The sequence below is a fragment of the Rhodococcus sp. SJ-3 genome (genome assembly GCF_051918125.1).
GTDB lineage: Bacteria > Actinomycetota > Actinomycetes > Mycobacteriales > Mycobacteriaceae > Rhodococcus.
The window spans coordinates 115344-227995 of record NZ_CM123306.1 but is presented as its reverse complement, the minus strand read 5'-3'; the positions used below and the strand labels follow the sequence as shown (position 1 = coordinate 227995).

The following is a 112652-nucleotide window of genomic DNA, read 5'->3' as shown; positions in this document are numbered from 1 at the left end:
CGTGATCAGGCTCCGGACAGATTGCCACCCGGAGCAAAGGGTGTGGACCTCGATGTCCTCGCCGACAAGGATGCGGGGTCGATTGCTGCTGCAATGGGCGACCTGGTGGCCGATCCAGTGCAAGCAGTGCGCGGATTCGGAGGTGGGAGGGGGGAACAGTTTCTCCTCGAGACGTACCGCGACCTCGTCACGCTGTCGAGCGCGCAGTGTTCGTATCGGAGGATGTTCCTCGATATCGCAATGGGCGACGTTCCCGCGCTCATCCACTGCACCACCGGAAAGGATCGGACCGGTTGGGCAGCCGCAGCGCTGCTCATGTTCGCGGGGGCGACAGAGGAAGACGTCTTCGACGACTACATGCTGACGAACGAGTTGCTGCTTCCGAAGTTCGAGGAGATGTTCGTACATTTCGAGAAGCTCGGCGGAGATCGCTCGCTGCTCGTCCCGTTGCTCGGGGTCGAGCGCAAATACCTCGAAGCAGCCGTCGACGAGGCGCTGCGTCGATACGGCACTATCGACGAGTACTTCGCGTCGGGTCTCGGACTCGACGACGACAGCCTGCAGACATTGCGTACCCGGATGATCGACACCGAGAACGCCCGGACTGTCGAATAGGGCTGGTGGTCTACTGCGTCCGACCGGCACGAACTCGCCGACCGATACCGGCGGCGATCGCAAGGCCGAGGGCGATACCCACCAGATCGGCGCACCAGTCCCATACCGACCCGGACCGTCGCACTGCGACCGTGGACTGCAGGATCTCGGTGACGATCCCGTAGACCGCGAGCCACGCCACAGTGATGACAGGGGAGATGCGGGCGTATCGAGAGCAGTAGGCCAGCACGGCGAACATCAGTGCGTGCGTGACCTTGTCGGTATGAGGCGGGCCACTGGGGACGGTGCCGCCGGGTGTGAGCAGCATGAAGGTGATGGTGATGGTGGCGAGCACCAACGGGACGACGCGATACGAGACACCCCGGAACGGGAAACGACAGCGATAGCGGGACGTACAGGCCACGGGTCAGTTCTTCTTCTTTTCCTTCTCGGGCTTGTCGTCATCGTCGTCTCGTCCCGCATACAGGACGATCGATACGGCCGGAACGAGAAGGAACCAGAGCCACGTGTCGAATGCGAAGAACAGCACCAGAGCCAGGAGCGGCGTAAGGCCCATCACGATCTCTCGCCAATGATCGAGGGTGCCCGATGCACTGTCCTTCTCCCGCACGGTCTCCGGAACGTTTGCCGTTACTGTGGGGAGATCGGTGAACAAGATCTCGAGTTCCCCGCGGGTGGTCGCAGACGTAGCCTGCGCGCTCCGTTCCTCGAACTCGGACAGGTTGAGGCGGCCGTGGCTGAAATGCTCGCCCAGCAGATTCAACGCTTCGGCCCGCTCGTTGTCGCCGATGCGGATTTCGGGGGAGTCCATGATCAGAGCCTAGATCACGACTTTCCTGCTCAGTGCTCGCTGCCGTGACGAAATCGTCCCGTTGGTCGGCCCGGCGGTCACCCGGTTCCGGAATCTCGCATCAGTCGCAGTCCGCGCCTGACGACCATGAACAGGATTACGAAGCCCAGCAATATGGCGATCGGATGGCGGACCGCCATCATGATGACCAGTGCAACGAGTGCGAATGGAACCAGCGTGAGGAGGTCGGTGGCGACGTTTCCCGCCGCGGGTGTGTGCAGGAACGACGGTGCCGACGGCAGGTCGGAGAACAACGGAACGAGATCGGCACGAGTGACGGCCTGTGTCGCAAGCGCGACTCGATCGTCGAACTCGACGAGTGACAGCCGACCGGCCGAGAAGTGTTCACCGAGCAACGCGATCGCTTCTTCGCGCTCCGCGGTGCCGATCCGGATCTCGGGCAGTTCGGCCATACGCCCAGAGTAGTAGGAGCCGGGCGAGGGGGGTGGGATCACTCACCGCGCACGGTCAGGCCCAGCCCTCCCTCAGCGAATCGCGCGACTGCAGCACGGGCCGCCTCCAATGCGTCGGTGTGGCCGTCGATCGCGGTCCCGCTCAACGCTCCGTCGGGCGCCAGCGTGAGGGTTGCCTGCACATCGGCGGTCGTCGCCTCGCACACCGACCAGCTGTACGCGGTGTCGTCGGCCCACGCCTCGTGCTCACGCGCGAGGAGGTACCAGTTGCCTGCGTTGATCTCGACAGGTTCCATCAGATGCTCTCCGAACTGCTGTGGTGGAGAAAACGACGGCGCCCGATCCCCGGGGTGGGGAGGGGCGCCGTCGACCTTGCTCGGCGTGTGACCGCTCAGCGCGTCATCACTTGAGCTCGGCGAGGACCGTTCCCTGGGTGATGGCTGCACCCGGCTCCACCGACAGACCGGTGACGACACCGGCCTTGTGTGCGGTGACCGGGTTCTCCATCTTCATGGCCTCGAGCACTGCAATGAGGTCGCCCTCGGCGACTTCCTGTCCCTCGGCGACCGCGACCTTGACGACGGTGCCCTGCATCGGAGCGGTCACCGCATCGCCCGACGCCTTGCCGCCGCCTGCGCCACCGCGCTTGCGAGCCTTCGGCTTCTTGCGGATGACGCCTGCAGCGCCTCCGCCGTTGCCGCTGAGCGAGAACTGACCGGGCAGCGACACCTCGACGCGACGACCGCCGACCTCGACGACCACGTTCTGACGCGGCAGTGTCTCGTCCTCGTCATCTGCTGCGCCGGACCCGGAGAACGGCTCGATGGTGTTGTCCCACTCGTTCTCGATCCACTTGGTGTAGACGTCGAACTTCTCGCCGTCACCGATGAACGCCGGGTTCTCGACGATGTGGCGGTGGAACGGGATGACCGTGGCGAGGCCGTCGACCTCGAACTCGGCGAGGGCGCGGGCGGCGCGCTGCAGCGCCTGCTCGCGGTTCTCGCCGGTGACGATCAGCTTGGCGAGCATCGAGTCGAACTGGCCGCCGATGACGTCGCCCTGGACGACACCCGAGTCGACGCGCACGCCGGGGCCCGTCGGCTCCTTGTAGACGGTGATGGGGCCGGGGGCGGGCATGAAGCCGCGACCGGCGTCCTCGCCGTTGATGCGGAACTCGAAGGAGTGACCGCGCGGCGTCGGGTCCTCGGTCAGCTCGAGCTTCTCGCCGTTGGCGATACGGAACTGCTGGCGCACGAGATCGATGCCTGCGGTCTCCTCGGTGACCGGATGCTCGACCTGCAGGCGGGTGTTGACCTCGAGGAACGAGACCGTGTCGCCCTGCACCAGGTACTCGACGGTGCCCGCGCCGTAGTAGCCGGCTTCCTTGCAGATGGCCTTGGCGGACGCGTGGATGCGACCACGCTGGTCGTCCGTGAGGAACGGCGCGGGAGCCTCTTCGACGAGCTTCTGGAAGCGGCGCTGCAGCGAGCAGTCGCGCGTGCCCGCGACGATGACGTTGCCGTGCTGGTCTGCGATGACCTGTGCTTCGACGTGGCGGGCTTTGTCGAGGTACTGCTCGACGAAGCACTCGCCTCGACCGAAGGCGGCAATGGCCTCGCGGGTGGCGGACTCGAACAACTCGGGGATCTCTTCGATGGTCTGCGCGACCTTCATGCCGCGACCGCCACCACCGAAGGCCGCCTTGATGGCGACGGGTACGCCGTACTGCTTGGCGAACTCGACTACCTCGTCGGCGTTCTTGACCGGGTCCTTGGTGCCTGCTGCCATCGGAGCGTTGGCGCGTTCGGCGATGTGGCGTGCCGTCACCTTGTCGCCCAGGTCGCGGATGGACTGCGGCGAGGGGCCGATCCAGATCAGACCCGCGTCGATGACCGCCTGCGCGAAGTCGGCGTTCTCGGAGAGGAAGCCGTAGCCGGGGTGGATCGCGTCGGCGCCGGACTTGGCCGCGGCGTCGAGGATCTTGTCGAACACCAGGTAGGACTCGGCCGAGGTCTGGCCACCGAGGGCGAACGCCTCGTCTGCGAGCTTCACGAACTGTGCGTCTGCGTCGGGTTCGGCGTAGACCGCGACACTTCCGTAGCCTGCGTCCTTGGCGGCTCGGATGACCCGCACAGCGATCTCGCCGCGGTTCGCGACAAGCACCTTCGAGATCTGCGCGCTGGCATGACTGGGCACGGAGCCTCCTGTTGATCGATCGTTAGGTTATTTCCGTCGTCGGCAGTCTAAGCGCCAATCGGATAGACGATGTAACCGGATGGCCTCTACACACTACGGCGCATACTCGAACGCACAATGCTACTGACCAGTAGCTGGAAAGCCCGCGTTCTCCAGGTCGGGCGCCCACGGTCCGGATGTGTTGAGTCGTTCCATGAGCAGGCGGATTCGTTCCAGGAATCGCGGAACGTTCGTCGTCGCCTCGGGATTGTCGGGGAATCTGGCAGAGACGTTGATGCCCTCGGGCGTCCGATTGATCCATACATAGACGTCGTGCGTGTAACTGCGGCTGCGCAGCGCCCGGGCGTTCGCTTCCGGCCATTGGGCCGCCATGGGCACGAACCGGACGTCCATATACGACACGAGAAACCGAGGACGGATCGGTACGCCGAGCAATTCAGCGACCCTGTCGAACGGAATGCGCGCACTTGCGCGGGTGCGTCGCGACTCCTGTGCTGCACGGCTCGCGAGGGCGACGAAACCGGGCGAACCACCGAGGTCGAGATCGATCGGCCGGAGACCGACGAACCACCCCAGAGAACCGGCCCACATCGGTCCGGTCCGGGTATGCGAGGGGACGACGGTGCGAAAGTGGTCGGCGTCCGTGAGGTCCGTGGTGGCCTGAGCGAAACACGCCAGCACCCCTGAGAAGAACCCGGCGTCGGCGTCACGGCATCGTTCCGAGAACCGGGTCGCATCCTCGCTGTCGAACCATCGCTCGGACAGACGTTCCTGGGGTGAGGTCCTGGTGGTGCGTCGGCCGATCGGCAGCGGGAACTCCGGCATCGCGCCTCCGCTCTCCTGCAGCGTGGTGCGCCAGATCCGCACCGCCTCGTGATCGATGTCGAGGTCGCTGGCGTCGGCACGCTCGGAGGCTCCGAAATCGATGTAACTGCCGACGGGAAACAGATCGGCCGGTCGGCCGGTCCTTTCTTCCTCGTACAGTGCCGTGATCTCGTGCGCCACGAGCACGATGGAGTAGCCGTCGATGATCGAGTGATCGGCTCCGAAGAACACCGTGAAGACCCGGTCGGTGCCCCGTTCGCTCTGCCCACCTGATTCCTCGTGCGAATCGGCGGGTTCGTGGGTCAGTGTCGCGAAGACATAAGCGGGCCACAGCTGGGGTGTCGTGTAGTCGTCGTACAACAGATGGAGCTGAGTCCGGATGGTGGCGGAATCTGCCGGGTCGTGTTGCACCCGCCGCACCGCAACCTTTCCGGGTGGTGCCGTCCGGCGGATCAGCGCGCTGGCCGGATTGTCCTTCGAGGTGAACGTCGCTTGACTACGCAGGGGCTCATGACGGTCGATCCACCGTTGGAGGGCACGACCGAATACCTCCGGGTCGAGTGGGCCCGCAATCTCGAAAGCGGTGCCCAGCCACGATTCCCGGCCCTGGCCGGTCCGCGGATCAGCAGACCGGCGCAGGTGCGCCTCGTGGATGTACGACGCCGGACGAGGATCCTGACGCCAAGCATCTTCCGCGGCGCAGGGCAACCACTCGGTCAAGGTCCCCGCCGGGATGGAATAGTCGGCGAGCTCCGTGAACTCCATGGACTTTCAGGCCCGCAGATGCCGCTTGATACGCGCGAGCATCGCGCTCATGCCGCGAAGCCGCAGCGGACTGACCGCGTCGGCCAGACCGAGATCGGAGTAGAAGTCGTCAGGGACGTCGAGGATCTCCTGTGCGCTGAGGCCGTCGAGTCCCTGGTGCAGGATCGACGCGAAACCACGCGTGGTGGGTGCCTCGGCGGGCGCACTGAAATGAAGCTTCACGTGCGCCCGGTCGGCTGCGTCGACGGAAAGGAACAGGGGTGACTGGCATTCGGGGACCGGCTCCATCGCTGCTTCCTCGAGTTCGGCAGGCAGCGGAGGCAACTCACGGCTGAACTCGAGGAGTAACTGGAGTTTGTCCTGGCCCTCGACGGCGGCGAAGTCGTCCACGATCTCGGCGAGCTGTGCGGGGATACTCATGACGCCGGGAGGATTCCAGGCTCCTCGCCGCGGGCGATCGGGACGCGCACGGCGTTGCCCCACTCGGTCCACGAACCGTCGTAGTTCCGCACATTGGGGTAGCCGAGCAGATGAGTCAGCACGAACCAGGTGTGGCTCGACCGCTCACCGATGCGGCAGTACGCGACGATGTCGTCGTCCTTGCTGATACCTGCATAGATCTCGTCGAGTTCGCTGCGCGAACGGAATCGACCGTCGGGCGCCGCGGCCTTCGCCCACGGGATCGATACCGCGGTGGGGATGTGACCACCGCGCAGCGCGCCTTCCTCCGGGTAGTCGGGCATATGGGTGCGCTCACCGGTGTACTCCTGCGGCGACCGGACATCCACCAGCGGACCCTTGCCCAGGTGGTCGAGCACGTCGTCCTTGAAAGCCCGTATGGGAGCGTCGTTGCGCTCGACGACGGGGTAGCCGCTGGTCGTCGTGACGGGAATGTCGAGGGTGGTGTCGCGGTTCTCGGAGATCCACGCGTCGCGGCCGCCGTCGAGCAGGCGGACATCCTCGTGACCGAACAGTGTGAACACCCACAGTGCGTATGCGGCCCACCAATTGGACTTGTCGCCGTAGATCACGACCGTGTCGGTGCGCCGGATCCCCTTGCGGTCCATGAGCGCGGCGAACGCGGCACCGTCGATGTAGTCGCGAGTGACCGGATCGTTGAGGTCGAGATGCCAGTCGATCTTCACCGCGCCGGGAATGTGCCCGACGTCGTAGAGAAGCACGTCCTCGTCGGATTCGACGACCTTCACCTCGGGGTGGCCCAGATGAGCGGACAGCCACTCGGAGGACACGAGGCGGCCGGGATCTGCGTAGGCAGCGAAGGAAGTGTGGGGATCGGGCGCGACGGGCACAGGGGCTCCTGAGGCAGTGGTGGCAGGTGCGTCGTCGATTCTAAGCGGTACCTTCGGTGGGTGTGACCTCCAGTCGACCCCACCGCGCCGAGCTGTCGTCGCGTGCCGACATCGACCGGCTGGTGAAGCTCTTCTACGAACGGGCGATGGCAGACCCTCTGCTGGCCCCGGTGTTCGAGGTGCTCGCGATCGTCGGCCTCGACGAGCACCTCGTGGTCGTCGGTGATTTCTGGGAACAGATCCTCTTCCGCACGTCGCGTTACGAGGGGGCGTTCACTCCCGTTCACCGTGCATTGCACGGGAAATACGGGCTCACTCCCGAGCGTTTCGAGCGCTGGCGCGAGCTGTGGCACGACTCGGTCGACGAGCTCTTCATCGGCGTCGACGCCGACCGAGCGAAGTCGAAAGCGGACGCCATGGCCGCGGCACTGCGACGCTCGACGATCGGGGTGTGATCGGCCACCACTTCGGTGCAGCGGACTCGAAGGACGGCAACCGAGGGCGAGGGCGTTGGCGCGCGATCGGTAGGTCAGTCGTCGTCTTCCATTGCGGCGAGCACATACTCCGCGAACCACGGGTTGTGGGACCGAGCATGCGAGTGGCCGTCGCTATCGGTCAGCAGCGCGGCAAGGGGTCCGATCGTGGACTCGTCGAGCGGCAGCGTGAAGAACTGATCGTCGGCGCCCTCGTCGGAGAGGAACCAGTCGATCGCCACGGCGTCCCCTTCCGCAGCCGCATTCTCGACCGGCCGGAAACGCAGTAGCGGGTAGCGCAAGGGGAGTTCGTCGAGCCGACATCCGAGTTGTCGAAGCAGAGCGGAGGTCGAGGTGACCATCACGGTGTGGTAGTCGACCGTCTCGCCGTTCTCGGTGTACTGGTCGACGTAGAGCACATCGAGCGCCCCGAGGCCGAGCGAGAACAGGCGGGTCGTTCCGGAGGGTGCGTCGACGGCCGGGAAGCAGCGCAACGTCCACGTTTCGCCCGCGACCGAATCCGGATCGTCGAATGCGGTGGCAAGGTAGCCTGCGACGAGATCGACGACCACCTCGAAGAACGGTTCCGCTCGGAGGCGCTCGAAGCTTTCTTCCGTCGCGCTGCGGTCACTCATCGGCGAAGGAGTTCGAGGACCAGAGGTCTGCGACGGAGACCCCGACATCGAGGAGGAGGCGCCGGACGAGAGGCAGGCCGATCCCGATCACCGACGACGGATCGCCTTCGATACCGTCGATGAACCAGCCACCGAGACCGTCGAGTGTGAACGCTCCGGCGACTTCGAGCGCCTCACCGGTCGCGAGATAGGCTTCGAGGTCGGCATCGGACGGAGTGCCGAAACGCACGGTCGTGCCGGAATGGTCGTCGACCTGCGAGACGATCTGCCCGCCGCGTGCACGCAGCACACTGTGCCCGGTCAGCAATTCTGCGCTGTGCCCGGACATTCGCTTCCAGCGGGCCCGGGCCACGTCGACGGTGCCGGGTTTTCCCTGGAGCTTCCCGTCGAACAACAGCATCGAATCGCAGCCGATCACCACGAGATCCTCGTGTTGGTCACGGGCGCGGCCGTCTGCGGTGAGTGCACGAAAGACGTCGGTTGCCTTGGCACGGGCCAGTGTGGTGACCACAGCTTCGGGTGCCGCGGCGGGGCCGAGTTCCGCGATGAGCGCGTCCTCGTCGACCTCGGACACCTGTACGAACGGCTCGACCCCGGCGCCGCGTAGCACGGACAACCGTGCCTGCGACGCCGAGGCGAGGACCAAACGGGGCATGGATCAGCCGCGGTTGGGGTAGGAGTACGGCGAGAACGGCGCCCACTGCCTGTGCATCCGGGTGGGTGCCCCCCATGTCTCCGGCGGTTTTCCGTCGCCCTCAGGCACACTGCCTGCGCTCGCGGCCGCGAGCACTGTGACCAACGCTGCCACATCGGCGTCGGTCGGGTTTCCCTTCACGATGCGGATCGCGGGCGCGTCGGAGGTAGCTGCAGGCTCCGGGTCCGAAGCCGCCGAGGTCTCGGTGCCCTCGAGGGCACCGTCGGTCACGGCGGTCAGCTCTGCGTCAGTGATGATCTTTTCCTCGGTCAGCGCGGTCACAGCGGAATGTTCCCATGCTTCTTCGGCGGGAGCGAGACCATCTTGCGCTCGAGGAGCCGCAGTGCGGACACGATCTGGCCGCGGGTATGCGACGGCGGGATGACCGCGTCGACGTAACCGCGCTCTGCCGCGACGTACGGGTTCACGAGAGTGTCCTCGTACTCGTTCTGCAGTTCGAGGCGCAGTGCGTCGACGTCCTGACCGTTCGCGGCGGCCTCCTTGAGCTTGCCGCGGTACACGAATCCGACGGCACCGGAGGCGCCCATGACGGCGATCTGCGCGGTCGGCCAGGCGAGGTTCACGTCTGCGCCCATATGCTTCGAACCCATCACGTCGTACGCTCCGCCGTAGGCCTTGCGGGTGATGACGGTGATCTTGCCGACGGTCGCTTCGCCGTATGCGTAGAGGAGCTTCGCGCCGCGGCGGATGATGCCGTTGTACTCCTGCTCGGTGCCGGGGAGGAAGCCCGGGACGTCGACCAGCGTGATGATCGGGACGTTGAACGCGTCGCAGGTGCGCACGAAGCGGGCAGCCTTCTCGGAGGCATCGATGTCGAGGCAGCCGGCGAACTGCATCGGCTGGTTGGCGACGATGCCGACGCTGCGGCCGTCGACGCGACCGAAGCCGACGATGACGTTCTGGGCGCGCTCGGCCTGAACCTCGAGGAACTCGTCGTCGTCGAGGAGACGACGGATGACCTCATGCATGTCGTACGGCTGGTTCGCCGAATCCGGGATGATCGTGTCGAGTTCGAGATCCTCGTCGGTGAGTGAGTCCTCGATGGCGCCGACGATCGGGTCCGTCGGCGCCATGCGCGGCGTCGCAGCCTGATTGTTCGACGGCAGATAGGAGAGCAGATCCTTGACGTAGTCGAGGGCGTCCTGCTCGTCGCTGCCGACGTAGTGGGCGACACCCGACTTGACCATGTGGGTGTGGGCGCCACCGAGATCTTCCATGGTGACGTCTTCGCCGGTGACGGTCTTGATGACATCGGGGCCCGTGACGAACATCTGGCTGGTCTGGTCGACCATCACCACGAAGTCGGTGAGGGCAGGGGAGTAGACGTGCCCACCGGCGGCGGGGCCCATGATCAGTGAGATCTGTGGGATCACGCCGGAGGCCTGCACGTTGCGGTGGAAGATCTCGCCGTAGAGGCCGAGGGAGACGACGCCTTCCTGGATGCGAGCGCCTGCGCCTTCATTGATGCCGATCAGCGGTCGGCCGGTGCGCAGTGCCAGGTCCATCACCTTGACGATCTTCTCGCCGTAGACCTCACCGAGGCTGCCGCCGAAGACGGTCGCGTCCTGGGAGAACACACAGACATCGCGACCGTCGACGGTGCCGTAGCCGGTGACGACGCCGTCACCGATGGGACGGTTGTCGGCGAGGCCGAAGTTGGTGCTGCGGTGGCGGGCAAGCGCATCGATCTCGACGAACGAGCCTTCGTCGAGGAGCGCGGTAATGCGCTCGCGGGCGGTCATCTTGCCTTTGGCGTGGACCTTCTCGATGGCTGCTTCACCGACCGGAGCCTGAGCCTTGGCCTGGCGTTCGCGCAGGTCTGCCAGCTTACCGGCGGTGGTGTGGATATCGGGCGTACTCGCCGCCTCGGGCGCGGACGGCTCCTGGACAGTGGTCATGGGCAGTCAGCTTAGCGATCGTCAATCTGCGCCGCCGCACGGAGGTCCGTGTGCGTTGAATTATTGAACTGGAGCTACCCGCCAGTAGTTGTTTTCGGCCACTTTAGGCTGGGGCGCATGCCCCGCAACCCCGAATTGCCCGATGATTCCGACCTGCGTGTTCCGCTCGACGTATCGCAGCTGCGACACGTGCTGGTGGACGGCGCAGAAGGTGACGACGGGTTCTACGAACGCGTCGACGTCGTCGACGAAACAGGGTCGACGAACGCCGATCTGCTCGCCGAGGCCGCATCCGGCGACCGTCGCGTTCTGCTCGCCGAGTTCCAGAGCGGAGGACGCGGACGGCACTCGCGCGCCTGGAACGGAATTCCCCGGGCACAGGTGATCGTGTCGGTGCTGCTGAAACTGCCCGGTGTCGCCCTTGCCGATCTCGGTTGGCTTCCGCTGCTCACCGGTATCGCGATCGTCGACGCCGTCCGTGAAGTCACCGGTGTTCCGGCAGAGCTCAAGTGGCCCAATGACGTCCTCGTCGGCGACCGTAAGCTTGCAGGCATTCTCGTCGAAGTGGCGTCGACAGCCCCTGTTCCCACAGTCATCGTCGGTGTGGGGCTCAACGTCACGCTCACCGAGGACGAACTGCCCGTACCCACTGCGACGTCACTGCTGCTCGCCGGCGCACACGAACTCGATCGCACGAGGCTCGCAGAGGCTCTGCTGGCTTCGTTCGCCGAACGCATCCGGCAGTGGGAACGGCACGGCTGGGATCCCACGGTCGCCGCGGACGCGTACCGGGATCGATGCAGCACCCTCGGCAGGCGGGTACGCGCAATCCTGCCCGGGGACGCAGAACTGCACGGCAGGGCCGTGAACATCGACGAGGAGGGTCGCATCGTCATCCAACCGGACGGAGAAGGTGAGCCTGTCGCGGTGGCCGCGGGCGACATCACGCACCTGCGGCCGGTGTAGACCGGTGTGCCATCGTGGTGTCCATGGGATACCCGGAGGACGCGCTCGCACCGGATGAGAATCTGCTGCTCCACCGGCATCCGCACGCGAAGATGCTGATCGTTCCGGTCGTCGTATTCCTGCCGGCCACGGCCGTCACAGGATTCTTGGTCGGGCTTGCACAGACCCGCCTCGACGGCGGCGCATCCGCAGCCGTGGTGGTAGCGGTGCTGGTGTTGTGGGCGATCCTCGTGGGGTGGCGATGTGTCGCCCCCTTGATTCGGTGGCTGACCACCCATTTCATCGTCACGGATCGGCGGGTGCTCGTGCGTCAGGGCGTGATCACTCATACCGGCATCGACATCCCGATGGGGCGCATCAGCAACGTGCAGTTCCGGCACGGCCTCGTCGACCGGATCCTGCGCACAGGCACGCTCGTGGTGGTCTCGGCCGCTGACGACCCCCTCGAATTCGACAACATTCCCGACGTCCAGAAGGTGCACACCCTGCTGTACCGGACGGCGTTCGAGGCACAGGACGATTCCCCCACCGGCCGTCCCGCGGCGCAACCTTCCGGCGAAGGTGGGGGACATCGCAAGGCATGGTGACTGGCGTGGTGATCCGGTTTCGCGTCGGCCTGTCCGTAGGCTGAGCGAGTGACTGCCGTTCTGCTAGCGGAAGACGATGAAGCAATCGCTGCGCCTCTGTCCCGAGCGCTGGGGCGTGAGGGCTACGACGTGACCGTCGAGGCCACCGGCCCCCGAGCGCTCGAACAAGCGCTTTCCGGGAACTACGAGTTGCTGATCCTCGACCTCGGGTTGCCGGGCATGGACGGCCTCGAAGTGTGCCGTCAGATCAGAGCGAATCGTTCCGACCTGGCGGTGCTGATGCTCACAGCGCGCACCGACGAGGTCGATTTCGTGGTGGGGCTCGACGCAGGCGCCGACGACTATGTCGGTAAGCCGTTCCGGCTCGCCGAACTGATGGCGCGAGTACGCGCGCTGCTGCGCCGCCGCGGCGGCGGTGACGCGGACGAAGTTGTCGAGGTCTCCGGGATCCGCCTCGAACGCGCAGCGCGGCGTGTTCTCGTCGACGGCTCCGAGGTGACCCTTGCGAACAAGGAGTACGAACTCCTGCGTGTCCTGCTCGAGCATGCCGGGCAGGTCGTCTCGCGCGACGCAATTCTCGACGAGGTGTGGGGCGACGCAGATCTCCGAGGTTCGAAGACCCTCGACATGCACATGTCGTGGCTGCGTCGGAAGATCGGCGACGAGGGGCCGGCCGGGGAACGACGCATCGCGACCGTCCGCGGGGTCGGTTTCCGGCTGAACACCGACTAGAAGGGGCCCGACGGTGCGCAGGCGCATCCTCAATGCCGTTCTGGCTGCGGTGCTGCTCGTCGCTCTTCTGCTGGGGATCCCACTCGCTTTCACCGCTTATCTGTTCGTGGAGGACACCACACGCAGAGACCTCCGAGATCGGCTCGAGCGGATGTCGGACGAGATCATTGCGCAGGAAGGCACGGACGGCCTCGTGGTGGGAGGACTCGATACCGGTTCGTTGCGGCTTCTCGTACCCGACGGCGGACGCGTGGTCGTGGTCTATCCCACTCCTGAGAACGAGGCAGCGCGCCTCGACATCGGTGACGCCACCCCGGAGAATCCCCTCGTCGAGTCCTTGTCGATGGGTACCTCCGGGTCGCTGCGGATCGAGGCCCCCTCCGAGAGCATGCGCACGCTGCAACGGCAGGTGCTCGCCGCGGTCGGCTTCCTAGTCCTGTTGTCCGTTGCAGTAGGGGCGCTGGTGGCGGTGGCTACCGCCAGACGGCTGGCCTTCCCGCTGCGTGATGTGGCCGCGCGCGCAGCCAGGCTCGCCGAGGGAGACTTCAAACCGGTGCCGCAGCGTCATTCCATCGCAGAGCTCGACCGGGTCTCGGATGTGCTCGACTCCGCTGCGGTGGAGATCTCGGGGCGCCTGCAACGCGAGCATGCGCTGGTCGGCGACGTCTCCCATCAACTCCGCTCCCGCATGACCGCGATCCGCCTTCGACTCGACGAGCTGTCCACGCACGAGGATCCGACAGTGGTCGAGGAGGCCGAGGCGGCGATGGCTCAGGTCGACCGCCTCACCACAGCCATCGCCGGGCTCGTGCGTCAGTCTCGGAACAGCGGAGCCGAATTACGGACCGAAGTCTCCGTGGTAGGTGAGCTTGCGGGCGTGATCGCCGACTGGCGCGGTCCGTACCACGATGCAGATCGCGATCTGGTCCTTCGGGGTGACCCGTCCTTGCGCTCGTCCGTGACTGCATCGCGTCTGCGTGAAGCGGTCGCTGTCCTCGTCGACAACGCTCTTGCTCACGGCGGCGGCACGTGCACGGTATCCGTGCGGCATGTCGCGATGCGGGGGGATTCGACTGTGTGCGTCGAAGTCAGCGACGAAGGCGACGGCGTCAGCGACGACCTCGTGCCGCACATCTTCGATCGAGGTTTCTCAGGGCGAGGATCGACCGGGGTCGGACTCGCGCTCGCTCGTGCACTCGCGGAAGCAGACGGTGGGCGACTCGAATTGCAGCGACGACGACCAGCCCTGTTCGCGTTGTTCCTCGGCGCGGCGCGCGACTGGACGTCGGTGCACATGGACGGAGTCCGGGAACCGAGGTGAGAGGGCGGTCAGGTCCGGTCGAGGTCGGGCTTGTCCAATTCGTCCACCGTGTGCACATCCGGGACGGTTTCGTCGGGGAACACGAATCGCTTGAAACAGTAGAAGCGGAAGAACATCTGCAGCAGGTTTCCGATGAGGTACGCGCTGACGAAGTCGGCAATGTTCTCGACGGCGAGGCTGACCTCGGGTACACGCAGGTTGAAGACGTAACTCGAGATCCACAGCGGAATGAAGCTGAGAACCACCCCGATTCCGCTGACGAAGAAGAACAGGAACGCTTCGTGCGCGCGTTCTCGTCCCCCGCGGTTTCGGAACGACCATTCGCGGTTGAGGATGTACGAGCAGATCACTGCGACCACACCGGCGATGATCTTCGCGGTGACGGGCTTCTCCGAGAGCACCGTCAGCTTCAAGGTGTAGAAGATCCCGGAGTCGATCAAAAAGGTCGTACCTCCGACGATCGCGAACTTGATGAGTTCGCGGTGACGCAACATCAGCTCCCGTAATGGTGCGGGAAAGCGGCTCAGAGCATCATCGACGACGGACACTCGGCCGAGTCTACGAAACGTGGAGCGATTTCCACGAACTACATCGAAAATTTTCAGACTTACCACAGGAAAGTGACGATTCGGAATATTCGTCCCGAAATGTTCGCCGGGCCGCGAAAGTGGCGGGTCCCGCGACTCGGGGGCGGCTTGCTGCCCTGTCACGACGGCGCTCCGGCCTGTGACACCATTGTCAGCTGTGACCGGTAGACCTGACTCGCTCCCCAGATCCGACTCTCCCCGCGCGCTGACTGCGGGGATGCCCGTCGTGACGATGATCGGCGGTGGCCAGCTCGCGCGGATGACGCATCAGGCCGCGATCGCGCTCGGCCAGACGCTGCGTGTACTCGCGGGCAGTGAGGACGAACCGGCCGCTCAGGTGAGCCCCGACCTCGTAATCGGCAGCCACGACGATCTCGACGCGCTGCGGCGCGCCGCCACCGGTGCCCACGCGCTGACCTTCGACCATGAAGGCGTTCCGACCGAACACCTCGAAGTTCTGCAGAGCGAGGGCGTCGCCGTACTGCCTCCGCCGCAAGCGCTGATCTTCGCGCAGGACAAGATCGCGATGCGCAAGCGGCTCGGCGCGTTCGGTGCGCCCATGCCGAAGTTCGCGGAGATCACCTCGACCGGCGACCTTGCCTCGGCTCGGGAACACCTCGGATGGCCGTTCGTGCTCAAGGCCGCCCGCGGCGGGTACGACGGCCGCGGGGTGTGGATCATCGACGACGAGGCCGAACTGGAGCGGATCGTCTCGGAACAACTCGATCGCGGCGTGCCGCTGCTCGCGGAGGAGAAGGTGGCATGGCGTCGGGAGCTGTCGGCGATGGTCGCCCGCTCGCCGTTCGGGCAGGGTGCAAGCTGGCCGGTCGTGGAGACTGTGCAACGAGAAGGCCAGTGCTCCGTCGTGATCGCACCGGCACCGGGTCTGCCCGCGCACGTTGCGGCTGACGCAGAGCAGCTTGCGTTGCGGATCGCAGGTGAGCTCGGCGTGGTCGGTGTGATGGCCGTCGAACTGTTCGAGACCCAGGCCGGTGAGTTGATCGTCAACGAACTCGCGATGCGCCCGCACAACTCGGGGCACTGGGGAATGGACGGTGCGCGAACGGGCCAGTTCGAGCAGCACCTGCGCGCGGTGCTCGACTACCCTCTCGGCGACACGACCCCCCTCGCCCCCGTCGTGGTGATGGCCAACGTCCTCGGCGCGCCGGAAGCTCCGGCGATGAGCATGGACGAGCGACTCCATCATCTGTTCGCCCGGATGCCCGACGTGCGTGTACACCTCTACGGCAAGGGTGAACGCAAGGACCGCAAGATCGGGCACGTCAACCTGCTCGGCGACCCGTCCGGCTCACTCGACGACGCCGAGTACGTCGCAGCGGTTCGGGAACGAGCCGAACGTGCCGCGCATTGGCTCTCGCACGCACAGTGGACCGACGGCTGGAACGAACACACGGGAGAATCAGAGTGACAGACACGGCACAGGAAACCGCGATGACGCAAGGCGCACAGGTCGGCCTGATCATGGGCAGCGATTCGGATTGGCCCACGATGGAAGCCGCTGCTGAGGCGCTCGCCGAGTTCGGTGTCCGATTCGAGGTCGGTGTCGTCTCCGCCCACCGGACCCCCCAGCGCATGCTCGATTATGCGAAGGACGCCGCCGGTCGCGGGATCAAGGTCATCATCGCCGGCGCCGGCGGTGCAGCCCACCTGCCGGGGATGGTGGCGTCCGCGACCCCGCTGCCCGTGATCGGGGTTCCGGTTCCGTTGAAGTACCTCGACGGAATGGACTCGCTGCTATCGATCGTGCAGATGCCTGCTGGGGTTCCCGTGGCCACCGTGTCGATCGGCGGCGCACGTAACGCCGGACTGCTCGCGGCCCGCATTCTCGGGACTGCCGACCCGGCGCTGCGTGAACGCATGGAGCAGTTCCAGGCCGGACTCGAGAGCATGGTGCTCGACAAGGACGAGGCGTTGCGGCGCAAGCTGCTCGGCTGACGGTGTGATCCGTGCAGACCGCCTCGATGATCGAACGTTGGCAATGGTGGAGTCGTGGCCGCGTGCTCGCCGTCGACTCGGTCATCGCCGGCCTGGTCACGGCGTTCGGATTGCTCGTCGTGGCGACCTCGGATCTGGAGTGGAGTGATGCGGCGCTCGTCCTCGCGCTGAGTGTGCCTCTGGCCTGGCGCCGTACCCGTCCCGTGCTCGGGGGCGCGATCGTGGCCGCTGCGGCGTTCGGTCACCTCGCGGTGTCCTCGGACATGTCGCCGGTGGCGCCGGTCGCGGTGCCCATGGCGGTGTATGCGCTCGCTGCGTATGCCCCGCGCTTGTGGGCCAGCATCGCCCTGGTGGCAGCGGTGACCGGGGGAGCGCTGGCCGGGATCCGGTTCTTCGGGCAGTACGAAGGGCGCACCCTCGTCGATACGGTTGCCTCGGCGACGATGGTGGCACTGTTCGTGGGCGGGGTTTGGGCATTCGGTCGTCTCCGGGGTCTGCGGGTGCGGGAGATGGAAGCCCTCACCGAACGCAACCGATTGCTCGAGGTCGAACGACTCAAGGAAGCCGAACTCGCCGCTACTCAGGAACGCACCCGCATCGCGCGGGAGATGCACGACATCGTCGCGCATTCGCTCACCGCGATCATCGCGCAGGCCGACGGTGGCCGGTACGCAGCGTCCGCCGACCCGGATGCGGCAGCGACCGCACTCACGACGATCTCCGAAACGGGTCGACGGGCGCTGACCGACATGCGATCGCTGCTGTCGGTACTGCGAGAGGAGGCGCCGCGTGAATTCACCACGACACCGGGTATCTGCGACATCCCCACGCTCGTCGAACAGATACGCACGAGCGGCCTGGAAGTGACGCTCGCTGTGACAGGGGAGATCCGTGATGTCTCGGACGGCCTGGGCCTGTCCGTCTACCGGATCGTGCAGGAATCCCTCACGAACGTCCTCAAACATGCCGGGCCTCGCGCTCACACCGAGGTGACCCTCGACTGGCGCACCGACACGCTCGTCGTCGAGATCGTCGACGACGGGCGCGGCGCCGCCGCACTCGTGGAAGCTCGGCCGGGGGGACAGGGTCTGACCGGTATCGAAGAGCGTGCTCGGCTGCACGGCGGTCGCTCGATCACCGGGCCACGGGAAGGCGGTGGCTATCGGGTCCGTGCTGAGGTCCCGGCATAGGCTGGCCGTCGTGATCGAATTCGCCGACCCCATTCGCGTCGCACTCGTCGACGATCAGCAGCTCGTGCGCGCGGGCTTCCGTATGGTGCTCGAGTCGCAACCCGACATCGACGTTGTCGCCGAGGCCTCCGACGGCGAGGCTGCGGTCGTCGAACTCGGTCGGGTGCGCGCCGACGTGGTCCTCATGGACGTCCAGATGCCGCGGCTCGACGGTATCTCCGCAACCCGCGCCCTGCTGGGCGCTCCGGATGCCCCGAAAGTTGTGGTGCTCACCACGTGCGACAACGACGACTACGTCGTTCAGGCCATCGCTGCCGGCGCGAGCGGTTTCCTCCTCAAGGACGCCCTTCCGGAGGACCTGCTCGATGCAGTGCGGACGGTGCACCGGGGCGATGCTGTCATGGCACCGCGCGCGACACGTCGTCTGCTGCAGCACGTCACCCCGCTGTTGGGAGACGGGCAATCGAGTTCTGCTGCAGCAGTGTCAGTTTCGGATGATCTCACGCCTCGTGAACTCGAAGTTCTCGTCGCGATGGCTCACGGGCTGACCAACACCGAGATCGCTGACCGGTTCGTGCTGTCGGCGGGAACCGTGAAGACCCACGTGGGTAGGGTTCTGGCGAAGACCGGTTCACGCGATCGGGTCCAGGCAGTGCTGTTCGCATTCCGGGCCGGTCTGGTGCGGCCCGACGAGCTGCTCGGAGCGAATGAGTAGGACCGTGGTCGGATCTGCGTCGTAGGTCGGTACCACCGCGGTCCGAGGGCGGCGTGGGCAAGATGGAGCTGCGCTCCGATGTTCTCGCGACACATCGTTCCTACCGTCGATGTATGACTTCGAGAAGCACATTCGTTCCGGCTTGTTCCGCTCACGACGTGGTCCGTGTCTATGGACGCGGTGATGCCGAGGTGCGGGCCCTCGACGGGTTTTCCGTAGCATTCGAGCGCGGCCGCTTCACCGCGATCATGGGGCCGTCCGGCTCCGGTAAATCGACCCTCATGCATGCCCTCGCCGGTCTCGACGGTGTCGATTCCGGACGTGTGGTTCTTCACGGTGACGGTCGCCGAGAGGATGTCGAGATCAGTGCTGCCTCGGATGCCGTGCTGACCGGATTGCGCCGCGACCGTATAGGTTTCGTATTTCAGGCGTTCAACCTGCTGCCGGTGCTCACCGCCCGCGACAACGTGCTGCTGCCGATGCGCCTCGCCGGTACGCGACCGTCGCAGGAGTGGTTCGACGAGGTGACCGGCCGCCTCGGTCTGAGCGCTCGTCTCGACCATCTGCCACACGAGATGTCCGGCGGTCAGCAGCAACGTGTCGCTGTCGCGCGGGCGCTGTTGCCGCAACCCGACGTCATCTTCGCCGACGAACCGACGGGCAATCTCGATTCGCAGTCCGGCGCGGAGGTGCTGTCGATGCTGCGGTCGAGTGCGCGGGAAACCGGCCAGACGGTGGTCATGGTGACACACGACCCGGTTGCTGCGTCCTACTCGGACCGTGTCGTTCTGCTTGCGGACGGTCGCGTGGCCGGAGAGATCACGGAACCCACCGCTGATTCCGTCATCGACACGATGCGCGCACTGAGCGCCGCCGGAACTGCGGTGACGGCGCGATGAGACACCTTGTTCTGGCTCAGGCACGCGCTCATCGAGGACGGTACGTCGCGACGGCGCTCGCGGTGATCGTCGCGGTGGCATTTGTCGTGCTGACTCTCGTTCTCAGTGACACCGTGAATGCGTCGATCACGAAATCGGCTGCAGCACAGTACGAAGGTGTTACCGCGGTGGTGGTGCCGGAGGAGTCGGGGACAGACCCCGATCGGACGGTGTCCGCGGTCGGCGCAGTGCCGGGCGTGCGCGCGGTCGCCCTCGATGTGACTGCTGACGTCCGGCTCGCGTACGCGGACGGAGCATCCGCGTACGGTACTGCGGCCACGATCGCATCCGACGAGTCGATGCGCTGGCAACGGCTCGCGGATGGCCGATGGCCCGCCGGCGACGGAGAGATAGCGGTGGGTTCGTCGTCGGGACGGGCGGTCGGTGACACCGTCACGGTGGCCGATCTGTCGGGTGGGACGGCGCCCGCGTCCGTGACTGTGGTCGGTGTCGTGGACGTGGCCGGTTCGCCTCTCGCGATGGATTCGGGCCAGATCTTCGGTAACGCTGCGCAGGTACGGGCCTGGTCCGGAGAGTCTGCGGACTGGGAGATACGTGTCGTGGGCGACGGTGATGCGGTGCGCGACGCGGTTGCGCTCGCCGCGCCGGGGACCGAGGTGGTCTCGGGTGAGGATCGTGGCACGGCGGTGGCCGACGCGTACGTCGGGGACATTGCTTTGCTGCGCAACGTACTGCTGTGCTTCGCCGCGATCGCTGTGGTCGTGGCGGGACTTGTCATCGCGAATACTTTCGCAGTGTTGCTTGCCGCGCGTACGCGGGAGCTCGCGCTCATGCGGTGTGTCGGTGTCACCGTGTCCCAGGTGCGGCGCAGCGTACGGGGCGAGGCGCTGATCGTCGGCTGCGTCTCGGCGGCTCTCGGGGTGCTCGCCGGGTGCGGTCTCGCAATGGGTGTGGTTGCGGCCGCACGCGCAGCGGATGCTCCGATCCCGCTCACGTCCATCTCTGTGACGATCGCGACGGTCGTCGCCGGACTCGTGCTCGGAACTGTGCTCACGGTGGTCGCGGCGAACGGCGCGGCGCGGGCGGCCACGCGGGTACCGGCACTCGCGGCGATGCATCCGCTCGAGGCTCAGGCCGAGCCGGTGGCCGAGTCGCGGTTGCGCCGCGCGTGCGCACTGCTCGGGGTGGCGGGAGGCTCTACGATGCTCGCGATCGGTGCTGGGGTGAGCAACGTACTGATCGCATGTCCCGGAGGTCTTCTGCTGTTCGTGGGTATCGTCCTGGCTTCTCGCCGGATCGTGCCCGCCACTGTGGGAGCTGTCGGTGAGCTCTTCGCCCGGATCGGCGGGCCGATCGCAGCACTCGCGGCCGGAAATGCGCGACGTAATCCGCGGCGAACGGCATCGACAGCGACGGCCCTGTTCATCGGGGTGACACTCACGGCGACGATCGTGGTGGGCATCGGCACGCTGAAGGCCGGAGCGCCCGAGGTCGTCGACCAGAACTTCCCGGTGGATATCGCTGTCGCCGCGACTTCGGAGCCCGTGCCCGTCGGAGCTTCGGATGGGTTCACCGCGATCGACGGGGTTCACGCGGGCACCGAGGTCGCGTCTGCGACGGTCACTGTGGCAGGTGCGGAGTTCTCCGTGCTCGGCGTCCATCCGGCATCCGCCGCATCGACCATCCGCGCCGATGTGCGGTTGCCCGAGGCCGGGACGATCGTGCTCGAACGATCGCTGGCGGAGGCCGCGGGTGTGCGCGACGGCGAGATCGTCACTGTCGGAGGTGGTACCGGAATGCAGGATCTGACCGTCGCCATTGCAGACGCCGGGGCGCCGGACATGATCTCGATGGTCGACCTGAGAAGGGTCGATGATTCGGCGGCGGCCGACACCATGTGGCTGAAACTGGACGACGGACTGTCCGAGGAGGACTTGGTCGCGGTCACCGACGAGGTGGCGCGGGTGGCTGCGGCAGCGTTTCCGGGTAGTGAGGTGGTCGGAGCTGTGAAGATGAGGCAGACACTCGAGAACGTCCTCGACACGATGCTGCTGATCGTCGGGGGCCTCCTGTCGGTCGCCGTGGTGATCGCACTCATCGGGGTGGGCAACACCATGGCGCTGTCGGTCCTCGAACGGCGACGTGAAACGGCCATGCTTCGCGCGGTGGGACTGTCCCGGTCAGGAGTGCGCAGCCTTCTCGTGCGTGAAGCGGTGATCATCGCGGGAGTTGCGTCCGTCCTGGGAGTCGCACTCGGCGTGCTGCTCGGGACATGCGGTACCGCGTCGGTCATCGGTGCTGGCCATGTCGGCCTCGACGCGGTGCCCTGGTTGCAGCTGGCAGGCATCGTTGTCGCGGGCGGCGCCGCAGGTATCGTCGCTTCGCTCGTGCCGGCGCGGCGGGCGAGCCGGGTGTCGCCGATCGTTGCACTGGCAGGGTGAGGTCACGGGGTCTCAGGCTGCCCGATATTCGTGTGCCGCGTCCATGGTGAGCCCGACATTCGCTCGATGTCGGAGTTGAACCGTTCGAGGTACCGCGCAAATTGGGCCACGTCTTCGGTATCCCAGTCGGCCAGAACGCGCTCGAGCGACTCGATCGCTCGGGCGCGTTCGTGGTCGAGGCGCCGGGCACCGTCTTCGGTGATCTGGAACTTGCGTGCGATGCCTCCCTCGGGGTCGGGGATGCGCTCGGCCAAACCGGCCTTGAGTAATGCAGAGGTCTGGCGATTGACCGTAGAGGAATCGAGTCCGAAGGCGTCGCTCAGTTGACCGATGCTCATCGGTCCTTGGGCCGAAAGCCGACTGAGCATGGTGTAGGCACTGCGGTCGAGGCGTCCGGCATCTCGCCTGCGGGGGCCGAAGAAGTTGAGATGCCGCCCGATGAGCATCATTTCGAACTCGATCAGGTGCGTCGGCTTGTCCATCTGTGTGTCTCATCACTCCTAGGTCGTGTTTTCCCAGTATGGGCGAACTCGGTGTTGACCCGTCGATATGCATCATGCATACCATGTGCTCGATACATATTACCCACTGGTTTGGGTTTTTCTTTACTCGAAGACGGAGTTCGTCAATGCAAGGTTCTGTTGCGGCGCCGCAAGTGCGTCCCTCACTGTTGGTGGGGGTGCTCGCGTTCACCGGAATCGTCGGTGCCCTCACACAGACGCTGGTGGTTCCCCTGATCGGGCAGCTGCCCGTGATGTTGAACACGACCGCGTCCAACGCATCCTGGGTCATCACGGTCACCCTTCTGACGGGCGCAGTGGCGACCCCGGTCATCGGGCGGCTCGGCGACATGTACGGCAAACGTCGCATGCTGCTGCTCTGCACCATTCCACTCGTCCTCGGTGCGATCGTGTGTGCGATGTCGTCGTCGCTGGTGCCGATGCTCATCGGGCGCGGCATGCAGGGGCTCGGTGTCGGCTTGATTCCGCTGGGAATCAGTTTGCTGCGGGATGTGCTTCCCCCCGAGCGTCTCCACTCGTCGATCGCTCTCATGAGCGCGTCGATGGGCATCGGTGGTGCCCTCGGTCTCCCCATCGCTGCGGCCGTCGCAGAGAACACGAACTGGCGTGTGCTGTTCTGGGCGACCGCCGCTCTGAGTGCTCTCGTCCTGGTCCTGCTCTGGAAGGTGGTGCCCGCCGTTCCCGGAAAGCCGAACGTCGGACGTTTCGACGTGGTGGGCGCGATCGGTCTGGGCATCGCGCTGACGGCATTGCTGCTCGCCGTGTCGAAGGGTGCCGACTGGGGTTGGAGCAGCTCGACGACTCTCGGCCTGTTCGCCGTCGCTGTCGTCGTCCTGCTGGTCTGGGGATGGTGGGAACTCCGGCTCTCCGAACCTCTCGTCGACCTGAGGATTGCGGCTCGCCCGCTCGTGCTGCTGACCAATGCGGCATCGGTCGTCGTCGGGTTCGGTATGTACGCGCAATCGTTGATCATCCCGCAGTTGCTCCAGTTGCCCACTGAAACCGGATACGGTCTCGGGCAATCGATGCTGGCGATGGGCCTGTGGATGGCTCCGGGCGGCATCATGATGATGGCGGTGTCGCCGATCGCCGGCCGGCTGTCGTCGGTGCGTGGTCCGAAGGTCTCCCTCTTCGTAGGCTGTGTGATCATCGCCATCGCGTATGGTTCGTCGCAATTACTCATGGGTTCCACGTGGGGCCTGATGATCGTCGCCGCGATCTGCAGCACCGGTGTCGGATTCGCCTACGGCGCGATGCCCGCCCTGATCATGGGGGCTGTGCCGCAGTCCGAGACCGCGTCGGCCAACAGCGTCAACTCCCTGATGCGCGCAATGGGCACGTCGATCTCGGCCGCGGTGGTCGGTGTCGTGTTGGCCCAGATGAGTGTTCAGGTCGGCGACTACTCGCTTCCGACCGAAGCAGGCTTCCGTACCGGATTGCTCATCGGGTGTGGAGTCGCACTGGTCGCGGCCGCAATCACGCTGACCATCCCGGTCGCGAAGCGGAAGAAGCTCGACCACGTGGACGAGCCGGTCCCGGCCCGGGTCTGACACTCGGTCACAGGTGGGCGATCCCTCTTCGGGGATCGCCCACCGTACGTCGCTACGCTCGACGTGTGCCGAGAGAAGATCGTCGTTCGTACCGGACGGCACGGGCGTCGCGGGGTGTGCCGTCTGCGCGCATCGCGACCGCGCTCGCCCTGCGTTGGGCACGACTCCGAGGTGGTGTGATCACATTCGACGACGAGTTCGGTCTCTATGTGAGCACCGGCATGCGCGGAGGGTTCGCGCGGGGTGGCACCACCGTCGGTGGAGTGTTCCTCACCCGCAAGCCGCCGTCGCGTCGGCTGCTTCGACACGAGGCCGTCCACGCCGATCAGTGGGCACGACACGGCCTCGGTTTCGCGGTGCGCTATCTGTGGGAGGAATTACACAATCCCGGTTCGCGCAACAGGTTCGAGATCGAAGCGGGGCTCGGTGACGGGGGCTACTGCCCGAGCGTATGAATTATCCACGTACAGAACATTTCATAAGTCACAGTATCGGGTGCAAGCGGCGGAAGTGGTACACCTCCGGCCGGGAATCCCACGCCGTCCGGTTCTGAGGGATATGTGACCATCCGAAGACGTACCCGTATTCGCGGGCGATCATCGTGGCGAGGCCGAGGTGAGGTTCGATCTCCTTCTTCCTCACCCGCACCACGTCGGCCCCTGTGAAACGCGCGGACGCGAACATGCGGATGCTATCGATCGTCTCGGGATCCCAATGCGTGCCGAGGTTCTCAGCATTCTCTGGTGGCAGATATACGGAGGCGTTCGTCCCGGCAGATCCGAAGGCACGTCCCTGCGTCCGACGCCGTGATATGTGCGGTATGCGGGGTGGTGGGGGTTCGGGAAGGCGTTGGAAATCCACTCGTGTGCTCCCGAATCTGTTTCCGCATTCATTGACGTAGTGATACCCGAACTCGTTTGCAATGCGATTGATTCGGGCTACGGTGAGGGTGAAATCGCGCGGATCGAGAGTGACGAGCGGCCGGCCGTCGAGGATCGCCCGAATCTGTGCTTCCTGTATATCGGTTGAGGGGGCGTGGCGCCGTCCACGATGAACCTTCCACCGATAGTTGGCCCACCTGATCGGCACAACGGCCAGCCCGGCAATTGCCAAGGTGACGAGGAGCGGTGCATGCCACCACTCGGGTACCTCCCCGGTTCCACTCGCCGCCGCAAGTTCGGTGAAGATCGTGAGCTGGTTCATCGCTCACCTTTCTGGACGAGTCGGAACGAAGGCGGTCAATTCCCGTCCAGAGCGTGGCCGACGGCTCACCTGGTAGTTCCGGCGGAATCGGCGTCGTCGGAGGGGTCGATGCGGATGCTGTCGATCATCGTCAGTGCAACCTCCACGAACCGCGGCCACAGTACGCGCGATGAACTACTGATATCGAGCACAGCCACCTCGCTGACTCCGGGCGGTGGAACAATTGCCTGGAGCGAATCGGACGTGATGGCCACCGCTTCGCCGGTGACGGTGACATCCCCCGGCAGGTCGAACAGGGACGCCCTCAGTACCAGGACGACCGGTCCGCATCCGAGTAGGCGGTACTGAACGGCCGCGGCGGGGTTGGCCTGAGCCATCGTCTTCTCGACTGCTCGGGCGAGCTCGTCCCGTGCTTCGGGCCGATCGAAGAGTCCGTGCCTGACAGGAAGAGCTCGAACAGCAAGCGTCACTGCGGCAAACTCACTTGTCTCGGTATCAGGCAGGGCGAGAGTGCCGGCCAGCACCAGATCGCAGCGTGACAGAAGTTCGCCTGCCGCGAGAACACTCGACACACCGGCGTGCCTGTCTGGTGCGGTGGCCGACGCGACGAGTTCTTCGGCGGCGGCTCTTCTCAGAGAGATCTCCTCGTGGAGGGGGACGAGGGCGAGCCCGGGCGGGGCATCGAACCGTACATTCATGGGGTTTCCCTGATCACAGTGTTCGCGAGCGGGCCGAGCACTGGGCCGAGGACCTGTTGTGTGATGGCTTGTGACGGTGTGTCAGCAATCAGATAGGTTTGGACATCATCAACGATGTTGGTGACATCGGCGCCGGTTGCCTGTGCGGCGGTGGGAACAACTGACGCAGCAATCGGGGCCGCGAAGTCGGACAGACGTGTCAACCCGCCTGCAACGCCGACGATGTCGAGAGCGAATGTCATCGGGTGAACCTCTGCACCTGCTGCTTTCGCAAGAGCATGACCGGCGAGGGCCGTAACACCCAGCCCTGTTGAGACGGCGGCCAACGGTCCGCTTACTGCGGGGAGCCAGGCTGTGACAATGGCCGCGGTGCCGATGACCGTACTCAATGTGGAGAGGTGTTCGACAACTCGTTGATGAGATCCGCGTTGTCCTGCACGTAATCCCAGATGTCCTCGAACAGATCGCCGACGTCGTCGAGGAAGTTGTCGAGGCGGCGGCCGAGCCGTTCGAAGAATCCTTCGTCGGGCGCTTGTTCGGCGGCCTTACGGAGCGCACGTGCGGTCTCGTCCACGAGTTCGCGATGCTGGATCCGGAGCGACTCGGCGCGCGAAATGATGTCGTCGAGTGTGGTGCGGGCACGGTCCAGCTCCGCGACGGCGCTGTCGAGCCGGGCCTGTGCAGCTGCCAACTGGTCGGGATCGGAGTACGTGCGATGGCGTTCCTGGAGGGCAGGATTGGATTCTGCCGCAGCGACATTGCTGCGCGCAGACCGAGCAAGCTCTTCGAGGCCAACTGCCCTTTTCTGGAGGGAGGCCAGATCGTCGCTCCATGCCTCGAGCGCCCGACCGGCCTGCTGGAGTGAGGAACCGGCGGTGTCGAGTACCGGTGGAAGTTCGGCGCTCCGAGTGCGGAATGCTGTAGCGGCGGTCGATCGCCAGATGCCGTCGCTGTACCCCATCCGGACCAGTGCTCGGTGCGCCTCGTCGAGTGTGCGTGTGGTGGTGTGTAGTTGCGTGGCGACCGAACCGACCGTGGCGGGGTTGCCCGGGGCAGGATCGAAGCCGAGGTTCGGGAACAGCGCGGTATTCGAATCGCCCGACGTGCTGGGTGCGGACATCAGAAGTCTCCCCGCAGTACGCCGAGGAACTGGGCGGGTGGAGGTGCAGCATCCCCGGTGGAGTCGCCACCGTCGGGCAGTGCCGAACCGATCGTGCTCAATGCTGCAGCGGTTGCTTCGGCTTGGGCGCTGTAGGAGTTGCATGTCTCTGTCAGCGCTATCGAGAGACCGTCTGTGGCCGACGCGACCTTGCGGATGCCGTCCTTCCAGCGGTCACGGAAATTAGCTGCGGCACGATCCAATTCGGCACCGCCGAGATCCTGGCCGTTGATCGATCCGAGCGCATCGACCGCCGCCGACATGTCGTCCGCAGCCGTGTCGAGCGCCGACGCGAGCATGGCCACGGCCACGACGTCGATGAACAGTTCTTCTGATGGTGAGCCCCCCGGCACGAATCCCCCTACGTGTCGTCTCCGGCGAGGAGCCTACAGCACGGGACCGACCTCACTTCGGTGGCGCAGCACGGAGGCGTGCGTCATGCGTCCAATCGTGCGGTGATCTTCTCGCTCTCGACGCGACGATCGATCGCGGCCGGGTCGGGATTGCTCACCTGGACGAGGGAAGCTCCGACGGAGAGCACAGCGAGCAACCCGTCGACGAGTTCGTCGACGGTGGTCCAGTCGCGGCTCGACAACACACGGTCGGTGCCGGTGATCCCGGATCGCGCCGCAGACTCCTTTGCTGCCGCAAGGAGATCGGCGACCGTGCGACCGTCGAGCGCGGCGCCGCCGGCGCCGGACGGGCGGAATTGGTCGCCGTGCAGCCGCACATTCGTGGCGTAGTCGGTGACACCCGGCGGCAGATCGGGGACAGGACGCCCGAAAGCGTCGAGGGACAACGCGGCCACCTCGGCGACGTCGTCGACCTCGCCGAGGCGGTCCGGGGTGACGAGCGCGAGATCCGAGTCGGGATCGGCGGCGAGGACCACCTCGGTGCCTGCCCACCACGCACCGAGCAGAACCGCCGCGCTCTGCCAATGCGCGGGCAGCAGCACTGAAACCCGGCCACCGGGCAGCACTCCGAACTCGTCGCGGATCATGTTGGCGGTCTTGGCTGCCCAGTTCGCGAGCGTAAGTGCTGACAATTCGATCCGAGCGCCGGTCGCGTCGTCGTACCAGGTGATTCGCGGACCGGCAGGATCGGCCGCGAGGATCGGGTCGAGCAGGGCTGAGGTCAGGGTGGTCACGGAAAATCCTCGTTCTCGGGAGTTGGGTCGGGATCGATCAGTTGACGCAGCGCGGCCCGTCGGATCCGGCGTCGATGGGCGGTGCGGCCGGAGCAGGCGTCGCCGACTCACCCGCAGGCATCACGTCGGACTGCGCTGTCGTGTCCGACGTGTATGCCGAGCTCGACCCGGAGTAGGACGACGAGCCAGGGCCGGTGTAGTCGTCGGCGAGCACGAGCTCGACGGTGCCTGCCGGGAGGCTCGGGTCGGAGTCGATGTCGACATCCCCGAGTGCCGCCGCGACGGCCAGCGCCTCGTCGGAGTCGGGGTCGGCTGCATACAGAGTGGTCGAGGTCATCGCCGAGCCCGCGTAGTTGCCGACAACACCTTCGCCGTAGCCTTCGGAACTCATCGCCAGCGACACCTCGGACGCCAATCCGGACACGCTGCCTGCGTTGGAGACGTTCACGGTCACGGACGACGGATCGATGTCGGGCGCCGGTGAATCGCTGGTGGTCGTCTCCGACCCCTCGTAGTCCCCACCCACCAGGGCCGCGACATGCTCGCGCACCTCATCGGGATCGACCTGGACGACAGACTCGCCGTAGTCGGTCATCGCATTGATGTCCTGCACCGGAATCGTCGAGAACTGCACCGCACCACCCGCGAGATCCTGCATCTGGGTAGCGAGTTGCACGATGTCCCAATCCGAATCGAGCACTACCGAGCGTTGCACCGCTGCGGTCAGTTGTCCGACCTTCGACGGATTGCTCAACGTCTTCGCGCTGAGGACCTTCTGCACGAGCGACGCCATGAACACCTGCTGACGCACGATCCGATCCAGATCGCCGCGCGGCAGGTCGTGACGCTGGCGGACGAAGCTCAGCGCGTCGGACCCCTGAAGGGTCTGCTCGCCTGCTGCGAAGTGAGCACCCGACAACGGTTCGTCGACCGCGGCATTGAGGCACACATCGACGCCGCCGACCGCATCGGTGAGCAGGACGAACCCGAGCAGACCGACCTCGGCGTAATGATCGACCGTCACGCCGGTCAGGTCCGCGACCGACTCGATCAGCGCATCCCGGCCCGCTTTCGTGGAGGATTTCTCGACCGCCGCTTCGTCCTCGCCGGATTCGACGGCCTCGAGCCGCGCGAGTTCCTTCGTGGCGCCATATGCGGCGTTGATCTTGGACATCCCGATGTCCGGCACCTCGACATACGTGTCACGGGGGATGGAGATGGCCGTCGCGGAGCTTCCGTCGTTCGGTACCCGGATCAAGATGATGGTGTCGGTGTTGTTGGCGACCTCCTCGCCGGCACGCAGCGCATCGAGTTCGCGTTGCGACAGAGGGTTGCCGTGCGCGTCGGTGCGGCTGTCGGTGCCCACCAAGAGAATGTCGAGGGCGCCGTCCTTGCCGTTTCCGAGGTTCAGGCCTTCGACCGAGGCGAGCGACGATGCGAACGAATCGTAGGTGCGCCATCCGACGCCGGTGGCGATCAAGACGAGTGCGGCGGCGACCGCGGCGGCGAACTGGCGTGGTCGCCCTGTGAACACCCGCGAGACACCTTGGGTGGCCTGGGGCATGGCGCGGTCACCGGCGGCGCGCCGCGAGGCGCTCGGCTCTCGAACAGGCCTGGACGACGAGCGCGTCGGACGCGTCCTGCGCCGCTCATCCGTGCTGGGGCGCGCCCTGGTCCTGCGGCGGGGCGGCTCTGACGGCACGTGCGGTCCTCCTTCGGCTTGCGTCCGGGTACTCGATGAAGGTTACTGGTGGAATTCCCCGACGGGCGTGTTCGACACCGGCGTGCCAGACTCGGCCACGTGCGTAACGTTCTCGTGACCGGGGCCCACGGTCAGCTCGGCAGCCACGTGATCGACCTGGGGACGTCTTCGGGCACTCCTGTTCGTGGCGTGGGCTCGGCCGAACTCGACATCACCGACGAGGCGGCGGTGGCTGCGGCCGTCGCGCCGGGGTCCGTGGTGATCAACTGTGCTGCATACACCGCGGTCGATGCAGCGGAGACCGACGAGGACGCGGCCACGGCCGTCAACGGGCACGGTCCGGCCGTGCTTGCCCGGGCGTGCGCCGACGTCGGCGCGGCTCTGATCCATGTCTCCACCGACTACGTGTTCGCCGGCGACGCAACACAGCCGTATGCGGTCGATGCGCGCCCCGATCCTCGAAGCGCGTACGGGCGGTCCAAGCTGCTCGGTGAGCAGGCCGTTCGTGCGATCCTGCCGTCCGCGCACGTCGTACGGACCGCGTGGGTCTACACCGGCGAGGGAAACGACTTCGTCGCGACGATGCGACGTCTCGAACATGAACGTGACACCGTGCGTGTCGTCGATGACCAGCTGGGGTGCCCCACCTATGCGCGCGATCTTGCTGCCGGCCTGCTCGAACTCGCCTTTCGCGCCGCCTCCGATCCTGTGCCGGGGGGGATCTTGCATGCGACCAACGCGGGTGAGGCCACGTGGTACGACCTGGCGTGTGCAGTCTTCGCAGGTGTCGGCGCCGACCCGCACCGGGTCCTGCCCTGCACGAGTGACGAGTTCGTCCGGCCGGCTCCGCGTCCCGCGTACTCGGTGCTGGACGGGCAGGCCTGGTCGGCGGCCGGCCTCACTCCGCTCCGGCCGTGGCGGGAAGCGTTGGAGGCGGCGCTCGGCGCGCTGGATGCGCTCGCGTGAGCTCCGCGAAGTCTGCCCGTGACTCGTCGCACACTGCTTCGGCCGCTATGGTTGCGCGCGTGGATTCGACGCTGGCCGTGGTGACGGTGACCTACTCGCCCGGCGAGCACCTGGAGAACTTCCTGACTTCGCTCACGACGGCGACCTCGCTGCCGACCCGCGTGATCATGGCAGACAACGGCTCGACCGACGGCACGCCGGAAGCGGCGGCGAAGGCGCATTCGAATGTGACCCTGCTGCATACCGGGGGGAACATCGGCTACGGCGGCGCAGTCAACCGTGCGGTTGCCGAGATCGACGAGTCGGCGGAGTTCGTGGTGGTCGCCAATCCCGACGTCCGGTGGGGTCCCGGCTCACTGGACACCCTTCTCGAGGCAGCGCAGCGGTGGCCGCGCGCCGGTTCGCTGGGGCCGCTGATCCGTGAACCGGACGGGACCATCTATCCGTCCGCGCGTACGGTGCCGACGCTGTCTTCCGGGGCAGGCCACGCATTGCTCGGCACGGTATGGCCCACGAACCCGTGGACGCAGCGTTACCGCCAGGAGAACGAAGCGATCAGCGAGCGGCCCGTAGGTTGGCTTTCCGGATCCTGCTTACTTCTTCGCCGTGCCGCGTTCGACAGCGTCGACGGATTCGATTCCCGGTACTTCATGTACATGGAGGATGTGGACCTCGGCGATCGGCTCGGGCGAGCCGGTTGGCACAACGTCTATGTTCCGTCCGCGGAGGTCACCCACGCGAAGGGACACGCCGCGGGGCGTCACCCGGAATTGATGCTTCCGGCGCACCATGAGAGTGCGTACCGGTTCCAGGCAGATCGGCATCCGCATCCGTGGCAGGCACCGTTGCGCTGGGCTCTGCGTGGTGGCCTCGCGGTGCGATCCAAGATGGCGGTTGCTTCGGCAGTGCGCGAGCGCGATGCAGGCAAGGTCGGTCATGAGGGGACCGATCTCGACGAGAAACAGGGGAGACAATGACGAGTGCTGCCGCACCGCATACCGACGCGGTGATTCTGGTCGGGGGGCAGGGAACGAGGCTTCGCCCGCTGACCCTGTCGGCGCCGAAGCCGATGCTGCCCACCGCGGGACTGCCGTTCCTGACACATCTGCTCGCGCGGATTCGTGAGGCGGGAATCAAGCATGTGGTTCTCGGCACGTCGTTCAAGGCGGAGGTTTTCGAGGAACACTTCGCGGACGGATCGGATCTCGGCCTCGAGATCGAGTACGTCACCGAAACCGAGCCGCTCGGGACAGGCGGGGGCATCCGCAACGTGCTGCCGAAGCTTCGCGCAGAGAACGTCATGGTGTTCAACGGCGACGTGCTCGGTGGAACGGATCTCGGGGCCGTGCTCGACACCCACGTCCGCACCGAGGCGGATGTCACCTTGCATCTCGTTCGTGTGGGCGACCCCCGCGCGTTCGGCTGCGTGCCGACCGATGCCGACGGCCGGGTCACCGCTTTCCTCGAGAAGACCCAGGATCCGCCGACCGATCAGATCAACGCGGGCTGCTACGTGTTCCGCCGCGAGATCATCGAGGCGATCCCGGAGGGCCGGCCGGTGTCGGTCGAGCGCGAGGTGTTCCCCGCACTCCTGACGGAGGGCAAGAAGCTTTTCGGCCACGTCGACGCCGCGTACTGGCGCGACATGGGCACCCCGGAGGACTTCGTGCGTGGTTCGGCGGATCTGGTGCGCGGTATCGCTCCGTCGCCGGCACTGCCGGGGCAGCGCGGCGAGTCGCTGGTGCATTCCGGTGCGTCCGTTGCTCCGGGTGCGTTGCTCATCGGTGGCACGGTGATCGGCCGCGGCGCCGAGATCGGCGCGGGTGCGCGCCTCGACGGTGCGGTGATCTTCGACGGCGCGCGGGTCGAGGCCGGTGCGGTGATCGAGCGCACGATCGTGGGTTTCGGTGTGCGGGTGGGTCCGCGTGCATTGATTCGCGACGGTGTGATCGGCGACGGTGCCGACATCGGTGCGCGCTGCGAACTGCTACGTGGTGCGCGGGTATGGCCCGGGGTCCAGATCCCGGATGGAGGAATCAGGTTCAGCACAGATGTCTGACTTCGAGACTGCCGCGACCTACACGAAGTACGTGGCGCTGGGGGATTCGTTCACCGAGGGCGTCGGAGACGACGATCCGTCCTGCCCGAACGGTGTGCGCGGGTGGGCCGATCGTGTCGCTGAGCAACTTGCTCGTGGCAACGAGGAGTTCGGCTACGCCAACCTTGCGATCCGCGGACGGTTGCTGCGGCAGATCCTCGACGAACAGCTCGATGCCGCACTTGCGCTCGAACCCGACCTGGTGACGATCTACGCAGGTGGAAACGACATCATGCGGCCGGGTCTGGATCTCGACGGACTCGTCGCACAATACGACGAGGCGATCGCCGCGCTCACTGGAACCGGCGCCAGGGTGCTGATGTGGACTGCGTACGACGTCGGTTGGGCACCGGTGTTCCGGCACCTGCGGGGACGGGTCGCCATCTACAACGAACTCGTCCGTGAGGTCGCCGATCGCCACGGTGCGACGCTGGTCGACTATTGGCGGTTCGGCGAATACCGGGACTACCGCATGTGGGACTTCGATCGCTTGCACATGTCGCCGGAAGGGCACCGCAACATGGCGATCAGGGTGTTGGACACGCTCGGAGCGCAACACGAGATCGAGCCTGTGCAACTCGGACCGGCAGCGGTCGTAGCTCGCCCGGAGCAGCGTCGAGCAGACGCCAAGTGGGCACGTGAGTTCCTGATGCCGTGGGTCCGGCGACGGGTCCGCGGCGAATCGTCGGGTGACGGGATCGCTCCGAAGCGTCCGGTCCCCGCACCCGTCGACCTGTAGGGGGCCGTCCGCCGGCAGATCAGCGGCGGGCGGCAGCGAGCCGCACGAGGTGTTCGATCGTCTCGTGTTCGGCATCGGCAGGCAACGCGTCGACCGGCCACCACTGCAGATCGGTCGACTCGTTGCTGCGCACCGGTACCGAGCCCACCGGTGCGGTGACGAGGAACCTCAGATCGAGGTGTCGTGTGGGCTTGCCGAGTGAACACGTGATCGGATGCGTATGCGCCGAGAGCAGGTTCGGGTCGATCGTGAGGTTGTCGATCCCCGATTCTTCCGAAGCCTCACGAAGTGCGGCATCGACGACGGTCTCGTCGCTCTGTTCGCAGTGCCCGCCGAGCTGGATCCACCTGCCCACCCGCGGATGCAGCGTGAGCAGCACATTGCGATGATCGGCGTCGACAACGAGCGACGACGCGGTGATGTGCCCGGGAACGTGCGAACGCAGGCAGCCGCCGGGCGCGGAATCGAGGAACGCGAGCATCGTGTGTTTCAAGGACTCTGCGTTCTCCGAATCGGTGCGCCACGCGCCCAGCCGCTCGAGTGCGGACGCGTGCAACGACTCGGCCGACACGGCTACAGCTCCCGCAGGGAGTCGCCGGGCTCCGACACCTCGCGAGGCAGCGGCTCGTCTTTCGGGTACCCCACCGCGATCGCGCCCAGAGGCGACCAATCGTCGGGAAGATCGAGTTCGTCACGCACGACGTCGGGGGCGAAGATCGTCGATCCGATCCAGCAGCTGCCCAGGCCGCGTGTGGCGAGTGCGACGAGCAGACCCTGTACGGCAGCGCCCGCGGCGACGGTGAACATCGTGGCTTCGGCGGCGGTGCGGCGCGCATCCGGGTACTCGTGGGCCCCGTCGGGAACCCAGAACGGCACCAGCACTTCGGGCGCGTCGTAAAGGATCGATCCGCGTGCGAGACGGCGTTCGATGGCCACGGGATCGAGTCCGTCGCCCGTGAGGTCGTCGGCCCAGCGGTCGCGCATGCCGTCGAGAAGACGTCGTCGTACCTGCTCGGTGCGTACCCACACGAACCGGACAGGACGGGTGTGGTGGGGTGCCGGCGCGGTGAGTGCTTCGGCAACTGCGTCGCGTAAATCTTCGGGGTCGACGGGGTCGGTGGAGAACTCGCGTACCGACCGGCGCAACAGCAGTGCTTCGCGTCGGCCCCGTTCGAGCGCCTCGGCGGTGCCGAGCCAGAACAGGTCGTCCTCTCCGCCGCGTACGAGTGCGCGTGCGGTGGAACCATCGTCGCGAAGGTCGAGGCCGCGAACCACTGCGACCGGGACTCCGCCGAGCTTGCCCTTGACGAGATCACCCGCGGCCGCGATCTCGTCGGCGAGTGCGACCGACGTGACCATGAGTTCGTTGCCCTGCGAGTCGTGGGAGCCCTCGTAGCCGTGGAGCACCGGTAGCCCGGCGGATCCGATCGCGGCGTCGGTCTGGCCGACACGCCACGCGCGGCCCATGGTGTCGGTGACCACCACGCCGACCCGCACTCCGAGTAGTTCGAAGATCCGAGCGCGCAGCGCCGCGGCACTGGCATCGGGATTCTCGGGCAGCAGCGCGAGTTCCGCGCCGTCGACGTTGGAGCCGTCGATGCCCGACGCGGCCTGCACTATGCCGAGCTTGTTCTCGGTGATCAGTGTGCGGCCCTTCTGGGCGAGCACCCGCACCGCTTCCTGGGAGACGAGTCGCCGCCGGAGTGCGTCGCGTGCATCGGGGTCGGTGGGGGAGGGCACGATGCGTCCCTCGGTCTTCGACAGGACCTTGCTGGTGACCACCAGGATGTCGCCGTCGACGATCCACGGCGCGGCAGCGACGAGCGCGGTCGCGAGGTCGTCGCCGGGTCGGAACTCCGGTAGGCCGGTGACAGGTCTGATCTCGATGGGGCCGCCCGGCGCGTGGTCACGCACGGAGGTGGCGGTCGTGCTGTCTGCGGGCATCACAATTGCACTCCGGCGAGTTCCAGTGCGGCGCGGGCCATATCGGCGGTCGCGTCGACGTCGGTCATCAGTAGTGGCACGCTTCGTACCTCGACGCCGGGAACGTCGGCCTCATCGGTCGAATGCACGAGCCAGCCGTCGAGGATTCCGGTGCCGCTGCGGGCTCCGTAGTGCCTGCCCACTGCCTCGGCGGTGGTGTCGACTCCGATCACGTCGAGGCACGCGTCGGCCATGCCTCGTAGCGGCTTACCTCCGATCACGGGGGACAGGCCGACGACCTTCGCTTTCGTAGTCCGTAGTGCGCCGCGGATGCCCGGCACGGCGAGGATCGCACCGACGCTCACGACGGGGTTCGACGGCGCAAGAACGACCACGTCGGCGGACTCGATGGCTTCGAGGACGCCGGGTGCCGGTTTCGCGTCGTCGGCCCCGATGTGGGCGAAGCTGTGGGTAGGAACCTGGGCGCGGTGACGCACCCACCATTCCTCGAAGTGGATCGCGCGCTGCATGCCGTCGGCGGGATCGGTGATCACCACGTGGGTCTCGCTGCGGTCGTCGGATGCCGGTAGCAACGTCACGCCGGGCTTCCATCGTGCGCACAGCGCTTCGGTGACAGCGGAGAGCGGATATCCCGTGCGCAGCATCCTCGTACGGATCAGGTGGGTGGCGATATCGCGGTCGCCGAGACCGAACCAGTCGGGGTCTGCGCCGTAGGCGGCGAGTTCTTCCTTGGCATTCCAGGTTTCGGCCTTCCGGCCCCATCCTCGCTCGGAGTCGATGCCGTCGCCGAGCGTATACATGCATGTATCGAGATCGGGACAGATCCTCAGGCCGTGCATCCACACGTCGTCACCGACGTTGACGACGGCGGTGATCCGATGTGGCGCGTCGGGGTCGATGTCCGAGCCCGGTGCGATGCCGAGGAGTTCTCGCAGTCCTGTGAGGAAACGGGCACCGCCGACACCTCCGACCAATACAGTCACATTCACGGGGCCAGCCTATGCGGTGCGCGTGGTACCCCGGCGAGCGCCGTCCTAAACCAAGAAATTGCAAAGTCGTCGATCGTAAGCGAGAAAATTCGTTCCGCTTGACCGCGACACGCCCGGCGTGTCTAATCACATATGTGTCATTCCGGGTTTCCGGATCGGGATCGACTGTGACGACGTTGCATTCGAGCAAGATTCGGGGGGTGGCAGAAAGATCCCGATCCGCGAAAGTTGCGGCGCTGCAGGTGAGGAGGCGGAGGATGGCCGACGAGCGCGAAGTTTTCGAGATCTCTCGGATCGATACTGCAGTCGAGAGTGTCTGCGACGACTCCGACAGTGGCACACCGATTCTGCAATTGATTACAGGATTTGGTGATTCGACGGACGTCGAGGAGCAGTGGCAGGAACGTGCACTGTGCGCACAGACCGACCCGGAGGCGTTCTTCCCTGAAAAGGGTGGTTCGACGCGGGAAGCGAAGCGCATCTGCCTGGGGTGTGAGGTTCGTGACGAGTGTCTCGAATATGCCCTTGCTCACGACGAACGTTTCGGAATCTGGGGCGGGCTGTCCGAAAGGGAACGGCGGCGTCTCAAGCGCGGCATCGTCTGACGGTCTGGTCCGGCCCGGTACGGGGAGTACGGGCTTGATTCATCGGTGTCCGGAGACGATCCACGACGAAGGCCGGGTACTCGGGTGACCGAGTGCCCGGCCTTCGCCGTGTTCGTCTCCCGCCGGCCTCAATCCTCGTCGCCGAGATCGCCGAGTTCCGGATCGACGACCTCCGGTTCGATGCCGAGGTATGTCGCGACCTGATGGACGAGGACGTCGTGCACGAGGTCGGTGAGATCGTCGGGATCCTCGGCGCGGAGCTCGAGCGGGCGGCGGAACAACACGATCCGGGCGCGAGTCGCGGCGCCCCTGCGGTCGATCCCCGCGGGGACGAGCCGCGACAGCGGGACCGGCCCGTCGGCGACGACTTCGTCGGGCCAGTTCACCGAGTCGGGGTCGCGCGCGCGAATCTTCGGGACGTCGTCGACCGCAAGGTCGAGTTTCGTGAGGCGGTCGTGCCACTGAGCGTCGATCGGCGCGAACGCGCTGAGGACGAGGAGGTCGAACTTCTCGGCCCGTGACTTGCGCGCAGGCAGGTCGTGGGGAAACAGCGGTCCGCGGATTCCGCGACCGCGTCGCGTCGCCGTGCGGGACGACACGGGAGTAGTACGACGTGCTCGGGCCATGCAGTGGAGATTACGACAGGGAGACTACGACAACCGAAATCGGAGGGCTACTCCCCGGTGTGTCCGAATAGTCCCGGGGCCGGTGACACGCTACGCTCCGAGGCGTGAGATCACTGCGTCGATGCTGCCGGCCTGGGTGCAAGAACCCTGCTGTTGCGACGCTGACCTACGTGTATTCGGACTCGACCGCTGTTGTAGGGCCCCTTGCCACGGTCGCAGAGCCGCACTCGTGGGATCTGTGCGAAACGCACGGCTCGAGAATTACCGCGCCGAAAGGTTGGGAACTCGTCCGGTACGAGGGGGCGTTCGACACCGCCACCCCCGACGAAGACGATCTCACCGCCCTCGCCGAAGCGGTGCGCGAGGCAGGCATGGGCGAACGCGACCGGGTCGAAACGGACCCGGCAGTGGCCGAGGTCGCGCCGCGTGCGGCGGTTCCTTCGGCTGCGCGTACCGGCCGCCGAGGCCACCTTCGAGTGTTGCCCGATCCCACGAGCTGACTCCGTCGCACTAGGCTGATCGCGGACCTGCGCCACGAGGATGGCGCGGTGCAATTCGACGATCAGGAGCGGAAACAGTGGCGAGATCTGCCGAATCGGTTGCAGCCGTGATCAAGGCGTACGACGTTCGCGGCGTGGTGGGGACGCAGATCGACGAGGATTTCGTCCGCGAGGTCGGTGCGTCGTTCGCACGTCTCGTCCGCGACGACAGCGCTGCATCCCGCGTGGTGATCGGTCATGACATGCGTGAGTCGTCTCCGGTTCTGTCGAACGCCTTCGCCGAGGGGGTCGTCGCACAGGGTCTCCACGTGGTGCTCATCGGTCTTGCCTCCACTGATCAGCTGTACTTCGCCTCCGGCATCCTCGATGCCCCCGGTGCGATGTTCACCGCAAGCCACAACCCGGCCGAGTACAACGGCATCAAACTGTGCCGGGCCGGCGCGAAGCCGGTCGGCCAGGAGACCGGACTCGGAACAATCTCCGCCGAAGTGATCGAAGGGGTGCCGGCCTATGACGGCGCCCCCGGCACGATCAGCGAACAGGACGTGCTCGAGCAGTACGCGTCGTTCGTACGGGGACTGGTCGACCTGTCGCAGATGCGCCCGCTCAAGGTTGCAGTCGATGCGGGAAACGGGATGGGCGGACACACCGTCCCGGCCACGTTCGGTGCGCTACCGATCGAGCTGGTGCCGTTGTATTTCGAACTTGACGGAACGTTCCCCAACCACGAGGCCAACCCGCTCGAGCCTGCGAACCTGGTAGACCTGCAGCGCCTCGTCGCCGAGTCCGGTGCCGATGTCGGCCTGGCTTTCGACGGCGACGCAGACCGTTGCTTCGTCGTCGACGAGCGTGGTGAACCCGTGACCCCGTCTGCCGTGACCGCTCTGGTCGCGGCCCGCGAACTCGGCAAGGAACCGGGCGCTACGATCATCCACAATCTGATCACCTCACGTGTCGTCCCCGAACTGGTCACCGAACTCGGCGGCAAGCCGGTGCGCACTCGGGTCGGCCACTCGTTCATCAAGCAGCAGATGGCCGAGACCGGTGCGGTTTTCGGCGGGGAACACTCCGCTCACTACTATTTCCGCGACTTCTGGGGCGCCGACTCCGGCATGCTCGCCGCCCTTCATGTCCTGGCCGCGCTCGCGGGCCACGACGGTTCGCTGTCCGACCTCATGGCGTCCTACAACCGGTACGAGGCGTCAGGAGAGATCAACTCCACCGTCAGCGACGCGTCGGAACGGACAGAAGCTGTGCTCGCCGCGTTCGCCGACCGTGCTCGGTCGGTCGACCGGCTCGACGGCGTGACCGTCGATCTCCCCGACAATGCGTGGTTCAACCTGCGTGCGTCCAACACCGAACCGTTGCTGCGGCTGAATGTGGAGGCGCCCACCCGCGCGGAGGTCAGCGCGCTGGTCGAGGAAATCCTGGCCGTCGTGCGTGCGTGACGGAAGCATTCGTGGCAGTGATAATCGAAGTACCCCGTGCGCGTGCCGTATCGGGGCCGACTCGATTCTGTGAGGAGAGAAAGGGGGCGCGGTCGTGACGGCTCCCTCGCCGCTGTTCGACTTCGATGATGCGAGTGCACTCATCGAGGCCGATGTCGATGGAATCCTGCGCAGCGCCGCACTCGGGGGTGCGCAGATTCGCGCGAGCGTCTCTGCTGCGGAGGAGGGCGTGCGCGGCCGTCTTCATGGCGTCCATCCACGCAGCGTCGTCTTCGTCGGCGGGGACGTCCGCGCCGGTCGCGCAGCGGAACTTGTAGTCGCTCTCTTCTCGGATCGCTGTGCAGTGCCACTCGTTGCCGTTCCCGCCACACCCCCCTGGGTCGGTCCGCTCGATATCGTCGTCGTGGCGGGAGACGACGCGGGTGATCCGGCGCTCGCCGCGTCCATCGACGGTGCGCTCCGGCGAAGTGCGGAGGTCGTGGTGGACGCCCCCGACGAAGGGCCGGTTCGATCGGTGGCTGCGGGTCGCGCGCTGGTGCTGGCGCCGCGTGTACATGTGCCGACCGCCTATGCGTTCGCGCGGCACCTCGCTGTGTTCTGCGCGGTGCTGGACTCGCTGGAAGCCTCCCGTCTCGGCAGCGCGCTCCCTGATCTCGGGATGATCGCCGATTCGGTCGATGCAGAGTCTGCGCGTGACCACCCGTCGAACGAGGTCTTCGAGAACCCGGCGAAGTCGCTGGCGACGCGGATGTTGTCGCGCCGCGTGGTGATTGCGGGTGATTCGCAGACCACCGCGGTGCTGGCGCGACACGCCACGGATTCGTTGTTGATGGTTGCCGGTGTGATCGCCACCCCGGCGGCGCTACCGGACGCGCTCGTGGCACGAAATCGTCTGCTCGACTCGACCGCTGGTCCCGACGCGTACGACCCGTTCTTCCACGACGAAGAACTGGACGGGCCCGCGCCGGCCGCACCGGTACGGGTGTTCGTGCTCAGCACGGACGAGGACCGACCGGCCGCGCGACGCCGAGCCGCGGCACTACCGGATATGGAATTGGTGTCTGTTGTGGGGGAGTTCGAAGCCCGTGAGGTCCCATCTGTGCTCGAACAGGTGGCCGTACTGACCGCGAGACTGGAATTGGCTGCGGCCTATCTGCGACTGGCCGGTGGTCGGTAGTGCACCGTCTCGAAGGTGCGGTGCGCTCCTACGCGTGGGGTTCGCGCACTGCCATTGCCACCTTGTGCGGCAGGACCGTGCCGTCCGATCATCCCGAAGCGGAACTGTGGTTCGGCGCGCACCCGGCGGATCCGGCTCGGGTGGTCGACGACGGTCAGGCACCGGTGTCATTGCTCGACCTGCTCGATGACGACCCTCCCGCGCAGCTGGGTGACGACAGCGTCGAACGGTTCGGGCCGAGGCTGCCGTTCTTGTTGAAGCTGCTCGCGGCAGAGGAACCGTTGTCCTTGCAGGCGCATCCCAGTGCCGTGCAGGCCGCCGAGGGCTATGCGCGCGAGGAAGCGCTCGGTGTGCCACTCGACTCGTCGGTGCGCAACTACCGCGACCCGAACCACAAGCCCGAACTGGTTGTTGCGTTGACGCGTTTCGAGGCGCTCGCGGGTTTCCGCGATGCGGCTCGTACCGTCGAGTTGCTCGAGGCGCTGCGCGTGCCCGAACTCGATCCCTATGTGGGCCTGCTTGCGGGACAGCCGGACTCCGACGGCCTCCGCGCCTTGTTCACCACGTGGATCACGTTGCCTGCGCAGGCGCTGTCCGCGCTCGTTCCACGCGTCCTGGATGGGTGCGTGACCTATCTCGCGACCGGAGGCGATGTGCCCCGCGAGTTCGTTGCCGAGGTGCGGACCGCATTGCAGCTCGCCGAGATCTATCCCGGTGATGCGGGTGTCCTCGCATCGTTGTTGCTGAACCGGATCACTCTGGAGCCGGGGCAGGGCCTGTATCTCGACGCCGGGAACCTGCACGCCTATCTGCACGGGATGGGCATCGAGATCATGGCGAACTCGGACAATGTCCTGCGCGGTGGCTTGACTCCCAAGCACGTGGATGTGCCGGAACTGTTGAGAGTGCTCGATTTCGGCTCACCGGATGTCCCTGTCCTCGAGGCCGACCCGGTGGGCACGCATGAATGGCGGTATCGCACGCCGGCGCCGGAGTTCGCTCTGTCGCGGCTCGAACTCGAGGCGGGGGAGACGGTGTCGCTGGCGCCGTGCGGACCGCAGATCCTGTTGTGTACGTCGGGGTCGGCCACCGTCGAGTGTGGCGGAGAGAGCATCGTATTGGGGCAGGGTCGCTCGGTGTGGCTTCCCGCGTCCGATCCGAAGCTGGACGTCATCGCTGGTGATGTCGATGTGCAGGTGTTCCGTGCTCGTCTCGGGGGGGACCGCGCGGACAGGTGACCTCGCGAGCGCACCGGCTCGGACGAATTGGAACTGTCGCATGAGGGGCGCTCCTACGGGAGCGCCCCTTTATGCGTGGCTATGACCGATTACAAAAGCACAGATTTGTCTAGACCGCGTACGACTGCTCGGGTAATGTCAATCAATGGGTGATGTAGGTCATCTACCTCCGACTCGAAGGGGAATGGGCATGGCCACGCGCACAGAAGGGGTCCAGAACCCCTCCGCATCGCAATGGCGAGACCGCAAGCGATACCTCTGGTTGCTCGGTCTCGTCCCACCGACCGCGGTCTTCATGGCCACGGCGTTGGTCTGGGGCGGCAACCGGCTGGGGCTCGACTCGGTCACACCGGTTCTCTGGTGGATCGGGCCGATCCTCGTGTTCGTGCTCGTCCCCGCCCTCGATCTTGTCGTCGGCCCCGATGGCGAGAACCCACCCGACGAGATCGTCGAGGCGCTCGAGAACGACCGTTTCTACAGGTACTGCACCTACCTCTACCTACCGTTCCAGTTCGCGACGCTGGTGTGGGCGTGCTACCTGTGGTCGTCCGGGGACCTGTCGTGGCTCGGTATCGACGGTGGCCTCGGTGTCGTCTCGAAGATCGGCCTCGCGATCTCGGTGGGTGTGGTCGCGGGCATCGGCATCAACACCGCGCACGAGCTCGGACACAAGACCGTCCGGCTGGAACGACGTCTGTCGCGGATCGCGCTCGCGCAGTCCTTCTACGGTCATTTCTACGTCGAGCACAACCGTGGCCACCATGTCCGGGTGTCGACACCCGAGGATCCGGCTTCGGCGCGGTTCGGAGAGAGCTTCTGGGAGTTCCTGCCGCGCAGTGTGGTCGGGAGCCTGCGTTCGTCCTGGCGGCTCGAACGTGACCGGCTGGAGCGTCTCGGCCACCCCGTGTGGACGCTGCGCAACGAGGTGCTGAGTGCGTGGCTCATCTCGGTCGTGTTGTTCGCCGTGCTCATCGCAGCATTCGGGATCGGGATCGTGCCGTATCTGATGATCCAGGCCGTGTTCGGTTTCAGTCTGCTGGAAGTCGTGAACTACCTCGAACACTACGGATTGTTACGCCGGCGGACGGCGAGCGGACGGTACGAGCGGTGTACCCCTGCGCACAGCTGGAACAGCGACCACCTGGTGACGAATGTTTTCCTCTATCACCTGCAGCGACACAGCGATCACCACGCGAATCCGACACGGCGCTACCAGACGCTGCGCAGCATGGAGGTCTCCCCTCAGCTGCCCGCGGGCTACGCGACGATGCTCACGCTCGCCTACTTCCCGCCGCTGTGGCGCAGGGTGATGGACCACAGAGTCCTCGAGCACTACTCCGGAGATATCTCCCGGATCAACGTGCACCCCAGGCGCCGCGAAACGATCCTCGCCCGTCACCGCGCCACATCGAATGCGAATCAGGACCGGACGGCCGACTTCGAGAAGGAATCATGACCGACGCGTACCGACTGTTCCGCTGCCTCGTCTGCGGATTCGAATACGACGAAGCACAGGGCTGGCCCGAGGAGGGTATCGATCCGGGCACCCGGTGGGACGACATCCCTGACGATTGGTCGTGCCCGGACTGCGGCGCGGCGAAGGCCGATTTCGAGATGATCGAGATCGTCCGGCGATGAGCTGTGCGCTTTGACGCACCCGCACGGTCGTGAGACCGTCACGGTCATGGCACCGGTGCACGGACAGTCCCCTCGTCACTTCCACGAGGCGAGCCGGGTCCTGCTGCGCGCGACGATCCTCGACGCCATGCGCGGTCTGCTCCTCGAACGGGACTGGTCTTCGGTCACCATGAGCGATGTTGCCCGTGCGGCCGGGATCAGTCGGCAGACGCTCTACAAGGAATTCTCGTCTCGGAACGGCCTCGCCCAGGGGTACGCGCTGCGCCTCGTCGACGAATTTGCCGATACGGTGGGGGATTCGGTGTATGCACACGTCGGTGATGCGCGCGCAGCCCTCGTCGACGGATTCGCGTCGTACTTCGTCGCATCTGCGGCAGACCCGCTCGTGCGGTCATTGCTCGACGGCGAGGCCAAACCCGACCTGCTGCGCTTGATCACGACCGACGCCGCGCCGATCCTCGAGCGGGGCGCAGGCAGACTCGCCGACACTTTCGCGAACAGCTGGATCTCGGCACCCGCTGAGGACGCCGCGATGCTGGCCCGCGTCGTCGTGCGCGTGGCGCTGAGTTTCATTTCGATGCCCCCGACGTCGGGGTCGGATGTCGCGGCAGAGCTCGCCGACATCCTCGTGCCCTTCGTCGAGAAGGTCACCGTGGCGGATTGAGTGCACGGTGAGCCGGGCTGGGGCAGGTCATACGGCCGAGTGTTGTATAGCCTGGTGGGCATCCACCGATTGCCGATAGGAAGAGGCATCCGCACAGTGTCAGACACCACGTTTGTCGCAGACCAGATCAACGGGCTCGATTTCAAGGTCGCCGATCTCTCGCTGGCCGAGTTCGGCCGCAAAGAGATCCGGCTGGCCGAGCACGAGATGCCGGGATTGATGGCGCTGCGCCGTGAATACGCCGAGGTCCTGCCGCTGAAGGGTGCGCGGATCTCAGGTTCGCTGCACATGACGGTGCAGACCGCGGTCCTGATCGAGACGCTCGTCGCGCTCGGCGCCGAGGTCCGGTGGGCATCGTGCAACATTTTCTCTACGCAGGACCATGCTGCGGCAGCCGTGGTGGTGGGCCCGCACGGCACCACTGACGAGCCCAAGGGTGTGCCGGTGTTCGCGTGGAAGGGTGAGACTCTCGAAGAGTACTGGTGGGCAGCCGAGCAGATGCTCACGTGGCCCGGCGAGCCGGCCAACATGATTCTCGACGACGGTGGCGACGCCACGATGCTCGTCCTCAAGGGTGCCCAGTTCGAGAAGGCCGGTGTCGTGCCGCCGACGGACGAGGAGCAGGACTCCACCGAGTACCAGGTGTTCCTGCAGTTGCTGCGCGAGTCGCTCGCCGCGGACTCGAAGAAGTGGTCCACCGTCGCCGAGTCCGTGCAGGGCGTCACCGAAGAGACGACGACGGGTGTGCTGCGGCTCTACCAGCTGTCGGCTGCCGGAGAGCTGGCGTTCCCGGCGATCAACGTCAACGATTCGGTCACCAAGAGCAAGTTCGACAACAAGTACGGGACCCGCCACTCCCTGCTCGACGGCATCAACCGCGGCACCGACGTCCTGATCGGCGGCAAGGCGGCACTGGTCTGCGGCTACGGCGACGTCGGCAAGGGCTGCGCCGAAGCGCTGCGTGGCCAGGGTGCACGCGTGTCCGTCACCGAGGTCGACCCCATCAACGCGCTGCAGGCGATGATGGACGGCTTCGACGTTGTCACCGTCGAGGATTTCATCGGCCGCGCCGACATCGTGATCACCTCGACGGGCAACAAGGACATCATCACCTTCGAGCACATGAAGGCGATGAAGCACCAGGCGATCCTGGGCAACATCGGTCACTTCGACAACGAGATCGACATGGCAGGGCTCGAACGTGCCGCCGATGTCACGCGGATCAACATCAAGCCGCAGGTCGACGAGTTCCGTTTCGCCGACGGCCACACGATCATCGTCCTGTCCGAGGGGCGTCTGCTCAACCTCGGCAACGCCACGGGTCACCCGTCGTTCGTCATGTCCAACTCGTTCGCGAACCAGGTGATCGCACAGATCGAACTGTGGACGAAGCCGGACGAGTACGACAACGAGGTCTACCGCCTGCCCAAGCATCTCGACGAGAAGGTAGCGCGGATCCACGTCGAGGCGCTCGGTGGCACGCTCACCAAACTCACCAAGGAGCAGGCCGAATACATCGGCGTCGATGTCGAGGGTCCGTACAAGCCCGAGCACTACCGCTACTGATACGGCTACGGTCCGGAGCTACGAGAAACTCGAGCAGCATGGGTGTTCTGATCGTCGTCGAAGGTCTCGACGGGGCAGGCAAGCGGACGTTGTCCGCCGGCCTCGTCGAGACCTGGCGTGCGCACGGTGCGTCGGTGGCGACGCTCGCCTTCCCTCGATACGGGGAATCCGTGCACGCCGACCTCGGGGCCGAGGCCCTGCGAGGCGGGCACGGCGACACCGCCTCCAGTATCGAGGCGATGGCACTGCTGTGGGCGCTGGATCGCCGTGACGCGGTGGACGAACTCCGAAAGCTTCTCGCCGGCAACGACATTGTGCTGCTCGATCGGTATGTGGCATCGAACGCCGCGTATACCGCTGCCCGGCACCACGAGTCGGCATCGGGACCGTCCGTCGAGTGGGTGGGCGAGTTGGAGTTCGGCAGGTTCGGCCTTCCGAGACCGGATCTGCAAGTGCTGCTGCGGGTCCCCGTCGATCTCGCCGCCGAGCGCGCGCGCACGCGGGAGGCCGTTGATTCCACGCGTGAGCGCGATGCCTACGAGCGCGACACCGACCTACAGGCACGCACCGGTGCGGTGTACGACGGGCTTGCGGCGGACCGGTGGGCGTCGGAGTGGATTGTGGCCGGACCGGATTCCGACCCGCGACAACTCGCCGTTCAGATCTCAAATCTGCTTCACAACGGTCAAGGAGTGACACGATAGAGGTCATGAAGCCGAGGATTCTGGTTGTCGACGACGATTCTGCACTCGCAGAGATGCTCACGATCGTCCTGCGTGGTGAAGGGTTCGAACCCTTCGTGGTGGGCGACGGGACTCAGGCTCTTGGCGCAGTGCGCGAGATCCGCCCCGATCTCGTCCTGCTCGATCTGATGTTGCCCGGCATGAACGGGATCGACGTGTGCAGGGTGCTCCGGTCGGATTCGGGCGTGCCCATCGTCATGCTCACCGCGAAGTCGGACACCGTCGATGTCGTCCTCGGTCTCGAGTCCGGCGCCGATGATTACATCGTCAAGCCGTTCAAGCCGAAGGAACTCGTCGCGCGGGTGCGGGCGCGGTTGCGCCGCACCGAGCAGGAGCCCGCCGAGATGTTGTCCATCGGCGAGATCGCGATCGACGTCCCCGCACACAAGGTGAGCCGCGGCGAGGAGCAGATCTCCCTCACGCCGCTCGAATTCGATCTACTCGTCGCACTCGCCCGGAAGCCGCGGCAGGTGTTCACACGTGAGGTGTTGCTCGAGCAGGTGTGGGGGTACCGTCACGCCGCTGATACCCGACTGGTGAACGTTCACGTGCAGCGTCTGCGCGCGAAGGTGGAGAAGGATCCCGAGAATCCCGAGGTCGTGCTGACTGTCCGGGGGGTCGGCTACAAGGCCGGACCGCCGTGATCCGTGGGTACCGTCTGCGGCGGAGGATCACACGGAGAACTCTGCCGCTGCTGAGGTGGTCACGCACGCTGAGCAGTGGGCTCGCGCATACTTGGCGTCGATCACTTCAGCTGAGGGTCGTTGCATCGACCCTTTCCCTCTCACTGATCGTGATGCTCGTGCTGGGGGTGGTCCTCACGAGCCAGATCACCGACCGTCTCCTCGAAGTCAAGATCGATGCCGCCACCGAGGAGATGGAACGCTCTCGTGCTCTGGTGGAAGCCCAGCTCGCGGGAGCCGACGATTCCGGTTCTCTCACAGTCCGGCTCGACGGTGCTGCCGCGAGCCTGACCAACAGGGGAAGTGATGCAGGGCAGGACACCGGCGTCGCCGGGACTTTCGATCCGGTGCTCATCGTCCCCGGCGACGGGCCACGAGCGCCGACGTCGAGCGGGGCAGCCGACCAGATCCCGCAGAATCTGCGCGCGTTCGTGCAGAACGATCAGATCGCCTACCAATTCGCGACGGTCGACGACCCGGACGGATATTCGGGTCCGGCACTGATCATGGGTAGCCCGACCGAGTCCGACATCTCGACGCTCGAGCTGTATCTGGTATTTCCGTTGGCCGGCGAGGAACGTACCCTCGCGTTGGTCCGCGGAACCCTTCTCGTCGGTGCCGGTGTGCTCCTGGTGTTGCTGGCAGCGATATCCATGATCGTCGCCCGCCAGGTGGTTCTGCCGATTCGTTCGGCCTCGCGTATCGCGGTGCGCTTCGCGGACGGTCGGCTCAAGGAACGCATGCCGGTGCGCGGTGAGGACGACATTGCTCGCCTGGCGATGTCGTTCAACGAGATGGCGGAGAGCCTGTCGCGGCAGATCACCCAGCTCGAGGAATACGGCAACCTGCAGAAGCGGTTCACCTCCGATGTCAGCCACGAGCTACGCACTCCGTTGACCACTGTCCGGATGGCTGCCGATCTCATCCACGACGGCAGCGACGAGCTGGATCCTTCCCTCAAGCGTGCATCCGAACTGCTGGTCGCCGAACTCGACCGGTTCGAGTCACTGCTGAACGACCTCCTCGAGATCAGTCGACACGACGCCGGAGTGGCAGAACTCGCCTCCGAGCAGCTGGACCTGCGCATGTGTGCGCGGGCGGCGATCGGGACGGTCCGTCATCTCGCGCGCGAGACAGCGACCGAATTGATCGTGGATCTGCCGGACGATGCCGTCAACGCGGACGTCGATCCGCGTCGTGTCGAGCGGATCCTGCGCAATCTCCTCGCCAACGCCATCGACCACGGCGAGGGCAAACCGATCTTGCTGCGCTTACGTGCCGACGACAATGCGGCCGCGTTCGTCGTGCGCGACCAGGGCGTCGGCCTGCGCCCGGGGGAGGAGAAGCTCGTCTTCAACCGATTCTGGCGCTCCGATCCGTCGCGGGTACGACGCTCGGGTGGCACCGGTCTGGGACTGGCGATCAGTGTGGAGGACGCGAATCTGCACAACGGCAAGCTGGAAGCGTGGGGTGAGCCGGGTCGAGGCGCGAGCTTCCGGTTGACGTTGCCACGCGTGCGGGGGCGCAAGGCGGGCCGTAGCCCACTCCCGCTCGTGCCCACTGCGGTTCGTGCGGTCCAGGGCAAGCCCCCGCCGGAAGTTCCGGAAGGCGAGAACGCGGGAGGCGTCGAGAACGCGGCCGGTCCAGAAAAGACCGGAACGAGCGACAGCACCGGAACGAATGAGCCTGCACCATCCGAAGGAGCCGCGACATGAGCTACCGACGCTCACGTGTGGTCGGTTGCGTGATCGCCCTGTTGTCGGCGCTCGCGTTGGTGGCGTCCGGTTGTGCGAGCCTTCCCGATTCCTCATCGCCCCAGGCCATCGGAACGATCGACCGAGGCCCGGCGACGACGGAGGTGCCTGCACCCGAACCGGGACGCGAACCCGACCTGCTCCTGCGAGACTTCCTCCAGGCGAGTACCGACCCCACCAACCGCCACGTCGCGGCTCGCCAGTTCCTCACCTCGGAGATGTCGGCGCGGTGGGACGACGCAGCCAGTGCCACGATCGTCGACAAGGTCGATGTGCTGGCCGAGGAGCGTGACGACAACACCGCCAAGTACGTCGTGCGCGCGAACATCGTCGGACATCTCGAGGAGGGCGGCCTCTACCGCGCCGACAACGGTGATCTCGAAGCGAAGTTCACGCTGGTCCGGGACAACGGCGAATGGCGGATCGACGAGACGCCGCCGGGCGTGATCATGGACAAGGCTCGATTCCTCAACAGTTATCAACGTCGGTCGTTGTACTTCGTCACTCCCAACGGCAGCACCGTCGTTCCCGATCCGCGATGGATATCGGGAACCCCCGAGCAAGCGGCGACGCAGCTGATCGGGCTCCTCATCGAAGGACCCAAACCTTCGCTTGCGCCCGCCGTGCACAACGAGCTGGCCGACACGACGATCCTCGGTCCGATCACCAAGGCGGACGGCCGGACCAGTCAGGTCGGCGTGGGCCTCGGCGGGATCCGAGTGGATTTCGGCGGACTCGCGTCGCTGGCGGAACCGGCAAGGGAACTCCTCGCCGCTCAGGTGATCTGGACGCTGGCCAACGCCGAGATCGCGGGGCCGTACGTCCTCCTCTCGGACGGACAGCCTCTGGATGAGCGCTACCCCAACGGGTGGACCACCGCGGATGTGGCGACGATGAATCCACTGGCGACTTCGGGGACACCGATCGGGTTGCATGCGCTTCTCGGAGGCAGTCTGGTCAGTGTCGCGGAAACCGGCGTCACGCCGGTTCAGGGCTTCTTCGGTTCGGTCGACAACCTTCGTTCGGTGGGGATGTCGCGCGACGGAGCCCTTCTTGCGGCCGTAGCGGACACCGGTCGGCCGGCACCCGAGCCTGCCGCGGAGCTCGTGGTCGGTGCCTACAACGACGGAACGCCGGAACCGGCTGTCGAAGGAGCGTCCATCACCCGGCCGTCGTGGGCACCCGACAGCAATTCCGTGTGGGCGGTCGTCAATGGCACTGCCGTCGTGAGGGCGGTCCGAGAACCGGGTAGCGGACGCGTCACAGTCGTGGGGGTCGAGGCCGGAGCGTTCCGCGCGCTCGGCGGCCGCATCAGCGAATTGCGTCTGTCGCGCGACGGTGTGCGCGCCGCGATGATCATCGACGGACGCGTGTATATCGCGATCGTGGTGCAGACCCCGAACGGTGAGTTCTCGCTCACGAGTCCCCGCGAGATAGCGTTCGATCTGGGCGGGCCCGCCTTGTCGCTGGACTGGAGCACTTCCGACACAGTCGTGGTCTCCCGCTCGGCCTCCGACATTCCCGTCGTTCAGATCGCGATCGACGGATCGCGGATGGACGCGCTTCCGAGCCGGAACCTGACACCACCGGTCGTCGCGGTCGAAGCATCGACCACCACCGAGTACGTCGCCGACACGAGAGCGGTCTTCCAACTGAACAACAGCGATCCTGCAGGTGACCGGTACTGGCGGGAAGTGCCAGGCCTGGCCGGGTTGACCGCGGTGCCGGTGTTGCCCGGCTGACCTGTCGTACCGGCCCGGCACACTGTGCAGGTGCTCTCAGCGCTCCTCGACCTGGTGCTGCCCGTCCGCTGTGGCGGCTGTGAGACGCCAGGCACTCCGTGGTGCCGGAGGTGCGCCCGCACTTTGAACGACTCGCCTGCGCGGGTGCATGCGCGGGTCGACCCGGGGGTGCCGGTGTGGGCGCTCGGGGCGTACTCCGGCGCTCGGCGCAGCGCTGTCGTCGCTGCGAAAGAGCGCGGTCGCCGCGACCTCGCGACACCACTCGGATTGGCGGTGGCGGTCGCGATCGCCCGATTGCGGCGATGGGGTGAGATCCCCGGCGGGCCTCTGCTCGTGGTGCCTGCACCGAGCCGCGCCAGGGCAGCGAGAGCGCGCGGCGGAGACCCGGTCACCCGGATGGCCCGGTGCGCGGCCTCTCACGATCGGTTGCTCCACGTACATCCCGTATTGGTCACCGATGCCGGGGTACGCGACTCCGTCGGCTTGTCGGCGCGTCAGCGGCAGGCCAACCTTGCCGGACGCATCTCGATTCGGGCCGCCTCTGTACCGCGAGGACTTCCCTTGCTCGTGATCGACGACATTGTCACCACCGGCGCAACTGCGGCCGAGGCTGTCCGAGTGCTCCGAAAAGAGGGGTTTCGGACGTCCGGAATTCTGGCGATCGCACATGCCTGAGCGGGTCTGTGTGATAGGCGGCGAACTGCCGAAAAAGTGAATTCGATCGGAACAGTGGCGGACCTTCCGGTTACGTACTACCGTCGGCCTCAGACCCGGAAACAACAAGGTAGACGGGTAGAAATACTCGATCTGTCTCGTGTCGGGCAGAGCGCCGAGGCGCTCATCGATCCTGCCGGTGCGCGTGCTGCGCCGGCCGTACTCGGGAGGTACGAGTGACGACCCCTTCGAATTCCACCGTCGCGGTCGCCGATACCGGCGACTCCGCTCCGCAGACCGTGAACGCCGATGTGGTGGTGAAAGGCCGCAACGTCGAGGTACCGGATCATTTCCGGATCTACGTGTCGGAGAAGCTAGCTCGGCTCGAACGGTTCGACCCGACGATCTTCCTGTTCGACGTCGAACTACAGCACGAGCGCAACCGTCGCCAGATGAAGAGTTGCCAGAGGGTGGAGATCACGGCCAGAGGAAAAGGACCCGTCGTTCGCGCGGAGGCCGCGGCCGACAGCTTCTATGCAGCATTCGAGTCGGTGACGGCCAAGCTCGAGTCGCGGCTTCGTCGCACGAAGGACCGCCGTAAGGTCTCCTACGGGGACAAGACCCCGGTATCGGTTGCAGAGGCAACAGCGGAGCTCGCGCAAGACGACTCGCTCGGAATCTCGCCGGACATCAACCTCGACGGATACGAGCAGGAACCGGAGGGCCCCGGCCGGATCGTCCGTACCAAGGAACACAGGGCAGATCCGATGACGGTCGACGACGCACTGTACGAGATGGAACTCGTGGGCCACGACTTCTACCTTTTCCACGACAAGGAGACGGACAAACCGTCGGTGGTGTACCGCCGCCATGCGTTCGACTACGGGTTGCTCAGACTCGGATGACGTCTGTGTGAGGCGGCGATGAGGTAGTCGCCATCGCCGTCCGCTCGATAGAACGCCTACCATGGAATCCGGCCGGGGTCCGAAAGGCCTCGGCCGGATTTTCTTGTCCGTGCAGGTACCCGAGATTGAGGACGAACACACCAGTGCTGTCGCTGACGAAGCTGCTCCGATTCGGTGAAGGTCGCATGGTCAAGCGGCTCAAGCACATCGCAGAGCACGTCGAATCCATCGCCCCGGAGTTCGAAAGCCTGACCGATGAGGAGCTGCAGGCCAAGACCGCAGAGTTCCGCGGCAGGCTCGAGGACGGGGAAACCCTGGACGACCTGTTGCCTGAGGCGTTCGCAACGGCTCGGGAAGCATCGTGGCGCGTCATCGGTCAAAAGCACTACACCGTGCAGATCATGGGTGGCGCGGCCCTGCACTTCGGCAATATCGCCGAGATGAAGACCGGTGAAGGCAAGACTCTCACCTGTGTTCTTCCGGCCTACCTCAATGCTCTGTCCGGCGACGGTGTCCACGTGGTCACCGTCAACGACTACCTCGCCAAGCGCGACTCCGAGTGGATGGGCCGTGTTCATCGGTTCCTCGGCCTCGAGACGGATGTGATCCTCTCCGGACTCACTCCGGCCCAGCGCCGCGCCGCATATGCGGCCGACATCACATACGGCACGAACAATGAGTTCGGCTTCGACTATCTGCGCGACAACATGACGCATTCCCTCGACGATCTCGTGCAACGCGGGCACAGCTTCGCGGTCGTCGACGAGGTCGACTCGATCCTCATCGATGAAGCGCGCACGCCGCTGATCATTTCGGGACCGGCCGACGCGTCGAGCAAGTGGTACGCGGAGTTCGCGCGCATCGTGCCGATGCTCAAGGCCGATGTCCACTATGAGGTGGACATCAAGAAACGCACCATCGGTGTGCACGAGGCCGGCGTCGAATTCGTCGAAGACCAACTCGGCATCGACAACCTGTACGAGGCGGCGAACTCACCGCTGGTCAGTTACCTCAACAACGCGATCAAAGCGAAAGAGCTCTACACCAGGGACAAGGACTACATCGTTCGCGACGGCGAGGTCGTCATCGTCGATGAGTTCACCGGGCGTGTGCTCTCGGGCCGCCGGTACAACGAGGGCATGCACCAGGCCATCGAGGCCAAGGAGAAGGTCGAGATCAAGGCGGAGAACCAGACCCTCGCCACCATCACACTGCAGAATTACTTCCGGCTCTACGACAAGCTCTCGGGCATGACCGGTACGGCCGAGACCGAAGCCGCCGAACTCCATCAGATCTACGACCTCGGCGTCATCCCGATCCCGACGAACCGCCCGATGATCCGCGTGGATCAGGGCGATCTCATCTACAAGTCCGAGGAGGCGAAGTTCGCCGCCGTGGTGGACGACGTCGTCGAGCGGCACCAGAAAGGCCAGCCCGTTCTGATCGGTACCACCAGCGTCGAACGTTCGGAGTACCTGTCGAAGCAGTTCACCAAGAAGGGCGTGCGCCACAGCGTCCTCAACGCGAAGTTCCATGAGCAGGAGGCTCAGATCATCGCTGAGGCGGGCCGGTCCGGCGCGGTCACTGTGGCGACCAACATGGCCGGCCGTGGCACCGACGTCGTACTCGGTGGCAACCCCGACATCCTTGCCGACATCGCATTGCGTAAGCGCGGTCTCGACCCGGTCAATACTCCCGAGGAGTACGAGGCTGCGTGGGATCCGGCCCTCGAACAGATCAAGGCCGAGGTCAAGGCCGACGCCGACCGGGTGCGCGAGGCGGGCGGGTTGTACGTCCTCGGTACCGAGCGGCACGAGTCGCGGCGTATCGACAATCAGCTGCGCGGTCGTTCCGGCCGTCAGGGCGACCCGGGTGAGTCCCGGTTCTATCTGTCGCTCGGCGATGAATTGATGCGACGGTTCAACGGCGCGGCCCTCGAATCGATCATGACACGTCTCAATCTGCCCGACGACGTCCCGATCGAGGCGAAGATGGTCTCGAAGGCGATCAAGAGCGCGCAGACTCAGGTCGAGCAACAGAACTACGAGATCCGCAAGAATGTTCTCAAGTACGACGAGGTGATGAACCAGCAGCGCACCGTCATCTACGAGGAGCGTCGCCGGATCCTGCGTGGTGAGGATCTCGAAGGCCAGGTCGAGCACATGCTCACGGATGTCGTCACCGCATACGTGGACGGTGCGGCCGCCGAAGGGTACGTCGAGGACTGGGACCTCGAGCAGCTGTGGACCGCCCTCAAGACGCTCTACCCGGTTGCTGTGGACTACAAGAAGCTCGTCGCGGAGAACGAGGATCTCGACCGCAATGAGCTGCGCGAGATCCTGCTGCAGGACGGACGCGAAGCATACGCGCGCCGCGAGACCGAGATCGAGAGCATCGCAGGTGAGGGCGCGATGCGCGAACTCGAGCGTCGTGTATTGCTCTCCGTCCTGGACCGCAAGTGGCGCGAGCACCTCTATGAGATGGACTACCTGAAGGAGGGCATCGGTCTGCGAGCGATGGCCCAACGCGACCCGCTCGTCGAGTATCAGCGTGAAGGCTTCGACATGTTCACCGGCATGCTCGAAGGTCTCAAGGAGGAATCGGTCGGTTTCCTGTTCAACCTGCAGGTCGAGGCGAATGCATCCCAGCCGCAGACCCCGGGAGGCGGAGTTGCCGTCACCCCCGCGTCCGCTGCGGCGGCTGCCCGCAACGCACCCTCGTTGACCAAACCTGCACAGCCTCAGCAGCAGCCTCAGCAGCAGCCACAGCAGCAGCCTGCGCCACCGCGGCCGCAGCCTGCTCCGATGGCCCTGCGCGCGAAAGGACTCGACGAGACCGAGCGTCGATTGACGTACACCGGTCCGGCGGAGGACGGTCGTGCCCATGTGGCCCGCAGTACCGGCCCGAGCGAAGGGGCAAACCCCCAGCAGAGCGGGACGCGCCGACAACGCCGCGCCGCTGCGCGCAAGGACGCCAAGACCAAGACGAACCGGCAAGGCTGATCCTTTTCAGCCGAGCCACAGGGTCGTGATCACCCATCCGTGACGGGTGTGTCCGCGTGCCGGTGCACGTACGACCCGTCCGGCCATCGCGAACACCCGATGCCCGCGCGCGTAGGACCCGAACAGTTCTGCCGTGCGGGCATCGACCGTCTGCAGACGTGCGCGAAGCACGACTGCCGAGTCCGCGTCGCCTCGCGCACGACGCGCGGCACCGAAGGTCTGGACCAGGGCCGGCGTGAGGACCGTCGCGAGCTGCGCGTCCGGTCGGCGGCCGTCCACGACTTCCAGAACGAGCCTCACGGCGAGGTCTGCGAACCGGTGCGCGCTCGCATCGACGTCCCTGTTCGGCACCGTGTGCGCCCACTGGTGCGGTCGACGCCGCTCCGCTGCTGTGCGAGTTCGTCCGGATCGCCCGGAGTGCGGGGTGGTCCGGGGTAGCGCATGCGGGCGGTGCGCGGTGCAGGGCTCCTGAACCGGCGGCTCGAAATGTGGAACGGGCCGGATGAAGCGACCGGACTGTGGAGGTGACATACGCGAGACTCCCGGGGCGTCGGCTGGTACCGGCCGGCGGACACCGGTCGGTGGCAGGCTCCGGGAGAGGACGGAACCGGGGACATCGTGACATATTGTCGCGCAGTAGGCTCGGGTGACGTGATCAGAAGCCGAGGAGCGAACAGTGCTGCGCGGATTGATCTTGGATTTCGGAGGGGTCCTCGCCGGACCGGGTACGGAGGCTCGGGCGCTGTGGACGATGGTGGCCGAGTTGCGCAGTCGCGGTGTGCGCGCGGCGATCCTGAGTAACGATCCCGGTGGAGCAGGGCCCGGTGCCCGTGCGCTGCGCCGCCTGCGGACGGACCTGATGGTCGATGAGGTCGTCCTGTCCGGCGACGTCGGCGTAGCGAAACCCGATGCAGCCAGTTATCTTCTCGTGGCACAACGATTGGCGCTGGAACCGTCGCAATGTGTGTTCGTCGACGATCTCGTCGTGAATGTTCGCGGGGCCACCGCGGTGGGGATGGTCGGTGTCCACCACCACGTTCCGCGCGCGACGAGGGAGGAGTTGGCCGTACTCTTCAATATCGGTGTGGCATCGGAAGATGCCGACGGGATCGAGGGGGGCGCTTCGCAATGACCAGCCGAATGACGGCGCAGGACGCATCGTTCTACTACCTGGAGACGAGCAACACCCCGATGCACATCGGATCGTTGGCGATCCTCGAACCGCAGGAGGGCGGGCTCGACTACGAGAATGTCGTCCGCCTCGTGGAAACGCGTCTCCCGGAGGTCGCGAGGTACCGGCAGAAGGTCCGTGAAGTGGCCTTCGGTATGGCACGTCCGGTCTGGGTGGATGATCGGGACTTCGATATCACCTACCACGTGCGACGCTCGGCGCTGCCCCGGCCCGGATCGGATGAGCAGCTGTTCGACCTGATCGCGCGTTTGATCTCTCGTCCGCTCGATCGCACGCGTCCGCTGTGGGAGATGTATCTCGTCGAAGGTCTCGCCGACGGCCGGGCAGCGTTGTTCACCAAATCCCACTCGTCACTCGTCGACGGCGAGGACTCCCTCGAGATCGGGCAGGTGCTATTCGATCGCACGCCCGAGCCGCGCGAGGTCGCCGAAGAACTCTGGATGCCTGAGCGGGAGCCGTCCGACATAGCGTTGCTTGTGGGTGCGTTTGCGGGCGTGGTGGCGCGGCCCGGGGAGGGCGTGGCAGCGGTGCGCGCTGCGTTGGGCGATATCGCGTCGACGGTTACCGAAACTGTCGATGTGGTGGGCAGGCTTGCGAGGACTGCTGCGCAGTCCGCGCCGGAATCGCCGCTGAATGCCTCCATCTCACGCAGCAGGCGGTTCACTGTTGTGCAGTCCGATCTCGAACCCTATCGAAAGATCCATGCCCGCTACGGATGCACGATCAACGACGTGGTCCTTGCCGTCATCGCGGGCGCATTACGTTACTGGCTGTTGTCGCGTGGAGAACCGCTCACCGAAGCGACGACAGTCCGCGCGATGGTGCCGATGTCGGTGTACATACAGAAACAGGAGGGGCCGGCCGCCGCGAGTGACACCATTCAGGTCCATCCCCAGGGCGAGGTGTCGTCGTTCCTGGTGGATCTACCGGTGGGCGAACCGAATGCGGTGGTACGTCTGTCCCACATCTCGCACGCCGGGGAGGCGTATTCGCGGCAGCGTCGCCGGATCGCCGCGCAGACGATGATCAGGCTGTCGGGCTTTGCCCCCGCCACGATGCACGCCGTGGGTGCGCGGGTGGCGACGGGGTTTTCGCAACGAATGTTCAACCTCATGATCACCAACGCGCCGGGCCCCCAGCACCCGTTGTATCTCGCGGGAGCGCGCGTCCTTGCGATGTACCCGGTGTCGCCGTTGCTCAAGACGCAGGCGCTCAGCGTTGCCCTCACGTCGTACGACGGCAACATCTATTACGGTTTGAATGCGGACCGCGATGCCATGCCCGACGTGGATGTCCTCGCATCATTGCTGCACGAGTCACTCGAGGAGTTGTTGGATGCCAGTAGGTGAGAAGTGACGCGCGTCTATGTGCCGGCGACGCTCGCGATGTTGCAGCGGCTCGTGGCCGACGGCCGGATCGAGGCCGTCAGCGGGACGGCCTTCGCTGTCACTGCTGCGTTGCGTGAGGCGTATACGGCGGGCGACGACGATGAGCTGGCCGAGGTTGCGATGGGAGAGGCCGCCAGAGCCTCGCTGCGCCTGCTCGCAGCGGAGGACGACGACGGGACGTTCGGACCTCGGCGCGTCGTGATCGCGGCAGACGTCGACGTCGCGACGCCCCGCCCCGATCTCGACGATGCGGTGATCAGGCTCGACGCGCCGGTTCCGATGTCGGCTCTCGCGTCGGTCCACGTCGATCTGGGCACGGCCGAGAGCGATGTCGCGCGGGCCGTGGCGGTGATCGACGCGGCGGATCTCGGTGATGAGGAAGCGGAATTCGTGCTCGGCGACGCCGAGGATCACGAGCTCGCGTGGTATGCGGCTCAGGAGGTGCCTTTCCTTCTGGAGCTGCTCTGAGATCTCGCAACCTACGCCACCGTAGCTTCTGTTAACCTACGGTGGCGTAGGAGTCGGCGAGGAGAAGGTGTCGGATGGGTTTGAAGGAATGGATCGAGAAGCCGGCGGCACACGTCGTGTCTTCGGAGCGGTCCTTGTCGAATGTGCTGCGCGGCGCCGTTGCGCGTGTGACCACGCCATTGCTGCCCGACGACTACCTCCATCTGGTCAATCCGCTCTGGTCGGCACGTGAGCTCCGCGGCAGAATCGTGGAAGTGCGTTCGGAGACGCCCGACTCCGCCACGATCGTCATCCGCCCGGGGTGGGGTTTCGACTTCGAGTACGAGCCGGGCCAGTACGTAGGTATCGGGCTGCACATCGAGGGGCGCTGGCACTGGCGGTCGTATTCACTGACCTCCACGCCCGTTCGCGACGACAAGCTCATCTCGATCGCTGTGAAGGCGATGCCGGAGGGTTTTCTCTCCAGCCACCTGGTCAGCGGTGTTCCGGCCGGTACTGTTGTTCGGCTGGCGGCCCCTCAGGGGGACTTCGTCCTTCCGGATCCGCCCCCCGAGAAGATTCTCTTCCTCACGGCGGGTAGTGGTATCACGCCGATCATGTCGATGCTCCGGACGCTCGATCGCCGCGCGACCGAACGAGACGCTGCGATCTCGGACGTCGTTCATGTCCACTCGGCGCCCGCCGCGGACAGCGTGATGTTCCGCTCAGAACTGGAGGGATTCGACGAAAGCCACGACCAATTCCGTTCGCACCTGCAGTTCACGCGCGAACAGGGCAAGTTCGCTCTGTCGAGCCTCGACGAGGTGTGCCCGGATTGGCGCGACCGCACGGTCTGGGCCTGCGGTCCTCAGGCGATGCTCGACGATATCGCTGCGTTCTGGAAGCGTGCGGGTGTCGATGAGAAACTCCACCTCGAGCGATTCGCGGTGTCCCGAGCCGACACGTCGGGATCCGGCGGTACGGTGACCTTCGCCAAGTCGGGTAAGACGGTCGCCGTCGACGGCGCAACGACCCTGCTCGAGGCAGGGGAGAGTGTCGGTGCTCTCATGCCGTTCGGCTGTCGCATGGGAATCTGTCAGACTTGTGTTGTGCCGTTGGCAAAGGGGCACATCGTCGACCTTCGGTCGGGCAAGGAGCATGCAGAGGGCGAACGTGTCCAGACCTGCATTTCTGCGGCCGCGGGCGATTGCACGCTCGACGCCTGACCGCGTCGTTCGACACAGGTCGTTCAACACAGGGGGAAGGGCCCCGTTTGGCTATCAGCGATATTCGCGAATTCGCGCATCTGACCGATGCCGATGTCGAGGCGCTCGGACGTGAGTTCGACGCGATTCGAACAGATATCGAGCGGTCGCGCGGTGTGCGCGATGCGCGGTACATCCACAACACCATCCGGCTGCAGCGGGCACTCGAGGTCGTCGGGCGCTTGGCGCTGTTCCGGTCCCGAGAGCGGACGTGGTGGTTGTTGGGCACTGCATCGTTGTCTCTATCGAAGATCATCGAGAACATGGAGCTCGGGCACAATGTGATGCACGGGCAGTGGGATTGGATGAACGATCCCGAGATCCACTCGACATCCTGGGAATGGGATCAGACGGGTCCGTCCGAACATTGGAAGCGTGCCCACAACTACGCGCACCACACGTACACGAACATCGTGGGGATGGACGACGACGTCGGATTCGGAATCCTCCGGATGACTCGCGACGAGAAGTGGCGTCCGATCAACCTCCTGCAGCCGGTGGCGAACGTGATCCTAGCTGCGACCTTCGAGTGGGGCATCGCGCTGCACGATCTCTCGGCAGCGAAAGAACTTTCGGGTATTCCTCGTACGCAATGGAATTCAGGTCCGAACAAGGAGTTCGCCGTCAAAGCGGGCAAGCAGGTCCTCAAGGACGGCGTGTTGTTCCCCGCGGTCACGGGTCCTGCATGGCGATCGACACTGAAGGCGAATCTCACTGCGAATCTCGTCCGCAATCTCTGGGCGTACGCGGTGATCTTCTGCGGGCATTTCCCTGACGGCGCGGAGAAGTTCACTCCCGGCGAATTCGAGCGTGAGACGCGCGGGCAGTGGTATCTGCGCCAGTTGCTCGGTAGCGCGAATATCTCGGGCGGCAAGATCATGGGCTTCATGACGGGCAATCTGAGTTACCAGATCGAGCACCATCTGTTCCCGGATCTGCCGAGTAATCGGCTTCCCGAGATCGCGGCCCGGGTTCGTGCGTTGTGTGGCAAATATGATCTGCCCTACACGACCGGGTCGCTGGGGCGTCAGTACTGGCTCGCTCTGCGGACGATTCACAAACTTGCTCTTCCCGACCGGTTCTTGCAGGCGACATCCGACGATGCGCCGGAGACCTCGTCCGAGCGCAAGTTCCGGCACGTGCGAGCGAATGTGGGATTGCCTGCTATTGCCACAGATCCGATCACGGGCCGGCGACGAGGTCTGCTCACCGCGTTGCGGGCGCACGCGGAGGGCGCCGTCGCGGGAAGACGCATGAAGACTGCTGTGCGACACGGGAAGCCGCACGCGCACCGCAGTGCGTGATTCCCGTCACAGACCGAAATCCGTTAACCTACGGAGTCGTAACCTACGGTAGGGTAAGTGCATGGCGATTTCGGATGTCAAGGAGTATGCGCACCTCACGGAGGCCGACGTCGAGGCTATCGGTCGCGAACTCGACGCGATCAGGCGCGATGTGGAGGACTCGCGCGGTGAGCGTGATGCCCGCTACGTCCGCAACACCATCCGGCTGCAGCGTGGTCTCGAGATCGGGGGGCGCGTGGTGCTGCTCGGCTCGCGGAAGCGTCCGCTCTGGATTCTCGGGACCACCATGCTGTCCCTGTCGAAGATCATCGAGAACATGGAGCTCGGGCACAATGTGATGCACGGGCAGTGGGATTGGATGAACGACCCGGAGGTGCACTCGGCGAGCTGGGAATGGGACAACGTCGACCCGTCCGCGCACTGGAAGACAACCCACAATCACCACCACCACAAGTACACCAACATCCTGGGCATGGACGACGATGTCGGATACGGATTGCTCCGGGTCACGCGCGATCAGCGATGGAAGCCGTTCTACCTCGGCAACGTCGCATACAACGCGATCCTCGCCTCGCTGTTCCAATACGGCATCGCGATTCAGCTCCTCGAACTCGGCAAGGTCATCCAGGGCCGTGACGATCGTGAACTGACGAAGGCGCGTGGCAAGGAAGTGCTCGCCAAGATCGGCAAGCAGAACCTCCGCGACTACGTGGTCTATCCGGCGCTGACCGGCAAGGCATGGAAGTCCACGATCAAGGCCAACGCCACCGCGAACCTCGTCCGCAACCTGTGGACCAACGCCGTGATCTTCTGCGGGCACTTCCCTGACGGAGCCGAGAAGTTCACCAAGCAGGACATAGAGAACGAGACCCACGCCGAGTGGTACCTGCGACAGATGCTCGGGTCGGCGAACATCTCGGGTGGCAAGGTCATGGATTTCATGACCGGAAACCTGAGCTACCAGATCGAGCATCACATCTACCCGGATCTACCGTCGAACCGGTACGCCGAGATTGCCGTGCGGGTGCGTCAACTCTGCGACAAATACGACCTGCCGTATACGACAGGTCCGCTCGCGGTGCAGTACTGGAAGTCATGGCGGACCATTGCCAAGCTGTCGCTGCCCGACAAGTTCCTCAAAGACACTCGCGACGCCGCGCCCGAGACGGCCTCCGAACGCGGTTTCGGCGGATCTGCTGAGGTGGATCCGGTCACCGGCCGCAGGCTGGGGCTGGCGACCGCCATCGAGAAGACCCGCAAGCGTGGTCTCGTCCGCCGTGTGCTCGGGATGCGCTGACCGTCACGTCACACAGAAACACCAGAGCCCGGCTTCGTTTCGACGAAGCCGGGCTCTGGTGCGTAGTACAGATCACCAGGAGTCGTTGGTGGCGAGCGCGGCGAGCAGCTCCCGTACCGCCATCGCGCGGCGGAACGACTGACCTTCGAGTTTGTCGAGTGCACATTCGGGATCTGCCGGCGGTCCGAGATGGGTGCACCCGCGGGGGCACTGCTCGACGGCAACCGCAAGATCGGAGAATGCGCCTACGACGTCGTCGGATTCGATGTGCGCGAGTCCGAACGACCGGATACCCGGTGTGTCGACGACCCACCCGCCGCCGGGGAGCGGCAGAGCAACGGACTGCGTGGATGTGTGACGCCCCTTGCCGACTCCGGAGACGACACCGGTGGCGCGTGCGGCGTCGGGGACCAGCCGATTCACCAGAGTCGACTTACCCACGCCGGAATGGCCGATCAGCGCCGTCACGCGGCCGTGCAGCAGTGCGGTCAGCTCGGTGAGGTCGTTGTCCTGCCCGACGAGCATCACCGGAACGGCGAGGTCTGCGAAGTGTGCGGCGAACTCGTCGGGATCGGCCAGGTCGCTCTTCGTCAGGCACAGCACCGGCGTCAACCCACCAGTGAACGCGGCCACCAGTGCGCGCTCCACGAGACCGGTGCGCGGGGGAGGATCGGCAAGCGCGACGACGATCAGCAGATGCGAGGCGTTGGCAACCACTACCCGTTCGTACGGGTCGGTGTCGTCCGCGGTGCGACGCAGCACCGTGGTGCGGTCGTCCACGCGCACGATCCGGGCCAGCGTATCGGGACGGCCCGACAGATCACCGACCACGCCCACTTGGTCGCCGACAACGATCGGAGTCCGGCCCAGTTCGCGGGCGCGCATCGTGGTGACGGTGCGTTCCGGGTCGCCGCCGAGGACCACACCCCACCGACCGCGGTCGACGGAGACGACCATTCCGTCCATCGCATCGCGGTGGGCCGGTCGATCCTTGGTACGCGGTCGCGAACCCCTGCCCGGGCGGACCCGGACATCGGACTCGTCGTACTGCCGCCGTTTCAGGAGCGCACTCCCGTCAACATCGATCCCCACAGCGCCTCGAAGCCCGGCAGTGTCTTCGCCGTCGTGCCGATGTCCTCGACGTCGACTCCGTCGATCACGAGACCTATGATCGCGCCGGCAGTGGCCATCCGGTGATCCGCGTACGACCGCCACACACCGCCGCGTAGCGGCGTCGGCTCGATTCGCAGGCCGTCGTCGGTCTCGCTGACAGATCCGCCGAGACCGTTGATCTCGGCGGTGAGAGCAGCGAGCCGGTCGGTTTCGTGGCCCCGCAGGTGAGCGATTCCGCGCAGGTGCGACGGGGTCGTCGCGAACGCGGCGAGCGCAGCGACGGTGGGAGTCAACTCTCCGACGTCGTGCAGGTCGACGTCGATGCCGACGAGTCGCTGCGGTCCGCGCACGGTGAGGACACCGTCGGCCAATGACACGTCGGCGCCCATGTGCTCGAGAATGCCGCGGATCGCATCCCCGGCCTGGGTGGTGCTCGTAGGCCACAGCGGCACCGAGACGGTGCCGCCGGTGACCGCTGCGGCGGCGAGGAACGGTGTGGCGTTCGACAGATCGGGTTCGACCTTCACGTCGTGGGCCTTGATCGTGCCCGGCGCGACGCGCCACGTATTCGCCTCGGATGTGTCGACGGAAACCCCTGCCGCCCGAAGCATTTCGACGGTCATCTCGATATGCGGCATCGACGGCACCGGCTTGCCGTCGTGATGCACGACGACACCGGTGTCGAAGGAAGCGGCCGACAGCAGCAGACCCGAGACGAACTGTGAGGACCCGGACGCATCGATGGTGACGCTGCCGCCGCGTACTCTGCCCTCGCCTCGTACGGTGAACGGAAGCCCGTCGCCGTCGATGTCGGCGCCGAGGCCGCGTAGCGCGTCGAGGACGGTGCCCATCGGGCGGACCCGTGCCTGCTCGTCCCCGTCGAAATGCACGTCGCCGTCGGCCAGCGCAGCCAGCGGCGGTACGAACCGCATGACCGTGCCTGCCAGGCCGCACTCGACCGACCCGCCGTGCAACGTGCCGGGTGTGATCTCGAGTGTCGTGCCGCCGTCGCGCTCGGCGATGGTGGCACCGACTGCGCGCACGGCCTCGATCATCAGGTCGGTGTCGCGGCTGCGCAATGCCCCGGTGATCGTCGACGGCCCGTCGGCCAGCGCGGCCAGGATCAGGGCGCGGTTCGTGATCGACTTCGATCCGGGCAGGGCAACGGACGCGTCGATCGAGTTCACGGCTCGAGGTGCTCTCCACAGGCTCACCCGACCATCTTCGCCCATCGACCGGTCGGTCCTCGACTGCGGATGGTTCGGCGCGGTGAAATGGCGAGGTGCAGGGTCCGGCTGACACACTCGTGGCATGTGCGGCAGGTATGCGATCACGGCGGATCCGGCGATGTTGGCAACCGAGCTCGACGCGATCGCCGAGACGGGCGACGCCGAGATCGTGCCCGAGTACAACGTGGCGCCCACGACCGGTGTGCTCACCGTGGTGGCACGACACGATCGTGACGATCCGGAAAGCCCCGCTCGACGCAGAATCCGCCGCATGCGCTGGGGTCTGGTGCCGTCCTTCGCGAAGGAGGTCGGCACGAGTGCGCCGTTGATCAACGCCCGTTCCGAGTCTGTCGCGACCAAACCGTCCTTCTCACAGTCGCTCCGCTACAAGCGCTGCCTGGTACCGATGGACGGCTGGTACGAATGGCAGCTCGAACCGGCGTCCGGCGGCAAGACCCGCAAGATTCCGTATTTCATGTCGCAAGGGGACGGTTCACGCCTCTACATGGCAGGCGTGTGGGCGGTGTGGCGCGATCCGCGCACCCCCGACGCACCACCACTGCTCAGTACCGCGATTCTCACCGCGGATTCGATTGAACAGCTGAGCAATGTGCACCACCGGATGCCTCTGATCATGCCTTCCGAACGATGGGATGCGTGGCTCGACCCCGACAGCCTCGGGCATCCTGATCTGATCGTGCCCAGCACAGAGGTGGTCGCAGGCATCGAGATTCGGCGCGTATCCGACAAGGTGAACCGTGTTCGGAACAAAGGGCCGGAACTGGTGGAACCGTACGACGGCAGCGGTGACCAGCTGGCCTTGCTCTAGAGAGCCCGGGTATCGACCGGTCGTCAGCGCCCCGAAGTGACGGGTGCCACCACAGCGTCGGTGAGACGGATCAATTCGGCGGGCGCGAGTTCGATCTCGAGGCCCCGCCTGCCTGCGCTGCACAGCACGCGTTCCCACTGCGCCGCGGAGGCATCGACAACGGTGCGCAAACGCTTGCGTTGGCCGAGCGGTGAGATTCCACCCAGTACGTACCCGGTGGCGCGTTCGGCCGCCGTGCGTTCAGCCAGGACGGCCTTGCCGCCGCCCAGTGCCCCCGCCGCGGCCTTGAGCGACAACATGTCGGGGACGGGGATGACCGCGACCGCGAGCGACGAGTCGGACAGCGAGATCACCAGTGTCTTGAAGATCTGCGCGGGAACGACCCCCAGTCGCTCACCGAGGACGTCCACCGCTTCCGCGCCGTACGAGCCGGACTTCGGGTCGTGCGAATATTCGTGGACCAGATGCTCGACCTTCTCCCGCTTCAGCAGAGTGGTCGCAGGTGTCGACGTCGAGGCCATGAGTATCAGCCTAGGAGCGGATGTCGAGAGGACTTCGGGAGGCCCGCGAATCCGGGGGTTCGGGAACAACTCGCACCGGAGGGTTGTTGATCCCCGTGGGCCGCAGATCGATGAGTTCGGTCCGGCCGAGCGAACCATATCGAAGCAAATAGATCGGAGCACCGGTGCCAGTACTGAGTCCTCCCCGCCGTCCCCCCGGCCCGGATCCCGACTGCCCGGTAGCCTTCACCGAGGGGATGAGTGAAGGGATCGGTGTGGTCGAGGAGTCTGCAGAACAACTGGCCGAGCGGTTCGAGCGGGATGCGATGCCCTTGCTCGACCAGCTTTACGGCGCCGCATTGCGGATGACCCGCAATCCTGCCGACGCCGAAGACCTGGTGCAGGAGACCTACATCAAGGCCTTCTCGGCGTTCAGATCGTTCCGGGAAGGCACCAATCTCAAAGCCTGGATGTACCGGATCCTGACGAACACGTACATCAACACGTACCGGAAGCGGCAGCGCCAGCCGGCCCAGTACCCGACGGACGAGATCACCGACTGGCAGCTCGCGGCCACCGCCGAGCACTCGTCGACCGGTCTGCGGTCCGCAGAGGTCGAAGCGCTCGATGCACTGCCCGACGACGACATCAAGGCGGCACTGCAGGAGCTTCCGGAAGACTTCCGGATGGCTGTGTACTACGCAGATGTCGAGGGCTTCCCTTACAAGGAGATCGCCGAGATCATGGGTACGCCGATCGGCACCGTGATGTCCAGGCTGCACCGGGGTCGCAAGCAACTGCGGGGGCTCCTCGCCGATGTCGCGCGTGAACGCGGGTTCGACCGCGGGCGCGGCTCCGACGAGGTGACCACCATCGGTACCGAGGGTCAGAAGGGAGTCTCGCAGTGAGCGAGCAGGCAGATTTCGAGCAACTCGACTGCTCAGCGGTCATCGCAGACGTGTACCTGCTCCTCGATTCGGAGTGCGACGAAGCGTCGAGAACGCGACTGCAACGACACCTCGACGACTGTGGTTCGTGCCTGGAGACGTACGGCATCGAGGAGAAGGTCAAGGCCCTGCTCAGCCGCAAGTGCGGGGGTGAACACGCGCCGGAGGGGCTGCGGGAGCGCCTGATGATCGAGATCCGGAGAACCGTCGTGGTGAACGTCAGAGAAACCGACTAGGCCGGGCGACACCTGCGAGGCGTCTACTGCTGCAGTACGACTCCTGGCACAATTCGACGTCGAGGGAGCCGGAAAGCACTGCTTTCCGGCCCCCTCGACGTCTGTCTACGTGTCAGGCGTTGGGACGCTTGCCGTGGTTTGCGGCGTTACCCTTACGGCTGCGCTTCTTGCGACCTCGCTTACCCATGGTGGGATCTCCTTTCTGGTTGATTACAGTGTTCCACGTGCGGTCGAGTGGCCCTGTCAGCAGGTCCGCCGTCCGGGCTCCGGAGCAGCGAATCGAGGTTTTCGATGGCAGAGGATGTGCGCGCCGAAATGGTCTCCACCGTCTTCGAGGTGGTTGTCAGTGAAGGCGATGTGGTGGCGGAGGGAGATACCTTGGTCATCCTGGAGTCGATGAAGATGGAGATTCCGGTGATCGCTGAGAACGCGGGCACCGTGACCTCGGTCGACGTCTCGGTCGGCGACGTCATCCAACAGGGTGACCTCATCGCGGTCATCTCCTGAGCACGGAAATTCGGACGGTGTCGACCCTCAGCGCGCTGCTCGCAACCCATACCGACCTGCCGGGCGCCGCTGTTGACCACCTCCAGCGGGTGGTGGGGGAATGGCAGTTGCTCGCCGACCTGTCGTTCGCCGATGTGCTGTTGTGGGTGAGTGCGGAGCCAGGAGGCATCGTGTGCGTCGCCCAGTGCCGCCCGACCACGACCTCGACGGTGCTGCCGGAGGACGCCGTGGGAATCATCGTCTCGGACGACGAGCACCCGTACGTTCGTGAAGCGTTCGAAACGGGACGGATCGTCACTGCGCAGCCCGGTTCCGGCGATGCGATCAACATGAGGCAGGCCGTTCCGGTGCGATGGGGCGACGACATAGTTGCAGTCCTCAGCCGGGACGCCGCACGCGTGTCGAGACGGTCGGCAAGCGCACTGGAGACCGCCTATCTGGAATGCGCCGATGCGCTCTACCGGATGATCAGCGAAGGTAGTTTCCCGACCGCCGAGGCACGTTCCGACACGAAGTCGAGTCCCCGCGCCGGTGACGGCTTCATCAGGCTCGATCGGGAAGGACGTGTGGTCTACGCGAGTCCGAACGCCCTGTCGGCGTATCACCGCATGGGCTTCAACGCGGATCTACGCGGGCAGGATCTGATCGAGACGACTCGGGCACTGGTCAGCGACCCCTTCGAGAGCCGTGATGTCTCCGACTATCTGAGGAGTGCGGTGGAGGGCCGCAACGGGCAGCGCATGGAGGTCGAGGCCCGCGGCGCAACGGTCCTGATCCGTGCCCTCGTTCTGACTCCTGGGGGCCGGATCGAGGGCGCGGCGGTCGTCATCCGCGACGTCACCGAGGTCAAGCGGCGCGACCGTGCGTTGATGAGCAAGGACGCGACGATCCGTGAAATCCACCACCGGGTCAAGAACAATTTGCAGACCGTCGCGGCGCTTCTGCGACTGCAGGCGCGCCGCACGAGCAACGGGGAAGCACAGCAGGCACTCGGCGAGGCGGTCCGCCGTGTGACGTCGATTGCGTTGGTGCACGAAGCACTGTCGATGTCGGTCGACGAGGAAGTCGATCTCGACGACGTCTTCGATCGGTTGATTCCGATCGTCGTCGATGTGTCGGCAGTCGGCAGCCAGGTACGAGTGCATCGGGAGGGGGATCTGGGCGTGTTTCCCGCAGACCGGGCGACCCCGCTCGTGATGGTCCTCACCGAACTCGTGCAGAACGCCGTCGAGCACGCGTTCGATCCGGGTACACACGGCACGGTGACCGTGAAGGCACACCGTTCTGCTCGTGTGCTCGATGTGGTGGTGCACGACGAGGGCAAAGGGCTGCCCGACGGTTTCCGCCTCGAGGATTCCGATCGTCTCGGCCTGCAGATCGTCCGGACTCTCGTCGCAGCCGAGCTGGGAGGGTCGATCGAATTGGAGACGAGCAGTTCAGGAGGAACGGAAGCCCGGCTGAGCCTGCCGCTGGGGAAGCGGCCGACGTGACGACCACTTGTGGAAGCCGACGATAGAACGTGGCTCAGAGCGCACGAAGGCCCGGCACCCGAAGTGGTGCCGGGCCGTGCGTCGGACTTCGATGCCTCACGCAGGAGTTACATCAGACAGCGGTGCGTGCCCGGGTCCGGGCGTTGCGACGCTTGAGCGCGCGGCGCTCGTCCTCGCTCATGCCGCCCCACACGCCAGCGTCCTGGCCGGACTCGAGTGCCCACGAGAGACACTCGGTGGTGACCGGGCAGCGGTTGCACACGAGCTTGGCATCAGCGATCTGCGCGAGCGCCGGGCCGCTGTTTCCCACTGGGAAGAACAGTTCCGGATCCTCGTCGCGGCAGATGGCCTTGTGGCGCCAGTCCATGCTTCTACTCTCCTTCGATGGTGCTGCGCGCACCGGATGATGGTCTTGTCGAGTTCATGCTGGAGTCGCGAAGTATTTCCGCGGAGTTACTTGTGAATGCTTTCACGAACGAGCGTGAAGTCAATAGAATCGACCACGACCGTGGGGAAGCTCACGCCGACATTGATGCCGCGTTGTTCTCGAAGTACATTTTTACACCCTGGCCAGCGGCGATGTAAGACGAATCACAGAATAACCGGCTTGGTTTCGGACGCGGGAGCCACTACGTCCAGTAAGTCCGGAACCGAAACGAATTCGACGTCAGTTCGCATTCCCAAGTAATCGCCGTCGACCTGAAGTCCGATCGGGCGCGTGGATACTGCCCGTACCCGCGGAGTGTCGTCGACACGAATCAGATGTGGGGATTCCGGTTCGCCGTGTGGGGCCAGCAATTGACGCACCACTCTCAGGCTCGCGGCTACCCGTGTGGTGGTCATAGCGAATACACCCAGTCCGGTATCGAAAGACGTGCCGGGATTGGTGTGCACCGGTCGCTTGTCGAGGAAGGTCCACGGACTCGAGTTCGACACGAAGACGTAGTACACGCAGTCGACGCGATCACGGCCGGGAATCTCGAGGGCCAGCGCGGGCGCCACCTTCTTCGATTCGAAGAACTGTTTGACGGAGTGCCTCACGTACCGCGCGGAGGTGACCTTCTTTCCGGAGGCCCGCGACAGGTCGATGGCCTCACACACCTGAGCGTCGAGTCCCAGGCCCGCGTTGAAGACGAACCAGCGGTCCTCACAGAATCCGAGCCCGATCCGGCGGCGGGACCGCTCGGCGAGCAGCGTCAGCAGTTGCTCGGTGGCCTCCATCGGATCGGCGGCGATCCCCAACGAGCGCGCGAACACATTCGCCGAACCGCCGGGAACCACAGCGAGCAGAGGCATCGACGGATCTGCGGCCCGAGGGGACGGGTCGCCGAGCATTCCGTTGACGATCTCGTTGACCGTGCCGTCGCCCCCGTGAGCGATGACCACGTCCATACCGTCGGCGTGCGCCGATCGGGCAAGCTCCGCAGCATGTCCGCGGTGTGTCGTATGTGCCACGGTCAGCGCGACCCGGCTTGACAGAGCGTGAGCGAGTCGGTCGCGACCGGCCGGTGTGGTCGTCGTCGCGTTGGGGTTCACGATCAGCAGTGCACGCACGGAAGATCAGCCTAAGTGGTCCTGGTCGGGTCCACTACGCTGGCCGGGTGACCACCGAATCTTCCCGCAGCGCCATTCCGTCGACGGTCCGTATCGCCGGCATACTCGTCGTTCTCGAGGGTGCCGTGGCGATGGGGTTCGCGGTGTACTCGATCTTTCGCGCCGCATCGGGTGAACACGACCAGTCGGTGACGAACGGCTACGGGTTCGCGATGTGGCTGGGTCTGTTGTTCGGTGGTGTCCTGGCCGCGGGCATCGCATTGTTGCGGGGTGCGCGGTGGGGTCGTGCTGTAGCGGTGGTTGCGCAGATCCTTCTGTTGCCCGTGGTGTGGTCGCTGCTCACCGACTCGCATCAGCCCCTGCTCGGAACGTTGATGGCAGTGATCGTGATTCCGGCCTTGGTGTTGCTGTTCGCACCGGCGACGACGGGGTGGCTCGCGCAGGACTATGCACCGGACGCACCGCCGGAATCGGACACCGAGACAGGTACCGGAAGCGGTTCAGGTTCCGAGCGCACGTAATGCTTCTCCGCTGAGCCGGAAGGTCGTCCACTCGTCCTGAGACTCCGCGCCCAGAGACCGGTAGAAACCGATGGACGGCTCGTTCCAGTCCAGCACAGACCAACTCAGACGTGTGTACTCGCGTTCGACGCACTCGCGGGCGAGGGCCGCGAGCAGGCCGCGCCCGTATCCCGCGCCTCGGTGCTCCGGGAGGACGAACAAGTCCTCGAGGTAGATGCCGTGTACGCCGTCCCACGTCGAGAAGTTCCGGAACCACAGCGCGACGCCCACCACCGAGCCGCCTGGTTCTTCCGCGACGTGAGCGAACACCGAGGGGTCAGGCCCGAACAGAGCGGTGTGGACCTGCTCCGGAACCACCGTGCACAGTTCCCGCGCATGTTCGTACTCGGCGAGGGCGTAGATCAGGTCGGTGACGGCGGTGATGTCATCGGGACGGGCTCGGCGGATCACAGGCGAGGTGCCTCCTGGTGTCGTGGCGAACGGTGCACCGGTGATTCGCCCGGGCAACTGTGGAAACGTCAAGTCTCGCGCGCGGTGCCGCAATGAGCGAGGATCGACGCGTGGCAACAGTACTTGCGGTGGCAAATCAGAAGGGTGGCGTCGCCAAGACGACCACTGTCGCGTCACTGGGCGCTGCCCTGGTGGATCTCGGGCAGCGCGTCCTCGTGGTGGATCTCGACCCGCAGGGATGTCTGACATTTTCCCTGGGACACAACCCGGATCGGCTCGAGCGATCTGTGCACGACGTGCTCATGGGCGACGCCGAGATGGGGGAAGTGCTCCTGGAGACGGGGGAGGGGCTGACGCTGCTGCCCGCGACGATCGACCTCGCGGGGGCGGAAGCGCTGCTGTTGATGCGTCCCGGACGTGAGTACGTCCTCAGGCGCGCTCTCGCCGCGACCGAGGACGATTACGACGTCATCATCGTCGATTGCCCGCCGTCCCTCGGCATCCTCACCCTCAACGGCCTGACCGCCGCCCGCTCGGTCCTGGTACCGCTGCAGTGCGAGACCCTTGCGCACCGGGGTGTCGGGCAGTTACTGCGCACGGTCGATGAGGTGAAGCAGATCACAAACCCGGATCTGGAGATGCTCGGAGCCCTACCGACCTTGTACGACGCGCGGACCACGCACAGTCGTGACGTGCTCGCCGACGTGTCCGATCGGTACGGCCTGCCCGTCCTCGCACCCCCGATTCCGCGGACAGTGCGGTTCGCCGAAGCGTCGGCGTCGGGCGCGACAGTGCTGTCCGGGCGCAAGAACAAGGGCGCGCAGGCATACCGGGAACTCGCGGAGAACCTGCTGGAGTGCTGGGCGAGCGGTGCGAAGCCGGCCACGCTCGCCGTCCAAGCCGAGGCGTAGGCCGGGAACCGATCAGCAACGGCTGATCGGCTACTTCAACGTCGACCGCTTTCTGTCAGCGCGACCACGTCGTCTCCCCGTTGTTCGAGAACCGTCTCGCCCGCGACGGACAACGAGACTGTGGCGTCCGCGTCGCGGTCGACCTCGATGGTCCGGGCGATCTCGCCGCTGACCGGATCGACCACCGCAATCGCGTCGTCGACCGGCAGCAGCACCGATCCGGCCATCTCGGAGCCGTGCCCGAGGGTGCCCTGGACGGTCCAGAGGGGCGTGAAATCCTCGGTGTCGAGCGCGATCGTGTCGGTACCCGTCCACCACAGGAGCAGATCGTCGAACTTCTCCGCCGGACCGGTGTCCACTCCGGATTTCGTCACCTGCGGCAACTCGTATCGGTCGACCGCCGAACCTGAGCCGTCGAACACTTCGAGACGTGCACCGCCATCGGGGCCGGCAGGAAGATAGACCGCGGTGTGGTCGTCGACCACGGCGACTATCTGCGCATCGCCGTCCGGCGCCGCGGCAGGCAGGATCGAGGATGCGAACTCCTCGGGCTTCTGGCTGTCCTCTGGTGTGGTGTCGAGCAGCGTCAGCCGCGCGGCCGGTTCCTTGGAACACTGCTCGAGAACGGCGAGGTGACCGCTGTCGGCGTCCGCAGAAAGGAGCGCGCAGCCGCTGCGGGGCTGTGCGCCTGGGTTCACCGGAGCATCGACCCGGCCGTACTCGACCGTGCGCACGAGATCCGACCGCCACATTTCCAGGCGGGTGTCGCCGAGTGCGATCAAGTGTGTCCCGGTGTCGACGAGACGCACCTCGTTATCGGTATCACTCGAACGTTGTGCGCCACGGGCACCGGTGTCTGCGTCGAGCGCTGTCACTTGGCCGCATCCACGTGGATCGTTGTAGACCGACACGATGTGACCCCAGGCTCCGATCGCGGCACACAGGGGGCGGTCGCGTCGGTAGCTCCATCGTTCGTCGCCCGTCTGCAGGTCACGTCCGACAACGGTGTCGCCGTCGGCCGTGGCAGCGGTATCGGCGATCACGACGGCATGTGCCGTCGCAGCACTTCGAGCGCGCCACGACTCCGCGAGGGTGTCGGGCACGGACTTCGCGACAGGAGGGGCGCTGGTCGCCCCCTCCCAGGTGATCGACGTGGTGCCGCGTGCGTCCGACCGCAGCCACACGACACTCACCGCCGCCAGGACGGCGGCAACGAGTATCGCTGCAATGATCAGGTCGGCCCGTGTGCGACGTTCGGGCGCGAGCACGTGGCTAGCGGGCCGAGTTGCTCGACACTGCGTTCTTCACGTCGTCGGCGTTCGACGGCGTGTTCGAGGAGGCTTCGCCGTCGGCCGGCTTGCGGCGGCGCCTGCGGCGTCTGCGGCCGGCCGATGCGGAGCCATCCGTAGTGGTCTCACCTGTGCTGGGTTCGACACCGGCAGGAATCGCCGCCGGAGCCTCGGCTGCAGCGGTATCCGCCTGCTCGGTGCTCGCGGTGGTGGCAACCTTGCCGCGCACCGTGCGACGACGGGTCCGCGTGCGCTTGGGCCGCGTCGGGCCCTCGCTACGAGCAGGACGGTCGCCCGAGCCGCCCTCGGGCTCGGTGCGGATGGTCGCGGGCTTACGAATCCGGCCCGTCGATCCCTCGGGGATACCCAGCTCCTCGAACAGGTGCGGAGAGCTCGAGTACGTCTCGACGGGCTCCGGTATACCGAGGCCGAGAGCCTTGTCGATGAGCTGCCAGCGCGGGACATCGTCCCAGTCGACCAGTGTGACGGCGATGCCCGTACGACCTGCACGACCCGTGCGGCCGATCCGGTGTACGTACGTCTTCTCGTCTTCGGGGCACTGGTAGTTGATGACGTGGGTCACGTCGTCGATATCGATGCCACGTGCGGCGACGTCGGTGGCGACGAGAACGTCGATCTTGCCGTCCCGGAACCGTCCGAGTGATTTCTCGCGGGCGATCTGACCCAGGTCGCCGTGGACCGCGCCCACCGCGAAACCGCGTTCGGCGAGGTCGTCTGCGACCTTCTGCGCTGTCCGTTTGGTGCGGGTGAAGATCATCGTCGCGCCGCGGCCCTCGGCCTGGAGGACGCGAGCGACGAGCTCGGCCTTGTCGAGAGCGTGGGCCCGGTAGATGAGCTGGCTTGTGCGCTCGTGCACCGCAGAGGACTGGGGTTCCTCGGCACGGATGTGCGTCGGCCGGGTGAGAAAGGTGCGGGCGAGAGTGATGATCGGCCCGGGCATCGTTGCCGAGAACAACATCGTCTGCCGCTTGTCGGGAACCATCCCGAGGATCCGTTCGATGTCGGGGAGGAACCCGAGGTCGAGCATCTCGTCGGCCTCGTCCATCACGAGCACACCGATCTTGCCGAGAATCAGGTGTGACTGGTTGGCGAGGTCGAGTAGGCGACCAGGGGTGCCCACGATGACGTCGACACCCTTCTTCAACTGGTCGATCTGCTGCTCGTAGGGGCGGCCACCGTAGATGGCGAGGACCTCTAGGCCCTTCTTGCCGCTGCCGGGCAGGTACTTCGATGCATTCTCGAGATCTTGTGTGACCTGAATGCACAACTCGCGGGTCGGGACGATGACCAGCGCGCGCGGTGTGCCGTCGAGCGGAGCGGTACCGGAGGCGGTGGTGGTGACGCGATGCAGCAGGGGCACGCCGAATCCGAACGTCTTGCCCATACCGGTGCGGGCCTGGCCGATGAGGTCGTCGCCGGCGAGTGCGAGCGGCAGTGTCAGTTCCTGGATGGCGAAGGTACGTTCGATGCCCGTCTCGGACAGCGCACGGACGATTTCGTCGCGAACGCCGAGTTCGGCGAATGTGGGGGCAATGTGAGTGTCGTCGAGTTGTGCGGAGACGGTGTTCTCGCTTGCGTCGTCTTCGTGGTCGATGGTGATCTTGCTCAGGGGTCTGGCCTTCCTGGTCTCGGCACGCACGCACGAGGTGGACAAGGCGACCGGCCTGCGAATTCACGCGGGCTTGTAGACGGGCCCGCGAGCGCGGCAGCGATCCTCAAACGGGTGCGCGCACATTATCGTCGAAGACCGCGGGTCACGGTGAGCGACTCGATGCGCGGTCTTCTGAGCTCATTGTACCGCGAGGGGCGCGTTCGCCGAGGTAGTACTACCCTTTGTCGTCATGGGAGCCGAAACATCGCCGTCCGCAGCAGAACCCCGCCTGTCTCCGCCTGCGACTCCTCTACCGGCAGATCATCCGGGTGTCTCGGAACTGTTCTCGGTGCTCGCAGCCGGTGAGATCGCAGCGTTCTACCGGCTCGCCGACGAAGCGGCATTTGCGCCGTCGCTCCAGGGGAAGGTCGCATTCGCGCAGATGGCGACCTCGGAGATGGGCCATTTCGAGATCTTGCGCACAGCGCTCGAGGAGCGAGGTGTGGACATCTACGAGGCGATGAAGCCCTACCACCAAGTACTCGACGCCTATCACGAGTCGACAACACCCTCGACGTGGCTCGAGTCGTTGGTCAAGGCGTATGTCGGCGACAGGATCGCGGCCGACTTCTATTGTGAGATCGCCGACATGCTCGATCCGCAGGTGGCCACCGTGGTGCGCGGAGCGCTCGCCGAGACGGGACACTCGGAGTTCGTAGTGCAGGAGGTCAGGTCGGTCGTCGAACGCAGCAGCACGCAGAAGGACCGGCTCATGTTGTGGGGCAGGCGTCTGCTGGGTGAGGCGATCACGCAGGCTCAATACGTGCTCGCGCAGCGCGAAGAACTGGCCGAACTCGTCATTCTCGCGTCGGGAGACCTATCCAACATCGCGGCACTCATCGATCGTATGCAGGTCGAGCACGCCAAGCGGATGGCAGTACTGGGATTGCATTAGCCTGGCGAGGACAAGCAGTTCAGCCTGAGAATCTCGGAGGTCTTTCGTGGAGGTCAAGATCGGTGTCGCGGACAGCCCGCGCGAAATCGTCATCGTCAGCGAACAGACACCCGATGAGGTGGAAGCGCTCGTGACCGATGCTCTGAACGGCGGAAACAAGGGCGTACTCGCGCTGGTCGACGAGAAGGGCCGCAAGGTCCTCGTGCAGGCTACGAAGGTCACGTACGTCGACATCGGTCCCGGTACCGCCGGCAAGGTCGGCTTCGCCGCGAACTGACGTCGATCGCGCCGAAGGGGCCGGAACGCACTCGGGTGCGTCCCGGCCCCTTCCGCGTATCCAGGTGTGGTAGCCCTAGGTGCGGGAGTCAGCGCTTCTGCAGCTCGGGCTGCAAGGGGACGTGCTTGAGGCCGCCCCAGGCGAGTGCGACGGTGGTGTCGACTGCGTCGTCCTTGGAAATGGGCCGTGCTGCATCGAGCCAGTAACGTGCCGTGAACTGGCTCGTACCGACGAGGCCCACCGCGAGGATGCGTGCACGATACGGATCGAGACCCGAATCGTGAGCGACGAGATCGAACACGGCGTCGACGCATGCCTCGGTGGCCTGCTCCACGCGGTGCGCCACCTGGGGCTCACCCATCAGATCGGACTCGAAAACCAACCGGAAACCTTGACTGTCGTTGTCGACGAAATCGAAGAACGCCTGTACCGCGGCACGGACGCGCTGTTTGTTGTCGGTGGTCGAACGCAGGGCCTGTCGGACCCCGTTGATCAGGATGTCGACGTAATTCTGGAGAACAGCACAGTACAGCTCCAGTTTGCCGGGGAAATGCTGGTACAGGACCGGCTTGCTGACCCCGGCGCAGTCGGCGATCTCGTCCATGCCCGCGGCGTGGTAACCCCGCGTGACGAACACTTCGCTGGCCGCGTCGAGCAACTGAGCGCGTCGCTCGTCCCTCGGCATGCGAGAGCCCCGTTTCGTGCCGTTGGTGTTGCCTCGTCCCGAGGCTCGTGCGGCGACTTCGGTCATGCTTGCTCCCAATCTGCACAAGCGACGATCGTGAGCATTGCCACGTCGACGCGAATCATCTCTGCAGGTTACAGGTCGGTGTCGATGCAGGCGGACGGCCCTACCGTCGAGTATCCGCCTTTTCGAATCGTGCTGTAGGTCGTTGCGTGAGAAGTCAGGACCCGTCACGGACAGCCCGTCCGATCGACCGCGGTGTGACATTCTGGCAACCGTGATCGACCGAGGAGGAGCACGTACGACCCGCACACCGCACGGCTCGGCCCTGCCACAGCAGGACTCGCAGCAATCACAGGACTCCCGCCCTCACCTGCGCCGGTCACCCGCCGGGTCAGGTCCGCATTCAGGATCCAGGCAACCACTCCGGGCTCAGTGGGATCCGGTCGAAGGCGACCGTCGTCCGCCGCGCAGGCCTCGACCGACGCGAGATGTGCGCAAGCAGAGCCGGCTCGGGCGCTTCGTGGCGCGCTACGGGTGGCGCGCCTACGCAGTGCCGGTGCTCACTGCGGTGACCGTGTTCGTGGTGTGGGATGCCGTGCAGGGCGGCGCAATGGGTGCGGGCGCGGAAGGCGAGGACAGTACAGGGGTCGTGGCCGACGCCACCGTCGCCGAGTCGCCCATCGCCGACGGAAGCTTCCCGGCCGGCCTGGAATCCGGCGCGCTGCCCGAAGGAGGCGCCTTCACCGAGCGCGGTGCGGGCACCTGGCGGATGGTTCCTGGAGACACCGAGCAGGCCGGATTCGGCGAGCGGCAGGTTTTCACCTACACGGTCGAGATCGAGGACGGTATCGATACCACGGCGTACGGCGGAGACGCTGCGTTCGCCAAGATGGTCGACGAGACGCTTGCCGATCCGAGGAGCTGGACCGCCGACCGCGCGTTCGCATTCAGGCGGGTCGACAGCGAGACGCCGGATTTCCGGATCTCGCTCACCTCTCAGATCACCACCCGGCAGTTCTGCGGATTCGACATCGAACTCGAAGGCTCGTGCTTCAATCCCGGTGCCGAACGCGTTTTCGTCAACGAGCCACGCTGGATTCGTGGAGCAGTGGCGTTCGACGGCGACATCGGTTCCTACCGCCAGTACCTGATCAACCATGAGGTGGGACACGCGGTGGGTTACGCCGCACACGAAGGGTGCACCACTGACGGTGGGCTCGCGCCGATCATGATGCAGCAGACGTACGGCACCGCGAACGACGATATCTCCCGACTGGACCCCGAAGGGATCGTTCCCGCCGATGCGAAAGTCTGCCGATTCAACCCGTGGCCGTTTCCCCGCGGAGCATGACCACTTCGGAGCGAGGTCGTCGACGGTGGGACAATCGGCGGCGTACCCGCAGAGGAGGAGATCGTGACCACACTGCCGTCGGTGGAACCGAACCTTGCCCTACCGCCGTTGGTGGAACCCGCAGGTGAGCTGACCCGTGAGGAGATCGCGAGATACAGCAGGCACCTGATCATTCCCGATGTCGGAGTCGCGGGACAGAAACGGCTCAAGAACGCCGAGGTGCTGTTCATCGGTGCCGGAGGTCTCGGTTCGCCCGCGCTGCTCTACCTCGCGGCAGCCGGTGTCGGCACCATCGGCATCGTCGAGGACGACCACGTCGAGACTTCGAACCTGCAGCGGCAGATCATCCACGGGCAGGCGGACGTTGCGCGTTCCAAGGGTGAGAGCGCGCGCGACAGCATCCGTGCCATCAACGACAACATCACGGTGCGCTTGCATCCGGAGAGGCTCGATTCGACCAACGCCGTGGCGCTGTTCGAGCAGTACGACCTGATCCTGGACGGCACCGACAACTTCGCGACCCGCTACCTCGTCAACGACGCCGCGATCATCGCCGGGAAGCCGTATGTGTGGGGGTCGATCTTCCGGTTCGAAGGGCAGATCTCGGTGTTCTGGGAGGATGCTCCCGGTGGACGCGGGCTGAACTACCGGGATCTCTACCCCGAGGCTCCACCTCCGGGCATGGTGCCGTCGTGCGCAGAAGGTGGTGTGCTCGGTGTCCTTCCTGGGACCGTCGGCACGATCATGGCCACCGAGGCGCTCAAGCTGATCACGGGCATCGGCGACCCCCTGCTGGGCCGTTTGATGATCTACGACGCCCTCGCCATGAACTTCCGAACCGTCACGCTACGACGTGACCCGGGGCGGGCACCGGTGACCGAACTCGTCGACTACGAGGAGTTCTGCGGGCTCGTGCCGGAGCCCACGGTCACGGCGGGGGTGGATGCGACGATCACCGCGACCGAGTTGCGGATGATGATGGATTCGGGGCGAGACGTCGCGCTGATCGACGTCCGCGAACCCGTCGAGTGGGACATCGTGCGCATCGAGGGGGCGCGACTCGTTCCGAAGGACCGGATCCTGTCCGGCGACGCGCTCGCCGAGCTACCTCAGAACACACCGCTCGTCCTGTACTGCAAAACAGGCATCCGCTCGGCGGAGGCGCTCGCCGTGCTCAAACGGGCCGGATTCGCCGACGCAAGTCACTTGCGGGGCGGTGTCGTGGCCTGGGCCCAGCAGGTGGACACGTCTCTTCCGCTGTACTGATGCCTGTGGGCGCCGATTCGTAACCGGCTCCCGGCTCTTGCGCGCAGGCGCAAGATCGCACGGCGGATCGGTGTCAACTTGTGACCTCAGTGCCGGGGCGCCTTCCCTGTGGTGCCGCATGCCGACGGTACGGTTGGCCACGTGAGTTCGCTCGAACCCCCGCAACACGTGTGCTCCACGTTCGGTCTCCGCGACGTCCAGCCGGTCCCGCTCGGGGCCGACTGGGACGGAGGATACCGGTGTGGAGATGTGGTCCTGTCCAGGGTCGCCGACCATGCACGTGCAGCGTGGTCGGCGAAAGTCCGGGAAACCCTCACCGTGGACGGAGTGCGGCTGGCCCGTCCGGTCCGCGCGACCGACGGACGCTACGTGGTTTCCGGCTGGCGTGCCGACACTTACATCGTCGGCACGTCCGAACCTCGACACGACGAAGTGGTGTCACTGTCTCTACGGCTGCACGCAGCCACGTCCCAGCTCGAGCGTCCTCGATTCCTGATGCAACCTCCGGTCGCACCGTGGGCGGACGTCGACGTCTTCGTCGCGGCGGACCGAGCCGCCTGGGAGACGGTGCCGCTGCGTTCGGCACGTGCCGCCGGTGCGCCGGAAACGGTCACTCCTGACGGACGTAAGAGTCTTGACCTGATCGCCCAGCTCGCCACGTTTCGCAAGCCCGTCCATCTTCCGGATCAGCTCGTCCACGGCGACCTGTTCGGCACGGTGTTGTTCGCGGGACGGGCTGCTCCAGGGCTGACCGATATCACTCCCTACTGGCGACCGGCGTCGTGGGCCGCGGCGGTGGCCGTCGTCGACGCATTGTCGTGGGGCGGGGCCGACGACGCATTGATCGGCCGGTGGGAGGATTTGCCGGAATGGCCGCAGATGCTCCTGCGCGCGGCGATGTTCCGTCTTGCGGTACACGCTTTGCACCCGCGGTCCACCGAGGAAGCGTTCCCCGGTCTCGCACACACCACCGACCTCGTGCGCCTGCTCCTCTGACGCCGCGACGCCCTCACAGCGGGTGTCGGCGCCCGGTGAGGAACTCTTGACTTTCCAGTCACCGCGGGCAGCACCGCGGCAACACCTGCTCCATACCTTGGGTTCATCAGAAACCTGAGAGGGGTCGCCGGCGTGATCGTTGCACTCGAAAAAGAGCCGTTGCGAAGCAAATTCGCGCGCAAACACTACATCGACAAGTGGGACGCCGAGGACGTCGACGCATGGGAGGCCGGCGGCAAGGACATCGCCAAGCGCAACCTGATCTGGTCGGTGATCGCCGAACACGTCGGTTTCTCGGTGTGGTCGATCTGGTCGGTGATGGTGCTGTTCATGCCCACCGAGATCTACGGCATCGATGCCGCAGGCAAATTCTTCCTTGTCGCAGTGCCCACCCTCGTCGGATCTGTCCTGCGCATTCCGTACACGGTGGCCACCGCCAAGTTCGGAGGACGCAACTGGACGATCTTCAGTGCACTGGTGTTGCTCGTCCCGACCGTGGCCACGCTGTATCTGATGTTGAACCCCGGCCACTCCTACACCACGTTCATGCTGGTTGCGGCGTTGGCGGGCGTCGGCGGCGGAAACTTCGCGTCGTCGATGACGAACATCAACGCGTTCTATCCGCAGCGGCTCAAAGGATGGGCACTGGGTCTGAACGCCGGCGGCGGCAATATCGGCGTCCCCGTGATCCAGCTGATCGGCCTGCTGGTCATTGCGACAGTCGGAAATACCGCACCGTGGATCGTCTGCGCGATCTACCTCGTTCTCTGCTCGGGTGCAGCGCTCGGCGCAGCGTTGTTCATGGACAATCTCGGCGACCAGCACGCAGATCTCCGTGCGATGGGCGAGTGCTTGAAATTCAGTGACTCGTGGGTCATCGCCTTCCTCTACATCGGCACATTCGGCTCGTTCATCGGATTCAGCTTCGCGTTCGGGCAGGTACTGCAGATCAACTTCCTCGCCGGTGGCGACACCCCGGCACAGGCAGCACTTCACGCCGCTCAGATCGCCTTCATCGGCCCGCTCCTCGGCTCGGTGGCTCGCCCGCTCGGCGGCAAACTCGCAGATCGGATCGGTGGGGGACGCATCACAGTCTGGACGTTCGTTGCCATGGCACTTGCCGCAGGCGTTCTCATCGTCGCGGGCACTCTCGACGACGCCACCGACGGCGCCGCATCCGGCGGGATCATGGTCGCATTCGTCCTCGGCTTCGTTGCACTGTTTCTCCTGTCCGGACTCGGCAACGGCTCGGTCTACAAGATGATCCCGTCGATCTTCGAGGCGAAGGCGCAGGGGCTCGAGCACCTGGATCGGGCCGGCAAAGCGGCGTGGTCGCGCAGCATGGCGGGTGCGCTCATCGGATTCGCCGGTGCCATCGGTGGTCTCGGCGGAGTCGGCATCAACCTGGTCCTTCGTGCCTCGTATTCGGGTGATGCCCAGTCCGCGACCATGGCTTTCTGGGTGTTCGGAGCCTTCTATCTTCTCTGCATCGTCGTGACCTGGAGCGTCTTTCTGCGCGTGCCGCGGCAGGGCGCAGCGCGCGAGCCGGCCGCGACCCCCTGACCGGCACCACCAGTACCAGCACCACCTGCACGAAGAGAAAGTGAACAACCATGAGCCGCAAGAACGTACTCGTCGCCGGTCACGGTATGGTCGGCCACCGTTTCGTCGAAGCGCTGCGCGCCCGCGACGATCAGGATGCCTGGTCGATCACGGTTCTGTGCGAGGAAACAGAGCCTGCCTACGACCGCGTCGGTCTGTCGTCGTACGTCGGTTCGTGGGACCGCAAGGAACTTGCTCTTGCCGGCAACGACTACCGCGGTGACGATCTCGTCGATCTCCGGATCGGGACACGTGCCGCGTCGATCGACCGATCGGCGCGCACGGTCACCACCGGCGACGGACAAATCCTGCCCTACGACGCGCTCGTCCTCGCTACCGGTTCCTACGCGTTCGTTCCGCCTGTCCCCGGCCACGACCTGCCCGGATGTTTCGTCTACCGGACCCTCGACGACCTCGACGGGATCCGCGACGCCGCAGCACGGACCGTCGCCGACGCCGAGGCCACCGGGCGCAGTGCCGACGGGGTCGTGGTCGGAGGCGGCCTGCTCGGACTCGAAGCGGCGAACGCCCTGCGCGGTATGGGCCTGACCGCACACGTCGTCGAGTACAACGACCGGCTCATGCCCGCCCAGGTCGACGAAGGCGGCGGCAAGGTGCTCGACCGGCTCGTCACGGGCCTCGGTCTCGTCACACATACGGGAGTCGCCACCGAGAAGATCGAACCGACGAAAGCGGGACTGCGGGTGTCGCTGTCCGACGGCAGCACGATCGACGCAGGTCTGGTCGTGTTCTCGGCGGGAGTTCGGCCCCGTGACGATCTGGCGCGGGAGGCCGGACTCGACCTCGCAGGCCGAGGCGGTGTGCTCACCGATCTCGCGTGTCGCAGTACCAACGACGAGACCGTGTACGCGATCGGTGAGGTAGCCGCGGTCGACGGCGTCTGCTACGGACTCGTCGCGCCCGGGTACAGCACCGCCGAGGTCGTCGCCGATCGTTTGCTCGGCGGCGACGCCGAGTTTCCCGGTGCAGACATGTCGACCAAACTCAAGCTGCTCGGCGTCGACGTCGCGAGCTTCGGCGACGCGCACGCACGGACCCCCGGCGCGCTCGAGGTGGTGCTGTCGGACTCCGCAAAGGGCACTTATGCCAAGCTCGTCGTCTCGGACGATGCCAAGGTCCTTCTGGGTGGCATTCTGGTCGGTGACGCGTCAGCGTACGGATCGTTGCGACCCCTGGTGGGGCGTGAGCTGCCCGGTGACCCGGCGTCGCTGATCTCACCGGCCGGCGAGAAGCCGGGAGCGGGATCACTGCCCGATGATGCCGAAGTGTGCTCGTGCAACGGCGTCACCAAGGGTGCGATCTGCGGGGCGATCGCCGAGGGCGCATGCGATATCGCGCAGATCAAGGCGTGTACCAACGCAGGAACCACCTGCGGCGGGTGTCTTCCCACCGTCAAGCAGCTGCTCGCGTCGTCGGGTGTGGAGATGTCGAAGGCGCTGTGCGAGCACTTCGAGCAATCCCGCGCAGAGTTGTTCCAGATCGTGCAGGCCACGGGGATTCGCACGTTCTCGACGCTGATCGAGCGCCACGGCACCGGCCGTGGTTGCGACATCTGCAAGCCGGTTGTCGCCTCGATCCTCGCTTCGACGGACTCCGACCACATCCTGCATCGCAGCCAGGCGGGCCTGCAGGACACCAACGACCATTTCCTCGCGAACATCCAGAAGAACGGCACCTATTCGGTTGTGCCGCGGATGCCCGGCGGTGAATGCACGGCGGAGCAGCTCATCGTGATCGGCGAGGTGGCCCGCGACTTCGGGCTCTACGTGAAGATGACCGGTGGCCAGCGCGTCGATCTGTTCGGCGCCCGCGTCGAGCAATTGCCGCAGATCTGGAAGCGGCTGGTCGACGCGGGTATGGAGTCCGGTCAGGCGTACGGCAAGTCGTTGCGGACCGTCAAGAGCTGTGTCGGCTCGACCTGGTGTCGCTACGGTGTGCAGGACTCGGTGGGCATGGCCGTCGACCTCGAGAACCGTTACCGGGGATTGCGGTCTCCGCACAAGCTCAAGTTCGGTGTGTCCGGGTGCGCGCGCGAATGTGCCGAGGCCCGAGGAAAAGACGTGGGCATCATCGCCACGGAGGGCGGCTGGAACCTCTATGTCTGTGGCAACGGTGGCCAGTCGCCCAAGCACGCTCAGTTGCTCGCCGGTGGTCTCGATGACGAGACGCTCGTCAAGTACATCGACCGGTTCCTCATGTTCTACGTTCGGACCGCTGATCGGCTCCAGCGCACCGCGCCGTGGCTCGACGCACTCGACGGTGGGCTCGAACACCTCCAGGCTGTCGTCTGCGAGGACAGTCTCGGTATCGGTGAAGAACTCGAGGCGTCGATGGCCAAACACGTCGCCGGTTACAAGGACGAGTGGGCCGGCGTGCTCGACGATCCGGAGAAGCTGGCCCGATTCGTCTCGTTCGTCAATGCTCCCGACGAGGCCGATCCCACCGTGCAGTTCGACGAATCCGGTGCACGTAAGGTCCCTGTTCTGATGGGAATGCCTGCAATAAGGCCCGCGGATGCGGGGTAAGACGTGATTACCCGGCGGGAACCGCCGGGTAACGCGGTCGAAACACCGCAGGATCAGAATTTCGGGTAACAAGTCTCGAGGAGGACCCATGACCGTCATCGCGATGCCGACCGCGGAGATCACGACACGCGACAGTGTGCTGAACGGCCGGCTGGAATGGACGTCGGCCTGCCCGCTGAGCCACCTCATTCCCGGGCGGGGCGTGGCGGTGTTGCTGCGAGGGGGAGAGCAGGTGGCGTTGTTCCTGCTCGACGACGGCACGTTGCGTGCGGTCGGCAACATCGACCCGATCGGTCACGCCGCTGTGATGTCGAGAGGAATCGTCGGTGACCGTGCCGGTGAACCGACCGTAGCGTCGCCGTTGCTCAAGCAGGTCTACTCGCTCGACGACGGTCGCTGCCTCGACGACCCCACCGTGGGCCTTCCGGTCTACGAGGTTCGCGTGTGGGCAGGTGTCGTGCAGGTTCACAGCCCACTCCGCGGGCGCAGGAGCGCCGAAGCCGTGGACACCGGCGTCGTTTCGTGAGCTCCGAGAACACGCCGCTACGCGGGTTCACCATCGGAGTCACGGCGTCGCGGCGCGCGGACGAGTTCGCGACGCTGCTCACCAGGCGGGGCGCCGACGTCGTCCGTGCTCCCGCGATCCGGATAATCCCACTGTCCGACGATGCCGAACTCGAGCACGCCACGCGTGCCATCGTCACCGATCCGCCGGACGTGACGATCGCGACCACGGCGATCGGCTTCCGCGGATGGATGGGTGCGGCGGACGGGTGGGGCCTCGCGGACGAGTTGTCGCGGGCACTGAGCGCGAGCCGCATCCTCGCGCGGGGGCCGAAGGTCACGGGTGCGATTCGGGCTGCGGAACTGCGGGAGGAGTGGTCGCCCGAGTCCGAGTCCTCCAGCGAGGTTCTCGAGCATCTCCTTGCCGAAGGCGTCACGGGAAAACGGATTGCCGTGCAACTCCACGGGGAGCGGACCGAGTGGGAACCCGGAGATGACCTGTGCGACGTGTTGCGATCCGCAGGGGCCGACGTGGTACCGGTTCCCGTGTACCGCTGGACTCCACCCGAGGATTCGACGTTGCTCGACCGGATGATCGAGCAGATATGCGACCGCGCACTCGATGCCGTCACCTACACCAGCGCTCCGGCGGTCGCGTCGATGCTGATGAGGGCCAAGGCGATCGGAATGCTCGAACCGATGCTGCAGGGGCTGCGCGCCGGAGTGACCGCAGTGTGCGTCGGTCCGGTGACCGCCGCGCCGCTGCTCGAACTCGAGGTTCCTGTGACGATGCCGACGCGGGCGAGACTCGGATCTCTCGCTCGCCACATCGCGGAGGATCTGCCTCGGCGAGCGGTTCGGATCAACATCGGCGCGCACGTTCTCGGGCTGCAGGGCCGATGCGTCCTCGTCGACGACGAGGTGCGCTGCCTTGCCCCCGCAGGCATGGCGCTGATCCGTGCGCTGGCGGCCAAGCCGGGAAACGTGGTCTCCCGTGAGGAACTGCTGACCGTCCTGCCCGGCGGTGGCGGCGACACCCACGCCGTCGAGACCGCGGTGGCACGGCTGCGTTCGGCGCTCGGAGCGCCTGCGCTCGTGCAGACCGTCGTCAAACGTGGGTACCGGCTCGCGGTGGAATTGGAGGAACCATGAATTCGGCCGCTCCGGCATTGCTCCTCGTCGCCCACGGCACCCGGAATCCTCGGGGGGTCGAGATGATCGCTCGGCTCGCGGGCGAGGTGTCGCGGACTGCTGGGCCGACGCGCGTGGCGTTCGTCGATGTACTCGGACCGTCGCCCGCCGAGATTCTGCGGGACAGCGACCGCCCGACCGTGCTCGTGCCTGCGTTTCTTGCGTCGGGCTATCACGTGCACACCGACGTTCCCCGCGAGGTCGCCGACAGCGGTCACCGCGATGTCGTCGTGACGGATGCTCTCGGCCCGGATCCGGTACTGGCGAGGGTGCTGGTGTCGCGCTTGCGGGATGCCGGATGGTGTCCCGGCGACACGGTGGTGCTCGCGGCGGCAGGGTCGTCCGACCAGCGCGCAGTGTGTGACGTCAGGGCGGCAGCGCGGATGCTGGAAGTGCTGACCCGAAGCGCGGTCGGGATCGGTTACGTCGCGACCGGAAGTCCTCGGGTGGCCGAGGTCGTGGATGATCTGCGGGCGCAGGGGGCCCGCAGGGTGTTCATCGCCTCGTACCTGCTCGCCGAGGGGTTGTTCCACAGCCGGTTGTTCGAGTGCGGCGCCGACGGAGTCGCCGCACCGCTGGGGGTGACCGACTCGATCGTCGAGCTGGTCGCGCGGCGGTACCGGACGGCGTTCACCGCGGTGCTCCCGCCGGAGGCGGCAGTCGCGCGTACCCGCTGACGGTGTCATCGGGGTAGGAGCACGAGTTCCACCGCATCGCCGTCGGCGGCATTCGGCGGTACCAAGGCGATCGCGGAGCGCCCGATGAGGCCTGCCAGATGTGAGGTTCGAATCATGTTGTCGCATATCCATTTGCCGTCTGCGAGCTGTCGCGCGGGGAGGTAGCGGGTGACGTCTCCCGCAACGTCCGCGGCGTTCGCCAGTGGCGCGGTCAGTGGTATCGCCGCAGTGCGGACCGTGCGCCCGTCGATGATCGCGGGCAGCATCACCAACAGAGTTGCCAGTGCCGCAACGGGGTTGCCGGGAAGGCCCAGCACTGCTCGGCCGTCCGGAAGTACCGCGGCAACCTGAGATCCCCCGGGTTTGCACCGAACTCGTTCGACCACCACCGAGGCCCGCGCGCGATCGAGAGCACCGCGCAGCTGATCCGCCGCCCCGCGACCGGTTGCGCCGACGATCACGATCGCGTCCACCTCGGTGCTTGTGCGCAGCAGGACGTCGAATGCGTCGGCCGTGTCGCGGAGATGGACCTCGCCTGCGACCTCTGCTCCGCACCACGACACGAACTGGGGAAGAACCGGCCCGAGTGAATCACGGGTCTGCCCCTCGCGCAGCGGGCCGCTGCGACGGATCTCGTCGCCGGTGAGTGCGAGATGGACCCGCAGTGGGCCGCGCACGTCGATGTGTGACACTTCGCCACTCGCGGCTGTCGAGACGACCGCGGGCGCCACGGCCGATCCCGCTTCGGCCAGTACGTATCCGGGTTCCCACTCCTCACCGATACGGCGGAAGTCGTCACGGATCGGAGCGTCCGGGAGTCGTGTGACGACCCCGCCGTCGACGGTGACGTACTCGTCGCGTACCACGGACGTCGCGCCGCACGGGAGGTGCGCGCCCGTGGCGATGCGGGCGGCCTCCCCGGGGCTGAGCGCGAATTCGTCTGCTGCCCCCGCGTATCGAACCTCTGTCCGCAGCGTCCACGGGCTGTCCCCGCACACGGCGTATCCGTCCATCGCGGACGTCGCGGCAGGCGGGAGCGACGCTGCGGCAACCAGCGGGGAAGCAAGCGTTGATCCGACGGCCTCGTCGCGCGCGACACTGCGAACAGGCAGCGGAAGCTGAGCCTCCCTGAGACGCCGTCGTGCTTCGTCCGGGTCGGCATGGCTGCTCGTGGCCACTCGGGCGCGATGCAGATCGTCGGGTGTGTCGCAGTCCTCGGTTCCTGGCACGACGGCCGTGACGTAACGCTCTGGAAGCAGTGCCTTCATCGGCTGATCGGAGGGGTCGGCTCCGAGTGCCGACAGACGCGCGGCGAGCGCGTGCCCACGCCACGCGGCGAGCAGGAACTGCAGATTTCCGCCGTTGTCGACTGCAAACGCCGCGTCCGCGTCGGGTGCGGCCTCGAGCGCACCGACCAGGGCAGCGATCGACTCGGCGCTGACGAACGGAAGATCGGCCGCGAGGGTCACGACGATCTCTGCGGTGGGGCGCGCGGACGCCAACGCGGCGACGGGCCCGCCACCGGGCGGAGACTCCTGAACCTGGACGACAGCGGGGTCGAGGCCGTGGCGGTGGGGGCCCACGACCGTGATGCGGGCGGCACCGGCCACCGCGGCGAGTGCCGTGTCGAGCATCGATCGGCCCGCGACCACGAGCGCGGGCTTGTCGACGCCACCCATCCGGGTCGCTCGCCCTCCCGCGACGATGACGGCCTCGGACCCGGACGCAGATTCGGACAGCGTGGACATGCCCTCATGCTGCCCGAGACCGCGCGACGATGCGCGTGCGCCGTCAGAAAGTGTGACGCGCTCGGTGCATATCGACCCGGTCACCGGTGACGGGCGTGCCCTCGGCCGCGAGTCGGGGCAACTGACGATGGGCGAGGTGGGCGACGGGTTTGCCGGACGCCGGGACCACCCGGTGCCAGGACAGGTCGGAACTGTCGGTCCGCATGATCCACCCGACGGTGCGGGGGCTGGACAGCCCCGCCGCGTCGGCGATGTCGCCGTAAGTTGCCACGAACCCGGGGGGAATCGACGCGACCAGCGTGCGTACGTGCTCGATCTGAGTGTCTGTCGTCACCATACCTACAACACTTTCCTGACCAATTCGGCCGTACTCGCGGGCATCGCCTGGTCGATCATATGGTCGCAGTCGAGTTCGAGCATCGTCAGATGCGGTCCGAGACGCTCGGCCAGCGCTGCTCGGAACTCGTCCGAGGTATATGCGGGAAGAACCCTGCCCGCACGTGCAAGGACCGTGGGGACGTGGCTGGGCGGCAGCACGAACTCACGTGCGAGTTCGCCCCACGACGCCACCAATGCAGGCACGCAGTAACGCCAATTCACCCGGCCGGAATCGAGTGCGACCAGGTGTTCCGAGATCTCGGCATCGAGAAGCTCCGGGGCCACCTGGCCCCAGTCGCCGTGTACCTTCTCCGAACGAGCCTCGGCCGCATCCGTGTAATCGGGAAAGCGCACGGTGAGATCTGCGATCTCGAGTAGTCGGTCGGGCGGCAGCGCGATCGCAGGATCGAGTAGAACGAGCGCTCGGACGCGGTCGGGTTCGGCGGCGGCGAGGTGGAGTGCCAGTGCGCCACCGAACGAATGTCCGACCACCGTGACGGGCTCGCCGGTGTGCGTGTCGAGAACACCCAGCAGATCGTGGACGTGGGATTCGAAATTCCACGGCGGCTCCCACGGCGACCGGCCGTGGCCCCGCAGATCCGGCGCGATCACGCGGAGATCCGGAAGATGCCGCTCGGCCAGGTTCTGCCAGCGTCTGCCGTGACCGGTCAGGCCGTGCAGGGCCAGCATCGGAGGGCCGTCGGAAGGGCCGAACAGATGTGTGTGGAGGGGCGATGCGGAGGCGCTCACCTCGTTCACTATGGCATCCCGGGTACGGCCACGGGCGACCGAGGCGGTGCGCCGCCCTGTCGGACCTGTCTGCTGGGATGTCGATATGACCGACGCCGATCTCCGTACCGGACTGCGGGGCGCACCCGAGCGCCCGCGCCGCCCGGCCGCGCGGCTCGTCCGGCGGCCGGAGGACACGTCCACGGCCCGGCAGTGGCCGCAGGATGTCCAACAGGTCTTCGCCGACGCTCCGCCGGCTTCGCAATGGCGGCCATGGCAGGTCCTCGGTGGTCCGGGCACGGGGAAGACGTCCCTGCTCGTGGATCTTGCGGTGCATCGCATCGCGTCGGGGGCCCAACCCGACTCGGTGCTCGTGCTCACCCACTCTCGGCGTGCCGCCACCGCGGTGCGAGAGGCGATCACCGCGGGACTGCTCAGTGCCGGTGCGGCGACCGACCCACGTGCCACTCGCGAGCCGCTCGTCCGCACGGTCCACTCCTATGCGTTCGCTGTGCTGCGCTTGCAGGCTTCCGCCCACGGGAATCCTCCCCCGCGGTTGATCACGGGTGCCGAGCAGGACGCCGTTCTGCGTGAGCTGTTGCGCGGCGACATCGACGACGGCGCGACGATGTGGCCGGAGCGTCTCCGGCCCGCACTCGGCATGACCGGTTTCGCCGTGGAACTGCGAGATCTGATGTTGCGGGCCAACGAGCGCGGTCTGGGCCCCGAAGACCTCGTCGAGCTCGGTGAACGCCGTGAACGCCCCGAATGGGTGGCGGCCGGGTTGTTCGCGCAGCGGTACGAGCAGGTGATGCTCTTGCGCGGAGCCGTAGGGCTCGAAGCTCCTGAAGCCACGGCTCCGGCACTCGACGCCGCAGAACTCGTTGGCGCGGCGCTGGCGGCGTTCGCGACCGATCCCGAGTTGCTTGCGGGGGAGCGCAGTCGCATCCGGCATCTCCTCGTCGACGACGCCCAGCACCTCGATCCACAGGCCGCGCACCTCGTGCGAGTCGTCGGCGCAGGTACACGTACGAGCACGATCGCCGGAGACCCGGATCAGAGCGTGTTCACCTTCCGCGGAGCCGACCCGGAGTTCCTCACCGGGCTTGCCGAGCACGATCCGCAGCGACGCATCATCCTGGACACCGATTTCCGTGAAGCAGCGGAAATCGCGTCCGTCACGGGCGCGATAGCCGGACGCCTTCCCGGCCTTCCGCCGCACCGCGGGGCCTCGGTACCCGGGGCTGCCGTCTCCGGCGAGAGTGTGCAGCTGCCCGATCCGACCGGCACATCGGGTCAGGTGCGCGTGGCGGTGATGTCGTCCCAGGCCAAGGAAGCTGCCGTCGTCGCCGATGCCCTGCGACGTGCCCATCTGATCGACGGGGTGCCGTGGTCGAAGATGGCCGTGATCGTCCGATCCGTTCCGCGCGTGCTCGCGCCACTTCGCCGCGCACTTCTCGCAGCCGGTGTGCCGATGACCACTGCTGCATCCGAACTGCCGCTTGCCAGGCAGCACAGCGTCGCGGGGATGCTGCTGGTGTTGCGGGCGGTCTCCGAGCGCCGCTTCGGTCCCGAGGAAGCGCTCGCGTTGCTGTCGGGCCCGGTCGGTGGCGCCGAGCCGGTCGCGCTGCGTCGGCTCCGGCGCGGATTGCGTCGGGCCGAACTCGCATCCGAGGGCGACCGGGACTCCGCCGAGCTCCTCCGGACCCTGCTCGTCGAAGATTCCGCCGAATCCGACCGTCTGATGCGGGGCCTGACCGACGTGGAGGCCGCTCCGCTGAAACGGGTGCTGTCGGTGGTGGCCGAGGCGCGATCGGCGTTGCTGCGCGGCGGTGGTCTGGAGGACGTGTTGTGGGCGGCGTGGCAGGCGACAGGCCTCGAACGGCGCTGGGTAGCGGCGTCCGCGCGCGGCGGTCCGGTGGGTGCGCAGGCCGACCGCGACCTCGACGCCGTGGTGGCGCTGTTCGACGCGGCGGCCGACTACGTAGACCGGCTCCCGCGCGCCCAGATCTCCGGATTCGTCGACTACCTCACCGAACAGGAGATCCCGGGCACGGTGCGCAGCCGTGCCGCAGCAGAATCCGAGGCCGTCACCATCTCGAGCGCGCACTCTGCGGCGGGACGGGAGTGGGACGTCGTCGTGGTCGCCGGCGTGCAGGAAGGGTTGTGGCCGAGCCTGCGCGCGCGTGGCACCTTGCTCGGTATCGAAGCGCTCATCGACGCGGTGTCCGGCGCCGACGGAGGCGACGGCAGCAGCACCCGGCTCTCGCGTACAGCGCCTCTCCTCGCCGACGAGCGGCGGTTGTTCCTCGTCGCCTGCAGTCGTGCCCGCACGCGCCTTGTCGTCACCGCGGTCGACTCGGTCGGCGGCGACACCGAACTCGTACGGTCGAGGTTCGTCGACGAACTCCTCGGGTCCGACGACCAGAGCGTCTCCGACGAGCCGCGCGTGCCCGACGAAGTGCGCACGCGAGTGCTCGCGTTGCCCACGCTCGTCGCGGAATTGCGTTCCGTCGTGTGCGATCCGGTGCTCGCCCAGCACGAACCCGACCGCGTGCATCGTGCCGCCGTTCAACTCGCCCGGCTCGCTCGCGCAGGCGTGCAAGGGGCTCACCCCGAAAAGTGGTATGGCACAGCAGATCCGAGTACCGCCTTGTCGCTGTGGGAACCGGATGATGCGGTACGCCTGTCGCCCTCCACCGTCGAACAGCTCGTCACGTGCCCGCTGCGCTGGATGTTCGAGCGACACGGCGGATCCGACGGCGAGAATTCGCACGCGGTCACGGGCACTCTCGTGCACACCCTCGTCCAGGCGCTCGCGGGACGAATCCCTCCGGAACGGATCGATCAGGCGCTCGAGAACGCCTGGAGTTCCGTCGACCTCGGTTCCGACTGGTATGCGCGTCGCGAACTCGAACGAACGCGCAGAATGCTCGACACCTTCTCGACCTGGCTGCAGGGAACCCGCAGCGAACTCGAGGAAGTAGGCGTCGAGGTCACCGTCGACGGCGTGATCGAACCTCGTGAGGCGGGCGCGCCTCGCGTCCGGCTTCGTGGGCGCATCGACCGGCTCGAACGCGACCCCGAGGGCCGCCCCGTGGTGGTCGACGTCAAGACTGCGAAGAATCCCGTGTCGAAGGACGCCGCGCGCGACCACGCGCAGTTGGCGACCTATCAGGTGGCAGTCGCCGAGGGTGCCGTCGAGGGCGAGCCGGCCGCGACGCCGGGCGGGGCGCGATTGGTCTTCGTGGCCAAGCCTCACAACAAGGAAGGGGCTACTCAGCGGGTTCAGCCACCCCTCGACGAGGAAGGACTCGAGCACTGGCGCGGCGTGATCCACGAAGCGGCGGCCGCGACCCGCGGGCCGCAATTCCTGGCGCAGGTCAACGACGGGTGCCGGCATTGTCCGGTCCAATCGAGTTGTCCCGCCCACGATGAAGGCAGGCAGGTGACCGGATGAGCCCGGCCCGGGTGAGCGCGGAGCAACTTGCCGAGGCACTCGGCCAACCACCGCCGACCATCGAACAGACCGCTGTCATCGAGGCGTCGATGGGCCCGGCCCTCGTCGTGGCCGGCGCGGGGGCAGGCAAGACGGAAACCATGGCGGCGCGTGTTGTATGGCTCGTCGCGAACGGCTTCGTGGAGCCCGAACAGGTCCTCGGTCTGACCTTCACACGCAAGGCCGCGCAACAGCTGACCACCAGGATCCGTCGGCGGCTCGCGAAACTGGCCGGGTCACCGCTGGTCCGCGACCTCGACCCCACGGGCGGTCTTCGCAATCGGATCCTGGGCAGCGAACCAGAGGTCGGGACGTACCACGCATACGCGGGGCGCCTGCTGGGAGAGCACGGTCTGTTGCTGCCGATCGAGCCGTCGGCGGCGTTGCTCTCGGAAACCGAGCTGTGGCAGATCGCGCACCGGGTGGTCAGCGCCTGGGACGGCGAGCTCGACACCGATCGGAACCCCGCGTCGGTCACCGAAACCGTCCTCGCGCTGTCCGGGCAGCTCGCCGAGCACCTCGTCGATCCCGAACAGCTGGCCGAAGCGCATACCGAACTCGGCAAGCTGATCCACACCTTGCCGGGCGGGCCGGGACAAAGAGGTGGGCCGTCGAAGACGCTCCTCGGTTACCTCGAGACACAGGACGCCCGCGTGCAACTGCTCCCGCTGGTGCAGCGGCTCGCCGAAACCCTGCGCCGTGAAGGTGCGCTCGACTTCGGTAGTCAGATGTCGCTCGCGGCACGTGTTGCCCGGGATCATCCGGAAGTCGGGACAGGCGAACGCGAGCGATTCCGCGTGGTCCTGCTCGACGAGTATCAGGACACCGGACACGCTCAGCGGATCCTGCTGTCGGCGCTCTTCGGTGGTGGCCAGGACGGTGGTCTCGCCGTCACCGCAGTGGGGGATCCGATGCAGTCGATCTACGGGTGGCGTGGGGCGTCTGCCGCGAATCTTCCGCGCTTCGCGACCGATTTCGCACTCCCCGACGGCGAACCCGCACCGAAGCTGGAACTCCTGACCAGCTGGCGCAATCCGCCGGAGGCGCTCGAACTCGCCAACGTGTCGTCCGAGCCGCTGCGCGACCGCGGTGTCGCCGTGAGCAGATTGAGGCCACGTCCCGATGCGGTGCCCGGCGACGTGCGGATCGCGATGCACCCCGACGTCGACGCCGAGCGCAGGTGGGTGGCCGACCGGATCGAAGCCGAGTACGCGGCCGCGCGCGCCGAGAATGTTCCGCCGCCCACGGCAGCCGTACTGGTGCGCCGCAACGCCGACGCAGCACCGATAGCCGAGACGCTCCGTGCTCGCGGTTTGCCCGTCGAGGTGGTCGGCCTCGGTGGTCTTCTGCACACACCCGAAGTCGCCGACGTGCTTGCGATGCTGCGTCTGGCCGCAGACCCGATGGCAGGCAGTGCCGCCGTGCGGGTCCTGACCGGCGCGCGATGGCAGCTGGGCGCCGCGGATCTACGTGCTCTGTGGCGCAGAGCGCAGGAACTGGCGATCACCGGCCGGTATGGCGTCACCGGTGCCGTCACCGATCCAGACGCCCTCGATGACGCTCTCGACTCGGCATTGCCCGGCGAGTACGCCGACCAGGCCGGGCTGGCGGATGCGATCTCCGACCCAGGGCGGCCGGAACAGTATTCGAAATTCGGATTCGCGCGGATCACGGCGCTTGCCCGCGAACTCGCCTCGCTGCGCGAACGACTGGGGCAACCGCTGACCGAGCTCGTGGCCGAGGTCGAACGCGTCCTCGGGATCGGTATCGAGGCGCAGGCCCGGGTCGGCAGCCGCAGTGGAGTGGCAGGTCGCGAACACCTGGACGCCTTCGCCGACGTCGTTGCGTCCTTTGCCGGTCGCGGCCATGCGACATTGCCCGGTCTGCTCGCCTACCTGTCGGCAGCCGAGGAGATCGAACAGGGACTCACCCCGGGGGAGGTCGAGGTCGATCCCGAGCGGGTGCAGATCCTCACAGTGCATTCGGCCAAGGGTCTCGAATGGCAGGTAGTGGCCGTTCCACACGTGAGTACCGGAATCTTCCCGTCGACTACCGGACTGTCGACGTGGCTCGGCGCGCTCGCCGAACTCCCGCCCGGGCTCCGCGGCGACCGTGCTCAACCGGGTGACGAACCGGGTGGGAGCACCGACGGTGTACCCGTGCTCGATCTCGACGACGTGTCCGACCGCAAGATGGTCGAGAATGCGATCGTTGCCCACAAGGACGCACTCAAACGGCGCAAGCATGATGAGGACAGGAGACTGTTCTATGTTGCGCTGACCCGGACGGAGCGGGCGCTGTACGTGTCCGGACACCACTGGGCCGATACCGGGTCGGAGCCCAAGGGCCCGTCGGAGTTCCTCACAGAGCTGCATGCGCTGCTGACCGAACGCCCGGAACTCGGCGTCATCGATCAGTGGGAACCCGCACCCGAGCCGGGCACCGTCAATCCGATGACCGAGACGCCGCGCAGCGCTGTGTGGCCACGCGACCCCCTCGGATCGAGGCGCGCCGACGTCGAACGCGGTGCCGCGCTGGTCCTCGACGCAGTCGCCGCCGGCGAACCCGAGTCGCTCGACCAGCCCGACGACGACCCCGACGAGTGGGCGGCAGACGTCGATGCGCTGCTTGCGGAACGCGACCAGCGCGCTGAACGCGGCGCCGAAGTGGTGATGCCCGCGCAGCTGTCGGTCAGCCAGCTCGTGGATCTTGCCGCGGATCCGGACGCTCTCGCGGCACGCCTGCGCCGGCCCCTGCCGTTTCGGCCCAACCCGCTCGCGCGGCGGGGAACAGCGTTCCACGCTTGGCTCGAACGTCGCTTCGGTGCAACCCGGCTGCTCGACCTCGACGAACTGCCCGGCGCCGACGACGAAGGCGGCGACGAATCCGACTTCGACAGGTTGCAGGAAGCGTTCCTGCGGTCGCCATGGGCCGCCCGGAATCCGATCGAGGTCGAGGTGCCTTTCGAAACCTCTTTGGCGGGCACTGTGATCCGCGGCCGGATCGATGCGGTCTTCGAGGATCCGGACGGCGGATGGACGGTCATCGACTGGAAGACCGGCGCCGAACCGGACGCCGACAAGCTCGCCTCGGTGGGGATGCAGCTTGCTGCCTATCGGCTGGCCTGGGCGAGATTGATGGCGGCGAGGACCGCGCGTATCACCGGGCGCCCCGCCGACCTCCCTCTCGACAAGGTCCGTGCGGCATTCCACTATGTGAGGACGGGCCGGACGGTGGCGCCCGGCGATCTGCCCGGCTCAGACTTCCTCGAACGGCTCGTGCGGTCTGCCGGCGCCGAGAACAGGTGAGGGTGATGTCGACGTTCGTATTGTTGCCGGGCGCGGGCTCCGACTCGTGGTACTGGCATCGGGTGGTGCCGTTGCTCGCGCAGCGCGGACACACGGCGATGCCGGTCGACCTTCCGTACGGCGACGATCAGGCCGATCAGCGCACCTATGCTGACATCGTGGTCGCCGCGATCAGAGATGCCGAGCGACCGCTGATCGTCGTGGGACAGTCGATGTCGGCGTTCACCGCAGTCCTCGTCGCCGAGCGTGTTCCCCTCGACGAACTGGTCCTGGTGGCGCCGATGATCCCGGCACCCGGCGAGTCGCCCGGACTGTGGTGGGGCAACGTCGGGCACGAGGAGGCCAAGCGCACCCAGGACGTCCTCGACGGACGCGATCCCGCCACGGCACCCGACCCTCTGGAATTGTTTTTCCATGATGTGCCCGTGGAGCTGCGCGACCAAGCGTTCGCGCGTGAGGAGAGTCGGTTGTCGGACAACGCTTTCGAACCGCAGTGGGAGGCGGAGGGTTGGCCCGACGTGCCGGTGAGAGTGATCGCCGGGCGCCACGACCGGCTCTTTCCGCTTCCGTTCCTCACAAGGTTGGCCAACGAGAGGCTCGGCGTCGAACCGGAGACTGTCGACAGCGGACATCTGCCTGCACTCGTGTGTCCGTCGGAGCTCACCGAACTCCTGCTGGCGCGCCGTTAGGAGGAGGTCACCACCGGGCGGTACGCCGGACCTTCAACGCTTCGGTGACAAGGGGGATCTGCAGGGGAAGACGGGCCACGGCCACGGCCTTCGCTGCGGGGGAGACGCGCTTGCTGCGAAGCCAGCTCATCGCCATCTGCACGTTCGCGGGGAACACTGCGACGAACAACGCCGCGGCGAGGGTGCCACCGAGCCGGCGGGTGCGGGGGACCGCCAGCGTCGTCGCGACGGCCAGCTCGGCGACACCCGATGCGTAGGTGTAGTGACGAGCCTCGCCCGGCAACTGTTTCGGCACGATGCCGTCGAACGGCGCGGGCAGGACGAAGTGCATGACACCGGCGCCGGTGAGGAGCGCGGCAAGCCGCAGCGCGGGGCCGCGGGAACGTTGCGTGGACATGCACGCCACACTAGTGCCCGGCGCGTAGGCTGCCGTTCTGGCCGGTACGACACACCGGGCCGGCCGATGCTCCCCGACAGGCATTCGAGATTCAGTGATGGAGGCTCCGCGTGCGTAATCACACCGTCGTGATCGGCTACGGCACCAAGGGGCATACTGCCGTCGACGCGATGCTCGGCGACGGGGTCCCCCCGTCCGAGATCGTGGTGGTGGACACCGACCCGCGCGTGCTCGAAGCCGCCGAGCGGCAGGGTCTCGTCACGGTGCAGGGCTCGGCAACCAAGTCCGACGTGCTGCGACTCGCGGGTGTCCAGCACGCCGCCGCGGTCATCGTCGCAGCGAACCGCGACGACACCGCGGTCCTGGTGACTCTCAGCGCGCGCGAGATCGCGCCGAAGGCGAAGATCGTCGCAGCGATCCGCGAATCGGAGAACACCCACCTGATGCGACAGTCGGGTGCTGATTCGGTGGTGATCTCGTCGGAGACCGCGGGCCGGCTTCTCGGGATCGCCACGACCACACCGAACGTCGTCGAGATGATCGAAGATCTGCTGACGCCCGAGGCGGGTTTCGCGATCGCCGAACGTGATGTGGACGAGAGTGAAGTAGGGGGTTCGCCCCGTCATCTCAAGGACATCGTTCTCGCGGTGGTGCGCGACGGCCGCATGTGGAGGATCGGTTCTCCGGAAGTCGATGCGATCGAGCCCGGCGACAAGCTTCTGTATATCCGGCTGGTATCCGGTTCGGCTTCCGGCGCTATGCGTGGTTAGTGTTCACGGTGTGAGGGCTTTCGCATTGGGTGAGACACCGCTGTTGTCGCGCACCGTGGTCGAGCGTGCCGAGGAACTGCGATCCGACGTCGACGCGCTTCGTGCCGGATGGGCGACAGCGAAGCTCTTGCGGATCGATCGCCGTGGACAGGCCCCTGTGGACGGATCGGTTCTCGTGCTCGCCGATGCGATCGAACTGGGACACGAACCGGTTGCGGGCGCGGTCTTCCTCGGGATTCGCGACGGTGCGCACGTGTGGGCGGTCCGGGTCCTCGCGCAGACCGGTACGGTCGCCGACCTTCGCCGGGTCGGCGAAGATCTCGGTGATTCCGATGCCGATCTGATGGTCAGCGCAGTGGCGCTGCTGAACTGGCACGACCAGGCCGCGTTCAGCGCTGTCGACGGTTCCCCCAGTGAGCCCACGGTCGCCGGCTGGTCCCGGATCAGCACGGTCACCGGGCACGAGGAATTCCCCCGGACCGATCCGGCCATCATCTGTCTCGTCCACGACGGCGATGGCCGGGTCCTGCTTGCCCGCCAGCCGTCGTGGCCTGAGCGTCGTTTCTCCGTGCTTGCGGGTTTCGTCGAGGCAGGGGAGTCACTCGAAGCCTGCGTCGTTCGTGAGATCCGCGAAGAGGTCGGCGTCGACGTTCGTGACGTGCAGTATCTCGGTAGTCAGCCGTGGCCGTTCCCGCGCTCGCTGATGCTCGGTTTCTCCGCCGTGGCGGATCCGGAGCAGCGGGTCGAGTTTCTGGACGGTGAAATTGCGGAGGCGCGGTGGTTCACGCGCGAGGAGGTGCGCGCTGCGCTCGCTGCAGGAGACTGGGCGTCTTCCGAAGAGGCTCCGTTGTTGCTGCCCGGCTCGATCTCGATCGCGCGCGGCCTGATCTCCGGATGGGTCAACGGCTGATCACCGAACCGGTTCGTCGCATTCCGTCCAGCGCGATCTCGACGGTCCGGTCGGCGTAGTCGGGGGTCAGCGGACCGGTCCGGAACAGCCATCGCTGGGTCAGCGGCGAGAAGATCGCGTCGAGCGCGGCGTCGAGGTCGAGGTCGTCCGGAAGCTGACCGGCTTCCTGCGCCGACCGGAGCCGCTGCTTCTTGAGTTCTCGCGTCGGTGCCTCGAATCGCTTCAGGTACTCCTTCGCGAGTGCGTCGTCGGTCAGGACTGCGACGGTCAGCGCGCGGAGGGGCTTTTCGAAGGTGGGGTCGTGTAGTTCCTCGATCGTCGCGCGCATCACCGTTCGCAGGTCCGCGGTGAGATCGCCGGTGTCGGGCAGACCCGGCGAATCCTCATGTCCCTCAACGGTGTGCTTGCGCAGGAATGCGTCGAGCAGCACCGACCCCTTGGATGACCACCACCGGTAGATCGTTTGCTTTCCGACTCCCGCGCGTGCGGCGATCGCTTCGATGGACAGGCGGGCGTAGCCGACTTCGGCGACGAGTTCGACGGCCGCATCGAGGATGGCGGTGTGTGAGGCGGCGTTGCGTCGTGAGCGGTTCGGTTCGAGGGAAGGCATAGCGTGATCATACGTTTGACGAGACGAGACGGACCGTCTTGACGCGAATGCGGGAAGGAGCTACGGTGTGAATCACAACGAGACGGACCGTCTCGTCTTGACTGGAGGGCGCAGATGACACGATTCGATTCAGGGGAGCGCGTGTGGTTCGTCACCGGAGCGAGCCGCGGGCTCGGCCGGGCATTCGTCGACGAAGCGCTCGCCGCAGGGGATCGTGTGGTCGCGGTTTCTCGCGGGATCGGGACCGTTGCCGATCTCGACGACGACAGGGTGCTCCGGCTTCCCACGGACGTCACAGACCGCGCCGCGGTCTTCGAGGCGGTCGATGCCGGGGTCGCACATTTCGGTCGCATCGACATCGCGATCAACAATGCCGGAACGATGTGGTCCGGATTCGTCGAGGAATTCGACGAAGCGCAGGTGCGCGCGCAGATGGAGACCAACTTCTTCGGAGCGCTGTGGGTCGGTCAGGCGGTCGCGGGTGTCATGAGGCGTCAGCGGGGCGGTCACCTCGTGCAGATCTCGAGCATCGGCGGCGTCGTGACCGGACCGACCTCGGGAATCTACAGCGCCAGCAAGTTCGCACTCGAAGGTGCGAGTGAGGCACTTGCGGCGGAACTCGCGGGCTTCGGCGTCGATGTCACCATCGTCGAACCCGGCGGATACTGGACCGATCTCTACACGGGTATGGGGTTCACCGAACCGTGCGCCGACTACGCGCAGCTCCGCGCCGACATCACCGAACAGTTCGCCGATACCGCCATCGACAGTGAACCGGCGCTCGCGGCAAAGGCGATCAGTGCACTCGTGGACAGTGATGAGCCGCCTTTGCGTCTCATTCTCGGTAGCGCGGTGCTCGACGCTGCCATCGATGCAGCGCAACGGCGCATCGATACCTGGTCGGCATGGGAGGCGGTGAGCCGGGCTGCGGAGTCGGCCGTTCCGGCTCCCGGTGAACGACTGCCGACCGAATGAGCCGGGCGGTGCAGGTCCTCGCTCGGCGCTGCCCGCTCGACTCTGCGGGCGTTACAGACCCAGTGCCCGCTTGACGGCGGACAGCGGCGGATTCGTCGCGGTGGTGCCGTCCGCGTACTTCACCGTCGGGACGACGTGATTGCCGTCGTTGACACTTCCGACGAACTCGGCGGCCGCGGGATCGGACTCGATATCGATCTCGGCGTAAGCGATACCGTTCTCGTCGAGTTGCTTCTTCAGTCGCTTGCAGTAGCCGCACCACGTGGTGGAGTAGATGGTCAGCGGAGGCGTGTCGGTCGATGTCCTATCGAGGGTCGTCATGACGGCGACAACGTCGTATGAGCACCGATCTGTTCCGGATTCTGCGAAATGTGTTCCCCGACACAGGCGGCGCTCACGGTGATGACGCCGGTGGGTCGCGATGTCGGTCGGCACTGCCATGATGGGGGCCATGCGTGTGGAAGCGGCGGTGGACGGTCTCGACCCGGAACAGGCAGCAGCAGTCCTCGCACCCCGAGGTCCGGTGTGCGTTCTCGCAGGCGCGGGTACCGGCAAGACGCGCACCATCACACGCCGGATCGCCCACCTCGTCTCCGACGGCCATGTTTCGGCCGGGCAGGTCCTCGCTGTGACCTTCACGGCGCGCGCCGCGGGCGAGATGCGTTCGCGCCTCCGGGAGCTCGGTGTCGGCGGGGCGGGCCCTCAGGTACAGGCGCGCACCTTCCACGCCGCCGCCCTTCGGCAACTGCGTTACTTCTGGCCGCAGGTCGTCGGCGACATCCCATGGCACCTCCTCGACCGCAAGTTCGCGGTGGTGTCGCAGGCAGCGCACCGCGCTGGTTTTGCGACCGACACCGACACGGTCCGCGACCTCCTGTCCGAGATCGAATGGGCGAAAGGGTCACTCCACGCGCCTGAGGACTACCCCGCGGCCGCAGCCCGGGCACGCCGTGAGCCACCCGCCGACGCCGAGCGGGTCGCGAAGGTCTACGCAGGATACGAATCGCTCAAGAACCGGGGCGAAGACGGCATCTATCTCGACTTCGACGATCTGTTGCTACAGACTGCCGGCGCTCTCGAAGGAAACACGACGGTGGCGGAGGAGTTTCGCGACCGGTATCGCTGCTTCGTCGTCGACGAATACCAGGACGTCACTCCGTTGCAGCAGCGCGTGCTCGATGCATGGCTCGGCGACCGGGACGATCTGACGGTGGTCGGCGACGCCAACCAGACGATCTATTCGTTCACGGGAGCGTCGCCCAAGTATCTGCTCGACTTCTCCCGGCGCTTCCCCGAGGCCACCATGGTCCGGCTCGAGCGCGACTATCGATCCACTCCGCAAGTCGTGGACCTTGCGAATCGGGTGATCGGTCAAGCTCGGGGCCGGATCGCCGGGACCAGGCTCCAGCTGATCGGACAGCGTCCCGCGGGGCCCGAACCGGTCTTCGCCGAGTACGACGACGAGCCCGCCGAAGCGAAAGCTGTCGCGAAGGCCATCGCCAGGCTGCTGCGTGAGGGTGTGCCGGCATCCGAGATCGCCGTCCTGTATCGGATCAACGCTCAGTCCGAGGCCTACGAGCAGGCATTCACAGAGACCGGCATTCCCTATCAGGTTCGCGGAGGCGAAGGGTTCTTCCAGCGTGCCGAGGTGCGCCAGGCCGTGAACGCCCTGCGCCAGACCGCGGCTCGCGACGATCTGCCCGAGGACGCGGATCGCGGAACCAACCTCGTGAATCTGGTCCGGGCTACCCTCGTTCCGCTCGGGCTGACAGACTCCGAACCCTCCGGTACCCAGGCGCGCGAGAGGTGGGCCTCGCTCACCGCTCTCGCCCAGCTCACCGAGGAACTCCTCGAACACGAGCCGGACCTCACTCTCGCGAGCCTGCTGCGCGATCTTGCGGCACGGGCCGAAGCAAGGCAGCCACCGACCGTACAGGGCGTGACCCTCGCGTCGTTGCATGCGGCGAAGGGGCTCGAGTGGGATGCCGTGTTCCTCGTCGGGCTCACCGACGGCATGTTGCCGATCACGCACGTCACCGGCGACAAGGACACCGCACCCGACGACGCCGGACTCGAGGAGGAACGTCGGCTGCTGTATGTGGGTGTGACGCGCGCGCGTGTGCATCTGCAGCTCTCGTGGGCGTTGTCGCGTACCGAGGGTGGGCGGAAGACCCGGCGCCGATCACGATTCCTGCTGGGGTTGATCCCCGACAGTTCGCCGGCATCGAAGATCATCGAACCGGCACCGTCGAAAAGGAAGCGGCCGCAATGCCGGGTCTGTGGCAAGCCGTTGATGACGTCGACGTCCACGAAACTCGGCCGGTGCGAAGGGTGCCCATCGAACCTCGACGAGGACTTGCTGGTGGCATTGAAGGACTGGCGACGCGACCGGTCCAAGGAACTCTCGGTTCCTGCTTATGTGGTGTTCACCGACAACACGTTGGTCGCGATCGCAGAACAACAACCCGCCGACAATCGGGCGCTCGTCGCCATCCCGGGGATCGGCGCGAGGAAACTCGAACAGTTCGGGGCCGACGTACTCGCACTCGTGCGCGGTGAGCGGGCAGGCGACACCCTCGATCTGTAGGACTCGAGTCGGGACCCGGCCGGCTCATCCTGTCTGCAGCGCAGGGGCGATCGTGGTGCTCCACGCTTCGCGGAGCTGATCTTCGAACAGCGCCCACGTGTGCGCGCCGGTGTCGCGCAACGACACCGTCGCGGGGACACCCGCTGCTTCGAGCGCATCGACGAACATGGTGGTGCACCGGTGGACGAGTGCTTCGACGACCATCCCGCCGATCGGCGGTATCGCGCCTTCCGGGATCCGGTCCACGACACCGACGGCACCGCGTGATGCGCTGACATACACGGCGGTGCCTGCCAGTTTCGCGGCGTTGGACGCGGGGTCGTGTGCGCGCCACTCGCGGCTGCCGGGAGGGCCCCACATGTTGAGCGGATTGTTCAGTCCGCTGGCGATCATGGTCGAGATACCCACGCTGGCAAGGAGGTTGCTCGGTGCAGGGCATCCGCTGAACGATGCCGCAGCCTGGTACAGATCGGGCGCCTGGATCGCCAGATCGAGAGCGGGCCCACCGCTCATCGACAACCCCGCGACTGCGTTCAGTCCGGTCCCGCCGAACTCGCGGTCGATCACGCCGGGCAGTTCCCGAGTCAGATACGTCTCCCACATATTGATGCCGAGGATCGGATCGGAGCTTCCCCAATCGGTGTAGAAGCTGAAACGTCCGCCGATCGGCAGCACGACGGTCACGTTCTTGTCAGCGAAGAACGCGGGCACCTGTGAGTTGTTCATCCAGCCGACTCCGTCCTCACCGCCGAGAGCACCGTTGAGCAGGTACAACGTAGGTAGCGAGCCGCCGTGTGCGGGCCGGAGAACGTCGTTGGAGATCACCCGATTCATTGCGGGCGAGTAGACGTCGACGACGGTGTGGGTGGGGGAGATCTCCCGGGTCTCCACCACGTGTGGAGCGATATCCGACACCGCGCTGGCTCCAGGCGGCTGTGGTTCCGCGGTTGGCTGAGCCGCGGCGAGCCCGCCGAACCCGATGCTCGAGGCCAGTACTGTAACCGACGACGCAGACAACACACGTAACATTGACCTCACGCACAACTTCCGCATCAACCGATCGTCGCATTCGACAGGAGCGCGGGGGTTGCGTGACGGTGTTCGGTCGGTTGCAATACGGTCTCGGCCGGCTCTCGGTCATCGATCTGCAGTTCGGCGACCCGAAGTCCTGTCAGCAGGCACAGAGGCAGAAGTAGTGGCCCGCCGGGTCACGGAATACGCGAAACGTCGGGGCTGTCGATGGGCCGAGAACACGGGTGGCGCCGAGGCCGAGTGCAACTCCCTCGGCCTCGTCGAGATTCGGAACGCTGAAGTCGAGGTGGGCGCGAACACCTTCCTCCGGCCATCGTCGTGGAACGAAGTCGGGGGCGAGTTGGAATGCGATCGCGGTGCTGTCGTCACGGGCAAGCTCGAACCAGTCGTCGCGGTCTTTCACGAGCCGCCAGCCGAGCAGGTCGCGATAGAAATCGGCGAGGGCGCGCGGGTCGGGGCAATCGAGCACTGGGATGAATCTCGTCGTCGCGAGTGTCATGCGTCCACCGTAACCGCCGCGGAGGTGTGAAACCGCAGGTAGAAAATAACTTGTGTCATCCATGGGGACGTCACTACTGTGGATGACGATGTCACGGGAGAGCCCGTGCACGAACCATGGCAGGAGGTAGCACCGATGCTCGGCTTCACAGCGCTCGCACTCATCGCTGCCGCCGCCGGCGCAGCCGACGTGGCTGCTCCGCGCGCCCGTCGTGTGCGTGCCGCAGCTGTTTCGTCCGTGGTCAGGGGTCTGCCCGAGGTTCGCCTCCGGTAGACGATTCCGATTCCAGGCCACGGACCCCGCCCAGCGGACCGTGGCCTCACTGCTTTTCGGCCGGGTTCGCACCGCATTCAATCCGAACCATCGAAAAGGAGCTCTCGTGCCGAGCGACACCCTGTCGACCGCCCCGCACGATTCCGACCAAGAGACCGGTGCACGTGCCGGGATCCTGCCGTGCCACAACTACGACCCGGACCTGTGGTTCGCGGACACACCCGCTGACCTCGAACGCGCCAAGGCACTGTGTTCCGCATGTCCCGTGCGTTCGCGGTGTCTCGCAGCCGCTCTCGACCGCGAGGAACCCTGGGGAGTATGGGGCGGCGAGATCCTCGACCGCGGCGCGATCGTCGCACGTAAGCGTCCTCGCGGGCGTCCCCGCAAGCATCCCGTCGTCACCGATCCGGAGAAGGAATTGGTGTGTGCATGACCGCCCTGGGCGGGCGAGGCGTCCGGCCTCGCCCGCCCAGGCCGGTCACTCGTCGACGAACCCCGGCAGCCACTCGGTGAGTATTCGCATGTAGGGCGCGTACGCGTCGAGTTGAGCGCAGATCCCCACCGAGCCCAACAGGACCCGGAAGACACTGAGATACTCCGGCGGAAGATTCAACGTGCGGGCGGTCCGGAACTGAGGACCGGAGAAGTCGGTGGCCACACCCGCGACCTGCTGCAACCACGATCGGGTGAAGTGGAACGACTCTGTCCGGATGGGGTCGGTGAACGGGCGGAGATAGTCCGCGATCTCCCGGTCCGTCACGGTCCGGCCGGGCAACACGAACTTGTTGTCGTACAGCAGTTGCGTCAGCTCGTCGAACCGCTCGTCGAGGGCGAGCCGGACCATCCGGCCCAATACCGGCGGGAAACCATCCGGCATCGCGGCGGTGGCGCCGAAATCGATGACGCCGAGCCGTCCGTCGTCGAGCAACATGAAGTTGCCCGGGTGCGGATCGCTGTGCAGCATCCCCACTCGCGACGGGGAGGAGAAGTGGAACTCGGCGAGCAGAGCGCCCGCGCGATTGCGTTGCTCCTGTGTCCCGCCGGTGATGATCGAGGACAAGGGGGTAGCGGAAAGCCATTCGGTGACAGTGACTTTGGGTGCGCTTGCGACCACGCGAGGTACGAAGAACTGGGGGTCGTCGTCGAAGGCCTTCGAGAACGCACGCTGATTGTCGGCCTCGATGCGGTAGTCGAGCTCCTCCTCGGTGCGCGCCGAGAGTTCGTCGAGGATCGCGCGGACGTCGGTGCCCGGCATCACGGTCGAGAACAGGCTCGCGAACCGCGACAGGGTCTTGAGGTCTGCGCGCAGCGCCTCGTCGGCGCCCGGGTACTGCACCTTCACCGCAACCTTCCGCCCGTCGGACCACACCGCCCGATGCACCTGACCGATGCTGGCCGACGCGGTCGGCACATCGTCGAACGAGGTGAAGCGTTCGCGCCACTTGGTGCCGAGCTGCTGGTCGAGTACGTGGTGCACGGCCTTTGCGGGCAGCGGTGGCGCCTCCGCCTGGAGTTTGGTGAGGGCCTCTCGATACGGTTCGGCGAGTTCCTCGGGGACCGCAGCCTCCATCACGCTGAGCGCTTGCCCGAGCTTCATGGCGCCACCCTTGAGCTCGCCGAGCACGGTGAACAGCTGCTCCGCGGCCTTCGCCGCCATCTCGGCGTCGATCTCGTCGCGATCGCCCCCTGCCAGACGCCTACCGAAGCCCATCGCGGCGCGTCCCGCGATCCCCAACGGAATGCTCGCGAGTTTGGCGGTGCGGGAAGAGCTTTTGCGAGGGATGTCGGCCACGCACACCATCATGCCTGACCGGCCCCACATCATCTTCCACCCGGGGCGGTCACATCGAACACTCGCAGTCGGGGTGACGGAACCAGCGGCGCTTCGACAGCCGGAACGACGACAGATCGATCTCCACGGTGTGATCGGCCACAGCGAGCGGCAGGGACCCGGCAAGAATTACATCGAGCTCGGCCAGTGCGATGGCAGCGGTGGCGAGAACCACCGCGCGATCCGCGTGACCGGGCCGGTCCCACAGCTGGGCGGCGAGAACGGGCCACGATGGATCGAGATCCGTGCGGGTCAGGTCAGCGCACCGTAAGCAACTCGTGCTGCCAGGGACGACGAATGGACCGACGATTCCGCGCCCGTCCCGTGTGCGGACCACAAGATGCGGGACCCGGTGCTGCATGAGGTCGCGCACAACGAGCGGATCGGGCACCTGGATATCGGCGAGGACCACGCACGCGAGACCCTCCTGGAGACGTTCGTCGCCGGTGTATCTACCCGACCGGGACCATTTGGTGTCCCGCAACGACAGCTGCGCGCACAGTGCATCGGCGAGCGGGCCATCGCCGTAGAGCCTGATCCGATGCGGAGGCGTCGGGGCGACACGGGTCTTGGCCGATGCCGACCCTCGGACGAGTCCGGTTGCCACTAGATCGTCGAGCAACAACCGGACGCCGGCGGCATCGGCGCCTCGCTCGACTGCGGTCTCGACGAGTTCGTCGTCCGTGTGCGCACCGTCCAGCAACTGCAGGACGGTCCGCACATCGAATTCGTCGAGACCCTCGGGCGGCACGATGACGCGACCGGTCTCGGGTCCCCATCCCACCTGCACGCGACCGTCGGCGCGTCTCAACACCAGTAGTGCGGGATCGAACGAAAGGGCGGTGTCGCTACCGGTGTCAACCTGCGCTTGGGCACGAACGGAACTGGTCATACCGGGAAGCATCGCAGCCGCGGTGCTCCGGCCGAGGGCAGATCACCGAGTTATCCACAGGGCTGAACGCCTGTGACCAGAGCAAAGAGGTCTCAGTTCGACGCGTCGGGATTCTCGTCGTCCGAATTTTCGTCGCGTTCGGCCTTCTCGCGTTCCATGGTCGCCTTCAGCTGCGCGATGGGATCGTCGAATGCATCGGTTCCGCCCCCGATCACCCGGTCGACGAACGCGGTGGGATTGTCGAGGTCGGAGGAATCCGGAAGCAGGTCGGGGTGTGCCCAGACCTTGTCGCGTGCGTCGGCACCCGCATCGGTGGTGAGGCGTCGCCACAGCGTCGCGGCCTCCCGCAGCTTCCGAGGCCGGAGTTCGAGGCCCACCAACGACGCAAAGGTCTGCTCTGCGGGACCACCCGTTGCGCGTCGACGGCGGAGAGTCTCGCTCAGCGCTGCGACCCCGGGGAGGCGATCACCGAGAGCGTCGGAGACGACTATCTCTACCCAGCCTTCGACCAGCGCGAGCATCGTCTCCAGCCGCTCGAGCGCGGCCTTCTGTTCCGGCGTGGTCTGAGGTTCGAACGCGCCCTGGCCCAGGAGCTCCTGGATCTTCGACGGGTCGGTCAGCGCCGCCGGATCGATGCCCTGCGCAAGATCCTCGATCGCCGAGAAATCCATCTTGATTCCGCGCGCGTATTCCTCGACCGCACCGAGCAAGCGCTGGCGCAACCACGGCACATGACTGTAGAGCCGCTGGTGGGCGGATTCGCGTGCCGCAAGGAAGACCAGTACCTCCTGAGCCGGCTGTTCGAGACCCTCACCGAACGTTTCGATGGCCGCGGGCATCAGGGCCACCGTGCCTTCGGGACCGAGCGGGATACCGATGTCTGTCGAGGTCAGCACTTCCTTCGAAAGCTGACCCAGCGCCTGGCCGAGTTGCGAGCCGAAAGCGATGCCTCCCATCTGGGCGAACATGCCCATCATCGGCCCGACCATTGCTCGGGCCTCCTCGGGAAGACCCTGCGCCATCATGCCGTTGACCTGCTCCGCGATCGGATCGGCGAGGCGCTTCCATGTGTCGAGTGTGTTGTCGAGCCAGTCGACCGGCGTCCATGCGACGGCCTTCGTGGCGCCGGCGGGGAGTGTGGTCGCGGCGTCGAGCCACAATTCTGCGAGGCGCGCAGCGTCGCGCACAGCGTCCGTCGCGCCCGCCGACACGGGGGTCACCGATCCGATCTGCTGACGGGCCAGCTTGGTGGCCACGTCGTAGTTGACCGGACCGGACTCACCTGTACCCATAGCGCTGCCCATGCCACTGAGCATCTGGCCGAACTGGCTCAGCATCTGCCCGAACTGGGACGGATCGAAGCCCTGCGCACCGAACGGGTTGTCGCCGCCGCTGCCGGGAACTCCGAAACCGAACGGGAATCCGCCCTCGGAGCCGCTTGCACCGCCGTCGGACCCCCCGTCCTTCTTGCGGTCGGGATCGTCGTCGGGGTTGGAGAATCCGAAGGGGGTGTCGCTCATACCGTCAACGGTACAAGGGGACGGAGTCGGAAACGGCCGGTGTGGTCACGCTGAACGCGAACAGCGCGCGCCCGCTACCCTGGCCGGGTGAATCGACGCTTCGTGCTGCCCCTTGCCGTTCTGCTCCCGGTATTGGTCCTCGCGGTGCTGGCATTCAATGTGCGTGTGCCCTATGTTGCGCTCGGTCCGGGGCCGACCTTCGACACGCTCGGCGAGGTCGAGGGGACACCGGTCATCGAAATCGAGGGTGTCGAATCCGACCCCACTACCGGCGAACTGGTCATGACCACGGTGGGGGTCACCGACAACCTCACGCTCGCCCAGACGGTCCTGGCCTGGTTCAGCGGACGCTACGGTCTCGCGCCGCGCGAACAGGTGTACCCGCCGACGCGTAGCAAGGACGAGGTCAAGGCGGCAGATCACGCACAGTTCGCGCAGTCCGAGCGGAGTGCCGAACTCGCTGCGCTCCACTATCTGGACATGCCCGTCACGCTCCGAGTTGCGCAGGTGGCCGATGACGCCCCGGCAACGGATCTGCTGCATGAAGGCGACCGAATCCTCGCAGTGGGCGGTGAGGTGGTCAGCACCGCCGGCCAGGTCCAGCGCGTGGTCGGCGACACCGCGCCGGGCAGTGATCTGGAGATCACGGTCGAACGGGACGGCGTCGAGGAGATTGTTCCCGTCACGGTGGGGGGACGCCCCAGCGACCCCGACAAGGGCTTTCTCGGAATCGGCACCGAGGAACTCCCGGATGTCCCGTTCTCCGTCACGTTCAACCTCGCCGACGTCGGTGGTCCGTCGGCGGGCCTGATGTTCAGCCTCGCCCTCGTCGACAAACTCAGCGAGGGCGAACTCAACGGTGGAAAGCACGTCGCAGGTACCGGCACCATCGATTCCGACGGTGTCGTGGGGCCGATCGGCGGCATCACCCACAAGTTGACCGCGGCCGCCGAGGGCGGCGCCGAGTTCTTCCTGGTTCCGGCCGACAACTGCGCCGAAGCGCTGTCCGACACGCCCGACGGTATCCGGCTGATCGAGGTGGAAACGCTCGACGGTGCAATCGACGCACTCGAGGCCGTCACCTCCGGAGGCGACGCGCCCACCTGCGGCTGATTCCCGGTGACCGGGTGTGGCCGGGGTGCCCCGCTCAGTCGTCCTCGCCCGCCTCGAGCGTCGCATACAACGCTTCGACGACATTCGGCGCGAGGTCGTCGGCGACTCGCAGTTCGGCGCCCGCGAACGGATCGTCGTCGGTGGGGCGCAGCTCGAGCAGGCTCATCGACGGGCCGTCGCGTAGCACCGCCGAGATCAGACGCGCCTCGCGGCGATCCGGGTGCGCATGTGCTGCGCCGAGGGCGGCATCGTCGGCAGCATGTCTGTCGGCGAGCAGGGGGACGAGCGCCTCATCCAGGTCGGTTTCCGCGGCAGGGGGGAGCACGACGATCTCTTGCACCAGCGCACAGCCGGATACCGAAGCCGGCCAGCTTGTGGTCGCGAGGAACTCCTCCAGTGCGGGACTGCCGCCCTCGATGTCGTCGGGCAGCAGATCCTGGACGACCGGCGTGTACTGGTGGCCGTCGTCGAGTTGGTCGCTGAGGGTCGGCTCCGCGGCTGCGAGCAAGGCAGTGGGGACGAGGGCGAACATCACCGGAGGTCGGTCCCAGCCCTCCGCATCGACGAAATCGATGATCTCGTGGACGGCATGTGAGAGCGCATCGGGGGAAGGAACAGGAAGGTGATCGTTCACATGCCTATCCTGACATCCGGAAGACCCGGATGTGTCCACCGGAGCGGTGGGTGCACCCGCGGCGCGCGGTTTCCGTAGAGTAGGGCGAAACGGTCACCGGGTTGTGACACGAGGTGGAGACGGCGCGGATCACCGCGTCGCCGTACGAGTTGGGAGCGTGGCACGTGGGCATGAGGCCCCCGACCGGAGTACCGAGTCTGTCGAAGCGGAGCAAAGCTCTGTTGATTCTCGCCTTGGTGGTGGCCGTGCTGCTGCTTCTCGGCCCGAGAATCCTGGATACCTATACCAATTGGCTGTGGTTCGGCTCCGTCGATTTCCGCGGCGTGTACGTCAAAGTTCTCCTGACGCGAGTTGTGCTGTTCTTCGTCGTCGGC

General features: G+C 66.1%; 116 protein-coding genes and 1 pseudogene (2 of these 117 cut by a window edge). 69 read left to right on the top strand and 48 right to left on the bottom strand.

What is annotated here, in order from left to right; all coding sequences use genetic code 11:
* On the top strand, window positions 1-615 hold the 3' portion of the coding sequence (locus ACTDXD_RS01110; protein WP_440127490.1) for a tyrosine-protein phosphatase. Its footprint begins 192 nt before the window's first position; only the last 615 of its 807 coding nucleotides appear in the window; the start codon falls outside the window, past its left edge; its stop codon occupies window positions 613-615.
* Window positions 616-625: 10 nt separating this feature from the next.
* Here ACTDXD_RS01110 and ACTDXD_RS01105 read toward each other — a convergent pair whose 3' ends face one another.
* The 8 genes from ACTDXD_RS01105 to ACTDXD_RS01070 all read right to left on the bottom strand — a co-directional run bounded on the left by ACTDXD_RS01105 (window position 626) and on the right by ACTDXD_RS01070 (window position 6974).
* The gene (locus tag ACTDXD_RS01105) at window positions 626-922 is read right to left on the bottom strand and encodes a VanZ family protein (RefSeq protein ID WP_440127489.1); all 297 of its coding nucleotides are present in this window, start codon (window positions 920-922) and stop codon (window positions 626-628) included.
* A 99-nt stretch (window positions 923-1021) separates the two neighbouring features.
* Complete coding sequence (locus ACTDXD_RS01100) at window positions 1022-1426, bottom strand: DUF1707 SHOCT-like domain-containing protein (protein WP_440125383.1); 405 nt, start codon at window positions 1424-1426, stop codon at window positions 1022-1024.
* Window positions 1427-1503: 77 nt separating this feature from the next.
* Window positions 1504-1878: a DUF1707 SHOCT-like domain-containing protein gene (locus ACTDXD_RS01095; RefSeq protein ID WP_440125382.1), complete on the bottom strand. Its 375-nt coding sequence runs from the start codon at window positions 1876-1878 to the stop codon at window positions 1504-1506.
* A 38-nt stretch (window positions 1879-1916) separates the two neighbouring features.
* Window positions 1917-2174 (bottom strand): hypothetical protein, encoded by a 258-nt coding sequence (locus ACTDXD_RS01090; protein ID WP_440125381.1) that lies wholly within the window; start codon window positions 2172-2174, stop codon window positions 1917-1919.
* Between the two features lie 106 nt (window positions 2175-2280).
* Window positions 2281-4074, bottom strand: a complete 1794-nt coding sequence (locus ACTDXD_RS01085; protein ID WP_440125380.1) for an acetyl/propionyl/methylcrotonyl-CoA carboxylase subunit alpha — start codon at window positions 4072-4074, stop codon at window positions 2281-2283.
* A gap of 120 nt (window positions 4075-4194) precedes the next feature.
* Window positions 4195-5664, bottom strand: coding sequence for a condensation domain-containing protein (locus ACTDXD_RS01080; protein ID WP_440125379.1), 1470 nt, complete (start codon window positions 5662-5664; stop codon window positions 4195-4197).
* A 6-nt stretch (window positions 5665-5670) separates the two neighbouring features.
* Window positions 5671-6084, bottom strand: coding sequence for a SufE family protein (locus tag ACTDXD_RS01075; protein WP_440125378.1), 414 nt, complete (start codon window positions 6082-6084; stop codon window positions 5671-5673).
* The gene (locus tag ACTDXD_RS01070; RefSeq protein WP_440125377.1) at window positions 6081-6974 is read right to left on the bottom strand and encodes a sulfurtransferase; all 894 of its coding nucleotides are present in this window, start codon (window positions 6972-6974) and stop codon (window positions 6081-6083) included. The genes ACTDXD_RS01075 and ACTDXD_RS01070 overlap by 4 nt, the downstream gene beginning before the upstream one ends.
* Window positions 6975-7036: 62 nt before the next feature.
* Between ACTDXD_RS01070 and ACTDXD_RS01065 the strand changes: the two genes are divergently transcribed.
* On the top strand, window positions 7037-7429 hold the full coding sequence (locus tag ACTDXD_RS01065) for a group III truncated hemoglobin (RefSeq protein WP_440125376.1): 393 nt from the start codon (window positions 7037-7039) through the stop codon (window positions 7427-7429).
* Between the two features lie 74 nt (window positions 7430-7503).
* On the opposite strand, the gene ACTDXD_RS01060 is transcribed toward ACTDXD_RS01065, so the two are convergent.
* From ACTDXD_RS01060 to ACTDXD_RS01045, 4 genes are read right to left on the bottom strand one after another with little or no spacing between them, the layout of a single operon-like run.
* A complete protein-coding gene (locus ACTDXD_RS01060; protein WP_440125375.1) occupies window positions 7504-8082 on the bottom strand; it encodes a hypothetical protein in 579 nt (192 codons plus the stop codon).
* Entirely contained in the window at window positions 8075-8737 is a 663-nt protein-coding gene (locus tag ACTDXD_RS01055) for a Maf family protein (RefSeq protein ID WP_440125374.1), read from the bottom strand. Before ACTDXD_RS01055 ends, ACTDXD_RS01060 begins: the two co-directional genes overlap by 8 nt.
* Before the next feature lie 3 nt (window positions 8738-8740).
* The gene (locus ACTDXD_RS01050; protein WP_440125373.1) at window positions 8741-9058 is read right to left on the bottom strand and encodes an acyl-CoA carboxylase subunit epsilon; all 318 of its coding nucleotides are present in this window, start codon (window positions 9056-9058) and stop codon (window positions 8741-8743) included.
* Window positions 9055-10695, bottom strand: coding sequence for an acyl-CoA carboxylase subunit beta (locus ACTDXD_RS01045; protein WP_440125372.1), 1641 nt, complete (start codon window positions 10693-10695; stop codon window positions 9055-9057). The genes ACTDXD_RS01050 and ACTDXD_RS01045 overlap by 4 nt, the downstream gene beginning before the upstream one ends.
* 117 nt (window positions 10696-10812) lie before the next feature.
* Between ACTDXD_RS01045 and ACTDXD_RS01040 the strand changes: the two genes are divergently transcribed.
* From ACTDXD_RS01040 to ACTDXD_RS01025, 4 genes are read left to right on the top strand one after another with little or no spacing between them, the layout of a single operon-like run.
* Window positions 10813-11661, top strand: a complete 849-nt coding sequence (locus tag ACTDXD_RS01040) for a biotin--[acetyl-CoA-carboxylase] ligase (protein ID WP_440125371.1) — start codon at window positions 10813-10815, stop codon at window positions 11659-11661.
* Between the two features lie 23 nt (window positions 11662-11684).
* Entirely contained in the window at window positions 11685-12248 is a 564-nt protein-coding gene (locus ACTDXD_RS01035; protein WP_440125370.1) for a PH domain-containing protein, read from the top strand.
* A 48-nt stretch (window positions 12249-12296) separates the two neighbouring features.
* Window positions 12297-12980 carry a response regulator gene (locus ACTDXD_RS01030; protein ID WP_169685797.1) on the top strand — a complete coding sequence of 228 codons (684 nt, stop codon included), beginning with the start codon at window positions 12297-12299 and terminating at the stop codon, window positions 12978-12980.
* Between the two features lie 13 nt (window positions 12981-12993).
* Window positions 12994-14301: a sensor histidine kinase gene (locus ACTDXD_RS01025; RefSeq protein WP_440125369.1), complete on the top strand. Its 1308-nt coding sequence runs from the start codon at window positions 12994-12996 to the stop codon at window positions 14299-14301.
* 8 nt (window positions 14302-14309) lie between these two features.
* Here the strand turns inward: ACTDXD_RS01025 and ACTDXD_RS01020 are convergent, their stop codons facing one another.
* The gene (locus ACTDXD_RS01020) at window positions 14310-14795 is read right to left on the bottom strand and encodes a GtrA family protein (protein ID WP_440127488.1); all 486 of its coding nucleotides are present in this window, start codon (window positions 14793-14795) and stop codon (window positions 14310-14312) included.
* A gap of 250 nt (window positions 14796-15045) precedes the next feature.
* Between ACTDXD_RS01020 and ACTDXD_RS01015 the strand changes: the two genes are divergently transcribed.
* From ACTDXD_RS01015 to ACTDXD_RS00990, 6 genes are all read left to right on the top strand, one after another.
* Window positions 15046-16317 (top strand): 5-(carboxyamino)imidazole ribonucleotide synthase, encoded by a 1272-nt coding sequence (locus ACTDXD_RS01015; RefSeq protein ID WP_440125368.1) that lies wholly within the window; start codon window positions 15046-15048, stop codon window positions 16315-16317.
* Between the two features lie 23 nt (window positions 16318-16340).
* Window positions 16341-16844, top strand: coding sequence for a 5-(carboxyamino)imidazole ribonucleotide mutase (purE, locus tag ACTDXD_RS01010; RefSeq protein ID WP_440127487.1), 504 nt, complete (start codon window positions 16341-16343; stop codon window positions 16842-16844).
* An 11-nt stretch (window positions 16845-16855) separates the two neighbouring features.
* Window positions 16856-18034: a sensor histidine kinase gene (locus tag ACTDXD_RS01005; protein ID WP_440125367.1), complete on the top strand. Its 1179-nt coding sequence runs from the start codon at window positions 16856-16858 to the stop codon at window positions 18032-18034.
* 10 nt (window positions 18035-18044) lie between these two features.
* On the top strand, window positions 18045-18749 hold the full coding sequence (locus tag ACTDXD_RS01000; protein WP_440125366.1) for a response regulator: 705 nt from the start codon (window positions 18045-18047) through the stop codon (window positions 18747-18749).
* A 113-nt stretch (window positions 18750-18862) separates the two neighbouring features.
* Window positions 18863-19648, top strand: a complete 786-nt coding sequence (locus ACTDXD_RS00995) for an ABC transporter ATP-binding protein (RefSeq protein ID WP_440125365.1) — start codon at window positions 18863-18865, stop codon at window positions 19646-19648.
* Window positions 19645-22089: an FtsX-like permease family protein gene (locus tag ACTDXD_RS00990; protein ID WP_440125364.1), complete on the top strand. Its 2445-nt coding sequence runs from the start codon at window positions 19645-19647 to the stop codon at window positions 22087-22089. Before ACTDXD_RS00995 ends, ACTDXD_RS00990 begins: the two co-directional genes overlap by 4 nt.
* Window positions 22090-22091: 2 nt before the next feature.
* Here the strand turns inward: ACTDXD_RS00990 and ACTDXD_RS00985 are convergent, their stop codons facing one another.
* Window positions 22092-22571 (bottom strand): MarR family winged helix-turn-helix transcriptional regulator, encoded by a 480-nt coding sequence (locus tag ACTDXD_RS00985; RefSeq protein ID WP_440125363.1) that lies wholly within the window; start codon window positions 22569-22571, stop codon window positions 22092-22094.
* A gap of 146 nt (window positions 22572-22717) precedes the next feature.
* On the opposite strand from ACTDXD_RS00985, the gene ACTDXD_RS00980 reads away from it, so the two are divergent.
* Both ACTDXD_RS00980 and ACTDXD_RS00975 read left to right on the top strand, forming a co-directional pair.
* Window positions 22718-24160, top strand: coding sequence for an MFS transporter (locus ACTDXD_RS00980; RefSeq protein ID WP_440125362.1), 1443 nt, complete (start codon window positions 22718-22720; stop codon window positions 24158-24160).
* 65 nt (window positions 24161-24225) lie between these two features.
* Entirely contained in the window at window positions 24226-24615 is a 390-nt protein-coding gene (locus ACTDXD_RS00975; protein ID WP_440125361.1) for a hypothetical protein, read from the top strand.
* 28 nt (window positions 24616-24643) lie between these two features.
* Here the strand turns inward: ACTDXD_RS00975 and ACTDXD_RS00970 are convergent, their stop codons facing one another.
* From ACTDXD_RS00970 to ACTDXD_RS00940, 7 genes are all read right to left on the bottom strand, one after another.
* Complete coding sequence (locus ACTDXD_RS00970) at window positions 24644-25363, bottom strand: hypothetical protein (protein ID WP_440125360.1); 720 nt, start codon at window positions 25361-25363, stop codon at window positions 24644-24646.
* Between the two features lie 65 nt (window positions 25364-25428).
* Window positions 25429-26061 (bottom strand): hypothetical protein, encoded by a 633-nt coding sequence (locus ACTDXD_RS00965; RefSeq protein ID WP_440125359.1) that lies wholly within the window; start codon window positions 26059-26061, stop codon window positions 25429-25431.
* The gene (locus tag ACTDXD_RS00960) at window positions 26058-26303 is read right to left on the bottom strand and encodes a hypothetical protein (RefSeq protein WP_440125358.1); all 246 of its coding nucleotides are present in this window, start codon (window positions 26301-26303) and stop codon (window positions 26058-26060) included. Before ACTDXD_RS00960 ends, ACTDXD_RS00965 begins: the two co-directional genes overlap by 4 nt.
* Window positions 26304-26446: 143 nt before the next feature.
* A complete protein-coding gene (locus ACTDXD_RS00955) occupies window positions 26447-27181 on the bottom strand; it encodes a putative T7SS-secreted protein (protein WP_440125357.1) in 735 nt (244 codons plus the stop codon).
* On the bottom strand, window positions 27181-27573 hold the full coding sequence (locus tag ACTDXD_RS00950; RefSeq protein ID WP_440125356.1) for a hypothetical protein: 393 nt from the start codon (window positions 27571-27573) through the stop codon (window positions 27181-27183). Before ACTDXD_RS00950 ends, ACTDXD_RS00955 begins: the two co-directional genes overlap by 1 nt.
* Window positions 27574-27656: 83 nt before the next feature.
* Entirely contained in the window at window positions 27657-28367 is a 711-nt protein-coding gene (locus ACTDXD_RS00945; RefSeq protein ID WP_440125355.1) for a TIGR03089 family protein, read from the bottom strand.
* Between the two features lie 37 nt (window positions 28368-28404).
* Window positions 28405-29931 (bottom strand): LCP family protein, encoded by a 1527-nt coding sequence (locus ACTDXD_RS00940; RefSeq protein WP_440125354.1) that lies wholly within the window; start codon window positions 29929-29931, stop codon window positions 28405-28407.
* Window positions 29932-30168: 237 nt separating this feature from the next.
* Here ACTDXD_RS00940 and rfbD point away from each other — a divergent pair, with 237 nt between their 5' ends.
* Genes rfbD through ACTDXD_RS00920 form a run of 4 tightly spaced genes read left to right on the top strand, consistent with a single transcriptional unit; the run spans window position 30169 to window position 33872 of the window.
* Window positions 30169-31035 carry a dTDP-4-dehydrorhamnose reductase gene (gene rfbD, locus ACTDXD_RS00935; protein ID WP_440125353.1) on the top strand — a complete coding sequence of 289 codons (867 nt, stop codon included), beginning with the start codon at window positions 30169-30171 and terminating at the stop codon, window positions 31033-31035.
* Between the two features lie 59 nt (window positions 31036-31094).
* The gene (locus ACTDXD_RS00930; protein WP_440125352.1) at window positions 31095-32012 is read left to right on the top strand and encodes a glycosyltransferase family 2 protein; all 918 of its coding nucleotides are present in this window, start codon (window positions 31095-31097) and stop codon (window positions 32010-32012) included.
* Entirely contained in the window at window positions 32009-33094 is a 1086-nt protein-coding gene (locus ACTDXD_RS00925; protein WP_440125351.1) for a sugar phosphate nucleotidyltransferase, read from the top strand. Before ACTDXD_RS00930 ends, ACTDXD_RS00925 begins: the two co-directional genes overlap by 4 nt.
* The gene (locus ACTDXD_RS00920) at window positions 33087-33872 is read left to right on the top strand and encodes an SGNH/GDSL hydrolase family protein (RefSeq protein ID WP_440125350.1); all 786 of its coding nucleotides are present in this window, start codon (window positions 33087-33089) and stop codon (window positions 33870-33872) included. The genes ACTDXD_RS00925 and ACTDXD_RS00920 overlap by 8 nt, the downstream gene beginning before the upstream one ends.
* A 19-nt stretch (window positions 33873-33891) precedes the next feature.
* On the opposite strand, the gene ACTDXD_RS00915 is transcribed toward ACTDXD_RS00920, so the two are convergent.
* From ACTDXD_RS00915 to cofD, 3 genes are read right to left on the bottom strand one after another with little or no spacing between them, the layout of a single operon-like run.
* A complete protein-coding gene (locus ACTDXD_RS00915; RefSeq protein ID WP_440125349.1) occupies window positions 33892-34443 on the bottom strand; it encodes an NUDIX hydrolase in 552 nt (183 codons plus the stop codon).
* Between the two features lie 2 nt (window positions 34444-34445).
* Window positions 34446-35816, bottom strand: a complete 1371-nt coding sequence (locus tag ACTDXD_RS00910) for a coenzyme F420-0:L-glutamate ligase (protein ID WP_440125348.1) — start codon at window positions 35814-35816, stop codon at window positions 34446-34448.
* A complete protein-coding gene (cofD, locus tag ACTDXD_RS00905; protein WP_440125347.1) occupies window positions 35816-36805 on the bottom strand; it encodes a 2-phospho-L-lactate transferase in 990 nt (329 codons plus the stop codon). The genes ACTDXD_RS00910 and cofD overlap by 1 nt, the downstream gene beginning before the upstream one ends.
* 344 nt (window positions 36806-37149) lie before the next feature.
* On the opposite strand from cofD, the gene ACTDXD_RS00900 reads away from it, so the two are divergent.
* The gene (locus ACTDXD_RS00900; RefSeq protein WP_169686803.1) at window positions 37150-37410 is read left to right on the top strand and encodes a WhiB family transcriptional regulator; all 261 of its coding nucleotides are present in this window, start codon (window positions 37150-37152) and stop codon (window positions 37408-37410) included.
* A gap of 128 nt (window positions 37411-37538) precedes the next feature.
* Here ACTDXD_RS00900 and ACTDXD_RS00895 read toward each other — a convergent pair whose 3' ends face one another.
* Window positions 37539-38036, bottom strand: coding sequence for a metallopeptidase family protein (locus ACTDXD_RS00895; protein WP_440125346.1), 498 nt, complete (start codon window positions 38034-38036; stop codon window positions 37539-37541).
* A 104-nt stretch (window positions 38037-38140) separates the two neighbouring features.
* Between ACTDXD_RS00895 and ACTDXD_RS00890 the strand changes: the two genes are divergently transcribed.
* The 15 genes from ACTDXD_RS00890 (at window position 38141) to secA (ending at window position 55750) form a co-directional block, all read left to right on the top strand.
* Window positions 38141-38536, top strand: coding sequence for a DUF3499 domain-containing protein (locus tag ACTDXD_RS00890; protein WP_440125345.1), 396 nt, complete (start codon window positions 38141-38143; stop codon window positions 38534-38536).
* A 77-nt stretch (window positions 38537-38613) separates the two neighbouring features.
* Window positions 38614-39984 (top strand): phosphomannomutase/phosphoglucomutase, encoded by a 1371-nt coding sequence (locus ACTDXD_RS00885; protein WP_440125344.1) that lies wholly within the window; start codon window positions 38614-38616, stop codon window positions 39982-39984.
* Window positions 39985-40078: 94 nt separating this feature from the next.
* Window positions 40079-41161: an SIS domain-containing protein gene (locus tag ACTDXD_RS00880; protein ID WP_440125343.1), complete on the top strand. Its 1083-nt coding sequence runs from the start codon at window positions 40079-40081 to the stop codon at window positions 41159-41161.
* Window positions 41161-42399, top strand: a complete 1239-nt coding sequence (manA, locus tag ACTDXD_RS00875) for a mannose-6-phosphate isomerase, class I (protein ID WP_440125342.1) — start codon at window positions 41161-41163, stop codon at window positions 42397-42399. Before ACTDXD_RS00880 ends, manA begins: the two co-directional genes overlap by 1 nt.
* Before the next feature lie 190 nt (window positions 42400-42589).
* On the top strand, window positions 42590-43855 hold the full coding sequence (locus ACTDXD_RS00870; protein ID WP_440125341.1) for an alkane 1-monooxygenase: 1266 nt from the start codon (window positions 42590-42592) through the stop codon (window positions 43853-43855).
* Window positions 43852-44037: a rubredoxin gene (locus ACTDXD_RS00865; protein WP_440125340.1), complete on the top strand. Its 186-nt coding sequence runs from the start codon at window positions 43852-43854 to the stop codon at window positions 44035-44037. The genes ACTDXD_RS00870 and ACTDXD_RS00865 overlap by 4 nt, the downstream gene beginning before the upstream one ends.
* Window positions 44038-44083: 46 nt before the next feature.
* Window positions 44084-44701, top strand: a complete 618-nt coding sequence (locus ACTDXD_RS00860; protein WP_440125339.1) for a TetR family transcriptional regulator — start codon at window positions 44084-44086, stop codon at window positions 44699-44701.
* 96 nt (window positions 44702-44797) lie between these two features.
* A complete protein-coding gene (gene ahcY / locus ACTDXD_RS00855) occupies window positions 44798-46267 on the top strand; it encodes an adenosylhomocysteinase (protein ID WP_440125338.1) in 1470 nt (489 codons plus the stop codon).
* A 38-nt stretch (window positions 46268-46305) separates the two neighbouring features.
* Window positions 46306-46971 (top strand): dTMP kinase, encoded by a 666-nt coding sequence (locus ACTDXD_RS00850; protein ID WP_440125337.1) that lies wholly within the window; start codon window positions 46306-46308, stop codon window positions 46969-46971.
* Window positions 46972-46976: 5 nt separating this feature from the next.
* Window positions 46977-47654, top strand: coding sequence for an MtrAB system response regulator MtrA (gene mtrA / locus ACTDXD_RS00845; protein ID WP_281499284.1), 678 nt, complete (start codon window positions 46977-46979; stop codon window positions 47652-47654).
* Between the two features lie 50 nt (window positions 47655-47704).
* Window positions 47705-49408 (top strand): MtrAB system histidine kinase MtrB, encoded by a 1704-nt coding sequence (gene mtrB, locus ACTDXD_RS00840; RefSeq protein ID WP_440127486.1) that lies wholly within the window; start codon window positions 47705-47707, stop codon window positions 49406-49408.
* Entirely contained in the window at window positions 49405-51189 is a 1785-nt protein-coding gene (lpqB, locus tag ACTDXD_RS00835) for an MtrAB system accessory lipoprotein LpqB (RefSeq protein WP_440125336.1), read from the top strand. Before mtrB ends, lpqB begins: the two co-directional genes overlap by 4 nt.
* A gap of 30 nt (window positions 51190-51219) precedes the next feature.
* Window positions 51220-51864: a ComF family protein gene (locus ACTDXD_RS00830; protein ID WP_440125335.1), complete on the top strand. Its 645-nt coding sequence runs from the start codon at window positions 51220-51222 to the stop codon at window positions 51862-51864.
* 215 nt (window positions 51865-52079) lie between these two features.
* Window positions 52080-52748, top strand: a complete 669-nt coding sequence (gene hpf, locus ACTDXD_RS00825) for a ribosome hibernation-promoting factor, HPF/YfiA family (protein WP_440125334.1) — start codon at window positions 52080-52082, stop codon at window positions 52746-52748.
* A gap of 185 nt (window positions 52749-52933) precedes the next feature.
* Complete coding sequence (secA, locus tag ACTDXD_RS00820; RefSeq protein WP_440127485.1) at window positions 52934-55750, top strand: preprotein translocase subunit SecA; 2817 nt, start codon at window positions 52934-52936, stop codon at window positions 55748-55750.
* Window positions 55751-55756: 6 nt separating this feature from the next.
* On the opposite strand, the gene ACTDXD_RS00815 is transcribed toward secA, so the two are convergent.
* Complete coding sequence (locus tag ACTDXD_RS00815) at window positions 55757-56101, bottom strand: Rv3235 family protein (protein ID WP_440125333.1); 345 nt, start codon at window positions 56099-56101, stop codon at window positions 55757-55759.
* A gap of 328 nt (window positions 56102-56429) precedes the next feature.
* Between ACTDXD_RS00815 and ACTDXD_RS00810 the strand changes: the two genes are divergently transcribed.
* The 6 genes from ACTDXD_RS00810 (at window position 56430) to ACTDXD_RS00785 (ending at window position 62643) form a co-directional block, all read left to right on the top strand.
* Window positions 56430-56882 carry an HAD-IA family hydrolase gene (locus ACTDXD_RS00810; protein WP_440127484.1) on the top strand — a complete coding sequence of 151 codons (453 nt, stop codon included), beginning with the start codon at window positions 56430-56432 and terminating at the stop codon, window positions 56880-56882.
* Complete coding sequence (locus ACTDXD_RS00805; protein ID WP_440125332.1) at window positions 56879-58291, top strand: WS/DGAT/MGAT family O-acyltransferase; 1413 nt, start codon at window positions 56879-56881, stop codon at window positions 58289-58291. The genes ACTDXD_RS00810 and ACTDXD_RS00805 overlap by 4 nt, the downstream gene beginning before the upstream one ends.
* 3 nt (window positions 58292-58294) lie before the next feature.
* Entirely contained in the window at window positions 58295-58798 is a 504-nt protein-coding gene (locus ACTDXD_RS00800; protein WP_440125331.1) for a DUF6912 family protein, read from the top strand.
* A gap of 74 nt (window positions 58799-58872) precedes the next feature.
* Window positions 58873-60003 carry a ferredoxin reductase gene (locus ACTDXD_RS00795; RefSeq protein ID WP_440125330.1) on the top strand — a complete coding sequence of 377 codons (1131 nt, stop codon included), beginning with the start codon at window positions 58873-58875 and terminating at the stop codon, window positions 60001-60003.
* Window positions 60004-60050: 47 nt separating this feature from the next.
* The gene (locus ACTDXD_RS00790) at window positions 60051-61346 is read left to right on the top strand and encodes a fatty acid desaturase family protein (protein WP_440125329.1); all 1296 of its coding nucleotides are present in this window, start codon (window positions 60051-60053) and stop codon (window positions 61344-61346) included.
* A gap of 61 nt (window positions 61347-61407) precedes the next feature.
* Window positions 61408-62643: a fatty acid desaturase family protein gene (locus tag ACTDXD_RS00785; RefSeq protein WP_440125328.1), complete on the top strand. Its 1236-nt coding sequence runs from the start codon at window positions 61408-61410 to the stop codon at window positions 62641-62643.
* Between the two features lie 72 nt (window positions 62644-62715).
* On the opposite strand, the gene rsgA is transcribed toward ACTDXD_RS00785, so the two are convergent.
* A complete protein-coding gene (gene rsgA, locus ACTDXD_RS00780; protein ID WP_440125327.1) occupies window positions 62716-63735 on the bottom strand; it encodes a ribosome small subunit-dependent GTPase A in 1020 nt (339 codons plus the stop codon).
* On the bottom strand, window positions 63702-64988 hold the full coding sequence (gene aroA / locus ACTDXD_RS00775; RefSeq protein ID WP_440125326.1) for a 3-phosphoshikimate 1-carboxyvinyltransferase: 1287 nt from the start codon (window positions 64986-64988) through the stop codon (window positions 63702-63704). Before aroA ends, rsgA begins: the two co-directional genes overlap by 34 nt.
* A gap of 79 nt (window positions 64989-65067) precedes the next feature.
* On the opposite strand from aroA, the gene ACTDXD_RS00770 reads away from it, so the two are divergent.
* A complete protein-coding gene (locus ACTDXD_RS00770; RefSeq protein WP_440125325.1) occupies window positions 65068-65814 on the top strand; it encodes an SOS response-associated peptidase in 747 nt (248 codons plus the stop codon).
* Window positions 65815-65837: 23 nt separating this feature from the next.
* Here the strand turns inward: ACTDXD_RS00770 and ybaK are convergent, their stop codons facing one another.
* Complete coding sequence (ybaK, locus tag ACTDXD_RS00765) at window positions 65838-66335, bottom strand: Cys-tRNA(Pro) deacylase (protein ID WP_440125324.1); 498 nt, start codon at window positions 66333-66335, stop codon at window positions 65838-65840.
* A gap of 236 nt (window positions 66336-66571) precedes the next feature.
* Between ybaK and ACTDXD_RS00760 the strand changes: the two genes are divergently transcribed.
* Both ACTDXD_RS00760 and rsrA read left to right on the top strand, forming a co-directional pair.
* The gene (locus tag ACTDXD_RS00760; RefSeq protein WP_440125323.1) at window positions 66572-67222 is read left to right on the top strand and encodes a sigma-70 family RNA polymerase sigma factor; all 651 of its coding nucleotides are present in this window, start codon (window positions 66572-66574) and stop codon (window positions 67220-67222) included.
* Window positions 67219-67497: a mycothiol system anti-sigma-R factor gene (gene rsrA, locus ACTDXD_RS00755; protein ID WP_440125322.1), complete on the top strand. Its 279-nt coding sequence runs from the start codon at window positions 67219-67221 to the stop codon at window positions 67495-67497. Before ACTDXD_RS00760 ends, rsrA begins: the two co-directional genes overlap by 4 nt.
* A 112-nt stretch (window positions 67498-67609) precedes the next feature.
* On the opposite strand, the gene ACTDXD_RS00750 is transcribed toward rsrA, so the two are convergent.
* Window positions 67610-67684: a 50S ribosomal protein bL37 gene (locus tag ACTDXD_RS00750; RefSeq protein WP_022597109.1), complete on the bottom strand. Its 75-nt coding sequence runs from the start codon at window positions 67682-67684 to the stop codon at window positions 67610-67612.
* Window positions 67685-67788: 104 nt separating this feature from the next.
* On the opposite strand from ACTDXD_RS00750, the gene ACTDXD_RS00745 reads away from it, so the two are divergent.
* Entirely contained in the window at window positions 67789-68004 is a 216-nt protein-coding gene (locus ACTDXD_RS00745; protein ID WP_169685882.1) for a biotin/lipoyl-binding carrier protein, read from the top strand.
* Between the two features lie 17 nt (window positions 68005-68021).
* The gene (locus ACTDXD_RS00740) at window positions 68022-69494 is read left to right on the top strand and encodes a sensor histidine kinase (protein WP_440125321.1); all 1473 of its coding nucleotides are present in this window, start codon (window positions 68022-68024) and stop codon (window positions 69492-69494) included.
* A gap of 112 nt (window positions 69495-69606) precedes the next feature.
* On the opposite strand, the gene ACTDXD_RS00735 is transcribed toward ACTDXD_RS00740, so the two are convergent.
* Window positions 69607-69861 carry a WhiB family transcriptional regulator gene (locus ACTDXD_RS00735; RefSeq protein ID WP_132470936.1) on the bottom strand — a complete coding sequence of 85 codons (255 nt, stop codon included), beginning with the start codon at window positions 69859-69861 and terminating at the stop codon, window positions 69607-69609.
* A gap of 17 nt (window positions 69862-69878) precedes the next feature.
* On the opposite strand from ACTDXD_RS00735, the gene ACTDXD_RS00730 reads away from it, so the two are divergent.
* Window positions 69879-70079, top strand: coding sequence for a hypothetical protein (locus tag ACTDXD_RS00730; protein ID WP_440125320.1), 201 nt, complete (start codon window positions 69879-69881; stop codon window positions 70077-70079).
* 6 nt (window positions 70080-70085) lie between these two features.
* Here ACTDXD_RS00730 and ACTDXD_RS00725 read toward each other — a convergent pair whose 3' ends face one another.
* A complete protein-coding gene (locus ACTDXD_RS00725; RefSeq protein ID WP_440125319.1) occupies window positions 70086-71048 on the bottom strand; it encodes a diacylglycerol/lipid kinase family protein in 963 nt (320 codons plus the stop codon).
* A 47-nt stretch (window positions 71049-71095) separates the two neighbouring features.
* Here ACTDXD_RS00725 and ACTDXD_RS00720 point away from each other — a divergent pair, with 47 nt between their 5' ends.
* Window positions 71096-71569 (top strand): hypothetical protein, encoded by a 474-nt coding sequence (locus ACTDXD_RS00720; RefSeq protein ID WP_440125318.1) that lies wholly within the window; start codon window positions 71096-71098, stop codon window positions 71567-71569.
* Here the strand turns inward: ACTDXD_RS00720 and ACTDXD_RS00715 are convergent.
* Window positions 71549-72019, bottom strand: coding sequence for an N-acetyltransferase family protein (locus ACTDXD_RS00715; protein ID WP_440125317.1), 471 nt, complete (start codon window positions 72017-72019; stop codon window positions 71549-71551). The genes ACTDXD_RS00720 and ACTDXD_RS00715 overlap by 21 nt on opposite strands.
* A 110-nt stretch (window positions 72020-72129) precedes the next feature.
* Here ACTDXD_RS00715 and ACTDXD_RS00710 point away from each other — a divergent pair, with 110 nt between their 5' ends.
* Window positions 72130-72930 (top strand): ParA family protein, encoded by an 801-nt coding sequence (locus tag ACTDXD_RS00710; protein ID WP_440125316.1) that lies wholly within the window; start codon window positions 72130-72132, stop codon window positions 72928-72930.
* Window positions 72931-72965: 35 nt separating this feature from the next.
* Here ACTDXD_RS00710 and ACTDXD_RS00705 read toward each other — a convergent pair whose 3' ends face one another.
* Window positions 72966-74198 carry an Rv3212 family protein gene (locus ACTDXD_RS00705; protein WP_440125315.1) on the bottom strand — a complete coding sequence of 411 codons (1233 nt, stop codon included), beginning with the start codon at window positions 74196-74198 and terminating at the stop codon, window positions 72966-72968.
* A 4-nt stretch (window positions 74199-74202) separates the two neighbouring features.
* A complete protein-coding gene (locus ACTDXD_RS00700) occupies window positions 74203-75879 on the bottom strand; it encodes a DEAD/DEAH box helicase (RefSeq protein ID WP_440125314.1) in 1677 nt (558 codons plus the stop codon).
* Window positions 75880-76081: 202 nt separating this feature from the next.
* Between ACTDXD_RS00700 and ACTDXD_RS00695 the strand changes: the two genes are divergently transcribed.
* Both ACTDXD_RS00695 and ACTDXD_RS00690 read left to right on the top strand, forming a co-directional pair.
* Window positions 76082-76786: a ferritin-like fold-containing protein gene (locus ACTDXD_RS00695; RefSeq protein WP_440125313.1), complete on the top strand. Its 705-nt coding sequence runs from the start codon at window positions 76082-76084 to the stop codon at window positions 76784-76786.
* Between the two features lie 46 nt (window positions 76787-76832).
* On the top strand, window positions 76833-77063 hold the full coding sequence (locus ACTDXD_RS00690; protein WP_132470929.1) for a DUF3107 domain-containing protein: 231 nt from the start codon (window positions 76833-76835) through the stop codon (window positions 77061-77063).
* Between the two features lie 88 nt (window positions 77064-77151).
* On the opposite strand, the gene ACTDXD_RS00685 is transcribed toward ACTDXD_RS00690, so the two are convergent.
* Window positions 77152-77814, bottom strand: a complete 663-nt coding sequence (locus tag ACTDXD_RS00685) for a TetR/AcrR family transcriptional regulator (RefSeq protein WP_440125312.1) — start codon at window positions 77812-77814, stop codon at window positions 77152-77154.
* Between the two features lie 307 nt (window positions 77815-78121).
* Here ACTDXD_RS00685 and ACTDXD_RS00680 point away from each other — a divergent pair, with 307 nt between their 5' ends.
* The 8 genes from ACTDXD_RS00680 to ACTDXD_RS00645 all read left to right on the top strand — a co-directional run bounded on the left by ACTDXD_RS00680 (window position 78122) and on the right by ACTDXD_RS00645 (window position 87884).
* Window positions 78122-79102, top strand: coding sequence for a DUF3152 domain-containing protein (locus ACTDXD_RS00680; RefSeq protein WP_440127483.1), 981 nt, complete (start codon window positions 78122-78124; stop codon window positions 79100-79102).
* A gap of 63 nt (window positions 79103-79165) precedes the next feature.
* Entirely contained in the window at window positions 79166-80368 is a 1203-nt protein-coding gene (gene moeZ / locus ACTDXD_RS00675; RefSeq protein WP_440125311.1) for an adenylyltransferase/sulfurtransferase MoeZ, read from the top strand.
* Between the two features lie 141 nt (window positions 80369-80509).
* The gene (locus ACTDXD_RS00670; RefSeq protein ID WP_169685901.1) at window positions 80510-81364 is read left to right on the top strand and encodes a TIGR02569 family protein; all 855 of its coding nucleotides are present in this window, start codon (window positions 80510-80512) and stop codon (window positions 81362-81364) included.
* Between the two features lie 132 nt (window positions 81365-81496).
* On the top strand, window positions 81497-82927 hold the full coding sequence (locus ACTDXD_RS00665) for a nitrate/nitrite transporter (protein ID WP_440125310.1): 1431 nt from the start codon (window positions 81497-81499) through the stop codon (window positions 82925-82927).
* A gap of 50 nt (window positions 82928-82977) precedes the next feature.
* The gene (gene nirB, locus ACTDXD_RS00660; protein ID WP_440125309.1) at window positions 82978-85512 is read left to right on the top strand and encodes a nitrite reductase large subunit NirB; all 2535 of its coding nucleotides are present in this window, start codon (window positions 82978-82980) and stop codon (window positions 85510-85512) included.
* Window positions 85513-85600: 88 nt separating this feature from the next.
* Window positions 85601-86038 (top strand): nitrite reductase small subunit NirD, encoded by a 438-nt coding sequence (nirD, locus tag ACTDXD_RS00655; protein WP_440125308.1) that lies wholly within the window; start codon window positions 85601-85603, stop codon window positions 86036-86038.
* Window positions 86035-87168: a uroporphyrinogen-III synthase gene (locus ACTDXD_RS00650; protein ID WP_440125307.1), complete on the top strand. Its 1134-nt coding sequence runs from the start codon at window positions 86035-86037 to the stop codon at window positions 87166-87168. Before nirD ends, ACTDXD_RS00650 begins: the two co-directional genes overlap by 4 nt.
* Window positions 87165-87884, top strand: a complete 720-nt coding sequence (locus ACTDXD_RS00645; RefSeq protein ID WP_440125306.1) for a sirohydrochlorin chelatase — start codon at window positions 87165-87167, stop codon at window positions 87882-87884. Before ACTDXD_RS00650 ends, ACTDXD_RS00645 begins: the two co-directional genes overlap by 4 nt.
* Window positions 87885-87889: 5 nt before the next feature.
* Here the strand turns inward: ACTDXD_RS00645 and ACTDXD_RS00640 are convergent, their stop codons facing one another.
* From ACTDXD_RS00640 to ACTDXD_RS00630, 3 genes are read right to left on the bottom strand one after another with little or no spacing between them, the layout of a single operon-like run.
* Window positions 87890-89632: an NTP transferase domain-containing protein gene (locus tag ACTDXD_RS00640; RefSeq protein ID WP_440125305.1), complete on the bottom strand. Its 1743-nt coding sequence runs from the start codon at window positions 89630-89632 to the stop codon at window positions 87890-87892.
* Between the two features lie 43 nt (window positions 89633-89675).
* Entirely contained in the window at window positions 89676-89969 is a 294-nt protein-coding gene (locus ACTDXD_RS00635) for an MGMT family protein (protein ID WP_440125304.1), read from the bottom strand.
* 2 nt (window positions 89970-89971) lie between these two features.
* Window positions 89972-90700, bottom strand: a complete 729-nt coding sequence (locus ACTDXD_RS00630; protein ID WP_440127482.1) for an alpha/beta hydrolase — start codon at window positions 90698-90700, stop codon at window positions 89972-89974.
* Between the two features lie 145 nt (window positions 90701-90845).
* Between ACTDXD_RS00630 and ACTDXD_RS00625 the strand changes: the two genes are divergently transcribed.
* Genes ACTDXD_RS00625 through ACTDXD_RS00615 form a run of 3 tightly spaced genes read left to right on the top strand, consistent with a single transcriptional unit; the run spans window position 90846 to window position 98235 of the window.
* Window positions 90846-94199, top strand: a complete 3354-nt coding sequence (locus ACTDXD_RS00625) for an ATP-dependent helicase (protein WP_440125303.1) — start codon at window positions 90846-90848, stop codon at window positions 94197-94199.
* Entirely contained in the window at window positions 94196-97546 is a 3351-nt protein-coding gene (locus ACTDXD_RS00620; RefSeq protein ID WP_440125302.1) for an ATP-dependent helicase, read from the top strand. The genes ACTDXD_RS00625 and ACTDXD_RS00620 overlap by 4 nt, the downstream gene beginning before the upstream one ends.
* A gap of 5 nt (window positions 97547-97551) precedes the next feature.
* Window positions 97552-98235: an alpha/beta fold hydrolase gene (locus tag ACTDXD_RS00615; protein WP_440125301.1), complete on the top strand. Its 684-nt coding sequence runs from the start codon at window positions 97552-97554 to the stop codon at window positions 98233-98235.
* Window positions 98236-98242: 7 nt separating this feature from the next.
* Here the strand turns inward: ACTDXD_RS00615 and ACTDXD_RS00610 are convergent, their stop codons facing one another.
* Complete coding sequence (locus ACTDXD_RS00610; RefSeq protein WP_440125300.1) at window positions 98243-98632, bottom strand: DoxX family protein; 390 nt, start codon at window positions 98630-98632, stop codon at window positions 98243-98245.
* Between the two features lie 34 nt (window positions 98633-98666).
* Here ACTDXD_RS00610 and ACTDXD_RS00605 point away from each other — a divergent pair.
* Both ACTDXD_RS00605 and nudC read left to right on the top strand, forming a co-directional pair.
* Window positions 98667-99402, top strand: a pseudogene (locus ACTDXD_RS00605) (potassium channel family protein); the annotation flags it as partial.
* Between the two features lie 10 nt (window positions 99403-99412).
* On the top strand, window positions 99413-100312 hold the full coding sequence (gene nudC, locus ACTDXD_RS00600) for an NAD(+) diphosphatase (protein ID WP_440125299.1): 900 nt from the start codon (window positions 99413-99415) through the stop codon (window positions 100310-100312).
* Here the strand turns inward: nudC and ACTDXD_RS00595 are convergent.
* Window positions 100302-100922: a TetR/AcrR family transcriptional regulator gene (locus ACTDXD_RS00595; protein WP_440125298.1), complete on the bottom strand. Its 621-nt coding sequence runs from the start codon at window positions 100920-100922 to the stop codon at window positions 100302-100304. The two genes, nudC and ACTDXD_RS00595, sit on opposite strands and share 11 nt — an antisense overlap.
* Window positions 100923-101036: 114 nt before the next feature.
* On the opposite strand from ACTDXD_RS00595, the gene ACTDXD_RS00590 reads away from it, so the two are divergent.
* A complete protein-coding gene (locus ACTDXD_RS00590; protein ID WP_440125297.1) occupies window positions 101037-101897 on the top strand; it encodes an SDR family NAD(P)-dependent oxidoreductase in 861 nt (286 codons plus the stop codon).
* 51 nt (window positions 101898-101948) lie between these two features.
* On the opposite strand, the gene ACTDXD_RS00585 is transcribed toward ACTDXD_RS00590, so the two are convergent.
* Complete coding sequence (locus ACTDXD_RS00585) at window positions 101949-102218, bottom strand: mycoredoxin (protein WP_440125296.1); 270 nt, start codon at window positions 102216-102218, stop codon at window positions 101949-101951.
* A gap of 130 nt (window positions 102219-102348) precedes the next feature.
* Between ACTDXD_RS00585 and ACTDXD_RS00580 the strand changes: the two genes are divergently transcribed.
* Window positions 102349-104484, top strand: coding sequence for an ATP-dependent DNA helicase UvrD2 (locus ACTDXD_RS00580; protein ID WP_440125295.1), 2136 nt, complete (start codon window positions 102349-102351; stop codon window positions 104482-104484).
* Between the two features lie 24 nt (window positions 104485-104508).
* Here ACTDXD_RS00580 and ACTDXD_RS00575 read toward each other — a convergent pair whose 3' ends face one another.
* Together ACTDXD_RS00575 and ACTDXD_RS00570 are read right to left on the bottom strand one after the other, a co-directional pair.
* Window positions 104509-105399, bottom strand: a complete 891-nt coding sequence (locus ACTDXD_RS00575) for an alpha/beta hydrolase (RefSeq protein ID WP_440125294.1) — start codon at window positions 105397-105399, stop codon at window positions 104509-104511.
* Window positions 105400-105655: 256 nt separating this feature from the next.
* Window positions 105656-106015 carry a VOC family protein gene (locus ACTDXD_RS00570; protein WP_440125293.1) on the bottom strand — a complete coding sequence of 120 codons (360 nt, stop codon included), beginning with the start codon at window positions 106013-106015 and terminating at the stop codon, window positions 105656-105658.
* A 105-nt stretch (window positions 106016-106120) separates the two neighbouring features.
* On the opposite strand from ACTDXD_RS00570, the gene ACTDXD_RS00565 reads away from it, so the two are divergent.
* Both ACTDXD_RS00565 and ACTDXD_RS00560 read left to right on the top strand, forming a co-directional pair.
* The gene (locus tag ACTDXD_RS00565) at window positions 106121-106288 is read left to right on the top strand and encodes a hypothetical protein (RefSeq protein ID WP_440125292.1); all 168 of its coding nucleotides are present in this window, start codon (window positions 106121-106123) and stop codon (window positions 106286-106288) included.
* A 121-nt stretch (window positions 106289-106409) separates the two neighbouring features.
* Complete coding sequence (locus ACTDXD_RS00560) at window positions 106410-106721, top strand: WhiB family transcriptional regulator (protein WP_440127481.1); 312 nt, start codon at window positions 106410-106412, stop codon at window positions 106719-106721.
* Between the two features lie 45 nt (window positions 106722-106766).
* Here the strand turns inward: ACTDXD_RS00560 and ACTDXD_RS00555 are convergent, their stop codons facing one another.
* The 3 genes from ACTDXD_RS00555 to ACTDXD_RS00545 all read right to left on the bottom strand — a co-directional run bounded on the left by ACTDXD_RS00555 (window position 106767) and on the right by ACTDXD_RS00545 (window position 110531).
* Complete coding sequence (locus ACTDXD_RS00555) at window positions 106767-108092, bottom strand: ABC1 kinase family protein (RefSeq protein WP_440127480.1); 1326 nt, start codon at window positions 108090-108092, stop codon at window positions 106767-106769.
* A 37-nt stretch (window positions 108093-108129) separates the two neighbouring features.
* The gene (locus ACTDXD_RS00550) at window positions 108130-109011 is read right to left on the bottom strand and encodes a TOMM precursor leader peptide-binding protein (protein WP_440125291.1); all 882 of its coding nucleotides are present in this window, start codon (window positions 109009-109011) and stop codon (window positions 108130-108132) included.
* A 92-nt stretch (window positions 109012-109103) separates the two neighbouring features.
* On the bottom strand, window positions 109104-110531 hold the full coding sequence (locus ACTDXD_RS00545; RefSeq protein ID WP_440125290.1) for a zinc-dependent metalloprotease: 1428 nt from the start codon (window positions 110529-110531) through the stop codon (window positions 109104-109106).
* Between the two features lie 87 nt (window positions 110532-110618).
* Here ACTDXD_RS00545 and ACTDXD_RS00540 point away from each other — a divergent pair, with 87 nt between their 5' ends.
* Window positions 110619-111644, top strand: a complete 1026-nt coding sequence (locus ACTDXD_RS00540) for a YlbL family protein (RefSeq protein ID WP_440125289.1) — start codon at window positions 110619-110621, stop codon at window positions 111642-111644.
* Window positions 111645-111678: 34 nt separating this feature from the next.
* Here the strand turns inward: ACTDXD_RS00540 and ACTDXD_RS00535 are convergent, their stop codons facing one another.
* A complete protein-coding gene (locus ACTDXD_RS00535) occupies window positions 111679-112278 on the bottom strand; it encodes a PPA1309 family protein (protein ID WP_440125288.1) in 600 nt (199 codons plus the stop codon).
* 164 nt (window positions 112279-112442) lie between these two features.
* Between ACTDXD_RS00535 and ACTDXD_RS00530 the strand changes: the two genes are divergently transcribed.
* Window positions 112443-112652, top strand: the 5' portion of a protein-coding gene (locus ACTDXD_RS00530; RefSeq protein WP_440125287.1) for a UPF0182 family protein. 2802 nt of this gene lie beyond the right edge of the window; 210 of the gene's 3012 nt are visible here — the first part of the coding sequence; it begins with the start codon at window positions 112443-112445; its stop codon lies beyond the right edge, outside the window.

What these genes read in the sequence shown, in the direction of transcription:
- ACTDXD_RS00580 (WP_440125295.1), top strand. Translation starts at nt 102,349, where the DNA reads ATGCGTGTGGAAGCGGCGGTGGACGGTCTCGACCCGGAACAGGCAGCA.
- ACTDXD_RS00550 (WP_440125291.1), bottom strand. Translation starts at nt 109,011, where the DNA reads ATGACCAGTTCCGTTCGTGCCCAAGCGCAGGTTGACACCGGTAGCGAC.
- ACTDXD_RS01055 (WP_440125374.1), bottom strand. Translation starts at nt 8,737, where the DNA reads ATGCCCCGTTTGGTCCTCGCCTCGGCGTCGCAGGCACGGTTGTCCGTG.
- ACTDXD_RS00785 (WP_440125328.1), top strand. Translation starts at nt 61,408, where the DNA reads ATGGCGATTTCGGATGTCAAGGAGTATGCGCACCTCACGGAGGCCGAC.
- ACTDXD_RS00635 (WP_440125304.1), bottom strand. Translation starts at nt 89,969, where the DNA reads ATGGTGACGACAGACACTCAGATCGAGCACGTACGCACGCTGGTCGCG.
- ACTDXD_RS00735 (WP_132470936.1), bottom strand. Translation starts at nt 69,861, where the DNA reads ATGGACTGGCGCCACAAGGCCATCTGCCGCGACGAGGATCCGGAACTG.
- ACTDXD_RS00860 (WP_440125339.1), top strand. Translation starts at nt 44,084, where the DNA reads ATGGCACCGGTGCACGGACAGTCCCCTCGTCACTTCCACGAGGCGAGC.
- ybaK (WP_440125324.1), bottom strand. Translation starts at nt 66,335, where the DNA reads ATGGCCTCGACGTCGACACCTGCGACCACTCTGCTGAAGCGGGAGAAG.
- ACTDXD_RS00955 (WP_440125357.1), bottom strand. Translation starts at nt 27,181, where the DNA reads ATGTCCGCACCCAGCACGTCGGGCGATTCGAATACCGCGCTGTTCCCG.
- ACTDXD_RS00770 (WP_440125325.1), top strand. Translation starts at nt 65,068, where the DNA reads ATGTGCGGCAGGTATGCGATCACGGCGGATCCGGCGATGTTGGCAACC.
- ACTDXD_RS00850 (WP_440125337.1), top strand. Translation starts at nt 46,306, where the DNA reads ATGGGTGTTCTGATCGTCGTCGAAGGTCTCGACGGGGCAGGCAAGCGG.
- ACTDXD_RS00985 (WP_440125363.1), bottom strand. Translation starts at nt 22,571, where the DNA reads ATGGACAAGCCGACGCACCTGATCGAGTTCGAAATGATGCTCATCGGG.
- ACTDXD_RS01090 (WP_440125381.1), bottom strand. Translation starts at nt 2,174, where the DNA reads ATGGAACCTGTCGAGATCAACGCAGGCAACTGGTACCTCCTCGCGCGT.
- ACTDXD_RS01080 (WP_440125379.1), bottom strand. Translation starts at nt 5,664, where the DNA reads ATGGAGTTCACGGAGCTCGCCGACTATTCCATCCCGGCGGGGACCTTG.
- nirB (WP_440125309.1), top strand. Translation starts at nt 82,978, where the DNA reads ATGAGCCGCAAGAACGTACTCGTCGCCGGTCACGGTATGGTCGGCCAC.
- ACTDXD_RS00630 (WP_440127482.1), bottom strand. Translation starts at nt 90,700, where the DNA reads ATGCTGGCCCTGCACGGCCTGACCGGTCACGGCAGACGCTGGCAGAAC.
- ACTDXD_RS00940 (WP_440125354.1), bottom strand. Translation starts at nt 29,931, where the DNA reads ATGCCCCAGGCCACCCAAGGTGTCTCGCGGGTGTTCACAGGGCGACCA.
- ACTDXD_RS00970 (WP_440125360.1), bottom strand. Translation starts at nt 25,363, where the DNA reads ATGAACCAGCTCACGATCTTCACCGAACTTGCGGCGGCGAGTGGAACC.
- ACTDXD_RS00695 (WP_440125313.1), top strand. Translation starts at nt 76,082, where the DNA reads ATGGGAGCCGAAACATCGCCGTCCGCAGCAGAACCCCGCCTGTCTCCG.
- ACTDXD_RS01075 (WP_440125378.1), bottom strand. Translation starts at nt 6,084, where the DNA reads ATGAGTATCCCCGCACAGCTCGCCGAGATCGTGGACGACTTCGCCGCC.
- ACTDXD_RS00595 (WP_440125298.1), bottom strand. Translation starts at nt 100,922, where the DNA reads ATGCCTTCCCTCGAACCGAACCGCTCACGACGCAACGCCGCCTCACAC.
- ACTDXD_RS00895 (WP_440125346.1), bottom strand. Translation starts at nt 38,036, where the DNA reads ATGGCCCGAGCACGTCGTACTACTCCCGTGTCGTCCCGCACGGCGACG.
- purE (WP_440127487.1), top strand. Translation starts at nt 16,341, where the DNA reads ATGACGCAAGGCGCACAGGTCGGCCTGATCATGGGCAGCGATTCGGAT.
- ACTDXD_RS00910 (WP_440125348.1), bottom strand. Translation starts at nt 35,816, where the DNA reads ATGCCCGCAGACAGCACGACCGCCACCTCCGTGCGTGACCACGCGCCG.
- ACTDXD_RS00640 (WP_440125305.1), bottom strand. Translation starts at nt 89,632, where the DNA reads ATGTCCACGCTGTCCGAATCTGCGTCCGGGTCCGAGGCCGTCATCGTC.
- ACTDXD_RS00925 (WP_440125351.1), top strand. Translation starts at nt 32,009, where the DNA reads ATGACGAGTGCTGCCGCACCGCATACCGACGCGGTGATTCTGGTCGGG.
- ACTDXD_RS00960 (WP_440125358.1), bottom strand. Translation starts at nt 26,303, where the DNA reads ATGACATTCGCTCTCGACATCGTCGGCGTTGCAGGCGGGTTGACACGT.
- ACTDXD_RS00555 (WP_440127480.1), bottom strand. Translation starts at nt 108,092, where the DNA reads ATGATGGTGTGCGTGGCCGACATCCCTCGCAAAAGCTCTTCCCGCACC.
- secA (WP_440127485.1), top strand. Translation starts at nt 52,934, where the DNA reads ATGGTCAAGCGGCTCAAGCACATCGCAGAGCACGTCGAATCCATCGCC.
- ACTDXD_RS01060 (WP_440125375.1), bottom strand. Translation starts at nt 8,082, where the DNA reads ATGAGTGACCGCAGCGCGACGGAAGAAAGCTTCGAGCGCCTCCGAGCG.
- mtrA (WP_281499284.1), top strand. Translation starts at nt 46,977, where the DNA reads ATGAAGCCGAGGATTCTGGTTGTCGACGACGATTCTGCACTCGCAGAG.
- ACTDXD_RS01020 (WP_440127488.1), bottom strand. Translation starts at nt 14,795, where the DNA reads ATGTTGCGTCACCGCGAACTCATCAAGTTCGCGATCGTCGGAGGTACG.
- ACTDXD_RS00615 (WP_440125301.1), top strand. Translation starts at nt 97,552, where the DNA reads ATGTCGACGTTCGTATTGTTGCCGGGCGCGGGCTCCGACTCGTGGTAC.
- ACTDXD_RS00920 (WP_440125350.1), top strand. Translation starts at nt 33,087, where the DNA reads ATGTCTGACTTCGAGACTGCCGCGACCTACACGAAGTACGTGGCGCTG.
- ACTDXD_RS00990 (WP_440125364.1), top strand. Translation starts at nt 19,645, where the DNA reads ATGAGACACCTTGTTCTGGCTCAGGCACGCGCTCATCGAGGACGGTAC.
- ACTDXD_RS00760 (WP_440125323.1), top strand. Translation starts at nt 66,572, where the DNA reads ATGAGTGAAGGGATCGGTGTGGTCGAGGAGTCTGCAGAACAACTGGCC.
- nirD (WP_440125308.1), top strand. Translation starts at nt 85,601, where the DNA reads ATGACCGTCATCGCGATGCCGACCGCGGAGATCACGACACGCGACAGT.
- ACTDXD_RS00570 (WP_440125293.1), bottom strand. Translation starts at nt 106,015, where the DNA reads ATGACACTCGCGACGACGAGATTCATCCCAGTGCTCGATTGCCCCGAC.
- ACTDXD_RS01100 (WP_440125383.1), bottom strand. Translation starts at nt 1,426, where the DNA reads ATGGACTCCCCCGAAATCCGCATCGGCGACAACGAGCGGGCCGAAGCG.
- ACTDXD_RS00870 (WP_440125341.1), top strand. Translation starts at nt 42,590, where the DNA reads ATGGCCACGCGCACAGAAGGGGTCCAGAACCCCTCCGCATCGCAATGG.
- ACTDXD_RS00805 (WP_440125332.1), top strand. Translation starts at nt 56,879, where the DNA reads ATGACCAGCCGAATGACGGCGCAGGACGCATCGTTCTACTACCTGGAG.
- ACTDXD_RS01035 (WP_440125370.1), top strand. Translation starts at nt 11,685, where the DNA reads ATGGGATACCCGGAGGACGCGCTCGCACCGGATGAGAATCTGCTGCTC.
- aroA (WP_440125326.1), bottom strand. Translation starts at nt 64,988, where the DNA reads ATGGGCGAAGATGGTCGGGTGAGCCTGTGGAGAGCACCTCGAGCCGTG.
- ACTDXD_RS00995 (WP_440125365.1), top strand. Translation starts at nt 18,863, where the DNA reads ATGACTTCGAGAAGCACATTCGTTCCGGCTTGTTCCGCTCACGACGTG.
- ACTDXD_RS01105 (WP_440127489.1), bottom strand. Translation starts at nt 922, where the DNA reads ATGCTGCTCACACCCGGCGGCACCGTCCCCAGTGGCCCGCCTCATACC.
- ACTDXD_RS00795 (WP_440125330.1), top strand. Translation starts at nt 58,873, where the DNA reads ATGGGTTTGAAGGAATGGATCGAGAAGCCGGCGGCACACGTCGTGTCT.
- lpqB (WP_440125336.1), top strand. Translation starts at nt 49,405, where the DNA reads ATGAGCTACCGACGCTCACGTGTGGTCGGTTGCGTGATCGCCCTGTTG.
- ACTDXD_RS01040 (WP_440125371.1), top strand. Translation starts at nt 10,813, where the DNA reads ATGCCCCGCAACCCCGAATTGCCCGATGATTCCGACCTGCGTGTTCCG.
- ACTDXD_RS00965 (WP_440125359.1), bottom strand. Translation starts at nt 26,061, where the DNA reads ATGAATGTACGGTTCGATGCCCCGCCCGGGCTCGCCCTCGTCCCCCTC.
- ACTDXD_RS00620 (WP_440125302.1), top strand. Translation starts at nt 94,196, where the DNA reads ATGAGCCCGGCCCGGGTGAGCGCGGAGCAACTTGCCGAGGCACTCGGC.
- ACTDXD_RS00865 (WP_440125340.1), top strand. Translation starts at nt 43,852, where the DNA reads ATGACCGACGCGTACCGACTGTTCCGCTGCCTCGTCTGCGGATTCGAA.
- ACTDXD_RS01045 (WP_440125372.1), bottom strand. Translation starts at nt 10,695, where the DNA reads ATGACCACTGTCCAGGAGCCGTCCGCGCCCGAGGCGGCGAGTACGCCC.
- ACTDXD_RS00545 (WP_440125290.1), bottom strand. Translation starts at nt 110,531, where the DNA reads ATGAGCGACACCCCCTTCGGATTCTCCAACCCCGACGACGATCCCGAC.
- ACTDXD_RS00745 (WP_169685882.1), top strand. Translation starts at nt 67,789, where the DNA reads ATGGCAGAGGATGTGCGCGCCGAAATGGTCTCCACCGTCTTCGAGGTG.
- ACTDXD_RS00610 (WP_440125300.1), bottom strand. Translation starts at nt 98,632, where the DNA reads ATGTCCACGCAACGTTCCCGCGGCCCCGCGCTGCGGCTTGCCGCGCTC.
- ACTDXD_RS00645 (WP_440125306.1), top strand. Translation starts at nt 87,165, where the DNA reads ATGAATTCGGCCGCTCCGGCATTGCTCCTCGTCGCCCACGGCACCCGG.
- ACTDXD_RS00585 (WP_440125296.1), bottom strand. Translation starts at nt 102,218, where the DNA reads ATGACGACCCTCGATAGGACATCGACCGACACGCCTCCGCTGACCATC.
- ACTDXD_RS00980 (WP_440125362.1), top strand. Translation starts at nt 22,718, where the DNA reads ATGCAAGGTTCTGTTGCGGCGCCGCAAGTGCGTCCCTCACTGTTGGTG.
- ACTDXD_RS00590 (WP_440125297.1), top strand. Translation starts at nt 101,037, where the DNA reads ATGACACGATTCGATTCAGGGGAGCGCGTGTGGTTCGTCACCGGAGCG.
- ACTDXD_RS00730 (WP_440125320.1), top strand. Translation starts at nt 69,879, where the DNA reads ATGGTGCTGCGCGCACCGGATGATGGTCTTGTCGAGTTCATGCTGGAG.
- ACTDXD_RS00685 (WP_440125312.1), bottom strand. Translation starts at nt 77,814, where the DNA reads ATGACCGAAGTCGCCGCACGAGCCTCGGGACGAGGCAACACCAACGGC.
- ACTDXD_RS01095 (WP_440125382.1), bottom strand. Translation starts at nt 1,878, where the DNA reads ATGGCCGAACTGCCCGAGATCCGGATCGGCACCGCGGAGCGCGAAGAA.
- ACTDXD_RS00625 (WP_440125303.1), top strand. Translation starts at nt 90,846, where the DNA reads ATGACCGACGCCGATCTCCGTACCGGACTGCGGGGCGCACCCGAGCGC.